Genomic DNA, 111,250 nt, shown 5'->3' with positions numbered 1-111,250 from the left:
AACGGATCATGACGAACGCGACGCCGAAGATCAGCAGGAACACCAGCGTCGACAGGGCCGACGCGGAGTTGAAGTTGCCCTGCCGCATGTCATCGACGACGAGCTGCGAGATCGTGGCGGTCGGGGAGTTGGACGACGAGGAGATCATGATCACCGGGAGGTCGTACATGCGCAGCGCATCCAGCGTGCGGAACAGCACCGCCACCATCAGCGCGGGCTTCACCAGCGGAAGCGTGATGTGCAGGAACCGCTGCCACGGGGTGGCGCCGTCGACGCGGGCCGCCTCGTGGACGTCGCGGGGGATCATCTGCAGGCCGGCGAGGATGAGCAGCGCCATGAACGGCGCCGTCTTCCACACGTCGGCGACGATGACCGCCGAGCGCGCCGCCCACGGGTCGGTGGTCCAGCGGATGGTTTCGCCGGTCAGCGGCGACAGCAGCTTGTTGGCGATCCCGTAGTCCGCGAAGATGAACTGCCACAGCTTCGCCGTCACGGCCGTCGGGATGGCCCAGGGGACCAGCACCGCCGCGCGCAGCATGCCGCGCCCCGCGAAATCGCGGGCCATGACCAGCGCCATGCCCAGGCCCAGCAGGGTTTCCAGGGTGACCGTCACGACGGCGAAGAACAGCGTGATGCCCACCGCGGGCCAGAAGTCCGTGGACAACGTGCCCGGGGCGCAGGTGCCCACGGTGCCGTCGGAAAGCATGCAGCGCTGCGTGATCCAGTACAGGTAGTGCTGGAAACCGGCGAACCCGCCCTCGACGAACATCCCCGTGTCTGGGTCGATGTGGCGGTCGGCCTGGAAGGACAGCCAGATGGCGCGGATGACCGGGTAGCCGATCACCACCGCCAGCACCGCGAGCGCGGGGCCGACCAGCAGCGGGACCTTCAGCCGCGATCTCCACCGGGAACGCGTCCCGCCCATGGTCATGCCATCGCCGAAATCCGACTCTTCGGCGTGGTCCGGCGGCACCCGATCACTGTGCTCGCCGACGGTCGACGTGGACACGCTCGACTCTCCTTCGATGTTCGGTCATGACCCGCGTGACGGGCGCTGGATCCCGGTTTTCGCGGCTTTTGGGGAGGGGCCCCGTCGCCGGGGCACCGCGCCCCGCTACTTCGAGGCCTGCTCCAGAGCGGCCTTCATGTCGGCGATGGCCTTGTCCACGTCCTTGCTGCCGTTGATGGCGGCGTACGCGTTGTCCTGGATGGCCTTGGACATGGCGTTGTAGTACGGCGACACCGGGCGCGGCTTGGCGTTCTCCAGCGACTCCTTCAGCGCCGGCAGGTACGGGAACTTCTCGATCAGCTTCTGATCGTCGTAGATCGAGGCCAGCACCGGCGGGAAGGACTCCTCGGCGAAGCCCATCTGGCTCTGCTCGGAGATGACGTACTCGATGAAGTCGCGGGCCGTGGCCTTGTGCTTCGAGTGGGCGTTGATGCCGTTGTTGTAGCCGCCCAGGGTGGACGCGCCGACGCCGTTCGGGCCGACCAGCGGGGTGACCTCGAACTTGCCGGCCACCGGGGTCTCGCCGGCGGCGTCGAACATGTACGGCCAGTTCACGGCGTACGCGGACTTCTCGTTGGTGAAGGCCTGCATGGTCTCCTCCTCCGTCGCGCCCGTGGACTCCTTGGTGATGGTGCCGTCGCCGTAGGCGTCGACCAGCGCCTGCAGGCCCGCCTTCGCCTCGGGGGAGTCGACCGTGACCTTGCCCTGGTCATCGATGAGGGAACCGCCCCAGGCGTGGATGGCGTCGAGGGTGTTGACGCTCAGGCCCTCGTACTGCGACAGCTGCAGCGTCAGGCAGCCCTTGTCCTCCGGCAGCGGCTCGCAGGACTTGCGCAGGCCCTCCCAATCCTTCGGGGCCTCGGGGATCAGCTCGGTGTTGCGGAACAGCAGCTGGCCGTTGGTGTTCTGCGGCACCGCGTAAAGGGTGCCGTTGTAGGTGGCGGACTCGACGGCCGGCTTCAGCAGCCCGTCGGTGTCGACCTTCATGGCGTCCTGCAAGGGCACGAGGTACCCGTTGGCGGCGAACTCCGCGGTCCACGTGACGTCCAGGGCCATCACGTCGAACTCGCCCGACGAGGCCTCCAGCGACTGGACGAGGGCCTCGCGCTGCGCGTCGGCCTCGCCGGCCAGCTCGTGGATCTTGACCTTCTCGTCGGGATGCTCCGCGTTCCAGCGCTCGGCGATCTTCTGCACCTTCTCGATGTCGTTCTTGCCCATCGCGAAGGTGATCGGGCCGCGGGCGTCCTGGCCCTCGTTGGCCGCGGCGTTGCCGGCGCCGCCGCCGTCGCCATCGGAGGAACAGCCGGCGAGCACCAGGCCGGTGGCGGTGATGCCGGCGAGGAGCGACTTGCGGAATGAGACCATGATGGTCGTCCTTTCGTGTCCGTGATCGTCCCCGGCAATCCGGGAACGTGTTTGAGTCTAAAGGTTATGTGGGGCGAATCACAGGGTCGTTTAAGGTGCGGGGGCGGGCGTGACGCGCGGAGGCAACGGGTAGGCGTGGCAGGCGGGCGTGCAGCCGGCGGGCGCACGGCCGAGGTTCAGTTCAGTCGGTTGCCCGTGGCCGCGTCGAAGAGATGCAGTTTCGCCGGGTCCGGCGCGAGGACGACGCGCGAACCGAGCGGCGGCGCGGCGCCGTCGCCGACCCGGGCGATGAGCGGCTCGGCCGCGGCGGTGCCGGAGTCCCCGCGGCCGCCGGTGATCGCGTCATCCGGGTGGGCGTAGACGTAGGAATCCGCGCCGAGCTCCTCCACCAGCGCCACGGTCGCGCCGATGCCGCCGGCTGTTCCGTCGGCTGCGCCGGGCGCCCCCGCCTCCGCGGCCACCGCCGTGTCCTCCGGGCGCACGCCGACGATGACGTCCCCGGAGTGCCCGCCGAGCCCGCCGACCACGGCCGGGTCCGCGGGGATGCGGCGGCCTCCGATCACGACCGCGCCGTCGTCAAGCCGGCCCCGCATCAGATTCATCGACGGCGAACCGATGAACCCGGCGACGAACACGTTGGCCGGCCGGGCGTACAGCTCCTTCGGCGGGGCGACCTGCTGCAGCACCCCGTGGTCGAGCACGGCCACCCGGTCGCCCATGGTCATGGCCTCCACCTGGTCATGGGTGACGTAGACCGTCGTCACGCCCAGCTCGCGCTGGAGAGCGGCGACCTGCGTGCGGGTCTGCACGCGGAGCTTCGCGTCGAGGTTCGACAGCGGCTCATCCATGAGGAACACCTGCGGTTCGCGGACGATCGCCCGCCCCATGGCCACGCGCTGGCGCTGGCCGCCGGACAGATCCTTCGGCTTGCGGTCCAGGTAGGGGGTGAGGTCGAGCATCGCGGCGGCCTTCTCCACGCGCCCGTTGCGCTCCGCCTTTCCCACCTTCGCCAGCTTCAGCGCGAATCCCATGTTCTCGCGCACCGACATGTGCGGGTACAGGGCGTAGTTCTGGAACACCATCGCGATGTCCCGGTCCTTCGGGTCGTCGCGGGTGACGTCGCGGCCGTCGATGAGGATCCGGCCCCCGGTCACCTCCTCCAGCCCCGCGAGCATCCGCAGCGACGTGGACTTCCCGCAGCCGGAGGGGCCGACGAGGACCAGGAATTCGCCGTCCGCGATGTCCAGATCCAGGTCCTTGACGGTGGGCTCGTCCGCGCCCGGGTAGGTGAGCTGTGCTCGCTCGAATGTGACGGTCGCCATGCGCTCAAGTTAGCAGAACATAAGAAAAAGCTGGGTGGCCGCGGGCTCATACTCCGGCATGATCCGGCGGCGCCCGCCGGCGCATTAGCGTGGGAGCATGTCCGAAGGTCCATCCGAACAGCGAAAAACGCCCCGGTGGGCGGATCGCCGCCTGGAGTTGCCCGCGTGGTTGCGGGCGGTGGTCGACGGGGCCGGGGCGTTCGTCGCCCTGGCCATGACCCGCAGCCTGGATCAGCAGTACATATTCGGCCCGAACGCGTGGTGGCCGCAGTCTTTCCTCGACTACCCGGAGTGGATGTCGCCCGCCCATCTGGCGTGGGTGATCGCCGCCGGGGCGGTGCTGACCGTCCGACGGCTGCTGCCCATGTTCACCTCCGTGGCGCTGCCCGTGCTGCTGTTCATCCACTTGCTGGCGTTGCCGACGACGTATTCCGCGTTCATCGTCACCGCCTTCGCCATGTTCCACCTGGGCCGCCATTGCCCCGTGCGGTGGCGCCGGCCCGCCTGGGCCGCGGTGGCGGTGTTCGTGCCCGCGGCGATGCTGCTGCGCGGCGAGGCGCTGGTCGTGTCGTGGCAGGTCGCGCTGGTGCAGACCCTGCCCGCCCTGTGCGTGCTGGGCTTCTTCTGGATGTGGGGTTCCAACCGCCGCCGCCGCGACCAGGAGTTGACGTCCCTTCGCGACCGCGCCGAGCTCGCCGCCATCGCGGAGCGCACGCGCATCGCACGCGAGATGCACGACATCGTCGCCCATTCACTCACGGCCGTGATCGCGCAGGCCGACGGCGGCAGGTTCATCGCCGCCAAGCACCCCGACAAGGCCGTGGAGGCGCTGGAGAACATCGCTTCCACCGCCCGCGATTCCCTGGGGCAGATGCGGCAGTTGCTGTCGGTGCTCCGGGATCCGGCCGAGGACGGGGCGGTTGCCCCGCTTGACGACGGCCCGGCGTCGGCCCGGTCCGGCCCTGCGGCGGATTCGGCCGCGGGTGAGTCGGGCGGGGATGAGTCGGCCCGCGGTGAGTCGGGACGGGGCGCGTCGGGTGGGGGCGCTGCGGAGGTGCAGTTCGCCCCCATGCCCGGCCTGGATGCGCTGCCGCAGCTCGTCGCGGAATCGACGAGGGCGGGACTCCGCGTGACCTTCGAGGAAGAGGGGCCGCGCCCGGTGGTTGGCGCGACGACGCAGCTGACCATCTACCGCATCATCCAGGAGTCCCTGACCAACGCGCTGAAACATGCGGGCCACGTTGCGGTCGACGTGCGGTTGGAGTGGGGTAGGCGCGGCTGCACGGTCACGGTGCACAACGACGCGGGGCCGGGCAACGTCGAGGTGGAGGCGTCGCGAAGCAGAAGCGGCGCGCCGCGCATCGGCCGGGGCATCACGGGAATGCGGGAGCGCGTGGCGCTGCACGGCGGCACGCTGGACATCGATGACGCGCCGGGCGGATACACCGTCACCGCGCGGCTGCCGGAGGAAGGGACGCGATGAATGGGGCAGAGACGATGAACGGCAGCGGCGGGGCGGACGTGATGAATGGGGCAGAGACGATGAACGGCGGCGGCGGAGGCGACGGCGTGATCCGGGTGGCGCTGGCCGATGATCAGTCGCTGGTGCGCGCCGGTTTCGCGATGGTCGTCGATTCGCAGGATGACATGGAGGTTTCGTGGCAGGCCGATGATGGCGCGGGCGCCGTGGCGCTGGCCGCCCACGACGCGCCAGACGTGATCCTCATGGACATCCGGATGCCCGGCGTCGACGGCATCGAGGCCACCAGGCGGATTCTCGGCGCGGCCGGCCCCCGGGGTGCGGTCGATGCGCAAGGAGGGGATGAGGCGCAGGGTGCGGATGGGCCGGGTGGCGGCCCGAGGATCCTCGTGCTGACCACCTTCGACATCGACGAATACGTCACCGACGCCATCGCCGCCGGCGCCTCCGGATTCCTACTCAAGGATGCGGCGCCGGAAGAGTTGCTGGCCGCGATCCGCGACGTGGCAGCGGGTGATTCGGCGCTGTCGGCGAGGTCGGCCGCGCGCCTGATCGCGCAGGTCCGGCCGATGCTCGGGAAGGGCGCGGAAACGAGGGGCGATGGGCCGTCGTCAAGCGGGACCGCCGGGGAGGCGGGGATCCGCGACGACCTGCCGGACCCGCTGACGCTGCGCGAAGAGGAGATCCTGCGGCTGATCGCGCTCGGGCGGACGAACGCCGAGATCGCGGAGGAGCTGTACATCGCGATGCCGACCGTGAAGACGCACGTCGGGCGCATCCTGATGAAAACCGGCGCCCGCGACCGCGTCCACGCCGTGTTGTTCGCGCTGAGCACCGGGCGCGTCGGCGTCGGCGAGCTGGAGTAGGGGAGGGGCGCTGCGGGCCGGTGGACGTTGTGGGAGTTGGCTGGGAATCTCGGAAGGCGCACCGGGGAATTTGGGCAGGCGGACAGCCGAGCAAAGAGCGTGCATGAGGCGCACTTAATCGAACGGGGAAGCGGTATCCATGTCGGCGCTCGAAAATACAACGATGGGTGCAGTGTGCGGGGGTAATGGCCTTTCTGGCATGCAACGTTGGTAAAACGTGTGCGGGAAGCGCGATGTGGGCGGCCGCTTTGTCGGGTTCATATGAGATCGAAAAATAGTTCGGGTTTCGGCTGGCCATCGTCGTGAAGCTCCGTGATGATGGGGGCATGACCGGACCAGCGGGATGTGCCACGGACCTCCTCGCCGCCATCGCCACCATCGGCGAGGCGGTCGAGGTGGCGACCGGTGGGTGGGACCGGCTGGATCGGCAGCAGGTCGACGACGCGTACGCGGCCCTGGAGCGGGCGCGCAAGAGGATGGCCATCATCGACGCGGAGTTCATGAAGGTGCTTCGGACGCATCACCATGTGCCGGATCGGGCGGTGGCGAAGAGGTTCGCGGAGTGCGCGAACACGTCGCGCGCCGAGGGTCGCCGGCGTGCCGCGGCGCACCATCGGCTGCATCAGTGGGAGCCCCAGTATGATTCCTCCACCAATCCCGAGTACATGCCTGCGGTGCGGGAGAAGGTGGAACAGGGCGTCATCGGCGCCGATGCGGTGGAGAAGATCGACCGGGCGATTCGCTCCATGCCATTCAAGATCCAGGCGGAACTCACCGAAAAGGCCGATCCCCACATCGCCGAATTGGTGGAGAAGATCCGCGTCGATGACCTCGATCAGCTCGGGACGATGCTGCGCGCGCTGTTCGGGATCGATGACCCGTACACCGACGAGGATCGCAAGCGGAACCGTTCGATCCGCGTGGGCAAGCAGGGCCATGACGGCATGAGCAAGATCTACGGCCATCTCACGCCGCATCTGGCCGCGCTGTTCAAGAGGCTCGCCGCCGATCATGGGCGCCCCGGTGGTTTGCTTGACGACGCCGCGGATGACCTGCGCACACCTTCCCAGCGCCTTCACGACGCCGTGGAAGCCGCGCTGGCCGCGGGGTTCGGTCGCGGCGCCGACCCGACCGGCGGTGAAGGGTGGGGTTCGGATCCGGACGGTGGAGCACCCGAGGGTGGTGTGGACTCCGCGGGAGGTTCTCGGCCGCAAAATGACGAGGGCCCCGACGTGGACCCTTGCCCGGGAGATGGCATGGCGCCCGAGGGCGGTGGCAGGGCCGAGGATGATTCCCCGTCGGGTCGCGGTGGCGCGGTCGTCGATCCGAGCTTCGGTGCGGATTCCGATACGTGCTACGGGATCTCCGACCGTGACGGCGGGCGGACGCACAAGCGGAAGCGTGGTCGTCTGACGCCGGCGCGGGGGACGACCTCGATCGTCGCGGTGACCACGTTGGCGGAGCTGCTGGCGCTCAACGGAACCGCGTCAACGGACACGAACGTGCAGATGACGGTGGCCGATGCCGTCGAGCGTTGCGATGCCCGCAACCTGTTCCTCCAGGTCCTCGATTTCCGGGGCCGGACCCTGTACTTCGGGCGGTCGCGGAGGCTCGGATCGATGGACCAGTACCTCGCTCTCTTCGGAGAGGAGGGGATGAGTTCGGCACCGATGTCCTCGGCGCCGGCGGCGTCGTGCCACATGCACCACATCCAAGGCTGGAAGTTCGGCGGCAAGACCGATCTGCCGAACTTCACGTTCGTCGACCCCGGCACCCACGCGAACACCGACGACTCGAGGACCGACCCCGACAAGTGGTGGTCCCGCCCGGGTAATGGCCCGGAGGAACCCCGGGTCGTGTGGGATCCACCGAGATCCATCGACCCCGAGCGCAATTCGGCCGAAAACGAGCATCCGGCGGGGTGGTGCAACCCCGGCCGGGTGATTCGCAGGGAGAATCGCAGGCGAGAACGGCGCCCCGACCCCGAAGGCGATGCGCTCGACGTGTCCTGATGCCGCCGTCTAGTACCCCGGTATGACCCGGCAACGCCAAATCGACCTGCGGAAACCATCCCGTGGGGCGATTTGGCGCACCCGCATTTCGATGACCATGGGGTCATGTTCGAAATCAGGAATCTCACCAAGTCCTACGGCCGCAACCGGATCGTGGAGGACCTCACCTTCAACGTCCCGGACGGTGCCGTCACCGGCTTCCTCGGCCCCAACGGCTCCGGCAAGTCGACGACCATGCGCTGCATGCTCGGCCTCGACCGCATCGACCGCGGCGAAGCACTCGTCGACGGCCGCGCCCTGTCCGGCTACCGGGCCCCCGCCCGCGTCGTCGGCGCCATGCTCGACGCCGGGTGGATGAACCCCAAGCTCACCGCACGCGGGCACCTCCGCTCCGTCGCCCGATCCGCCGCGATCGACGACACCCGCGTCGGCGAATGCCTCGCCCTCGTCGGCCTGGAATCCGTTGCGGGCAAGCGCATCGGCGGATTCTCGCTCGGCATGAAGCAGCGGCTCGGGCTCGCCACGGCGATGCTCGGCGACCCGTCGCACCTCGTGCTCGACGAACCCGTCAACGGCCTCGACCCCGACGGCATCCGCTGGATTCGCCGCTCCATCCGCGCCTTCGCCGACGAAGGTCGCTCCGTCCTCGTCTCCTCCCACCTCCTGTCCGAGATGGAAGTCACCGCCGATCGGCTGGTGATCATCGGCAAGGGCCGGTTGATCGGGGAGTGGGACAAGGAAGAGCTTCTCGACGGCCACGACAACCTCGAAGAGGCCTACTGGGAGGTCGCCTCCCGGCACGCGGAGTACGGCAGCGACGGCGGCTATCCCGGAGGGGCCGCAGCCTAAGTCAGCGTCGAAAAGACCGTCCGCCCTTCCCGGACCCAGCTCGGCGCCGCCCTCCGACAACCGCGACCCGCGCGACAACCACCACAACTTCAGGAGAAACACAATGAGCACCCCGACCACGAACACAACGACCACCGGCAACACGGCTACGAACACAGCGACCACCGGCAACACGGCCACCAACACCCGGGCCACCGGCAGCACGACTGCGAACACAGCCACCGCCGGCGACACGACCACGAACAACTCGAGCACCGCGCCCCCGACGTTCGCCATGCAGCCCGCACCCGTCCCCGGTGCGCTCAACCTGCTCGGCTCCGAACTCGGCCGGATGTTGAACCTGCGGTCGACGTGGGGATACATCATCTCGATTCTCGCGTTCACCGTCGGCCTGCCCGTGATGGCATGGCTGACCACGCGCGGCGGCGCGACGGCTTTCCGCTATGAACCGACGTTCGACCAGGTGCTGGTCAGCGCGGACATCGTGGTGATCCTCGCCATGATCTTCGCCGCCGCCGGTTCCGCCTCCGAGATCTCCGGGCGCAGGGTCGCATTCGGGTACCTCACGGCGAACAGCCGCCCCGGCGTGCACGTCGCCCGGATGGCCGCGCAGCTGATCATCGTCGCCGCCACGGTCATCGCCGGATTCGCCATCGCCGCCGGTTTCCTCGCGGCGGTCGGGGTCCTCGTCCCCGAGAAGTTCGCCCTCGCCGCCGGCATGGTCGGCATGATGCTCCTGTGGGCCGCCATCGGCTCGGCCGTCGGCATGCTCGTCCCCGTCACCGCCGTTGCGGTGGGCCTGCCGATCGCATGGATCATGGTCATCGAGATGGCCGTCAGCCAGGTGCCCGTCGAGTTCTTCCAGACCCTCAGCAAGTACCTGCCGTGGATCGCATCGCGACAGCTCACCGGCATGATGGACACCGGCATCTCCGGCACCCACGCCGGGCTGGTCCTCGCGGCCTGGGCCATCGCGGTCATCGGCGGCGGCCTCGTCGCCGCCTCCCGCCGCGACGTGAAGTAGATCCCCGTGGATTTGGTCCCCGTGAAGTAGGACCCGTGTAGTGGGCCCCACGGCGCAGCAAGTCCCGCATCACGTCCCACCACGCAGCAGTTCCAGCAGCGCAGCAGATCCAGCAGCGCAACAGTTCCAGCAGCGCAGCAGTTCGAGAAACCGGCTGCTTTCCGACGGCGCGGCCGCTACCCCAGCGGCCGCGCCTTTTCGATGTCGGCGATCCGCGCCATCCGCTCGTCGTCGCCGCCGCGCACGATCACCGCCGCACCCCCGACGGACCACGCCGCGAGCACCGAACGGATCCACTCATCCGCGGTCGGGCCCCCGGCCCAGCCGGCCGAAATGACGCGCGCGCCTTCGCCCAGGCCCGCCTCCGCGGCGACCTCTTTCGCGCGGGCGGCGAGCTCGGCGGGCGTGAGGCCGTCGAGAAGCACCTGGCCCTCATCCGGGCCCATGCCGATGTAGCCGTCCGGATGCAGCCGGACCTCCGGGCCGAAATCGATGACGCCCGGGGGAATCTCCCCGCCCGTTTCGACGACGCCGCGGCCGAAGACGTCATCGGTGACGGCGGCGAGGTAGGCGTCGGGGAACTTCTCCTCCCACTCGGAAAGCTTCCCGACGGTGGTGAACACCACCAGGGGATCCTCGCTCGAAAGCTCGATGCCCGCGCGTTCGGCGCCCGCGACGATGCACGCCGCCTGCCAGATCGGGGGCAGGTCGATCCACGCGGAATCGCCGGGATCGAGGTCGAACTCGTCGTGGAGCATGTTGCCGATCTTCGACGCCCAGTTGTCCAGCGTGATGGCGCTCAAATCGGTGCGGCCACCCGTGGTTTCGTCGTAGCAGGTGAGACGGGGGACGGAAGGGTCGTCGGACAGGAGTTCCTTGAGCAGTTCCACGCCCACAAGGGTAGCGGCGAAAGCGGAACGGGTGGCGCGGTTACCCCAGCAGCAGCGCGATGACCAGGACCACCGGCACGCACGCCAACGTGGTGACGACCGCGGAGTCCCTGGCCTGCACCGTGCCCCGCCCGAAACGCGACGAGAACGTGTAGACGTTCTGCGCCGTCGGCAGCGCCGCGATGACCACCGCCGCCAACAGCGCGTGGCCCTCCATCCCCAGCAGCACCGACGCGATGAACCACGCGGCCAGGGGCTGGCCGAGGTTCTTCAGCACCGACGACACGACGATCGCCCGCCGCGGCGCGGTGCCCTTCCGCAGCACCGCCGTCCCATGCAGCCCGATGCCGAACGCCAGCAGAGCCATGGGCACGGCGGCCTGGCCGAGCAGGCCGATGGGGGAGGCCAGCACCGTCGGCAAGCCATCCGGCAGCGCCCCGGCCGCCAGGCCCAGCGCGGCGCCGACGAAGATGGGGTTCTTCAGGGGCGTCATCAGGGTGCGCCGGATGTCCAGGCGCCCGTGCCGCGACGTCAGGATGTCCAGCACCGTGAGGCAGACCGGCGCGTAGAACGCGATCTGGAAGATCAGCGCCGGCACCACCGCGGTGGCGTCGTGGAGGACGGCGGTGGCGATGGGGATGCCCAGGTTGGCGACGTTGTTGTAGCTCGACGACATCGCGCCGACGACGCGCTCCGGCCCCCGCTGGCCGACGAGCGGTTTGGCCAGCAGCAGGTACACGGCGGCGACCGTCAGCGCCGAACCCGCCGCCACCGCGAACGCCTGCCCCAGCGCCGCCCCCGCATCGGAACGGGCCAGGGTGTGCAGCAGCATGCAGGGCATGGCCACCCAATAGACGACCATGTTCAGCGCGAAGCCGCCGTTCTTGCCCAGCACGCCGCCGCGGCCGACGAGCCAGCCGATGAAGATGATCAGCGCCACCGAGCCGAAGCCGGTGAGGATCTGCATCAGGTCGGGCATGGGAGCCTTTCGGGAGCGGGGACGGGGTGGCGGGGGATGGGTTGTGTGGGGCGCCCGGGCATCAGAAAACGGACCCGGCCACTTCCCGTCGGGGGAAGCGGAACCGGGTCCGTTTACGCTGTCATCGCATGTTCATCGTCATGCGGCCAGCGCTTGAATCAGCCTTGCGGCGGGTGTTCGATTGATCGGCTCCCGCCGACCAGCCGACTTAGCGGCTGGTGAACGGCAGGAGGGCCATCTCGCGGGCGTTCTTGACCGCGGTGGCGACCTGGCGCTGCTGCTGGGGGGTCAGGCCGGTCACGCGACGGGAGCGGATCTTGCCCCGGTCGGAGATGAACTGACGCAGCAGGTTGATGTCCTTGTAATCGACCTTCTCAACGCCGGCGGCCTTGAGCGGGTTCTTCTTCGGGCGGCGGGACTGCTCCATCCGCGCCTTCTTGTTGCCGTGGTTGCGCTTCATGTGAGTGTCTCCCTCTTACCAGCTGGACTTACGGACGCCCGGGAGCTCGCCACGGTGGGCCATCTCACGGACGCGGACGCGGGACAGGCCGAACTTGCGCAGGTAACCACGCGGGCGGCCGTCGGCGGCGTCACGGTTGCGGACGCGGACCGGGGAGGCGTCGCGCGGCTGACGGTTCAGCTCGTACTGCGCCTCGGCACGATCCTCGTCGGAGGTGTTCGGGGACTTGATGATGGCCTTGAGCTCAGCGCGACGCTCGGCGTAGCGGGCGACGATCTCCTTGCGCTGCTCGTTCTTGGCGATCTTGGACTTCTTGGCCATGAGTTAGCGCTCCTCGCGGAATTCGACGTGCTTGCGGGCGATCGGATCGTACTTCTTCAGCGTGATGCGATCCGGGTTGTTCCGCTTGTTCTTCCGCGTGACGTACGTGTAACCCGTACCCGCGGTCGACTTCAGCTTGATGATGGGACGAATGTCATTACGTGCCATTTAGATCTTCTCCCCACGGGCGCGGATCTGGGCCACGACGGCCTCGATCCCGAGCTTGTCGATGGTCTTGAGACCCTTCGGGGACACCGTCAGGGTGATGGTGCGCCCCTCGGAGGCGAGGTAGAACTTCTTGCGCTGCACGTTGGGGTTCCAACGGCGTGAGGTGCGCCGGTGCGAGTGGGAGACGGTCTTGCCGAAGCTCGGCTTCCGTCCCGTGACCTGGCAAATCGCCGACATGGGCTTTCCTTTGCTTCCTGGCCGCCCATCAGCCGGCTCCGAGGCGCCGCACCGGTCCAGAATCGCCGCTTCCCCTCCTGCTCGTGGTGCCGGCGGATCTGCCGGGCGGTACGTGCGTGAACACTGCTCAGGTGCTCGGAGGGGGAGTGCTCTTCTGTTCCGGGGCGCCGTCGTGCCAGGGCACTGGGCGTCAAACGAATAAACAGACAACAGCGAGAGTTTACCCTACAGGCCGCCCCCGCCGGATTCCTAATCGCCTGGGAGCGCGCACATTTGCCGCGGGTGCGGCGCCGGCCCCGGCCCACGCGTTTTTCCTTATGGGCGGCCGCGGGTGTAGGGTGCTAGAGGTTCATCGCCGATTCAGCGGCGATGTTGCACGCATACGAACCCAACTCGGGCACGATCCGGGCTCCGGCGCGATCCACGTTCCACGGCGAATCATACGTCGTGAAGCGAAAATCCGCCCACGCCGCCCGGAAGCGACCCGTAGTTCAATCCTGAGGGAATCGAAAGCATGAAGAAGGACATCCACCCCGACTACCACCCGGTGGTCTTCCAGGATGCGGGCACGGGCACTCAGTTCCTGACCCGTTCCACCGCCACTTCCGGCCGCACCGTCCAGTGGGAGGACGGCAATGAGTACCCGCTCATCGTCGTCGACGTGACCTCCGAGTCGCACCCGTTCTGGACCGGCGCCCAGCGTGTCATGGACACCGCCGGCCGCGTCGAGAAGTTCCAGCGCCGTTACGGCAACCGCGTTCCGCGCCGTTCCAAGAAGAACTAAGAAGGAGGGTAAACCCAAATGGCAGTTCCCAAGCGCCGCATGTCGCGGGCCAATACCCGCGCCCGCCGTTCCCAGTGGAAGGCCGACAATGTCGCCCTCCAGGAGGTCAAGATCGACGGCCAGGTGCACATGGTGCCCCGCCGCCTGGTCAAGGCCGCCCAGCTCGGCCTGATCGACGTCAAGCAGTTCTAGGCGTCCGCAGGCTTCATCGCCGCAAGACCCGCTCCCCGCACCGGGGGAGCGGGTCTTCGGTCTTTCGGGGGCTTGTTCAGGCTTGTCGGCGCCTTCCCGAGCATGTCCGTCGCATGTCCCCGGTGATTTCCGGCGTTGCTCTCAGCGCCGGCTCAGACGTTCACGGCACAATGGGCGCATGAAGATTTTGGTGGTTGACGACGACCAGGCCGTGCGCGAATCGCTGCGGAGGTCGCTGACGTTCAACGGGTACACGGTGGATCTGGCCGAGGATGGCGAGCAGGCGCTGGCGAAGATCTCGTCGGACCGGCCCGACCTGGCGATCCTCGACGTGATGATGCCCAAGCTCGACGGCCTCGACGTGTGCCGCCGCCTGCGCAGCGAGGGCGATGACCTGCCGGTGCTGATGCTCACCGCCCGCGACTCCGTGTCCGAGCGCGTGTCCGGCCTCGACGCGGGCGCCGACGATTACCTGCCCAAGCCCTTCGCGCTGGAGGAGCTGCTGGCCCGCGTGCGTTCCCTGCTGCGCCGCGCCGCGCTGGAGCCCACCACGACGCAGGATCCGGTCGCCCTGAAGTTCGAGGATCTCAGCCTCGACCCCGACACCCGCGAGGTGTTCCGAGGTGACCGCGCCATCAGCCTGACCCGCACGGAGTTCGCGCTGCTCGAGCTGCTGATGAACAACCCGCGGCGCGTGCTGTCGCGCACCTCCATTCTCGAGGACGTGTGGGGCTACGACTTCCCGACCTCCGGCAATGCTCTGGAGGTGTACATCGGGTACCTGCGCCGTAAGACGGAGGCGGAGGGCGAGTCGCGTTTGATCCACACCGTCCGCGGCGTCGGCTACGTCCTGCGGGAGACCGCGCCGTGATTCTGCGCCGTTCCCGCGGCGCCCGGGATGCCGCGCCCGCGGATCCGCTTCACGACGCCGACCGCGCCCCCGAGGGCGCCCACGCGTCGCCCACGCCGGGCGCCGGGGAGACGGCGGGGGCCGGGGCGGAATCGTCGTGGCCGAGCTTTTCGTGGCCGGGCGGCAGGAACGGCAGGAACGGCAAGCCGGCCAAGGGCGGGAAGAAGGGCGACGCGTCGGCCGCCATCGACGGCGAGGAATTCGACCGCGCCTTCAACTCGGGTTTCGGCCACCGGATGTCGCTGCGCTGGCGGCTGACGTTGCTCACCGCGCTGATCGTGGCCGCGTCGGTCGGCCTGATGACGCTCGCCGCGTTCGTCACCGTGCAGGCGACCCTGTACCGCGAGGTCGACGAGAACCTGAAGACGCAGGCGACGCAGCTGCTCAATTCGCCCTACGCGTCGGAGTTCGCCATCGAGCCCATCGTGACCGCGGACTCGCTGAAGATCCTCAACCCGGACCTCGACGCGATGTTCTTCGCCCGCGGCAGCGTCACCGGCCGCGGCGGCACCATCAACATCGGCGGCCCGGAGTGGGCGGTGATCAGCGGCAACCGCACCGAGTCGCTGCGCACCGACGAGTTCAGCAACAAGCGGATCTACGCGATCCACGATCCGTCGGGTGCGACGCTGGTGCTGGCGAACAGCCTCGAGTCCACCAACACCGTGCTGCGGTCGCTGGGCGGCGTGCTGTTCGTGATCTCCGCGATCGGCGTGTTCTTCGCCGCGGCGGCGGGCATCACCGTGGCCACGGCCGGCCTGCGCCAGGTGGCGCGGCTGCGGCGGGCGGCCGATCGGATTGCCGAGACCGATGAACTGCGGCCCATCCCCGTGCACGGGCAGGATGAGCTGGCGCGGTTCACGCGGTCGTTCAACGAGATGCTCGCGGCGCTGCAGGCGTCGCGGATCAAACAGGCGGAGCTCGTCGCCGACGCCGGCCACGAGTTGAAGACGCCGTTGACGTCGCTGCGCACGAACGTGGAGTTGCTGATGATGGCGTCGCGTTCCGGCGCGGCGATTTCGGCGAAGGACCGCGAGGAACTGGAGTCGGACGTCATCGCCCAGATCGAGGAGCTGTCGACCCTCGTCGGCGACCTCGTCGACCTCGCCCGCGAGGATGGCCCGCAGCAGGTGATCGAGGAGGTCGACGTCGTGGACGTCATCGAGACTTCCCTCGAGCGCGTCGAGAGGCGCCGCCCGGACGTGACGTTCATTCTGAAACTCAACCCGTGGTTCCTGTTCGGCGATCCCGCGGCGCTGGGGCGCGCGGTGCTCAACCTCATGGACAATGCCGCGAAGTGGTCCCCGGAGGACGGCACGGTGCGCATCGAACTGCGCCCGGTCGGTGACGATCTGGTCGAGCTCACCGTCGCGGATTCCGGCCCCGGCATCCCCGAGGACGAGCGCGCCAAGGTGTTCGACCGCTTCTACCGGGCCATCCAGTCCCGGTCGATGCCGGGTTCCGGTCTGGGCCTGGCCATCGTCAAGCAGGTCATCGCCCGCCACGGCGGCACCATCGCGGTGGAGGATTCCGATGACGGCGGCGCCCTGATGCGCGTCCGGCTGCCCGGATCGGCCACCCGAAATGGGGAGCCGGCCGTCGAGTGAGGGCCATAGGCTCCCATTGGAAAAAGTTGTCCACCGATGTGGTCAACTTCATCGACGCCACGCAGTAGGCTCTCAGTGTCCTGTCAGATCGAAAAGGCATGGTTGTCCGCATGACTAACGACCAATCCCGATGGAGCAATGGGGCCGGCGACAACGGCCGCCCCGGGGGTTTTGAACGGCACGCGTCCGCATCGGAGTCCCACGGCGGCGACCCGGGGTGGGGCGCCCAGCCCACCGCGGGATTCGGGGCGCAGGGAGCGGGCGGCACCGGCGCCGGCCCGTACGGCGCCGGCGGAACCGGGGGCCACGGAGCGGGCCAGCGCTACGGAGCCGGCCATGACTCTTCCCCGCACGACTCCTCCCCGTACGGCTCTCCGGCGGGCGGACCCGGGTCCGGCGCCGACTCCTTCGGGCAGGCCCCGGCCACCGGTGACGGCGGGCCGGGCGACGACGGCGGGAACGGCCGCGCGAAGAAGGCCAAGAGCATCGGGGCCCTCGGCATCGCGGCCCTCATGCTCGGTTCAGCAGCGGTCGGCGGCGCCACAGCGGCGATCATCACCAGCGGGGCCGTGGGCTCCCCGGGTGGATCGAACGTGACCAACGCGCTGGATCGGCCCGGGAACGCCCGCTCCGAGCCGGCGCCGAAGGGCTCGATCGAGGCCGCGGCGCAGGCCGCACTCGACAGCGTCGTGTCCATCCAGGTGGCCACGGAACGCGGCACGGCGTCCGGGTCGGGCTCGGTGCTGTCCTCCGATGGTCTCGTGCTGACCAACCAGCACGTCGTCGCCGGCGCCGAGGAGCCGGGCGCCCGCATGACCGTGGTGCTCAACAACGGCACCACGCACGCCGCCGAGTACGTGGCCGGCCACCGCCCCAGCGACATCGCGGTGATCCGCATCAAGGACGTCAACGATCTGCGCCCGATCACCCTCGGCGACTCGTCGAAGGTGTCCGTCGGCCAGCAAGTCGTCGCCGTCGGTTCGCCCCTTGGCCTGGCGTCGACGGTGACCTCCGGCATCGTCTCCGCGATCAACCGCCCGGTGGGCGTGTCGTCGGCGGGCGGCGAGTCCACGGTCCTCGACGCCATCCAGACCGACGCGGCCATCAACCCCGGCAACTCGGGCGGTGCCCTGGTGGACCTGGACGGCAATCTCATCGGCGTGCCCAGCGTCATCGCCTCGAACACCGGCGGCGAGAAGGCCGGCAACATCGGCCTCGGTTTCGCCATCCCGGTGAACCAGGCCCGCCGCATCGCGGACGCGCTCATCAAGGACGGTTCGGTGAAGATGCCGGCCATCAACGCCTCGATCGACACCCGCTCCCAGCTGCCCGGTGCGTTGGTCGGCGACGTCACGCCCGGGGGTGCGGCGGAGCGAGGGGGCTTGCGGCCCGGGGATTTGATCGTGAAAGTGGATGATCGCAGGGTCGACTCCGGTGTCGCCCTGATTGCCGCGATCCGGTCGCGTGCGGTCGGGGATACTGTCAAACTGACCGTGACGGACGAAGACGGGCGCGGAGAGCGCACGGTCGACGTCACGTTGGAGGCGGCCCCGGAGTGATGCCGGGATGATCCGGCGTCCTCGCGGATGATCCGCGACCGTTTGGCGACTGATATGCGACAAGGAATGCGACATGGGTGATTTGGACGGCGCCGGACGCTTCGACGGTGAGGGCCTGGAATCCGATCTCGAGCCGGATGACGACAATCTCGAGGCCATCGAGCGGGAGATCGCGGCGGCGGCGCAGACGCGCCGTGCGCTGGTGGTGCTGGTCGGCGATCGCGCGTCGGATGACGAGCGCACCGGCGAGTTGATGGTGGAGCTGCTCGAGGAGGACGGTTACCGCGTCGACGCGGTGGTCACGTCCCCGTCGGAGAAGCGCGAGGTGCGCATGGCGCTGGAGACCGCCGTCGTCGGCGGCGCGGATCTGGTGGTCACGGTCGGTGGCGTGGGAGTCGGCCCGCGCGACCTGGTCCCGGAGGCGACGCGCAAGGTCCTGGATCGCCGTCTCAGCGGCATCGAGCAGGCGCTGCGCGCGTCGGGTCTCGCCGCCGGTTCGACGGAGGCGGGCCTGTCCCGTGGGTTGGCCGGCGTGTCCGGTTCGACCGTGGTGGTCAACCTCGCCGACAGCCGCGCCGCGGTGCGCGACGGCATGGCCACGTTGGGCCCGCTGGTGTCGCACGTCATCGAAGATCTGGGCCGGTGGCGGGTGTGACCGCCGCCGGGGGGAATGCTTCCGGGCCGGGGGAGCCCGGAGGTTCGGGGGAGCCGGCGGATTCGGGGGAGCCGGATTCGGGGGAGGCCGCGAACCGCAAGGATGGCGGTGCTTCACGACGCCGCCGTCCCCGGCGCAGGGCCGGCGCCCCTCCTGCGGCGTTCACCCGCAAGAAGTCGAAGCCGGAAAGCGGGAACCCCCCACCGGAGTCCCCGGATGATGTCCGGGGTTTCGATGAGGGGTTCTGGCGCGGCGAGATGCCGCCGCATTGGGGCTGAGCCCGTTTCACGGGTCCGCGGGGAGTCGGAGGGAGCGGAGGGAGTCTGCGCGCCCTATGCCCGGTGCGCGCCGCCGTCGCTCACGTCTCCGTCGATGTTCTTGTTCAGTTGGGCGTCCGGGGTGCCGGTCTGGCGGGCCAGCAGGTCGCGGATCTCGGTGAGCAGGTCGGCCTCGGTGACCTCTTCCTCGGCCGTGGTCTCCAGCTTGGCCTCGCGCATCTTGTTGAACTTGTTCATCGGGGCGACGATGACGAAGTACACGACGGCGGCGACGAGCAGGAAGTTGATTGCCGCCGAAATGACGGAGCCGAAGTCCAGGAAGGTGTTTTCCTTGGCGGACAGGATGCGGAAGCCGAGGCCGTCCGCGGCGTCCGTGCCGCCGACGGCGTTGATCAGGGGTTGAAGAAGATTCTCGGTGAAGGCGGTGACGATGGACGTGAACGCGGAACCGATGACGACGCCGACCGCGAGGTCGATGACGTTGCCGCGCATGATGAATTCCTTGAATCCCGCAAGCATGATTGTTTCCCTTCGTAGCGGAAGCCTGACGATTCCAAAGTAATCGGTCATCACCGGACGTGCACCGAGGAGGGGTGAGCGTCGCATACCCCCCGGTTGAATCGGTTGGCGCCACCAGTGTTTTCGGAGATTCCTCCTGGGCGTTTGCGGCCCTCGGCGGCCCGCATTTCCGTCGCTTCCCCGCATTTCCGAAATGCCTGATTGAATTGGATAATGCCCGTTTACTGTCGAGTATCTGCGCATGTCATAAGGCTTGGCGCTTCATTCATACATGTAACGGCGTGTGGGAAATCGTCCGTACGCGGTCATCCGGGCACCGGTGTGCGGTTCGTGTATTGGCCGTCGTCGTTCGCGCGAGTCACCTGGACAGCACGAGCGTCAGCGGGAGGTCGAGGCCCGCGGATGCGACGGTCGCCGCCGCTCCCGGCGGCAGGGCGAGCAGCACCACGCCGTCGTCGTCGGCGAGCACCACCCGCGCCCCGTTGGCCACGGGCCGGGCCGACCCGGCCTCCGGCCCCGGCGCGAGCACGTCCACGACGTCGCCCGTGCGCAGCATCTGCGTCAGCCCGGAATCCCGCGGGGATACGGCGACGATGCGCGCGTCGTCCATGCCGGTCAGCGCCTCCGCCAGAGCCATGCCGGCGAAGCGGGGTTCGGTGAGGATCTCCCCGCGGGCCAAGGGCCCGGCCGGAGCCGAACCGATGACGTCGCCGACGTCGGCTATCGCCCGATCGGGGAGCAGCTCGGCGGGTATCGCCGCCACTTCCACGTCGGTCTCCGTCAGCGGTGCTCCGGCCTCGACGTCCTTCGCCGCGACTACGGCCGGCACGGTTCCGGCGTCGGGCGCGGCCAGGTCCCGCACGGCGATCGCCGCCGCGAGCAGTGCCAGCGCCAGTGCGATCGCCCGCCGGCGCCTGCGTGGCGGGAACTTCCGCGCCCACGCCGAGCCCCCGAACGCCGCCCTCGAGGCGCCGGAGCTTTCCCGGGTTTTCGTCCCCTCCCGCGTTCCAATCCGGTCACTCGAAACCCTCATGTCGTCCCCCTCATCCCGCGCCGCGTGGCGTGTCCGAAACTTCCGCCGTCACAGCATTGGACGCGCGCGGCGGGCGATCGGTTCCATCGGATTCCGGCGGGGGCACCCCACGGTGAACAGGGGAAGCCCTGCAGGCTCCCGGGTAGGGGCTCGTAATCGGGCAAGCGACTGAGGGCCGGGGAACGGTTCAGGCGCCGGGGAGGATCAGCTCTTCGGCGGTGATTATGGCGTCGACGGGGAGGTCGTGGGCGTCGTGCGGCACCGCTTCGACCACCTCGTTCGGGTGCAGGATCACCGCGAGGCGGCCCGTGGCGTGGGCGAGGCTGCGGTCGTAGTAGCCGGCGCCGCGGCCCATCCGCATCCCCGACCGGTCGGCGGCGACGCCGGGGACGAGGACGATCCCCGCATCGGCGATGGCGGTGGGCCCCAGCCTCGGCCCGGCCGGCTCCAACAGCCCGTACTTGCCGGGCTCCAGCGATCCCCGCCACGGCCCCCGCGCGTACTCCGCCCACTGCAGCGCGGCGGGCGGTCCCGGCGGGCACACCGGCAGGAGCAGGCGCACCGGAGGCATGCCATCGACCTCCGCCAGGGCATCGAGCAGCTGATCCGGCGCCAGCGACGTCGCCCCCGGTTCGGCGTCGACAGGGACGTGGGCGGCGATGGTCAGCGGCGAATCCCCGGCATCGCGGTTCGACGCGATCCATTCCACGACGCGCTCGGCGAGGCGGGCGTCGTCGGCGGCCATGCGCTCCGGGGCGGATGCCGATCGGGCGCCGAGCAATGAGCGTCGCAAAGCACCCTTCGCCGACGCTCCCGCCGACCCTCCCGCCGCCGGCCCCGCCGCGGCGCCGCCCGCGCCCCCGTGCCCGCCATCCAGCCCGTTTCCCATGTGCGCGACACTACCGCCGGGCTTCCCCGGACGCGGCCCGGACAGTCGGTAGGGTGGCCCGCATGACCATTCCGCACGACGCCCCCGACAACGCCGGACGCGGCGCCACCGGACGCAACGCCGCACGCACGGTGATCGTCCCCGCCGCCGGCATGGGCACCAGGTTCCTGCCGGCCACGAAGACCGTGCCGAAGGAGCTGCTGCCGGTGGTGGACACCCCCGGCATCGAGATGATCGCCGAAGAGGCCGCCGCCGCCGGCGCCGACCGCCTCGCCGTGGTCACCGCGCCCAGCAAGGACGGCGTGCTCGGGCACTTCAAGCCCCGCCCGGACCTGGAGGAGACGCTGCGCGAGCGCGGCAAGGACGGCATCGCCGACAAGGTCAACCGCGCCCCCGAGGTCATTGAGGTGCGCGGCGTCGTCCAGGAAAAGCCCCTGGGGCTGGGCCATGCGGTGCTCGTCGCCGAGGAGCTGCTCGACGACGACGAGGACGCCGTCGCCGTCATGCTCCCCGATGACCTGGTCCTGCCGGTCGGCGTGATGGAGCGCATGGCCGCCGTCCGCGCGGAGTACGGCGGCTCGGTGCTGTGCGCCCTGGAGCTGCCGCGCGAGGACGTGTTCAACTACGGCGTCTTCGACATCGAGGAGCCGGCCGAGGGCGCCGATGGCGAGGCCGCGGCCTCCGACGTCAAGCGCGTGCGCGGGATGGTGGAGAAGCCGTCGCCGGAGGAGGCGCCGTCGACGTTCGTCGCCGTGGGCCGCTACCTGCTCGACCGCGCGATCTTCGATGCTCTGCGACGCATCGACCGCGGCAAGGGCGGCGAATACCAGCTGACCGACGCCATCGAGCTGCTGATCCGCGAAGGCCACCCGGTGCACATCGTCATCCACGACGGTTTCCGCCATGACCTGGGCAACCCGGGCGGCTTCATCAAGGCGTGCGTCGACTTCGGCCTGCGCCACCCCTCCTACGGAAAGTCGCTGCGCAGCTACCTCGAGCGCCGCCTGCCGCAGGGCGACTCGCCGGACTTCTGCGACGAGGCAGCCGGGGAGGCCTGATGCGGTCGGTCGAGGAGCAGCTCGCGGCGATCACCGCGAACGCGGCGATGCCCGCCCCCGTGCGGATCGCCATCTCGGAGTCGCTGGGACTGCTCTGCGCCGAAGACGTCGTGGCGGAGACGCCGCTGCCCGGGTTCGTGCAATCCGCCATCGACGGCTACGCCGTCCGGGCCGTCGACGTCCGCGGCGAGTCGGGCGAGACCCTCGCGGAATTCGACGAGGTGACCCTGCCCGTCGTCGGCGAGGTCTCCGCCGGGTCGCACCACCCGATGCGCCTGCAGCCCAAGCAGGCCGTCCGCGTGCACACCGGCGCCCCGCTGCCGACCCTGGCCGACGCCGTGCTGCCCCTCGACTGGTCCGACCGCGGCGAGCGCCGCGTCACCGCCCTGCGCGCCGTGAAGTCCGGCGACTTCATCCGCCGCGTCGGCGACGACATCCAGCCCGGCGACGTCGCGGTGTCCGCCGGTTCCGTGATCTCCCCGGCGCAGGTGGGCCTGCTCGCCGCCGTCGGCCGGTCGAAGGTGCTGGTGCACCCGCGGCCGCGCATGTCCGTGGTGTCCATCGGCGCCGAACTCGTCGACGTCGACCGCGATCCCGGCCTGGGGCAGGTCTTCGACGTCAACTCCTACGCGCTGGCCGCCGCCGGCCGCGACGCCGGTGCCGAGGTGCATCGCGTGGGCATCGCCGCCGGCGAGCCGCGCCGCATCCGCGAGATCATCGAGGGCCAGCTGATCAAGTCCGAGCTGCTGGTCATCACCGGCGCCGTCGGCGGTGCGGCGGGCGACGAAGTCTGGCGCGTGCTCGCCGAGATGGGCGAGATCGACGTCGAGCGCGTGGCCATGCACCCCGGCTCGGTGCAGGGCTTCGGGCTGCTCGGCGACGAGCGCATCCCCACGTTCCTGCTGCCGTCCAACCCGGTGTCGGCGCTGGTGGTGTTCGAGGTGATGGTGCGGCCGCTGATCCGCATCGCCCTGGGCAAGGGCAACCCCCGCCGCCGCACCGTCGCGGCCCGCGCCATCGCGCCCGTCGATTCGGTGGCCGGCCGCCGCGGCCTGATCCGCGGCCAGCTGATGCGCGACCGGGAAACCTCCGAGTACCTGGTCCAGCCCTTCGGCGGCGCCACCGGCGCGCAGGCCCACCTGCTGGCGGGCCTGGCCGAGGCCAACTGCCTGGTGGTCGTGCCCGATGACGTCACGCACGTGCGCCCGGGCGACATCGTCGACGTCCTCTTCCTGGCGCGGCAGGCGTAGCGGTCCACGCGGGCCGTCGTGAAGCGGGGTTCGGGGGAAAACATGGAGATGCGTTCGCAGCGCCTGATCACGCGCGCCGGGGTCGTGCGGCTGCGGCCGTTGCGGCGGTCGGACCTGGATGAATGGCGGGCGGCGCGGCTCGCCGACGAGGCGGTGCTGCGGGCCGTCGAGCCCACCGGCGACGACGACTGGGTGAAGGCGAGTTCGTCGAAGGCGTACCGGAAGATGGTGCGCGGCGCGCGGGCGGCGGCGTCGGACGGGCATGCCGCCACCGCCGCGATCGAACTCGACGGGCGGTTCGCCGGGCAGATGACGCTCGGCGCGATCCGGCCCTTCCCCGTGGCCACGTGTTGGGCGGGGTACTGGGTCGCGTCGGAGCATTGGGGCGGGGGAGTCGCCACCGCGGCGCTGGCCCTGGCCTGCGATCACGCCACGGCGCTGGGCATGCACCGCATCGAGGCGACGGTGCTGGCCGACAACGCGGCTTCGCGAAAGGTGCTGGGGCGCTGCGGTTTCCGCGAGGTCGGCGTCGTGCGCGAGGCGTTCCACATCGACGGCGCGTGGCGCGACCATCTGCTGCTGGAGCGGCTGGAGTCGCAGGGCTGCGCCGTCGACGCGCTCGTCGCGGAGGGGGCGGTGCGGAGGCTGCGAGGGGAAGAAGGCGGGGAAGAAGACGAGGCCGAGGCCGGAGCCGAAGCCGGAGCCGGTGCCGGGGTTGCGGGCGACGGTGCTGGGGGTCACGGTGAAAGCGGGGCAAGCGGGGCCGAGGGCAAAAGCAGGGGCGACGCGGCTGGCTGAGCCCGGCGTGAGATCCCCGGAAGAGGCCCCTGAAACGCACCCGAATGCCCGCAACCTGCCAGGTGACCCCCGCAATTCGGGGCGCCGCCGGTTCGGCGTGGCGGGGCCGAAACGGTGCTCACGGGCGTTAACGTTGGGCGAAACCCATGCCGGGTCGGGGAAGGGCCTGCGGCACCGGGGACGTTTCCGACGACAGGAGGGACCCCTATCATGTCCAGCTCTCTGCTCCTCGTGCTCATCGTCGTGGTGTGGCTGTTCGTGCTCGCGCCGTTGGTGGTGAACACCAGGCAGCCCATCCGCCGCACGTCCGAGGCCCTTGGCCGTACCCGCCTTCTCCACCAGGGCGGCGAGACGGTGGCCACCAAGCGAAGGCGGCCGACGCTGACCGAGCGCGACGTGCGCAAGCCCGGCGAGGAGGTCGATGAGTCGCTGGAGACCGTCGACGCCGAACTCGATGATCTCCCGACGGCCGGCGCCACCGCGGTGCGGGGCCGTGCGGGGCGTGGGCGGGATGATCTGGACGACGACATCCTCATCGATGACCCCGAAGATGCCGCCGCCGATACTGCCGCCGCCGATGGCGATGCCGCGGCTGAGCGGGCCGGCCGTGGCGCCGATGGGTCCGGCGATGGTGCGCGGATCGAGGACGACGCCGAGGCCGTGCCCGCGGTCGTCGAGGGCGACGTCGTCTACGAGCTGGAGGCCGGTGCCTCCGAGCGGGATTCCGAGCGGGATGGGGCCGGGGAGCCGGAGACCACGAAGGACGCGGAGGCCGGCGTTTCCGTCACGGGCGCGGAGCAGGGCGCGGACACGAAGCTTGACGACGCCGACGCGGTCGCGGAGGAGCCCGCCGGCCGCGGTGCCGTCGCCTACGCGGCCGCCGGGGAGACCCGCGCGTACCTGACGCCGGAGGATTTCCTGGTGGTCGACGACGAGACCGCCGCGGAGGAAGCCGCGGCCGCCCCGTACGCCGATGCGGAGGGCTCCGGCGACGGCGCCGAGGGTGCGGACGCCGGCTCCGATGCCGCTGCCCGCTACGCCGATGCGGATCCGGCCTCCGACTACGACTACGACGACGATGCGTTCGGCGCCCCGCGCGGCCACCGCGGCGCGGGCGACCGGTACGACGAGCTCGACGACTTCGACGACACCCTCACCGACGACGACCTCGCCTTCGCAGAGCGCCGCCGCGGCCGGGGCGGATTCGATCCCGTGTCCGATGCCCGCTACGCCGAAACCCGGTTCGCGCGCCGGCGCCGCAGCGTGGGCGTCCTGGCCGCGTTCATCGTCGTCGGTGCCGCCCTGGGCTTCTTCATCGGCGGGTGGACGTGGTGGCTGCCGCTGGCCGGCGCGGGCCTGCTGGTGCTGTACCTGGTGTACCTGCGCCGCACGGTCATCGCGGAGAACGAGCTGCGGGCGCGCCGCATCCGCCGCATGAAGATGGCGCGGCTGGGCGTCCGCAATTCCGAGGACGAGGAGCTGGGCATCCCCGAGCGCCTGCGCCGCCCTGGCGCGGTCGTGGTCGAACTCGACGACGAGGACCCGGATTTCGCCGATCTCCCGTACTCGACCTACGAGTCCCCGGAGCAGGACATCCGACGGGCCGCAGGCCAGTGACCTGCTGATTTTGGCCCCCGGGGCGGGGCTGTTAAAGTTGCTTTCGTCGCAGACGGGGTGCCGGTACCTTCGCCGGAATCCGGTGCTCCGTAGGCGCGAGGGGCTATAGCGCAGTTGGTAGCGCGTCTCGTTCGCATCGAGAAGGTCAGGGGTTCGATTCCCCTTAGCTCCACGCTCGACACCCGGGTGTCAGCGACAAGGGTTCTTCCGAAGGGGTTCGGGAGGGCCCTTTTTCGCGTTCCGGGTGTCCCGGCTATCCTTCTTGCCATGGACCGACCCGCCGTATTCGATGGAGCGTTGCTCGTGCTCCGCCTCATCTTGGGCGTCATTTTCATTGCGCACGGGTGGGACAAGATCTTCATCACCGGCGTCGATGCGACGACCGGGTATTTCGTCTCCGCGGGCATCCCGCAGGCGGAGATGACCGTGTGGCTGGTGGCCATCACCGAACTGGTCGGCGGGGCGCTGCTGATCCTGGGTCTGCTGGCCCCGGTCGTGGCGGTGGTGCTCGTGGTGACCATGCTGGGCGCCCTGTGGGCGGTGCACCTGGGCAACGGCCTGTTCGTGCGCGATGATGGCGCGGAGCTGGTGCTCTCGCTCATCGGCGGCCTGATCATCGTGTGGGCGTTCGGCGCGGGGCGGGCCAGCCTCGACCGGATGTTCACCAGGTAGGCGGGGAGCGGGCATGGATTGCGAGGACGTTCGCGCCGCATTGTCGGCGCGGTTGGACGGGGAGCCCTCCGGCGTCGACGACGACGTCGTCGACGCGCACCTCGACGCCTGCGACGAGTGCCGCGCGTGGTTCGAGAAGGCCGTCGCCCTCAACCGTTCGCTGCACATGGGGCCGGCGGGGGAGCGCGCCGCCGCCGGTGCGGGCCCCGCGGGCCCGGGTGCGGGGCCGTCGCTTCCCGACGCCGCCGACATGGCCGCTTTGTCGGAGCGCATCCTGTCGACGGTGGAACCGGAGCGGCGCCGCCGGGAACGGACGTGGTTGTTCGTCGCGGGTTCCGCGCGCGTGCTGCTGGTCCTGCTCGGCGTCCTGCATCTCGCGTGGGGCGTGCAGCTGCTCCTGGGGGCGGGCGGGGCCATGAACCAGGTGGCGCTGGATTCCGGCGGGCAACTCGGCGGCGCCCTCGGTGGCACGCTCGGGGACGAAGCCGCTGCCGCGGCGGCCGCCCTGGACGACATCATCGCCCCGACCATCGATGCCGCGGCGATCCGCCTGGCCTTCGCCGTGGGCATGTTCAGGGCGGCGTGGCGGCCGCGCGCGGCGATGGGCATGACGCCCGTCTACGGGGCGGCGGCGATGTTCTCCATCGGCTTCGCCACCCGCGATCTGGTGCTGGGCACCCTCGGCGTCGCCGACGTCGCGGGGCTGGCGCTCATGGCGCTGTCCGCCGTCGCCCTCGGCCTGGTGTGGCTGGGCGGGTACACCCCGTCGGCGATGGCGCAGGCGTGGCGCGCGGCGGCCGGTCGCCCGGTGCGGGGCCTGCCCGGCGAGTTCGACTGAGAGACCGGGCACGGCGCAGGGCGGGGCGTTCCGCTACCGCCAGCTCGGCAGCCAGAGGCGCATCTCGAAGGTCTCCGTCGGCAGGGGGATGCCCGTCATGATGGGCAGCCAGAAGACGAACGCGGCCACGACGACGGCGAGGTACGCGGCGACGACCGCGATGCCCGCGTGCCCTCCCCGGGGCCGCCAGCGGGCCACGTCGCCGGCGATGATCGCGATGGCCATGAGCACGAACGGGATCAGCGGAGTGGCGTAGAAGAAGTACATCTGACGGTCGTAGGCGATCAGCCACGGCACCCACGACGCCAGGAATCCGACGGCGGGCAGGGCGAACCGGCCGTCGCGGCGGAGGATCCACCGGTACAGCGCCCACAGCATGACGGGCACCAGCAGCCACCAGATCGGCGGGGTGCCGAAGAGCATCAGCCAGCCCTTGCATTCCCGGCCGCCCAGGCACGTGGTGTCGTTGGAGTAGTACAGCATCGGCCGACCGGACCAGATCCACTGCCACGGCTTGGATTCCCACGGGTGCTCGTGGCCGCCGGAGGTGGTCAGCGACCCGTGGAATTCGAGGACGCCGCGCTGGTAGTGCAGCCAGTTCTGCACGGCTTCGGGCAGCCGGTCGGTGCCGGGGATGCCGGTGTCGCGCTGGGCGGCGGGCAGGTGCCGGTACACCGACGTCTCCTCCGCGAACCACGATCGCCACGACAGCAGGTACACCGTCAGCGGGACGGCCACCAGGTGTCCGAGCGCGGGCAGGGTGTCGCGGACCAGCGCCCCGAGCGTCGGCTTTCCGACGCCCGCGCGGCGCCTGTCCACCAGATCGCAGAACACGCTCAACAGCCCGAACGCCGCGATGTAATACAGGCCCGACCATTTCACGCCGAGCGCCAGGCCGAGCATGACGCCGGCCGTGAACCGCCACCAGCGCCAGGGCAGGGGCGGGCCGAGGGCGTCGTCAAGCGGCCGCGGAACCTCCGCGAGCCGGCGCGCCACCCGGTCCCGGTCCACCGTCAGCGCCCAGGCGGCGCCGAGGACGAAGGCGGTCTGGATGATGTCGAGCATCCCCATCCGGGAGGATACGAACAGCACGCCGTCGGCGATGGCCAGCACGCCGGCGACCGCCGCGGCCAGCGTCGAAGCGGACAGGCGGCGGGTGATGTCCATGATCGCCAACACCACCAGCACGCCGCAGACCGCCGACATGAACCGCCAGCCCAGGGGCGTGTAGCCGAAGAGCCACTCGCCGAAGGCGATGACCTGCTTCGCCACCGGCGGGTGCACCACCAGCCCGAAGCCCGGGTTGTCCTCGATGCCGCCGAGCAGCGGGTCGCCCGTGGAGCGGAGGATCTGCCACGCCTGCGGGACGTAGTGCTTCTCGTCGAAGACCGGGGTGCCCTTGTCGGTGGGGAAGCCCAGCCCGACGAACCGCGTGATCGCCGCGAACAGCGCGAGGACCCCGAAGACCTGGGTATCCCACGGCGTCCACCGCACGGGGACGCGCGGCTGCGGCGCGGGCCGCGGGGACTTGACGGCGCGGGCCCGGACCAGGCGGCGAAGCTTGCCGCCGGACGCGGGCACCGGCACCGAATCCACCGACGCGGGCGGCGTGTGCGTCGTCGCCGCCGGAACTTCCCACGAAGCCGAATCGGGTTCGGCGCCGTCGGTTCTCGGCTCGTGGGGAGGCTGGGTCACGACCACGATGATAGGCAAGGGCCGTTAGGATCGCGTCCATGGCTTCCAACGGCGACAGTGACCGCACTCCGATGGACGACTCCCGGGAGGGCGCCGGCTGGGACGCCGCCCGCACCGGGGGGAGGGTCCTCCGGCCGGGCATCACCCTGGCCGCCACGCCGCTGGGCAACATCGGCGACGCCACCGATCGCCTGCGCGCCGCACTCGGCGAAGCCGACGTCATCGCCGCCGAGGACACCCGCCGCGCCCGCCAGCTGGCGTCGGCGCTGGGCGTGGAGATCCGCGGGCGGGTCGTCTCCAATTTCGACCACAACGAGGAGCAGCGGATCGCGCAGCTTCTCGACGCCGCCCGCTCCGGGCACCGCGTGCTCGTGGTCACCGACGCCGGCATGCCGGTGGTGTCGGACCCCGGCCTGGCCGTCGTCGCCGCCGCCCACGACGCGGACCTGCCCGTGACGTGCCTGCCCGGGCCGTCGGCGGTGACCACAGCGCTGGCGCTGTCGGGGCTGAAGGTCGGGCGCTTCATCTTCGACGGGTTCGCCCCGCGCAAGCAGGGCGCCCGCCGCGAATGGCTGCAGTCGCTGGCCGCCGAGCAACGCGCCTGCTGCTTCTTCGAATCGCCCCACCGCCTGGCGGCGACGTTGGCCGAGGCCGCGGACATCCTCGGCGGGGACCGGCGCGTGGCCGTGTGCCGCGAGCTGACCAAGATGTACGAGGAAACCCGCCGCGGCACCCTCGAGGAGATCGCCGAATGGGCGGGCGAGGGCGTGCGCGGCGAGATCACGGTCGTGCTCGAGGGCGCCGGCGTAACCAGCGCACCGGTCAACCCGGAGGATCTGGTCGAGGAGGTGGAGTTCCGCGTCGCCGGCGGAGACCGCCTGAAGGACGCCTGCCGGTCGGTCGCGGGCACCGCCGGGTTGGTGAAGCACCGCGAGCTGTACCAGGCTGTGCTCGACGCCCGGGCCGAGCGGGATGCGGACGAGGACGTCGGAAAGTGACCGGGTCGCCCGCGAAACCCGCGTGCGCGGGGATTTCGGCCAATATTGTTAACCAATCGTGATTTGCATTTACCGGGCCCCCGCGTGACCAGTGGCAATGGTGACGCCGCGGCGGCGTTCATGGGCGCCAAATCTGGGAAATTCCTGAGATGAATGTCAGTTACGTTTGAAATCGCAGGTCACGGCCCGCCATGGTGGTTACATGACCACCTCTGACCGTGAACATGGACAACCGCACGAAAGAGATCCGCACGAAAGAGAAGGACTCGAAGGGCCGGACGGCGGATCCTCCGGGTCCGCCACCGGAGGCACCTACCACGGCGACGGCTTCGGCGACGCCGCGGGCGTGGCCACGGGCGAGGTCATCCCGCCGCCGGCCATCGCCGACCACGACCTCCCGGGGGAGAAGTCGTCGGGACGCGCCGGCTCCGGCATCGACCTGGCGGTGACCCTCCCGGCGGTGGGGCTGATCCTCGCCGTCGTCGCGTGGGGCCTGCTCAAGCCGGAACACTTCGCCAACTTCGCCGAGACGTCGCTGACGTGGGTCGTGGCCAACACCGGTTGGCTGTTCGTGCTCGCCGGAACGGTTTTCGTGTTCTTCATCGTCGGCATCGCGCTGTCGAAGTTCGGGCACATCCGCCTCGGCGGCGACGCCGAGAAGCCGGAGTTTTCCACGGTCAGCTGGATCGCGATGATGTTCGCCGCCGGCATGGGCATCGGCCTGATGTTCTACGGCGTCACCGAGCCGCTGACGTTCTACCGCAACGGCGTGCCCGGGCATGAGCGGCACGAGGTCGGCACCGCCATGGCCACGACGATGTTCCACTGGACGCTCCACCCGTGGGCCGTCTACGCCATCGTCGGCTTGTCCATCGCCTACGGCACCTACCGCCTCGGCCGCCGCCAGTTGATCTCGGCGGCGTTCATCCCGCTGATCGGCGTCCGCAACGCCGAGGGCGTCGTCGGCAAGCTCATCGACGTGCTGGCCATCTTCGCCACGGTCTTCGGCACCGCCGCCTCGCTGGGCCTCGGCGTCCTGCAGATCACCGCCGGCATGGAATACACGGGGCTGGTGTCCAACCCGGGCACGTGGCTGATGCTGGGCGTCGTCATCGTCCTGGGGCTGGCGTTCCTCGTCTCCGCGCTGTCCGGCGTGAACAAGGGCATCCAGTACATCTCCAACTTCAACATGATGGCCGCGCTCGTCTTGGCGGTGTTCGTGCTCGTCGCCGGCCCGACCGTCGTCATCCTCAACTCCATCCCCACGGCCGCGGGCTCGTACCTGGCGCAGTTCTTCGAGATGGCGGCGCGCACCGGCGCTTCCGCAGACGGCACCGCCGGGGAGTGGCTGTCCACCTGGACGATCTTCTACTGGGCCTGGTGGATTTCGTGGTCGCCGTTCGTCGGCATGTTCCTGGCCCGCATTTCGCGCGGCCGCACGATCCGCGAGTTCGTGTTCTCCGTCGTGCTCGTGCCGTCGATCGTGTCCCTGGTGTGGTTCTCCATCTTCGGCGGCTCCGCCATCGAGTTCGAGCGGATCGGCCAGTCCATCTGGGGCGACGGCAGCGCCGAGGGCCAGCTGTTCGCGCTGCTGGGCGATCTGCCGGGCGGCTCGATCGCCGCGTACGTGGCGATGATCCTGCTGGCCACGTTCTTCATCACCTCCGCCGACTCCGCGTCGACGGTGATGGGCACCATGAGCCAGAACGGCCGCCTCACGGCCGCGCGCCCCGTCACCGCCATGTGGGGCATTTCCACGGCGCTCATCGCCGTCGTGCTGCTGCTCACCGGCGGCGAGGACGCGCTGTCGAACCTCCAGTCGGTGACCATCCTGGCGGCGAGCCCGTTCCTGCTCGTGGTCATCGCCCTGATGTTCGCGCTGGTGAAGGGCCTGTCGGATGACCCGCTGTACCTCGATGAGCGGGAGCAGCGCCGCTTCGCGCTGAAGCTCGCCCGCGAACGCCGCATCGCCGCGGCCGCCGAGGGGCGCCGGGTCCCGCGCCCGGGCCGGAACCCCAAGCAGGGCAAAACCGGCAAGGGCGGCAAGCTCGGGAAGTCCGGCAAGTCCGGCAAGGCCCGCGCCGGGGCGCCCGAAAAGTGACCGCGAAGTGACGCGACAGGCGACGCAGGGAGAAATCATGGGCGAGCATGAGGATCCGGCCACCGTCCGGGACGGGATCCCCGACTATGCGGGTGGTGCCGAGGGGACCGGCGAAAACGGCGGCGGGCGCGGTTTCGCGCGCGCCATCGATTGGGGCGTGGCGGCGCCCGCGCTGATCCTCGTGCTCGCCATCGCCGTCTGGGCGATCCTGATCCCGGAGGGATTCGGGGAAGCGTCGAAGGCGGCTTTCCAGTGGCTCGTCGGCACGCTCGGTTGGGCGTTCATCATCGCCGCCGTGGTCTTCTTCGTGGCCATGATCGCGCTGGCGTTTTCCTCCTTCGGCCACATCCGGCTGGGCCGCGACGGCGAGAAGCCGGAGTTTTCCACGGTCAGCTGGATCGCGATGATGTTCGCCGCCGGCATGGGCATCGGCCTGCTGTTCTATGGCGGGTACGAGCCGCTGTACCACTACCGCAACGGCGTGCCCGGCCACGCGCCCGGCAGCTCCGAGGACGCCTTCGCGCACACCCTGCTGCACTGGGGACCAGTCGCCTGGGCAACGTACGCCGTCGTCGGCGGCGCCATCGCGTACTCGACCTTCCGCATGGGGCGGCCCCAGCTGATCTCCGCCGCGTGCGCCCCGCTGATCGGCGAACGACGCTCCCGCGGATGGCTGGGCAAGATCATCGACATCATGGCCATCTTCGCCACCGTCTTCGGCACGGCGATGTCCCTGGGCCTGGGCGCCTCCCAGATTTCCGAGGGCTTCCGCGCCACCGGCCTCATCGCCGACCCGGGGCTCGGCGTGATGCTGGTGGTCATCGGCGTGCTGTCCGTCGGATACCTGGCGTCGGCGATGTCGGGCGTGGCCCGCGGCGTGCAGATCATGTCGAACATCAACATGGGCATGGCCGCCGCCATCGCCGTGTTCGTCCTGGTCACCGGGCCGACCGTCGCCGAGCTCGATTCCATCCCGATGGCGCTGGGATCCTTCCTCGACGAGCTCTTCGAGATGACGTCGCGGTCCGCGGTGTCCGCCGACGGCACCGCCGGCGAGTGGCTGGGCTCGTGGACGATCTTCTACTGGGTGTGGTGGGTGTCGTGGACGCCGTTCGTCGGCATGTTCCTGGCGCGCATCTCGCGGGGCCGGACCATCCGCGAATTCGTCGTGGGCATCGTCGTCGTGCCGTCGACGCTGACCCTGCTGTGGTTCGCCATCTTCGGCGGCACGGCCATCGAGTTCGAGCGCACCGGCCGTTCCATCTGGGGCGACGGCAGCGCGGAGGCGATGCTCTTCGCCATGCTCCGCGAGCTGCCGTGGAACGGCATCGTCCCGCTGCTGACGATGGTGCTGCTGGCGACGTTCTTCATCACCACCGCCGACTCCGCGTCGACGGTGATGGGCACCATGAGCCAGCGCGGCCGCGTCAACCCGACGCCGTGGGTGTCCGGGGTGTGGGGCCTGATGACCACGCTCATCGCCGTCGCGATGCTGCTGTCCGGCGGCACGGACATCCTGTCGTCGCTGCAGACGATCATCATCGTCGCCGGCTCGCCGTTCCTGCTGGTGGTCATCGCGCTGCTCGCGTCGCTGATCCGCGGCGTGGCCAACGACCCCAGCCGGCTCGACGAGAAGGAGGCCCGCAAGGTGCATCTGCGCATGTTGCGGGAGCAGCGGGCGCGGGAGAAGGAGGCCCGAACCGGCCGAACCGGCCGAACGGCCCGGAAGGTGCGGCGCCGCTCCTGACGAGTGTGCGCGGGAGGCCCCGTACCGCACGCTCGTGGGGGTCTGGGGGGCCTGGGGGTCTGGGGGCCCGGGGGTCTTGGGGATCCGGGGGCGGCGGCTCTTGATCACGGAATGTGGCCGGCCCGGCACCGGGTTATCGTGTGCGCATCCGCCGTGAACAGGGGGGGGCGCATGAATCGATCGAAGGGCTACGTCGGCATCGCCGGCATGGCCGCCGCGGCGCTGGCGTTCGTCACGCTGATCATGCTGCTCCCCGTCTTCATCGGGTACACCCTCTACCCCGAGTCGCTGAATTGGTTCTCCGGGTGGATCTGCGCGGCCGGCGATTCAACGGTGGTGTCCATTCGCCACCACTGGGGCACCGACGATGGCGGGATGGCGATGTCCTTCCGCACGTATTGCCGCGACGCCGCCGGCGGGGAGACCGAGGTGGCCTGGTACCGGATTCTCGGGGCCCTCGTCGCGATGGCCGCGGCGTGTGCTGCCGTGATCGTCGGGGCGTTCGTCGCGTGGCTGGCGGCGAAGGCGCGGGCGGAGCACCGCTCGGCGTCGCGGGCCGATGACCGAGCGCCGGAACCCCGGTGGGAGCTCCGCTAGGCGCCGTCCAGCAGGGGCGCGGCCTTGGCCATGATCTCGTCCCATTCCTTGGCGGGGTCGGAGTCGATGGTGATTCCGCCGCCCACCCCGGCCTCGACGGTGATGGCGGTGCCCGCGGTGATCGAGGCGTCCGCCGTGCCCGCGGGGTTTTCGGGATCGGCACGCCCCTGGTCGGGGCCGCCGTCGTCGCAAAGCATGCCGCCCGGGCCCCGGAACTCGGCCGTGCGGATGGCGACGTTCAGTTCCAGCCGATCGCCGACCGCCGCGCCGACGCCGCCGCAGTGCACGCCGCGCGGCTCGGGCTCCCACCGCGAAATGAGCTCCGCCGCGCGGATTTTCGGCGTGCCGGTCACGGACGCGGGCGGGAAGCAGGCGTCGATGAGGTCGGCGTGGGGAGTGCCGTCGGGAAGCGTCGCGGTGACCTCGGAAACCAGGTGCCACACGCCGGGCGCGGGCCGCACCGCCAGCAGATCGGTGACGCGCACGCCGCCGGTCACCGCGACGCGGCCGAGATCGTGGCGCACGAGGTCGACGATCATGATGTTCTCCGCGACGTCCTTGCGCGACGCCGCCAGCTCCGCCGGATCGGCGGTCGCGGGCACCGTCCCCTTGATCGGCGATTCGCGCACCGTCGCACCGTCGCGCACCAGGAACTCCTCGGGGCTCAGGCTCGCGACGACGACATCGCGCCCGTCGGCGTCGATGCCCGCGAGGAACGCCGCCCGCACCGGCTCATGCTTGACGACGCGACGGGCCCACCACGCGGCAGCGGCCGCCACCGTCGGGTTCGGGGTGGTGCCTTCGTCCGCCGCCGCGGCGACCTTCCCGTGGAACCGCGTGGACAGGCACGCCTGGTAGACGTCCCCGGCGCGGATGGAATCGAGGCAATCGAGCACGCCGCGCTCGTGGGCGGCGCGGGCGGCGGGGGTGCCGTGATCCCAGTCGATCCGGGGATCATCGGGCAGGCCGATGCGGGCGGCGGCGGTGAGCAGGTCCGGCAACGTCCCGGCCAACTCCGCCGACGCGCCGGGCGCCGCGGACCAGGTGCCCGGTTCGTCGTAAAAGAGGACGTCCCGCGTCTGCGCCGAAAACGCCGGCCCGGAGTACGGCGACCACCCGAAACACCACGGCTCGTGGTCGGTCGAAGTGAGGGGCGATGGGGCGTCGTCAAGCGAAAAAGCCGACGCCGCGCCGCCCGCGACGGGACGCGGCGCGCAATCCACCGCGACCACCGCCGCATGCCCGAACCAGTCGCCGACCAGCGCCGCCGGCCGGTGGCCGAGGGCGACGAGATGGGCGACCAACTGCGCGGGCGTGGGATTCACGCCGATGATCGTAGCCGGGGGCCGGCGGGCGTCGGCGCGCGCCCGAGCCCGGTCCACGGGAGGTGCCGCGGTGGTGGCGGCGATCAGCCGAGCAGATCCTGCGGCGCCACGCCATGGTCGTTGGCGACGGACGGATCGGCGCCCCGGGCCAGCAGAAACGCGGTGACGGCCGCGTCGGGCTCGAACGTCATCGCGGCGCGCCACAGCGGGGTGTTGCCCCACCCGTCGCGTGGATCGATGGCGGCGCCCGCGTCGAGGAGGAGCCCGGCGCAGGTGACGTCGTCCTCCAGCGCCGCGAAGTGCAGCGCCCGGAAGTCCCGGCCATCCGAAGCGTCGACGTCGGCGCCCCGTTCGATCAGGCCCGCGACGAGGTCGGGGCGGCCGCGGGTGACGGCGTTCATCAGGAGGGTGCGCCCGTCCCGGTCGACGCAATCGACCCCGTGGGCGGCGGCGAACTCGTCGAGCATGGCGCCCAGTTCGGGGGAAGCGGTGGCCTCCGTGTCTTCCCGGGCCCCCGGGCCGGGGTCGGACATGAGCAGGGAGAGGAAAACCTCGTAATCGACGGGCTTCTGGTCGGACATGCGCGGTAGCTCCCGGTGTCGTCGGCGGCCTCGTGCGGTGCGCGGGGCGAACCGGGACATCGTCGCACGGGAACCGCCCCCTCCGCCACGGGTCCCGCCGCCGACGGTGCCCCCGCGAAAGGGGCGCGCGCACGGCGCCGCCGACCGTGGCTCCGCCCCGCCCACACTGCGCGAAGCCATCCGGGCCATGGTTTAACCTGAAAGGCATGTCTCGCATCCTCACCGCCGTCGCCTGGCCGTACGCCAACGGCCCCCGCCACATCGGGCACGTCGCCGGGTTCGGCGTCCCGTCCGACGTCTTCGCCCGCTACCAGCGCATGGCGGGCAACGAGGTGCTGATGGTCTCCGGCACCGACGAGCACGGCACCCCGCTGCTGGTGCAGGCGGAGAAGGAGGGCGTCACCGTCCAGGAGCTCGCCGACCGGTACAACCGGCAGATCGTCGAGGACCTCGCCGGCCTGGGGCTGTCCTACGACCTGTTCACCCGCACCACCACCCGCAACCATTACGCGGTGGTGCAGGAGCTGTTCCGCGGGCTGCACGACAACGGCTACATGGTCAAGCAGACGACCATGGGCGCCATTTCGCCGTCGACGGGCCGCACCCTGCCGGACCGCTACATCGAGGGCACGTGCCCCATCTGCGGCGCGTCCGGCGCCCGCGGCGACCAGTGCGACAACTGCGGCAACCAGCTCGACCCGGCCGACCTCATCGACCCGGTGTCGAAGATCAACGGCGAGACCCCGAAGTTCGTCGAGACCGAGCATTTCCTCCTCGACCTCCCCGCCATCGCGGAGTCGCTGGCGGAGTGGCTGCGCGCCCGCGAGGACTGGCGCCCGAACGTGCTGAAGTTCTCGCTCAACCTCCTCGAGGACATCCGCCCGCGCGCCATGACCCGCGACATCGACTGGGGCGTGCCCATCCCGCTCGACGGCTGGTCGGATGACAAGGCGAAGAAGCTGTACGTGTGGTTCGACGCCGTCGTCGGCTACCTGTCGGCGTCCATCGAGTGGGCGCACCGCATCGGCCGCCCGGACGCGTGGCGCGAGTTCTGGAACGTCGGCGGCGGCGAGGACGGCGCGGGTGCCGAGTCCTTCTACTTCATGGGCAAGGACAACATCACCTTCCACTCGCAGATCTGGCCGGCGGAGCTGCTGGGCTACGCGGGCAAGGGCTCGCGCGGCGGCGAGGCGGGGCAGCTGGGCGATCTGGCGCTGCCGACGGAGGTCGTGTCGTCGGAGTACCTGACCATGTCGGGCTCGAAGTTCTCGTCGTCGAAGGGCGTGGTCATCTACGTCAAGGACTTCCTGGCCGAGTTCGGCCCCGACCCGCTGCGCTACTTCATCGCGGTGGCCGGCCCGGAGAACCAGGACACCGACTTCACGTGGGACGAGTTCGTCCGCCGCGTGAACAACGAGCTGGCCAACGGTTGGGGCAACCTGGTCAACCGCACCGTGTCCATGGCACACAAGAATTTCGGCGAGGTCCCGCAGCCGGGCACTTTGCTTGACGACGACGCCGCGCTCCTCGATTTGGCGGCCCGCACTTTCGATGAAGCCGGGCGGGCGCTCGCCGCGTCCCGTTTCCGAGCCGCGGTGACGGCCGCGATGCACGTCGTGGGCGAGGCGAACGCGTACATCGCGGCGCAGGAGCCGTGGAAGCTGGCGAAGGACGAGTCGCAGCGCGAGCGTCTGGCCACCGTGCTGTGGACGGCGCTGCAGGTGGTGTCGGACTGCAACACCATGCTGACCCCGTTCCTGCCGGCGTCGGCGCAGAAGGTCCACGAAACCCTGGGCCGCGAGGGGACGTGGTCGGCGATGCCGGAGATCCGCGAGGTCGCCGACGACATGCCGGTCGAGCCGGTGGGCGTGGGCCTGCCGGAGGCGGGTCGGACGTACCCGGTGATCATGGGCGACTATGCGTCGCAGCAGGCGACGTGGGGCCGCGTGGAGATGGTGCCGGGGACGGCGCTGTCGAAGCCGAAGCCGCTGTTCGCGAAGCTCGATCCGGAGTTGGCCGAGACCGGCCCGGAGTGGGCGCCGGTGAACCCGGAGCAGTAGGGGCCGAGGCGCCTCGGCCACGGCCGGCGTCGGTCAATCCGTTGATCCCGCGGCTCCAGCCAGATCGGCACGGCCGGCGGCGCCCCACCGAGCCAGATGCGCCAGGTCCGTGCAGATGCACCCGTTGCAACGGGCGCATCTGCACGGACCTGGCGCATCTGCGTGTGGGGGAGGGGGGAGGGGTCGTCGGCGACTACTGACCGCGGCCGTAGGGGTTTCCGCCGGAAGGTCCCGGCGTGGGGCCGCCCGCGTCGTTCCCGTTGCCGGCGCCGCCCGCATCTCCAGTACGACCTGCACCACCGGCGCCGCCCGCATCTCCGGCACCACCTGCGCCACCGGCACCACGGCCACCGGAGCCCCGGCCGAAGAATCCGGCGGTGCCCTTCAGCCCGCTCTTGCCCATCTCGCCCAAGTTGCTCATGGTCTCCGGGTCGAAGGCCTTGTTGACGATGCCGAGTGCGCGGCTGGTCAGCTCCTCCGCCTGCGCCTTGCGTTCCAGCCGCAGTGCGGCGAGGCGCTCATCTTCCAGCAGCTTCTGCTTCGCGGCGCGCTCCTGCTCGGCGGCCTTCCGTTCGGCGGCGCGGAGCTTCTCGGACGACCGCAGCTCGCGCAGCCGCTGCCGCTCGACCGACTGGGGGCTGGGGACGTGCCACGAATCGGGGCCGACCTTCATCACGTAGAGCATCAGCCACACCGTCGGGATCAGCAGCAACAGCACCGCCGGCAGCGACGACCCGGCAATCGAACCCCAGACGATGGCGCCCGCGGCGGACCCGACCGTCGTCAAGCCCAGGAGCCCCAACCGGGTCTTCTTGCCGTGCCGGTAGGCGGCGTCGATCTCCTCGCCGGCGTAGAGCTTCGCCGGCGCCTGCCCGGGGAGGCCGCTCACGCGGGAGGCGGGGAGGTCGTCGAAAAGCGGCACCAGCTCGGTGCCTGTCCGGGCGCAGGCAACCTGGCGGACGCGCTCGTCGTACTCGTCGATGGTCAGGCGGCCCTCGGAGAAAGCGCGGCCGAGACTGGCCATCGCCGCTTCGCGCTCGGCGTCGCTGATGCGGTAGCCGGCGCCGTCTCCCGTGGGGTTTCCGTGGTAGGCCGTCATGATGGCGAGCTTAGTGCACCCGGCGACGGCCATCCCGGGCATGGCCAGGAGCGTTGGGAAGAAAAGCGCCAGACAGGAAAGCCAAGCCTTACCTTGGGTATTATGGTGATCCATTGGTGCCCGCGCCCGCGGTGCACCCGACGATGACCCTGGCTCGCATCCGGGAAGAACCCCGGTGGGGAACCGGGAAGAAAGGCGCATCATGAACCCGACAGAACCCCGCGCATCCACGGTGGTGCTCGATCCCGAGGAGCGCACGGCGCTCGAGGCGATCCTGAACGACCCGGCGCATCGGGCCGGCCTGGAGCAGCGCACATGGACGCTCACCGGCATCTCCGATCGCGCCGAAGGGCTGGTCCGGATCTCCGGGACGTTGTCCGGCGACGACGTTCTCGTGGGCTGGGACGGACCGAACGTCGCCGTGCGCCTCGCCGTGCCCGTGGCCTCCCCGGAACTCGCGGGGGCTGCCGCGATCACTGGCGCGGGCACCGATAACCCGGGAGCGGGCACCGACGACCCGGGCGCCGGTGAGCCGGGCGCGGGTCCGGCGACCTCTTCGAGGGTGTACACGGTCGCCGGCTTCGATGCGGCGCAACGGCGCATGGACATCGATGTCGTCCGGCACGCGGACCCGTCGCCGATGATGACCTGGCTGGCGGGGGCGCGCCCCGGCGACGCCATCGTGGTCACCGGCCCGCGGGGACATCAGCTGCCGGTGCCGGGCGAGCCGCGCCATTTCCTCGCCGATTCCAGTGGGCTCCCCGCGTTGGCGGGGATTCTCGCGGGCACCGCGCGCGGTGGTTCCCGCGACCACGTGGTCGTTGCCGCACCGGAGGACCACGTCGACCTGTTCATCGCCGAGCTCACCGCCCATGGGGTCGAGATCGGCGCGGACGTGTCTCTGGTGGTCGTGGATCCGTCCGCCGCCGGTGCCGGCCCCCTGAGCGAGGTGTTTCGTTCGCTCGACGTGCCTGCGGGGGCAAGCGTGTGGGCGGCGGGCGAAAGAGATGACATCCGGGCGATCCGGGCCCGCTGCCGCGACGAACTCGGGTTGCCGCGCGAACGGATGCGCCTGTCCGGTTACTGGCGTCGGGGGTCGTCGGCGACCATGGCGGACCTGAACCGTCTGCGGCGCATGCGGGAACTGCTCGCCGCCGGCAAGGGTTTCGACGCCGCGGACGACCTCGACCTCGACGTGGAGGGCTAGGTTCATGAGGGAAACGATCGCCCCGGCGTCCCGCTCGCGGGCCGCCCATTCTCGCTTGACGACGCGCTCGCTGCTGGCATGTGCGGTCCTGGGCGCCTTCACCGCGGTGCTCATCCATCTCTCGCGGTTCCTCGGGTTGGCGTTGGCCGCGGGCGCCCCGTGGTTGAGCTTCCCCGCTCCGTTGCCGTGGTTCCTGGTCATCATCGCGGCGGCGTTGCTCGTGCAGCGCAGCGGGGCGGCGTTGCTGACGTCGTTCATCGGCGCGGTGATCGGCGTCGGCGCGTTGTCCCTCTGCGGCGGCATCGTCGTCGAGATCGTGTTCTTGGTCGCGCGGAAGCTGGGCGCGGCGCCCGCCCGCGTCACCGCCGCCGAGCGTGCCCGGCTGCCGCGCAGCTCACTGGTCATCGCGCTGATCTCCGGCGTCCTCGTCGCGGCGATGATGTTCGGGTTCATGTTCCTGTACAAGGAGTTCCTCCTCATCCCCGCCGAACTGAAGGTCGCCGCTGCGGTCGTGCGGGTGGCCTTGGGGCTCGTTTACGGGTGGCTGGCGTACGTGCTGGTCAACGCGCTGCTTCGCGTGGGTGTGGATCCGCAGGGCGTCGTCGGGCATGACTGGGACGGCGATCCGGCGGAGGCGGACGATGCCCCGGTCGGCCGATAGCCGCGCGGACGCGCCGCGGACGGCGAATGCCGGCTCCGCCGCGGTCTCGATCCGCGGTCTGCGGGTCGGGTACCCGGGCGGCCGCACCGTCTTCGGCGGCCTCGACGTCGACTTCGCGGCGGGGACGTACACGCTGGTGTCGGGGCCCACGGGCAGTGGGAAGAGCACTCTCGCCCTGGCCTGCGCGGGACACCTCGAGGGGGCGCGGGTGCATGGTTCGGTTTCGGTCGGGGGCCGTCGGCTGGCGGACGTGTCCCCCGCGGACAGGGGAGGCATCGTCGCCGCGGTGTGGCAGCATCCGGAACGGCAATTGTGCGCGTCCGGGGTGCTCGACGAGGTCCGCGCGCCCTTCGATTACCGCCTGATCCCGGCGCCCGAGGGCGACCGCGGAGCCCTGGACCTGCTCGCGGCGACGCGCCTGGGCCACCTCCCGCACCGGGCGAGCCCGTTCGCGATTTCCGGCGGTGAACAGCAGCGGCTCGCCCTGGCCGCGTCGCTGGCGCCCGGCGCGCCGGTCATCGTCCTCGACGAGGTCACCTCCCAGCTCGACGACGCCGCCGCCTCGGCGTTCTCGCGGACCATCCGGGGGTTGGGCGACGTCACGGTCATCGCCATCGACCACCGGGCGGATGCGCATCTTCCCCACGCGGACCGGGTCATCGTCCTCGACCATGACGGGAGCATCGCGCTGGATGGCGCCCCGGCGGACGTGTACGCCGGTGCGGCGGACGAGTGCGCGCGCCTCGGGGTGCGGATTCCGGCGGCGTTCGCGGCCGGGGTCCCGGGCGACGTCCATGGCGGCGCCGGGCCGGATGCCTCCGGTTCGAACGCCGCCGTTCCCGCCTTGTTCGGGTTCGCCGCGTCCGCTCCCGCTTCGCCCGTGACTCCCGAGCCGGCGATGCCCGGCCTGGAGGTGCGGGGCCTCACCGTCCGCAGGCACGGGCGCACGGTGCTCGACGACGTCGCTTTCACGCTTCCGAAAGGCGCCGTCGCCGTGATCACCGGTGGCAACGGTTCGGGCAAGACCACGTTGCTCGACGCCATCGCGGGCAAGCGGCGCGGGGCATCGGGGACGATTCTCCCCGGTCGGCGGGCCCGCATCCGCGCCGGGATCGGGTATTCGCCGCAGCGGGGAGGGGACCTCATGTTCGCGGGCACGGTGCACGACGAGCTCGCGGGCGCGTTGGCGGCTGGAGGTCGCCGGCCTTCGCGCGTCGCGGCCGTGCGGGGCGGTCCCCGGAGCGAACCCGGCGGCGCCGGCGCCGCCAGTGACATCGACCGGATCCTGCGCCGCTCGGGGCTTTCCGGGACCGGGCGGCGCCACCCCCTGACTCTTTCCGGGGGCCAGCGGCAGCGCCTGTCGGTGGCGGCGGCCGTGGCGGGCCGGCCCCGCGTGCTGCTCCTCGACGAGCCCACCAGCGCCCAGGACGCCGACGGTCTGCGGCGGGTCCGCGACCTCATCGCCGATGGGGCCGACGATCGGGTGACGCTCATTTCGACTCATGATGCGCAACTTGCGGAGGCCGTCGCCACGCACCGCATTCGGCTTGACGACGATCGGGCGGTCTGCGCCGAGGTGCCGCGGAATCGGGGCGCCGCATGATCCGTGCCCCGCATTCTCTCCTGTTGGCGCTGTTTCCCGTTCCGGCGATCCTGCTGTCCCTGGCCGCGGACGGGCATTCCTATCCCGTCGTGTGCGCCCTCGCCGCCGTCGCGGCCGTCACCGTATTCCGCCCGCGCGACGGGCTGATGCTGGGTGCGATCACCGTGGGCATCGCCGCGTTGGTGTTCTTCGCATTCCTGCCGTGGATCCCGGGTGATCCCGGTGGGGTGCCGTCACCGCCGGGCGTAGCGGCAGCACCGGGGCCCACGGTCCTCGGAGTCACCGCGGACCGTGCACTCGCGGCGTCGATGCTGGCGTCGCGGCTGGCGGCGATGGCCGTTCTGTCGGCCGCCCCGTTGCCGTTCCTGCGGTGGCGCGAGATGCGCGACACGATGATCACCCGGTTCCGGGTGCCCTACCGGGTCGTCGACGTCGTCGGCGTCGGCGGGGTTTTCGCCCGCATCCTCTCCGACGACCTTGCGACGGCGGCGATGCGGGCCCGGTTGAACTCGCGGGGCAGGCGGTGGATCACGCCGCGCATCGTCGTGCCGGTACTCGTCGCGTCGTTTCGGCATGCGGACGACCTGGCCCTGGCACTCGAGTCACGGGGATTCGGGGCCGGGCCGACCCGCACGGTGCGGTACGACCGGCCCTTCCGGCCCGCCGATTGGGGACTGTTGCTCGGGGTGTGGGCTGCGTCGGTCGGGGCGTACGCCCTGGTCTGAGGGGCCCGGGCACGGCCGGGACCATCGGGGGAGAATCCCGCCGGTCGCGGTTCGACGCCCCGGGGGCGCCGCCGCGCTCAGTCCGTCTGCCGTCCCCCGGCCAGCGCCCACCCGGTCGCGGCCTCCCGCAGATCCCAGAACCGGCGGTAGGCGCCGCCGGCGGCGTACAGGTCATCGTGGGTGCCCCGCTCGGCGACGCGGCCGTCCTCGCCGAGGACGATGATCTGGTCCGCGGTGCGCACGGTGTCGAGCTTGTGCGCGACGACGATGAACGTCGACGTCGCACGCAGCTTTTCGACGCTGGCCAGGATATTCGCCTCGTTTTCCGCGTCGAGCGCGCTGGTCGCCTCGTCGAAAAGCACGATGGGCGAATTCTTCAGCAGCGCCCGGGCGATGGACACGCGCTGGCGCTCGCCGCCGGAGAGCGAGCGCCCTCCCTCGCCGACCCGGGTCGACCAGCCGGCGGGGAGCCTGTCGGCGATGGAGGTGACGCCGGCGAGGTCGGCGGCTTCGCGGACTTCGGCGTCGGTGGCGTCGCGGCGGCCGACGCGGATGTTCTCCTCCAACGTGTCGTCGAAGAGGTACACGTCCTGGAAGACCATCGACAGCTGCGCCATCAACTGCTCGGTGGTCTGGTCGCGGACGTCGGCGCCGCCGACCCGGACCGTCCCGGAATCGACGTCCCACCACCGGGAGATCAGGCGTTCGATGGTGGTCTTGCCCGACCCCGAGGGGCCGACGAGGGCGGTCATCGTCCCCGGCGCGGCGGTGAAATCGATGTTGCGCAGCACCATGTGGTCGGGGGAGTAGCCGAAGGACACGTCCTCGAACTCGACCGTGCCCGGCGTGGTCAGCTCCGCCGGGGCCGCGGGTTCGGGCAGCACGGGTTCGCGGATGATGCGGTTCGCCTCGTCGATCGGGGCGCGGCCCATCTCGATGCCGACGAACGCCTGGCCCAGTTCCTCCAGGATGCGCGTGAACCGCAGCGCGAGGCCGATGAAGGCCATCGTCTCGATCGGTCCCATCGTGCCGTCGACGGCGAGCGATGCCGCGACGGTGATGATGGTGACCGCCACCGCCTGCACGATCATGCCGTTCAGGAGGATCGCGACGAGGCTCAGCCACAGCTCGCGGCGGCGCGCCCGGCCGTCCTCCGCGGCGGCGGCGACGAGCGGGCGGAAGTCGCCCGCGCGGCCGGCCGCCCGCAGCGCCGGCTGGCACCCGGCGTATTCGACGATCCTGGACGCGAGTTCCCGTTCAGCGGGGCGGGCCCGTTCACCGGCGATGCGCTTGACGGACTGGGCCAGGACCAGGATGGCCATGGTCAGGGGCGCGGCGATGGTGAGGATCAGCCCCAGGCGCGGGCTCCAGAACCACGTGCCCGCGACGATCGTGAGCAGTGCCACGGCATTGCCGAGCGCCGTGGTCATGATGTGCGCGAATGCGGCGCCGGCCTTCATGAAGCCGTCCGACACCAGATGGGACAGGCCTCCGGTGCGTTCGGTCCGGAACCAGCCCAGCGGCAGGCCCGACAACGCGCGACCGATGGCCTTGTGGGCGGTGCGCATGAAGGCGAGCGTCGACACGTACCCGATGCGCTGGCCCAGGTAGCGGAACACGGCCCCCAGGGCGGCGAACGCGAGGAGGACGCAGAGCCACCCTCCGACGCCGAGGCCCCACGCGGGGGCTCCGGTGCTCAACGACAGGGCCGCCGGCAGCAGCGCCAGCAGCGAGGCGCCGTCCACCAGCCCCGAAAGGACGGTGAACAGGATCGACTTGCGCAGCAGCGCCCGCCCCTCGGGGCCGAACAGATCCGCGCTCGTCTTCAGCAGCAGCGGATCCTTCAGCACCGCCAGCGGCGATGTCGTGGACGGTGCCTGGTCACGTTCGATGGCGTTAGACATGGGTCGAGTCCTTTCCGTCGTGGCCGCCGTCGGTGCGGCGGCGGTGCGGCGCCGAGCCCATCAGCGCGGCGATGGATTGCTCCGAGACTTCATCGCCCGCGAGGATCGCGGACACTTCGCCGTCGACGAGGTGCACGACCTGGTCGGCGCCCCGCACGGATTCGGGCTTGTGGCCGATGACCAGGACCGTGCGGCCCGCGGCCAGGCGATTGAGCGCGGCCTGGATGTCGGCCTCGCAGTCGGGGTCGGTCGATGCCGTCGCCTCGTCGAGGACGAGGATCGGGGTGTCGGCGACGAGGGCGCGCGCGATGGCGATGCGCTGGCACTGGCCGCCGGACAGGTTCGCGTCGTCGCCGATGACCGTGTCCAGGCCGTCGGGGAGGGCGAGGATCTCGTCGGCGATGCGGGCGTCGCGGGCGGCGCGGAGGATGGTCGCGTCGTCGGCGTCCGGGCGGGCCAGCGCGATGTTGTCGCGGATGCTGATCCGCGGCAGCTGCGGATCCTGCAGGACGAACGACACCCTGGCGTACAGCTGCTCGGGCGACATTTCGCGGATGTCGGTGCCGCCGATGCGCACGCTGCCGGAGTCGGGGTCCTGGAATCGCGCGACCATGGTGGCCAGCGTCGATTTGCCGGAGCCGGAGGGGCCGACCAGCGCGGTGACGGTGCCGGGGGCCAGGCGCAGCGTCACGCCGGACAGCGCGCGGACGTCGCCGTAGAAGAACGTCACGTCGTCGAATTCGACGGTGAGCCCGGCGGCGGAGTCGGGTTCGGCAGGCGCCTCGGCGGATTCGGCCCCGGCACCGACCGCTGCATCGGCTTCGGCCGCCGCGGCCGTGCCCTTCCGCTCCGCCAGCTCCGGCCCCTCGAGCATGTCCGTGATGCGCAGCGCCGCGTGGCCGGCGAGCTGGTGCGACCACGTCGTGTTGGCGATGATCTGGATGGATCCGGGCACCACCAGCGCGATGAGCGTCGTCGTAAGCGCCTCCGCGGGGGTCACGGCGCCCGCGCCGACCAGCGCCGCGCCGCCGGCGACGTTGATGGCGAGTATGACGGGGATGGCGATGGCGGATTCGCCGAACGCCGAGATGCGCAGCATGGGGCTGACCCACGCCCAGTAGAAGTCGCCGAAGGTCGACGATGCGTCGAGGAACCTCCGGTGGGCTTCGCCGGTGCGGCCGAATGCCTTCACCACGGTGATGCCGTCGGCGAATTCCACCGCCGTCGACGACACCACGCCCAGGCGGGTGTCCATTTCGGCCGTTTTCTCGCCCATGCCGCGCATGGTCAGCGCCATGATCCCGGCGTAGATGGGCAGCGTCGACAGCGCCAGCAGCGCCAGCCGCCAGTCGACGGTGACGGCGTAGCCGATGAGCATCAGCGGGGTGATCGCCGCCACCGTGGTTTCCACGGGCGCATGGGCCACGAGCTGGTGCAGGGTGCGCGTGTCATCCTGGACGGCCTTGCGGATCTGCCCCGAGGTGGAGTCGGTGAACCAGGACAGCGGCGCCCGCGAGATGCGCTCGAGGATTCGGTCGCGCAGCATCGCGGTGAGCTTCAGGTCCGCGAAGTGGGTCAGGGCCAGGGCGAGGGCCAGCAGGCCGAGCTGCCCCAGGAACGTTGCCAGCAAGAACATGACGATCGGCTTCACCTCCTCCTGCGCCGGCGACGTCCCCGCGCCGTGCGCCGCCAGGAGCACGTCGCCGAGCCGCACGAGGGCGACGTACGGCGCGATGGAGAGCATCGCCGATGCCGCGCCGAGGATCCTGCCCGCCAGGAGCGTGCCCTTGATCGGCGCGAGCAGCGCGCCGAGCGCCTTGCCGCCGGCGATGTTCTTCTCCTTCGCGTCGGCGCCGATGCTCCCGGTGGGGTCGTCGGGGCCGGGTGGCGGTGCGGGCTTTTCGACGTCGGGCGCGGACGTGCGCGCCCGGGTCATTTTGGTCATGCTTCGTTCCTTTCTCGTGCCGCGGCGGCGTCGCCGGGGTCCTCCGGAAAGGTCCGGGCCGCCGCGCGGCTGATTCGGGGTGGTTCAGGTCGATGGGGTGGTCGGCTCGATGGGGCGGTCGGCGCAGTCGCTGATGAGTTCGTCGTCGCCGTAGCCATTGCCATTGCTGTTGCCGTTGCCGATGACGGCCGCACCGTGGCCGTCTGTCGGGGTGCGGGATTTATGCGGATAAGGTGAGGTAACCATAACTTAAAGGCATTAGGCCGGGCATTGTCGTGGCGGTGCCGGCCGCTTCGTCCACCCCCGTCCGCCGCCCCTAGACTTGGGCCCCATGGGAAAGAGAAAACGCCCCGTCGCCGAGCCCGCCCCGTACGTTGCGCCGTTGTTCGACGCGCACACGCACCTCGCGTCGTGCGGCGCCCGCGATGCGGAGTCGGTCGCCGAGCTGATGGACCGCGCGATGGCCGCCGGCGTCGCCGGCGTCTGCACCATCGGCGACGGCCTGGCGGAAACGGAGCTGGCCGTCGCGGCGTCGCGGTCGCATCCGCGCGTCTGGGCGGCTGCGGCGATCCATCCGACGCGCGCGTCCGAGCTTGACGACGCCGCCCGGGCGAGGCTCACCGAGATGGCCTCGGAGGAGCGGGTCGTGGCCATCGGGGAAACCGGCCTGGACGAGTATTGGATCGGGAAGATGGACGACTGTGCGCCGCTGGACATGCAGATCGAGGCCCTGCACTGGCACATGGAGCTGGCGCGGTCCACGGGCAAGCCGCTGATGATCCACAACCGCGAGGCGGACGACAACCTGATGCGCGAGCTCGACGGGTTCGATGGCACGGTGATCCTCCATTGCTTCAGCTCGCCGATCGCCGTGGCCCGCGAAGCCCTGGAACGGGGTTACGTGCTGTCGTTCACCGGGAACGTGACCTTCAAGCGCAACTCCGACCTGCGCCTGGCGGTGGAGGAGGCGCCCGCCGAGCAGCTGCTGGTGGAGACCGATGCGCCGTACATGACGGCCGAGCCGTACCGCGGCGCGCGCAACGAGCCGACGTTCGTCGGCTGGCAGGCGCGGTGCATGGCCGAGGTCCGGGGCATCCCCGCCGAGGAGATGGCCGCCCGGCTCACCGCCAATGCTGAGCGGATCTACGGCATCGAGGTCCCGGCCCTGTAGTCGGCCCAGCGGATCACATCCGCCACAGCCGTCCCCGTGGCACCAACTTTCGGGTCGTGTAACGGCCATATCACGGCAAATGTGGTGCGAATTACGCACGAACCGGTGTTCAACCTGGGCATTTGTTGGACTTTGACGGGTCCTTTACCGTATCGTGACCGCAATACTTCCATCGGGGCGCACTTTTCGCCGCACCAGCCCACCGACCCCACCGCCCCGGGGAACGTCGAGAGGAACCACCGACCCGTGAGCAACCACTCCAAGAGCCACGTCAACCAGCTGAACAACAAGTCCACCACCACCCGGCGCGTCGCCGCCGGCGGCCTGCTGGTCGCGATGGTCGCCGGCGGCGGCACGGCCGCGGCGGCCCAGAAGAGCGTCACCGTCGACGTCGACGGCGAGATCCAGCAGGTCTCCACCATCTTCGGCGACGACGCCCGCATCCTGGAAAAGGCCGGCGTCCGGGTGGGCGACGGCGACCGGGTCATCCGCCAGGGCGAAATCTCCGATGGCGGCAAGCTGGTCTACCGCGCCGCCAAGCCGGTGTCGCTGAACATCGACGGCCGCACCGTGGAGACCACCACCAACGCGGCCACCGTCAACGAACTCGTCGAGTCCCTGCCGGAACTCAAGGCCGCCGACTCCGTCAAGGCCCCGTCGAAGCGCATCCCGGCCGACGGGATCAAGCTGGACATCGTCACCGCAAAGAACATCGTCCTCAACGACTCCGGTCGTGAGGGCCGCATGCAGATGGCCGTCGCCACCGTCGCCGACGTGCTCGAGCAGCGCGGGATCACCCTGGGCGAGGGCGAGTCCGTCAGCCCGTCGCCGGAGACCCCCGTCACCGAGGGCATGCGCATCGACGTCTCCCGCCTGGTCGAGGAGGTGCTCAACGAACGCGTCGAGATCCCCTCGCCGGAGAACGTCATCGAGGATCCCGAGATGTACGACGACGAGCGCGTCGTCGAGACCCCGGGCACCGCGGGCATGAAGCTCGTGCAGGTCAAGGTCCTGTCCCGCGACGGCGAAGAGCTGTCCCGCGAGACGTTGTCCGAGCAGGAGAAGACCGCCCCGACCGTCACGACCGTCCGTCAGGGCACCAGGCCCCGCGCCCCGGAGGTGACCAACGGAGCCATCTGGGATTCGCTGGCGCAGTGCGAATCCGGCGGCAACTGGAACACCGACACCGGCAACGGTTTCTCCGGCGGGCTGCAGTTCCACCCGCAGACCTGGCTCGCCCACGGCGGCGGCGAGTACGCCCCGACCGCGGCCCAGGCGACCCGCGAGCAGCAGATCGCCGTCGCCGAAAAGGTGCGCGCGTCCCAGGGCTGGGGCGCATGGCCGGCCTGCTCCGCGCAGCTGGGGCTGCTGTAAGTGGATGATGTCCGCCTGCTCGGGCCGGTCGAGGTGCGGCAGCTGGCCGCCGAACTGGACCTGACGCCGACGAAGAAGCTCGGCCAGAATTTCGTCCACGACCCGAACACGGTGCGGCGCATCATCGCCGCCGCCGACCTGTCGCCCGACGACTACCCGGTCGAGGTCGGCCCCGGCCTGGGATCTCTGACCCTCGGCCTGCTCGAGCACTGCGGGCGCGCGGCGGCCGTCGAAATCGACCCGCGCCTGGCGGCCCGCCTGCCCGAGACGGTGGCGGAGTTCGCGCCGGGGCGGCCGCTGAACCTGGTGCTCAAGGACGCGCTGACGGTGACGCGGGACGACATCGTCGGCACGCAGGCCCTTGCCGCGGGCGAGGGCGACGGCGCCGGTGGCAACGGTGAAGGCGCCGGCAGTCACGGCGAAGGCGACGGCGCCGGCGTCGCGGAGTTTCCCGAGCCGACGGCGCTGGTGGCGAACCTGCCGTACAACGTTTCGGTGCCCGTGCTGCTGCACATGCTGAAGGAGTTCCCGTCGATCCGGCGCGCGCTGGTGATGGTGCAGCTCGAGGTCGCCGAACGCCTGGCCGCCGAGCCGGGCTCGAAGATCTACGGCGTGCCCAGCGTGAAGGCCGCGTTCCACGGCAAGGTTCGTCGCGCCGGGACGATCGGCCCGAACGTGTTCTGGCCCGTGCCGAAGGTCGACTCCGGGCTGGTGCGCATCGACGTCTTCGGCGTTCCCGGACCCGGGGGCGAGCCGTCGCCGGCGGGGGAGGCGCCGTGGCCCGTCACCGACGAGTCGCGTGCGAAGGTGTGGCCGCTCATCGACGCCGCGTTCGCCCAGCGCCGGAAGACCCTGCGCGCGGCACTGTCCGGCGTGTACGGGTCGGGTGCGGCGGCGGAGGAGGCGCTCGTGGCGGCGGGAATCGACCCGAAGCAGCGCGGCGAGAAGCTGGGCGTGGCCGATTTCGTCAGGCTCGCCGGGCTCTGATCCCGTCTCCCACGCGGGTTGCGGCGAGGCCGGATGACGTCGTTAAGCAAGGGCAATTGTGCATTCAGGATGCATCTATAAGGCTTGCGTAAACCCGGAATGAAAGGCTGGCCTGCCTTGAAGGTGCTGGTCACGGCGCGTAGCGTCGCGAGTGTCAGATACGCGGAGAACCTTGCACTCGCTTCCCGGCCCTGAAGGAGCCCCTCATCATGTCCAGCGTCACCAAGATTTCCTCCTGTACGACCACTTCCTGTGCCTACAACAACGACGGCTGCACCGCCTTCGCGGTCAACGTCGGCGGCGACGGCGCCGCCGCCTGCACCACTTTCGCGACGATCGACCTGCGCGCCGGCCTGTCCGGTGCGGAGGCCCAGGTGGGGGCGTGCAAGCGCCTCGACTGCACCCACAACGAGAACCTCATGTGCGGGCTGGCCGACATCTCGGTCAGCGGTGAAACCGCGCAGTGCGACAACTACCAGGCCCGCTGACGGCGGACCGGCGGCTGGCTGCGGCAGCGGTCCTTAAGCCGCCCGAACGAAAAGAGGCGCGCGGAACCCCACCGGGGTTCCGCGCGCTCCTCGGCTTTCGGCGTCAGATACGCGGTGACGCGTGCCGTGCCGAGGTCCGGGCGGCGAGAGCGGCGACGGCCCCCGCCAAGTCATCGAGAGTGTGAACCGGCTCCGGGAAATTGACGAACACGCTGGTCAGGCGGTTGTGGTGCATCGTCGCCAGCGTGATTCCCGCGGGGTCGACGTCGGCGATCCACGGTGCAAAGCCGGGCGTCGCCTGGACGGCGGCGGCCGCCACCCGCTCGCGGATCTCGAACTCGGAGCACGGGAAGCCGGGGACGCGCTCGACCAGGACATCGGAGAGCAGCGCCGACAGATGGTCGGGCGTCAGGCGGCCGACGATGTCGCGGGCGTCGAACTCGTGGTCCGCGAACGGGCGATGCGCGGTGGTCGCCGCGGCGGTGATCGCGCGCGGGTCGAGGGTGGCCACCCCGCAGGGGCCGTGGAGGAGCACCTTGTCCAGCTCGACGACGCCGATCACGCATGATTCGGGCACGTGTCCGAACGGGGCCGTGGCGTCGGCGGTGGCGGCGTCGGCGGAGGCGGCAGAGGTGCCGTCCGCGGCATCGAGCCAGGTCACGCGCCCGAGGCCGTGGAGGCTCGCGACGGTGATGTCGATGAACAGCTCGGGCGCCTTCTTCGTGCCGTCGAGCCGGACCTCGGCGTCGCCGACGAATTCGGCGTCGGCGGCGGGGCACATGACCAGCAGGCGGCCGCGCTCGTCCACGCGGTGGGCGAGCGCCGGGATGATGGCGGTCGGATCCACGCGGAAGGGGGCCAGGGTCAGTGCGCCGGCTCCGCCGAGGATGCGGCTGCCGAGGCTCGTGCTGTACTCCGTGCGTTCGTCCATTCAAATCTCCCAAACTGTAGGCGAGGGTAGCCTAAGCAAGTAGCGCCAGGGTGTCAACAAAAGTGGGGGTGGGGGAGTGCCGGCGTCCGCCCCGCGCGCGCCCGCCGGTTCGGGCCGGGTGGGCAGGTGGTTGCGCGCGGGCATGGGCTTTACGACGCCCACCGCCCCCATCGAACGGTGCCTTTCGGAAAAAGGCGCTCGTGATCAGGCATGTTCGAATGGGCGGCCGGAGTTTCAGCCGGCCGATCCGGAGTGCGTCATAGCTTGTGGCCATGACTTTCACGAACGAAAATTTCACGGGCCACCACGTCAGCTTCGAGGGGGACCATGCCGCCATCGAAGACCATGCCGCCTTCGAAGATCGCGCCGCCTTCGACGACCCCGCGGCGGGCAGAGGATTGATCGGCGCCGACGTCGACCTCGAATTCCATGCGGACGAACGGCCCCTGTGCGACGTCCACGACATCGTCGACGAAATGCGCCCTGACCTGACCAACCTCGCCGAGATTTCGCGATCCGCCGATGGCACGCGGGTCACCCTCCGGGCGGATGCGGGTGAGACGCTGGTGTTCGCCGTCGAGGTCATCGAACGCGGTCACCGCCATGGCCGCCGCGCCGTCGGTCTCGGGTGGCGGGTGGAGGCGTCGGATGCGGCCGGCGGACCGGTGCCCATCCCGTTCAGGGGGAATCCCACAATCGCGAAAACGGCCGACGACGTGCGCCGGATCGTGAGCCGGATGTTCTCGCGCTGGGTGGGCGACGACATGCGACGGGCCCGTGCACGCCGTAGGTCCCTGTTGAAGCGGATGACGCGGGAGAACCGGAGTCGGGCGATTCAGCGGCTCGAGGAACTGCACCTTTCCCTGCGAAGCGGCGACCGCGAGACCCACCGCGGTTCCGTGGAGAGGGGATACTGGTACATCGGATTCGATGACCCGGGCGAGGCGTTCGGCGTGCTGTCCTGCCGCGAGGGCGGCCGGAACGTGCTCCGCGCCGTCTGGCTGGATCTGACCGGCTGCGGAGATTCGGCGAACGATCTCCGGTCGTGCCCGATCGAGAGCATCGACGCCGCCGAAATCATCGGCGAAGACGCGGCCGACGCGATCATCGAATGGGATGACGAAACCTATCTCCGGTGGGCGGTGTAACCGGGAGGGGCATCTGACCGGCGGTTTTTCGGCCGGTGGGAGGCGAGGAGCGATCCCGCGGATCCCACGGGGGATCGGCGAACGCCGTGGGAACTACAGTCCCAGCACGCGGCCGACGTGCCAGGCCAGCGGCAGCTCCGCGAGCTGCTCGCGGGTGGCCCACAGGTGATCGGAGTGTTCGCGGGTCAGGGCGACGTCGGCGGCGTCGTCAAGCTCGACGGCCTCGAAGGTGACGATGTGGTACCGGAAATCGCCGCCCTTGGTATCGGGGTTCGACCAGTGCGCGACCTCGGCGCCGAGCGTGGCCTTCAGACCCGTCTCCTCGGTGAGCTCCCGCAACGCGGCATCGGCCGGCTCCTCGCCCCGTTCGCTCTTGCCGCCCGGCAGATCCCACTGGTCCCCCAAATAGCCCCCGGTGGCCCGGCGCAGCACCAGCAGGCGGTCGCCCCGGCGCACCAGGACGTTGCAGACCCAGCCATCGGCGACCGGCCATTCCGACAGCGCGGCCGTGCCCGCCGGTTCGCGGCGGCTGGTGGCCGGTTCGTCGTGATGGCTGTCGTCGATCATGAGGAAATCTTAGATCCGCCCCCACCCGGCTACGCAATTCGCCGGGCCCGCCCGGCTGCGCAATCCGCGCACCCGCCGCGCCGGTCGCACCGGCCGCACCCGCCGCGCCGGTCGCACCGGCCGCACCCGCCGCGCCGGTCGTTCGCGGTGCGCCGCTCATAACCTTCCCGTAACGTTCTCGTTGCAAAAACAGTGATCGTCGTATACTGAGAAGCGGCTTATCAAATCCCCTACATGAGGAGCTGATGGAACCATGACGGCTTCGCAAGGAAGATCCCCGACGGGGGATCGTGAAGGGCGGGGCCGCGGGCTCCGTCCGCGAACTGCGTGGAAGAAAAAGACCGTCGCCCTGCTCGCCGCCCTGACCATCGGTGCACCGGTGCTCGCGGCATGCGGGAACGAGGAAGCCGGCCCCACGGTGCTGCGGTTCATGGGGCCCGCCGACGGCGTCGACCAATACACCGCAGCAGCGAAGAAGTGCTCCGAGCAGGCGGGCGGGCGCTACACCATCCAATACGACGTATCCGCCAAGCAGACCGATGACCAGCGGCTCCAGCTCGCGCGCCGCATCGTCGGCGGCGACGACTCGTTCGACATCATGGGCCTCGACGTCACCTGGACCGCCGAGTTCGCCGAAGCGGGCTGGGCGGTCGAGTTCCCCGGGGACGTCGCCAAGCGGGTCCAGGACGGCACGCTGTCCGGCCCGATGGAAACGGCCACGTGGAACGACAAGGTGTACGGCGCTCCGCTGAACACGAACACGCAGCTCATGTGGTACCGCAAGTCGCTGATGCCCAAGGGCCCTGACGGGCAGCCGCAGCCGCCGAAGACGTGGGAGGAAATCGCCGCGCTCGGCGCCAAGCACGCCGAAGAGGGCAAGCCGTCCTACATCGGCGTGCAGGCCGCGCAGTACGAGGGCGTCGTCGTGTGGTTCAACTCGATGCTCGAAGCCGCCGGCGGATCCATCGTCGACGAAACCGGCCGCGTGGCCACCATCAACCAGGGCGACGCCGCCAAGCGCGCCCTCGCCGCCATGAAGGCCGTGGCCACCGCCAAGGGCGCCGACCCGTCGACCTCGCAGCTCGACGAGAACATGGCGCGCCTGGCATTCGACCGCGGCGCCGCGTTCATGCAGGTCAACTACCCGTTCGTGTACGCGGGCCTGAAGGAGAAGGCCGACGGCGGCGACGCCCGCGCCAAGGAGGCCTTCGACGACCTCGGCTGGACCGTCTACCCCGGCATGGAGGCCGACAAGCCGTCCAAGGCGACCATCGGCGGCCTGAACATCGCCGTGCCGTCGACGTCGAAGAACAAGGACCTGGCGTTCGAGGCCATCGAGTGCCTGCGCAACGAGGAAAACCAGCTGCACAACGCACTCACCGGTGGCCTGCCCCCGACGCTGACCAAGCTCTACACCGAGGCGACCGACGAGTTCATCGCGGAGTACCCCTTCTACAAGGAGATCTTCGAGTCGCTGAACACCCTCGACCCGGCGGACCTGGGGCCCGAGGAGCAGAGCCTGCTCCCGGACAAGCGCCGCGTGTCCGTCGCCGTCCGCCCGGCCTCGCCGGCGTATCAGTCCGTGTCGATTCTGCTGGCGTCGCGCCTGAGCCCGCCCGCGTCGATCGACCCCGAGTCGCTCGTCCCCGAGTTGGCGGATGAGATCGACCGGGCCATCAAGTCCGAAGGGTTGGTGCCGTGATGAGTGGCCCCGTCAATGACCCCGTGCGCGACCGCGACCCCGGCCGGGATTCCGGCATGGGCGGCGGCCGCGCGACGTCGGCCGACGCCGGCGGTTCCCCGGCGGTGACCGTCGACGGCGCCGGCCAGTCGACGGCGATCGCGCCGCACAAGTCGGCCGACGCGTCGAACCGCAAGGCCAAGCAGAAGCACTCCGACGGCCGCAAGGCCGAGCGCCGCCTGGGCATGATGCTCGTCGCCCCGGCGGTCATCCTGATGCTGGCGGTGACGGCGTACCCGATCATCTACGCCGTGTGGCTGTCGATGCAGCGCTACGACCTGCGTTTCCCGGCCGACCGTGAGTTCGTCGGCCTGGACAACTACGCCGCGGTGCTGACGTCGAGCTACTGGTGGGAGTCGCTGTGGGTGACCGTGGTGATCACGGTGATCTCGGTGATCTTCGAGTTCGTGCTCGGCCTGGCCATCGCGATGATCATGCACCGGGCGATCTTCGGCCGCGGCGTGATCCGCACGGTGGTGCTGGTGCCGTACGGCATCGTGACCGTCGCCGCGGCGTACTCGTGGAACTACGCCTGGACGCCGGGCACCGGCTACCTGGCCAATTTGCTTCCCGACGGGTCGGCGCCGCTGACCGAGCAGTGGCCGTCGATCTTCATCATCATCCTCGCCGAGGTGTGGAAGACGACGCCGTTCATGGCGCTGCTGCTCCTGGCGGGCCTGGCGCTGGTGCCGGACGACGTGCTGAAGGCCGCGGCGCTGGACGGCGCGGGTTTCTGGCAGCGGCTGTTCAAGATCACGCTGCCGCTGATGAAGCCCTCGATCGTCGTGGCGCTGCTGTTCCGCACGCTGGACGCGTTCCGCGTGTTCGACAACATCTACATTCTGACCAAGGGCAACAACGGCACCGGCTCGGTGTCGATCCTCGGCTACAACAACCTGTTCATGGCGTTCAACCTGGGCATCGGCTCCGCGATTTCGGTGCTGATCTTCCTGTGCGTCGCCATCATCGCATTCATCTTCGTCAAGGGGCTCGGCGCGTCCACCCCCGGCAGCGGGAAGGAGTGATCAGCCATGCAGCAAGGAACCGGCAAGGAAAAGGCGCTGTGGACCATCGCGCTCGTTCTCGTCGTCTTGTACGCGCTCGTGCCCGTGGCCTGGATCGCGTCATTGTCGTTCAAGACCACGCCCACCCTCCACGACGGGCATTTCATCCCGCGTGAGTGGACGCTGGACAACTACAAGGGGATCTTCCAGACCTCGGAGTTCACGCGGGCGCTGATCAACTCGATCGGCATCGGGTTGATCACCACGCTGATCGCCGTCGTCGTCGGCACGATGGCGGCCTACGCCATCGCCCGCCTGACGTTCCCCGGCAAGTCCCTGATTCTCGGCGTTTCGCTGCTCATCGCGATGTTCCCGCAGGTGTCGCTGGTCAGCCCGCTGTTCGACATCGAGCGCAAGCTCGGCCTGTTCGACACGTGGCCCGGCCTGATCCTGCCGTACATCACGTTCGCGCTGCCGATGGCCATCTTCATCCTGTCGTCCTTCTTCAAGGAGATCCCGTGGGAGCTGGAGAAGGCCGCGCAGATGGACGGCGCCACGCCGTTCCAGGCGTTCCGCAAGGTGGTGGCCCCGCTGGCCATCCCGGGCATCGTCACCGCGGCGATCCTGGTGTTCATCTTCGCGTGGAACGACTTCCTGTTGGCGGTGTCGCTGACCTCCACGGAGGCTTCGCGCACCGCTCCGGCCGCGATGGCCAACTTCACGGGTTCGTCCCAGTTCGAGGAGCCGACGGGGTCGATCGCGGCGGCGGCGATCGTCATCACCATCCCGATCATCATCTTCGTAGTCATTTTCCAGCGTCGCATCGTGGCCGGCCTGACCTCCGGCGCAGTGAAGGGATAGCAAGTCATGGCCGAAATCGAACTCAAGCACGTTTCGAAGAAGTTCCCCGACGGCGCGGTGGGCGTCGACGACGCGAACCTGCACATCAAGGACGGCGAATTCATCATCCTCGTCGGCCCGTCGGGTTGCGGTAAGTCGACGACGCTGAACATGATCGCCGGGTTGGAGGACATCACCGACGGCGACCTGCTCATCGGCGGCGAGCGCGTCAACGACGTGGCGCCGAAGGACCGCGACATCGCCATGGTGTTCCAGTCCTACGCCCTTTACCCGCACATGACGGTCCGCGAGAACATCGAGTTCCCGTTGAAGCTGGCGAAGACGCCGAAGGCGGAGATCGACGAGAAGGTGGCCTTTGCGTCGAAGGTCCTGGACCTCGACCCGTACCTGGACCGCAAGCCGTCGAACCTGTCGGGCGGCCAGCGCCAGCGCGTGGCCATGGGCCGTGCGATCGTGCGCCGCCCGAAGGTGTTCCTCATGGACGAGCCGCTGTCGAACCTGGACGCGAAGCTGCGCGTGCAAATGCGCGCGGAGATCTCCCGCCTGCAGGACCGCCTGGGCGTCACCACGGTGTACGTCACGCACGACCAGACCGAGGCGATGACCCTCGGCGATCGCGTGGTGGTCATGAAGGGCGGCGTCATCCAGCAGGTCGGCGAGCCGCAGGAGCTCTACGATCGTCCGCGGAACCTGTTCATCGCCGGCTTCATCGGCTCGCCGTCGATGAACTTCACCCCCGGCCGGATCAACGGCGGGGTGGTGTCGACGGGTCTCGGCGACATCCCGCTTTCCGACGACCTCCGCGCCAAGCTCGGCGATGCCTCGGATCGCTCCGTGATCGTGGGCCTGCGCCCGGAGGCGTTCGAGGACGCCAATCTCGTCGAGGAGGGGCAGCGCGGCAAGGGCGTGGTCACCGAAGTCGACGTCGACGTCCTCGAGTCGATGGGCTCGGACAAGTTCGCGCACTTCGCCGCCCCGCAGACCGGGGAGCGCGGCGCCGGCGGCGTCGCCTCGTCGGCGGCGGCCGCCGATGCCGGGCTCGACGACAAGGCCACGGGCACCATGGTCGCCCGCCTGTCCGCCGAGTCGCCCGTGCGGCGCGGCGAGAAGGCGGCGCTGTGGTTCGACCCCGCGAAGATCGTGGTCTTCGACTCGGAGAGCGGAGAGAACCTGGGTCTGTAGGGATTGATCCCGGGGGTTCTGGACCCGGGGCCCGGTGACCGGTGGCCCCGGAACCCGAACCCCGCGCCGGCCGCCGGCCCGATTCAATCGGGCTGGCGGCCGGTTTCGCGTACCTGCTCGAAGACCTCGTCGGTCCATTCGTGGCGGCGGATCAGGCGGTAGCGTTCGGCGGCGATCCAGACGTAGAGCTCGGCGTCGGTGTGGTTGGGGGCCAGCCCGATGGAGCGCGCGGCGGCGACCACGGGCTCGTATTCGGTGGTGAACCAGCGGTCGGCGATGTCGTCGCGACCGAAGAAGGTGCGTTCGGCCTGCATCGCGCGGAAGCCCCAGGCCTCGACGTTCTCGGCGAGTTCGGCGTATTTCCACGGGTTGGGCAGGACGATTTTCGCGGCCCGTTCGTCCGTCAGGGGCACGCGGGACAGGAAGATGCGGCGGTGGTCCTTCAGCACCAGGTCGCGGTTGGATTCGATGCCGTCGGCGTCGACCTTGGTCAGGATTTCCGTGACGTAGGCGTCGATGGTGGGGTTGCCGCGGTTGCGGGCGATGGAGACGCGGTGGTGGCCGTCGACGACGAAGTACATGCCGCCGACCTTGCGCAGCCGCACGGGCGGCACGGTTTCGCCGCGGCGCTGGGCGGCGTTGAGGCGGGCCCATCGCTCACGGGAGATGGACGTGGTGGGGCGGAAGTCGCGGTCGAATTGGCCGGTGCGGTCGACCGACCCGACGATGGACTCCACGGGCACGTCGACGAGCCCGAGTTCGCGGCGGCCGGTTTCGCCGAGTGCGGCGACCACTTCGTCGTAAGGCAGGACCTGCGTGATGTCGTCGGGCTGCCGACGCAGGCGGGAGACGGCCCTGCTCAGTCGGGCGCGGCGGCGGGCGCGGGAGAAGTCGGCCTGCGCGTCGGCGTCGGGGAATCCGGTGTCGGCCATGGTCAGCGTCCTTTCAGGATCAATTCCGCGCGCGGGGCGGTGCGCGGCGGGTGGATGCGGGTGAGCGTCCACCCGACGGTGTTGACGACGAGTGTGCCGGTGCCGGGATCATCGCGCCCATCGTCGGCGGGCAGCGCGGTCACGCACCGCTCCGCCCCGTGCGGGTGCACGTGGCCGTGGAGGTGCAGCGCGGGCCGCAGCTTGTCCACCAGCATGTCGACGGCCGGCAGCGCGCGGTGGACATCGTCGTCGGCGGGGGCGCCCGGGGTGCCGGGGGCGTGGGTGAGCAGGACGTCGGCGCCTTTGCGGCGGGCTTTGCGCAGCACGCGCCGGGCGCGGCGCATGGCCTGCGCGTCGGTCCATTGGTTGGGGCCGGAGGAGTAGCGCCCGCAGCCGCCCAGCCCCGCGATGCGCAGGCCCGCGACCTCCACGACGTCGCGGTCGGCGGCCCACGCCCCCTCGGGGCCGGGCCAGGTGTCGTGGCGGCCGGCGCGCACCCAGCCGGCGGGGGACAGCGTGAAGCCCTCCAGCGAGGGGTCGTGGTTTCCGGGCACCATCACGCAGGGCACGTCGAAGGCGTCGGCGACGGCGGTGACGTAGGCGAAGTCGAGGTCGCCGGCGGACAGCAGCACGTCCGGCCGGTCGTCGGGTCCGAAGTCGACGCCTCCGGGAATGGTCAGCGCGGGGCGTTCCTCGTCGGCGATGGCGAGGATGGTCACGGGCCCCGGTGCTTTGCGACGCTGCTGTTCCATCGGTTTCGACCGTATGCCAAGCGGCGGCGGGAGTCACGGGCGTGGCCGGGTGTTCGAAGGCCGCCGCCGACGTTCGGCCGGACAATCCGGGCGGTTTCCTAGGGTGACGGCATCAGCCGCCGGACGGTGGATCCGGCGGATGTCGCCGAGTCGCGAAATGAAGCCGAGCCGTGAAATGAAGCCGAGTCTCGAAATCAAGCCGAGTCTCGAAATGAAGCTGAGTCGCAAGGAGATGCCGCCATGAACCCGATCGCCACGCCAACCGTCGCAAAGCTCCCGGTCGCGCCGGGCACGGTGCCCGCCGCCCCGGCCGCCGCGCCGCCCGCCGAGATCCCCGACGTGTGGGAGATGCCGAACCGGGGATCGGGGTGGTGCGACTGCGGCGAGGACCACGACGTCGACCGCGACCTGGTGCGGTACATGATCGGCCGGGCGCTCGGCCGCGGCGCGAACGGGCGCGAGACCATCACCCACCCCGAGGTCTGCCGGGTGATCATGGACATGTGGTGCTACGTGGAGGTGTGCCGCTTCTTCCACGATGCCGTCGACCGCTCGGCCACCGCCATGCACGGGCGCGTGGAGCCCGAGTACCCGATGGCGGTGGGGGAGCGGATCATCGCGTACTTCGCCAAGACGTGGAACGGCTGCCCGGAGGAGCTGTGCGGCGGCGGTTTCGGCTGGGAAGGCGAGGTCGGGGAGGCATAGGCGCCGGGTAGACTCGGACGGCGTGAACCCGTCCAGCCCCCAGAATCCGCCGTCCCCGCCCACCGCCCCGACCGGGGCGGTTCCGGGCGAGCGCGCCCCGCTGACCGTCGCGGCGACCGCGCACGCGAAGGTCAACCTGCACCTCGGATGCGGCGACGTGCGCGACGACGGCTTCCACGAGCTGGTCACGGTCTTCCAATCCCTGTCGCTGCCGACCACCGTCACGCTGACGGAGGTGCGCGACGGCGATGCGGCGGGGCACGTCGCGGGGCTAACGGTGTCCGGCGACTCGGCGGCGCACGTGCCCACCGACGAATCCAACCTCGCGTGGCGCGCGGTGATCGCCGCCGTGGAGGCGGCGGAGTCGAAGGTGCCGCGGGTGGCGTCGATCCACATCGACAAGGCCATCCCCGTCGCAGGCGGCATGGCAGGCGGTTCGGCGGATGCGGCGGCGGCCCTGGTGGCGGCGCGCGAGTTCTTCGAGCTGCCCCTCAACGACGGCGACCTGGCGTCGCTGGCCGCCGACCTCGGCTCCGACGTGCCGTTCTGCCTCCTCGGCGGCACGGCGCTGGGCACCGGGCGCGGCGAGAACCTGGCGCCGATCCTCGTGCGCGGCGAGTACCACTGGACGCTGGCGCTGGCCAAGGGCGGCCTGTCCACCCCGGAGGTGTTCCGCACCATCGACCGGTTGCGCGAGGAGCGCGACGTGCCCCGCGCGGCCGCGCCCGATGAGCTGATGAAGGCGCTGGCCTCGGGCTCTTCCGATGAGCTGGCCAAGCACTTGGCCAACGATCTGCAGCCGGCCGCGATCTCGCTCAAGCCGGAGTTGCGCACCACCCTGCGCGCCGGGCTCGACGGCGGCGCGCTGGCCGGGATCGTCTCCGGCTCGGGCCCGACGACGGCGTTCCTGTGCCGCGACCGCGAGCACGCCCTCGACGTCGCGGCGCATCTGGCCACGTCCGGCACCTGCGCCGCGACGCTCACCGCCTCCGGCCCGGCGCCGGGCGCCCGACTCGTCTGATCGGCAACCCCGCCGGCCGGGACGGCATCCGCGGTCACCGACTGATCACCTACCGTTCAACCGCACCCGTCACCGCACACCGATCGACCCGCACCGATCAACCCACACCAACCACAACCCCACCGAGGAGTTCGAGAAGCCGCAATGGCGAACCTGATCAATCTGGAGAACGTCAGCAAGACCTTCGGCCTGAAGACCCTGCTCGACGGCGTCAGCCTGGGCATCCAGACCGGGGACCGCATCGGCGTCGTCGGCCTGAACGGCGGCGGCAAGTCGACGCTGCTGAAGATCCTCGCGGGCGTCGAACCCGCCGACTCGGGGCGCGTCTCGCGGAACAACGACCTGGCGATGGCGCACGTCACGCAGGGCGCGGAGCTGGATCCGGGGGCGACGATCTTCGAGACGGTCATCGCCCCGCTGGGCGTGGCGGAGCACGAGTGGGCGGGCGACGCGAAGATCCGCAACGTCCTCGACGGGCTGGGCCTCAACGACCTGGGGCTGGACACGAAGGTGGGGGAGCTCTCCGGCGGCGAGCGGCGCCGCGTGAACCTCGGCGCGGCGCTGGTGCAGGACCTGGACCTGCTGATCCTCGACGAGCCGACCAACCACCTCGACATCGAGGGCGTGCAGTGGCTGGCTGATCACGTCATGGCCCGCCGTTCGGCGCTGGTGGTGGTCACGCACGATCGCTGGTTCCTGGACACCGTGGCCACGAAGACGTGGGAGGTCCACGATGGGCAGGTCGATTTCTACGACGGCGGCTACAACGACTGGACCTTCGCCCGCGCCGAGCGCGCCCGCCAGGCCGACGCCGCGGAGGCGCGCCGCCGGAACCTCGCGCGCAAGGAGCTGGCGTGGCTGCGCCGCGGCGCCCCCGCGCGCACGTCGAAGCCGCGCTACCGCATCGAGGCCGCCGAGGCGCTCATCTCCGACGTCCCCGCGCCGCGCGACAGCGTGGAGCTGCTGGCGTTTTCCAAGCGCCGGCAGGGCAAGGTCGTCGTGGAGCTCGAGGACGCCACGCTGTCGGCGCCCGATGGCCGTGAGCTGGTGCGCGATCTGACGTGGCGCCTGGCGCCGGGCGAGCGCATCGGCCTGGTCGGCGTCAACGGTTCCGGCAAGACCACGCTGCTGCGTGCGCTGGCCGGCGCGCATCCGCTCGACGAGGGCCGCCGCATCGAGGGCAAGACGGTGCGCCTGGGCTGGCTGCGCCAGGAACTCGACGATCTGCCCCTGGACATGCGGGTGCTCGACGCCATCGAGGACGTGGCCACCTACATCGAGTTCGGCGACAAGCAGCTGTCGGCGTCGCAGTTGGCGGAGCGCCTGGGCTTCTCGCCGAAGCGCCAGCGCACCCCGATCGGCGATCTCTCCGGTGGCGAGCGTCGCCGGCTGCAGCTGACGCGCGTGCTCATGGCCGAGCCGAATCTGCTGCTTCTCGACGAGCCGACGAACGACCTGGACATCGACACCCTCCAGGAGCTGGAGGACCTGCTGGACAAGTGGCCGGGTACGCTGGTGGTCATTTCGCACGACCGCTATCTGGTCGAGCGCGTCTGCGATTCCACGTGGGCGCTGTTCGGCGATGGCGGCCTGACCAACCTGCCGGGCGGCATCGACGAGTACCTGCGCCGCCGCCGGGCGCTGGCCGCGGCGGGAGTGGGCGGGGCGGCGCCGTCGCGCGATGCGTCGGGGCCCGCTTCTTCGCTTGACGACGGTCCGCCGTCTCCGTCCGCGGCCGAGGTGGCCGGCGGTGGGGGAGCCGGTGCGGCGGGCGCGGCGGCGCCGGCGAAGACGCTGTCGTCGCAGGAGGAGCGCGAGCTGCGCAAGGAGATGAACAAGCTCGAGCGCCAGATGGCGAAGCTGGACCAGAAGGAGTCGGCGCTCCACGACGAGATGGCGAAGATCTCCGAGGACGTCGCCAATCTCGACACCGCCCGCCTGGCCGAGATCGACCGGGATCTCACGGCGCTGCGCGAGGAGCGCGAGGAGATCGAGATGCGGTGGATGGAAGTGGGCGAGGAGCTGGAGTAGCTCCCCTCTCGCAACCCCAACCCCAACCCCAGCCCCGACTCCGGCCCCAACCCCGGCTCGAACGCAGGACTGGGCGCCGGGGCCGGGGTGGGGGTGAGGGCCGCGCGGCTACCCGACCGTGCGCACCTTCAGGAAATCGGCGCATTCCAGCACCGACTTGGCCACGCCGCCGGTCTTCGCGAACTGCGTCCACACCGCCTGCATGGCCCTGCGATCGCGCCGGACATCGGTCCACATCTGCCCCTCGATGAGGACGGAATCGCGCCACGCGTTCTCGTCGCCAAGCAGAAGCGGCAAGTCGCAGGTGTGCGCGGAACGGTACGGGGCGCTCTTGGCGCCCCACGTCAGCATGTAGTGCAGGGCGGAACCGCCGGCGGCGACCCACTTCTTCGCCAGCTCCGCGGACTCCGAGTAGGTGGTCTTCGTGTAGTGCCGCACGGCCGCCTCGAACAGGGCCCCGCCGACGACGGGGAGCTTGCGCAGGCGCTCGACCTCCGGGTCGCCGTTGAAGAACAGGGACGCCTCGCGCGGGGTGTGGCCCGCCATGATGTCGATGTCGGGGGCGACGGCGGCGACGGCGGCGTCGAAAAGCGATTCCTCCGGCAGCGGCGCAGCACCGTAGCGCACGCCGAAGGGCATGGCCTTGCCGTTCTTGAACGGCTCCCCGGCCTTGGCGGCGCGCGCCTCCGCCGCGGCGAAGTCCTCCTCGGAGGTGCCCGGGTCGATGGGGCCGAGCGCCTCGAGCATCGCGTCGTACATCGGGGCGCGGCCGCCCAGGAACCCGAACGGCAGCGACTGCAGGATCGCGCGGCGGAACGGGGGACGATACGGCTCGCCGTCGGCGCCCCGCCCGCCGCCGCGCAGCTTCTCCGCTCCCGCGGCGACGATGAGCGGCAGGACGAGCTCGGCGCCCGCGGACTGGCCGAACATGGTGATCTGCTCGGGATCGCCGCCGAACGCGGCGATGTTGGCGCGGATCCACTCCACGCCCGCCTGAATGTCCATCAGGCCGAGGTTGGCGGGCGGGACGCCCTCGGCGCGATCGTCGCCGCCGCCGAGGAAGCCGTGGGCGCCCAGGCGGAAGGTGATGGACGCGACGATGACGTTGTTCTCCGCCGCCATCTGCGACGGATTGAAGCGCTCCAGGTCGCCGCCGCCGGAAACGTTCGCGCCGCCGTGGATCCACACCATCACGGGCAGTTTCGCGTTCGCCGGGGTGCCGTCGGGGACGGTGACGGCGATGTGCTGGCAGTGCTCGTCGTGGTGGCGGGGCCGCGCATGCGGGGCGATCTTCTTGCCGGCCTCGGACGGGCGCTGCGGGCACGTCGGCCCCGGCTCATCCGCGACGATGACGCCGCCGCCGGGCAGCTCCCCGAGGAGCTGCGGCGGCCGGTGCCGGTTCGCGTGGGCGTAGGGGATGCCGATGGCCCGGAGCACGTGCTGATCGCGCGTCTCGGCGGCGGGTTCCCGGAACCCCTGGATTACCCCGGCCGGGGCGTACCAGCGCGGGGCCCCGGCGGAAGGCGCCGGGTGCCCTTGCCGGTCATCCCCGGATTCCGGGGTGGGGCGGGTGATCGTAACGTCGTCGGGTCGCTGCTCCGGGTCAATTGCGGTCATGCCGCAATGTTGCCACGTCCACGGTTTTCCCGCGGGGTGGCTCGCCGGAATCAGCGCAGGAAGCGCTGCGTCACGTAGTAGGTGCCCTCGCCGTCGGTGGCGATGCCGATGCCCTCGGTGGCGTAGTCGCCGATCATGTTCCGGTAGTGGCCGGGGGAGTTGCGCCAGGCCTTCACGGCGTCGCCGGCCGAGCCTCCTTGGGTCATGAAGACGTTCTCGCCGTGGTAGCGGCCGGTGGTCTGGCCGGTGTCGTGGTGCATCTTGCCGTCGCGGACCTGCTGCTCCGACCACTTGGCGGCCTCATCGGCGAGCTTCTGGTCCCACTTCAGCGGCGCCTTGCCGGCGGCCTTGCGGATCTCGTTCGTTTCATCGTGGAGCTTGCGCAGTTCGTCGGTGGACGGCTGGTCGGAGGACGGCTCGCCCGGCTTGTCCGGGGAGGGGGCGGCGGTCGACGTCGCGGTCGTGGTCGGGCGGTCGGTCGACGGGGCGCCGGGGCGGTCGAGAGAGGAGGAACCGAAGTCGAGGGCGCCCGCGGTGGCGGCGCCGAAGAGCATCGGGACGGTGATGGCCGCGGTGGCGGCGATGACCTTCAAGCGGGAACGATTCATACGTGTACCTTTCGGGACGTGCAGGGTTTTGGAATGAACTGCGCGGCACAGTATAAGTGCGCGATCATCGCGGGCGTCGTGAAAACCATGAATTTTTCGGGGTTTTCACGCCTGATTCGGAAACTCCCCGGTCAGCGGGCAGGGGGCGTCGCCGAAGGCCCTGCGGGCGCCTTCTCGGGCGCTGGCAGACTCGTTCCGCGCCTTCGGCGGGCTCGGTCCACGTCTCCGGAAGACTCCCTTTCATGCCTCCGGCGGGCTCGTCCTCACGCCTCCGGCAGGTAGGGCTCGACCCATGTCCGGATCAGATCCGCGGCGCGCTGCGGGGCACCCGGCCGGACCAGGAGGTGGTCCGCCTTGTCCAGGCTCAGCAGGGACTTGGGGTACCGGGCGACGAGGAAGATCTTCTGCGCGCTGTCGATGCCGACGGTCTGGTCGGTCGGGGAGTGGAGCAGCAGCAGTGGCTTGCGCAGCTTGTGGATGTACGTCTCCGGGTTGATGTCGGCGAGGATCTCCAGGAACTCGCGCGAGATCGGGATGTCGCGGCCGGCGATGGACAGCATCTGGGTGCCGTGGGCGTCGATCTCGCCGATGGCGTCGGCGAAATGGAAGATCGAGTGCGCGGGATCGAAGGGGGCGCCGATGGTGGCGACCGCCTTGACCTTGGGCATCCGCTGGCCAGCCAGGATCGCCGCCGCGCCGCCGAGCGAGTGGCCCATCAGCAGCGACGGCGCGGTGTACTCGGCGTCCATGAACTCGTAGGCGGCGACGAGGTCGTCGACGTTGGTCAGGAAGGTCGTGTCGGCGAAGTTCCCGCCGGATTCGCCCAGTCCCGTGAAGTCGAAGCGCAGGCACGCGATGCCCTGTTTCGCGAGCGCCCGGCACGTCCGCGCCGCTCCGGGCACCTTCCTGCTGCAGGTGAAGCAGTGCGCGAACAACGCCCATGCGCGGGGTTCGCCGTCGGGCAGATCGATGGTTGCGGCGATGGTTTCGCCGGTGGATCCGGTGAAGGTGACGTTCTTGCTGGCCATGTAACCGGAGGGTACGCGCGCGGCGGCATTCGGGCCGTATCGCGTCCGCGGCGCCAAATCGGCGGGGTATAGTGACGTTTTGGGTTGGGACGTCGTCAAGCGATGGAAAACCGCAGGCCGACGGCATGCCGCGCCCGCCGCGGAACCCGCCGCGCCCACCCGCGCACGAGCCCGCCCCCGCGCACGCGCACGCGCCCGCGGGACGCCGCCGAGAGGAGACGCCATGCCGAAGATCACCGGCCCCACCGTCGTGGAGCACCGGGCGGCGCAGCACCGCGCGCTCCTCGACGCCGCCGAGCGGCTGATCGGGGAATCCGGCGGCGACGTGCCCACGCTCACCGAGGTCGCCGAGGCCATGGGCCTGGCGCGGTCGAGCGTGTACCTGTACGTGAAGTCGCGGAAGGACCTGGTGGTCCAGCTGCTGCTGGACATCATCCCGAACTGGACCGGCGGCATCGCCGACGCGATGGACGCCGCGGGCGACGACCCGCTGGCCCGCCTGGAGGTCTACGTCGACGAGACGTTCCGACTGTTCGCGAAAGGCGACCACGGCCAGCTGATGGTCGCCGCCAAGCAGGTCCCGGAGGCGTTCATGGATCCGCGGGTGCAGGAGGCCCACAACGCGCTGGTGCCGACGCTGCACGGGCTGCTGCGCGAGACCGGCGGTCCCGTCGCCGTCGCCGCGCTGCCCATCCTCGATGTCGCCGCCCAGCGCGGCGCGGAACTGGTCGCCTCCGGCCGGGCCGACGAGGGCGAGATTCGCGAGGGCCTGCGCCGCATGCTCCGCGGCGTGGTCTCCGATGGCAGCTGAACCCGTCCCGCGGCCGGTGAAGTCGCGGGCGATGCGCTGGGGGCTCATCGGCGCGGGCCTGGCCAGCCTGGTCCTCGGCGCGGTCGGTGCGGTGCTGCCGCTGCTGCCGACGACGCCGTTTCTGCTGTTGTCCGCGCTGTGCTTCGCCAGGGCCTCGGACCGGCTGCTGGCGTATCTGCTGGGCCACCGGGTCTTCGGCGCCTACCTGCACCAGTACTACTCCGGCCGGATGAGCCTGCCGTACAAGGTGCAGACGCTCGCGCTGTTGTGGACGGGCCTCGGCGTGTCGGCGTGGCTGATCGGAAAGACCTGGCCGTGGGTGGTGTTCGCGGTGATCGGCACGGGAGTGAGCATCCACATTCTGACGCTCGGGCGGAGGAACCCGCCGGGCAGCGGCGACGGGGTGCGGTAACGTTCCCGGCATGCCAGAGTCCGCGTCCGAGCAGGAGAATCGGCCCGCGCCGGGTGCCCCGGCCGAGGGCTTTGCGACGCGCGCCGCCGCAGGTTCGCCCGCATTGTCCGAGCTTTCGCCGAATTTCCAGAACTACCTCAAGGCCATGTGGACGCTCCAGGAGTGGAGCGACGAACCGGTCTCGCCGACCGCGCTGGCCGCGCGCGTCGGGGTGAAGCTGCCCACGGCCTCCGACGCCGTGCGCAAACTCGGGCGGCTGGGGCTCGTCGACTACGAACGCTACGGCTCGGTGTCGCTGACCGAGGACGGCCGGCGCCTGGCGCTGGAGATGGTGCGGCGGCACCGGCTGATCGAGACGTTCCTCGTGGAGATGCTCGGCTACCGCTGGGACCAGGTCCACGACGAGGCGGAATCGCTCGAGCACGCGGTGTCGGGGTTCATGATCGACCGCATCGACGACAGGCTCGGCCACCCCGACCGAGACCCCCACGGCGACCCGATCCCGCGCGCGGGCGATGAGCCGTCGCTGCCCGGGGTCGTGGTGCTCACCGGGATCGAGCCGGGGTGCCGCGTGCGGGTCGAGCGCATCTCCGACGAGGACCCCGAGCTGCTGCAGTTCTTCGCCGGCCACGGCATCGGCGTCGGCGTGGACCTGGAGCTGCGGCCCGGGGCGCCGTTCTCGGATTCCGTTGAGGTCGCCGTGATCGACGGCGGAGACGGCGAAGGCTACGGGGCCGGAGAGGGTTACGGGGCAGGGGACGTCGAAGGCGCCGGTGGCGGCGCGGCCCCCGCCGGCTCTCTGCCGTTGGGCCGCACCGCCACCGACGCCATCTGGGTCACGCCGTGCGGCTGAGCGCCCGCGCCCGTCGCGAGCGCGCCCGCGTGTACAGGTGCGCGGCGATGAAAATCGAGCCGTAGCAGACCGACATCGCGGCGCTGGTCGCGGCGTGGAGCACGTACGCGCCCCAGAATCCCGCGATGCCGCCGCCCACCGCGACCGCGGCGGTGACCGCGAACATGGTGCTCAGGCGGCTGGTCAGCAGGTGCGCCGTCGCCGCCGGCACCACCACGAGCGCGATCACCAGGATCGCCCCCGCCGCGTTGAACGCCGCGGTGACGGTCACCGACACCAGGAACATGAACACGGTGTTGACGGCCTTGACCGGGATGCCGATGCTCGCGGCGAAGGGGCCGTCGAACGTCGTGGCCGTCAGCTGCGGACGGAACGCCGCGAGGAACGCGACGTTGACCGCCAGCACCGCGAGCATGACGTAGAGGTACGCCGGCCCGATCGAGGATCCGCCGATGGTCAGGTGGCGGAACGCGGCGAGGTTGAGGTCGCCGACGAGGACGGCGTGGGTGTCCAGGTGGACGTTGGCGAAGTTGAGCGTCACCAGGATGACGCCGCCGCTGAACAGGGCCGGGAACACCAGGCCCTGCGGTGCGTCGCCGGCGATGAGGCCGGAGTCGGTGAGCCATTGGCTGCCCAGCACGACGATCAGCCCGGCGGTGGCGGCGCCGAGGATCAGCCACGGCGAATCGAGGTTCCGGGTGAAGAAGTACCCGACCACGATGCCCGGCAGCACGGAATGCGCGATCGCGTCGACGAGCATCGAGTCGCGCCGCAGCACCACGAAGACGCCGGGCAGCGCGCAGGCGAGCGCCGTGACCACGGCGAGCAGGAGGGTTCCCGCGAGGAAGCTCATCGCGCCACCTCCCGCCGCGATCCGTTGACGGTGCCATTGACTGCCCCATTGCCGGCGCCGTTGCCGGTGCCATTGACCACGCCGTTGGCGGCCCCATTTACGGCGCCATTGCCGGTGCCGGTGAGGGCATCGAGCCCGGCTCCGGCGCGGGCCGGGGCCTGCGCGCGCAGTTCCCGGGCCAGGTCGGCCCGGCCGCGCACGCGCGCGATGGCCTGCGTGACGACGCTCCGGCGCGGCGCGAAGAGCATCGACACCAGGAAGATGACGAACAGCGTGATCACGATCAGCGGCCCCGTGGGGATCTTCCCGAGGGCGATGGACAGGTAGGCGCCCACGCCGCTGCCCACGGCGCCGATGGCGGCGGAGAGGCCGACCATCGTCGGCAAGCTCCGCGTCCACTGGCGCGCGGCGGCCGGGGGAGTGACCACGAAAGCCACCATCAGCACCAGGCCCACCGCCTTCACGCCGATGACCGTGGCCACGACGATGCAGGTGAACATGATGCCGTCGATGAGCCCCGGCCGGAAGCCCAGCGAGGTCGCGTGGGCGGGGTCGAAGGTGCGGATCTGGAATTCCTTCCACAGCAGCAGCATCGGGGCGAGCGCGACGACGCCGACGGCCAGCGACGTGACCAGGTCGGCGCGCGTGATCACCGAGGCGTTGCCGAAGAGGTAATCCTGGATGCCGCCCTTGTCGGGGAAGGGGCGGTTGGTGATCACGCGCATGAGCACCATGCCCGCGCCGAAGAAGACCGTGAGCGTCACCGCCATCGCGGTGTCGATGCGGATCTTCGACGTCGCCGCCACGGCGTTGGAGTACCAGGCGGCCAGCGCGCCGGCGACGATCGCCCCGATGATCAGGGCGGCCATGTTGCGCCCGCCCAGACCGGGGATCGCCCCGGCGATCAGGAACGCGACCAGGGTGCCCGGCAGTGCCGAGTGCGAGACGACGTCGCTGACCAGGGACTGCTTGCGCAGGTACGCGAAGGATCCCAGTGCGCCGGCGACGAGCCCGATCAGCCCGGTGCCGAAGAAGACCATCCGGTAGGTGTGGTCGGCGAAGAAGTCCGCGAGGGTCATCGGGGAACCCCCGCGGCGAGGTCGTACGTTTCCGCGATCTTCTCGCGGGTGAAGGTTTCGCCGACCGGCCCGGACGCGACGACGCGGCGGTTGAGCAGCGTGACGTAATCGCAGAACTCGGACACGGTGGCCAGGTCGTGGTGGACCATGACCACGGTCTTGCCTTCCTCGCGCAGGCGATGGAGGACCTCGACGATGGCCCGCGCGCTTTTCGCGTCGACGCCCTGGAAGGGCTCGTCCATGAAGAACAGGTCGGCGTCCTGCGCCAGCGCCCGCGCGAGGAACACGCGCTGGCGCTGGCCGCCGGACAGCTCCCCGATCTGGCGGTCGGCCAGTTCGGTGACTCCGGTGTTCTCCATGGCCGCGGCGGCGCGGGCGCGTTCGGCCGCGCCGGGGCGGCGGAACCACCCGAGACCGCCGTAGGTGCCCATGAGCACGACGTCCTTCACCCGTGCGGGGAAGTCCCAGTCGACGCTGGTGGACTGCGGCACGTAGGCGACCCGGCCGCGCACGCGATTCAGGGGCTCGCCGAAGAACCGGGCGCTGCCGGTCAACGGCGGGATGAGCCCGAGCATGGCCTTCAACAGCGTGGACTTGCCGGCCCCGTTGGGGCCGACGACGCCCATCACCACCCCGGCGGGCACGGCGACGTCGGCGTTGCGCAGCACCGGCGCGGAGTCGTAGGCGACGCTGAGGCCGACGGCCTCGCATGCCGGGGTCGCCATCAGGCCTCCTTTCCGAGCGCCTTCGCCACGGCCTCGGCGTTGTGCTTGAACACGCCCAGGTAGGTGTCGACGCCGGGTTCGGAGCCGAGGGAGTCGGCGTAGAGCTCCTCGGTGGAGATCTCCACGTTCCAGCCGCGGGAGCGCACGGCTTCCTTCAGGCTGGTGATGGCCTGCGGGTTGGCCTGGTTGTCCTGGAAGATCACCGGGACCTTCTTCTCGGCGATGAGGTCCGCGAGCTCGGACAGCTCGGCGGCGCTGAGCTTGGCGTCGGTGGAGACGAAGTCGGTGGCGCGGACCTCCAGGCCGAAGGTCTTGCCGAAGTAGTTGAACGCGTCGTGGCCGGTGATGAGCATGCGCGGCTCGGGGATGCCGGAGAGCTTCTCGCGGGCCTCCTTGGCGGCCTCGTCGATCTTGCCGGCGTATTCCTTCGCGTTGGCGCGGTACTCGTCGGCCTTGTCGGGCTTGGCCTCGGCGAGCTTGTCGGCCACCAGGCCGACGACCTTCGACCATGCCTCGGGGCTGTTCCAGACGTGCGGGTCCTTCAGCGGCTTGCCCTCGTCGTCCTTCTCGGGCCAGTCGAGCAGCATCTGGTCGGGCAGCTGGTCACCGACCGCCAGCTGGCGGTCGCCGAGCGAGGACAGCTGATCGGTCATGAGGGCCTCGAGGTGGAGGCCGTTCCACAGCACGACGTCGGACGAGTTGATGTTCTCGATGTCCTTCGTCGACGGCTGGTAGGTGTGCGGGTCGCCGCCGGGGCCGACCATCGTGGTGACCTTGGCGTCCGGGGCGATGTTGGCGACCGCGTCGGCGAGGTAGCCGGTGGTCGCGTAGACCTTGAGCGGCTCGCCGCCGCCCTTGGCGGAATCGCCGGATTCGGCGGGGGAGCAGCCCGTGAGCAGCAGTGCGGCCGCGGCGAGGACGCCGACTGCCTTCTTGGCGGTGGATCGGATGGTCACGATCGACCCCTCTCATCGTTGTGGGTGTGAGTCATGTCGATAAATCTAACTTAGGCGTGACGAACACTTTAAGATAGGGGTGTCTCCGGGGTATGGGGAAAATCTCGCGGAGCTGCGGCGGAGCGGGTGTGGGAGCTGTGCCGGAGCAGGTTCGGGAGCAAGTGTGCAGCGGCGTCGCACCACCCTTGCGCACCGCCCCGGCGCACCGTCTCCCGCGCCCCCCGACCCCGGCGGATCCGCGCACGAAAAAACCGGCCCGCACCATGAACTGGAGCGGGCCGGCCCGTCGTCAAGCGAAAAGCCCCGGCGGCGGGGCCGGCGCGGCTAACGCACCGGCACGCCCGGGCCCAGCGGAATGCCCACCAGGTACCAGACCACGAAGAACAGGAACCAGCCCACCAGCATCGCCATCGCGTACGGCAGCGTCAGCGACATCAGCGTGCCGACGCCCGCGCGCTTGTAGTACTTCTGCAGGAACGTCAGCGCCAGCGCGAAGTACGGCGACATCGGGGTGATGATGTTCGTCGGCGAATCGCCGATTCGGAACAGCATCTGCGACACCTCCGGGGCGATGTCCACGTACATGAGCATGGGCACGACCACCGGCGCCATCAACGCCCACTGCGCCGAGCCCGACGTGATGAACATGTTCAGCGCCGCCACCATCAGCACAAGCGCCGCGAAGAGCACCAGCGGCGGGAGATCCGCGCGGGTCAGCAGCTCGGCGCCGCGGATGGCCGTCCACTGGCCGAGGTTCGACCACGAGAAGTACGACGTGAACTGCGCGACCGCGAAGAACAGGACCATCATCGCGGTGAGGGTGCCCAGGCCCTTCTCCATGAACTTCGGGATGTCCTCCGACTTGCGGATCGATCCGATGACCAGGCCGTACGCGATGCCCACCACCGCGAACAGCAGCGCAATCGGCACCACGATGTCGGTCAGCAGCGGCGAATTGAGGATGCCGTCGCCCTCACCGCGCAGCGGCGACCCCGGGATGAACAGCAGCGCCGCCCACGCGCCGATCGTCGCCAGCGCCGCGAGGCCGGCGACCTTCAGGGCCTTGACCTCCTTCGGATCGAGCTCGAGGTGCTCGCGCAGCTCCTCCTCGGAGCGGGTTTCGCCCGTGCTTTCCGACGACCCGTCCCCGGCGTCGCCGTTCGCGGAACCGTTGGCGCCGCCGCCGTTCCCGCCGCCGTTCGCGCCGCCGTTCGCGGCCGAGGCGGAGTCGTCGCCGCTCATTTCGTCGTCGGCGTCGCCCGGCTTGGTGAACGCGGCGGCCTCGTAGTTGATCTCGCCCTCGTCGAACGTCCGGCGGGCATGTTTGACCATGAACAGCTCGGTCACCGCCGTGATGATGGCGGCCAGCACGATCGCGGAGGACATGGAGAAGAAGTAGTTGGCCAGCGGCGACACCACGTACTCGCCGTCGACGATCTGCGCCGCCGACGTGGAGATGCCGGCCAGCAGCACGTCGGTGATGTTGAGCACCAGCGACGAGTTGAAGCCCGCCGACGACGCCGCGAACGCGACCATCGCGCCGACGATCGGATTGCGCCCGACCGCGCGGAACGCCGCCGCGCCCAGCGGGATGAGGATGACGTACACGGCGTCGGAGGCGACCGAGCCGGTGACGCCGGCGAGGGCGACGACGAACGTCAGCCACATCGGCGACGACACCTTCGCCACCGCGGCGCGGATCGCCGCGCCGATGAAACCGGAGTATTCGGCGACCGCGACGCCGAGCATGCACACGATGATGAGGCCCACCGGCGCGAAGGTGACGAAGTTGTCGACCGCGTCGGTGACCATCTTCTGCAGGTACTCGGCGGTCATGAGGTTCTGGACCTCGATGGTCTCGCCGGTGCCGGGGTCCTTTGCGGACATGCCGGCCATCGAGCCCAGCCAGGACGACACGATGACCACGCCCGCCAGGATCACGAACAGCCAGAACGGGTTCGGCAGCGCATTGCCGACCCTCTCCAGCGTGGCCAGGAAGCCCTTCGGCTTGTCCCCGTTGCGGCCGTTCCCGCCGTTTCCGTTGCCGTTCTTCCCGCCGTCGGCGTCCGCCGGGCGGGCGCTCCCTTCGGCTGTGGCGGTTCCTCCCCGCCTTCGGCCCCGGGCCTTGTCGCCGGTGTCGGTGGTCATGGTCGCTCCTTGGCTCGGGGGCGCCGCCCGTCGTCCCGGGTGCCGCCCGATGTCGGTGTGCGTTCACGGTCCCGGGAAGTTCCCGGGCAAGATCGTCCGCTGCTCCCGGCGGACCCACTCCAAACTATCGAATGAGGCGTGAATCACAATCACGGGGCGCCGTTCCGGCCTCGCCGGCCCACCCCGAATGGTGCCCGGCCTTCGTGTTCTTCCGGGTTGACCCACCCCGAATGGTGCCCGGCCATCGTGTTCTTCCGGCTTGACCCACCCCGAATGGTGCCCGGCCATCGTGTTCTTCCGGGTTGACCCACCCCGAATTGGCAGACCCACCCGTTGCAGCGGGTGGGTCTGCGCATTCGGGGTGGGTTAAGCGAGCGGCGGCGCTGTGCCCGTCAGATGGGCGGCGGGTGCGGCGTGCGGGGCGTGGTGATGCCCCGGCAAGCGGCGTCGCCACCTGCCGGGGCATGGCGGCTAATTCACCTGGCGCTCGCGGTCGTCCCAGAACTCGCGGCGCAGCTCGCGGCGCAGGATCTTCCCGGAGGGGTTGCGGGGGATGCTCTCGACGATCTCCCAGCGCGTGGGCAGCTTGAAGTTGGCCAGGTGCTGCCGCAGGAACAGCAGCAGGCGGCGGGTGGTCGGTGCCTCGGCGCCCGGCTTCGGCTCGATGAAGGCCATCACGGCCTCGCCCGTGGTGTCGTCGGGGATGCCGATGACGGCGGCGTCGCCGACCTCCGGGTGCCGCGCGAGCACGTTCTCGATCTCGGCGGGGAACACGTTCTCGCCGGCGACGAGGATCATGTCCTTGAACCGGTCGTGGATGAACAGGAAGCCCTCTTCGTCGACGTAGCCCGCGTCGCCGGTGTGGATCCACCCGTCGACCAGCGTCTTCGCGGTCGCCTCGGGGAGGTTCCAGTACTCGACCATGCGGTTGGGGGTGCGCAGGTGGACTTCGCCGACCTCGCCCTGCGGCACCTCTTCGCCGTCCGCGCCGACGATGCGCAGCCCGAATCCGGGGTAGGGCCGCCCGGCGGCCTTGAGCCGCGGCGAGCCGGGGTAGTGCTGGTCCGGCGGCAGGCAGATGGCGGTGTTTCCGGTTTCGGTGAGGCCGTAGATCTGCGAGAACTTCGCGTCGAGGATGCGCGTGCAGTTCTCCAGCACGGAGTCGCCGATCGGCGCGCCGCCGTAGATCACGCGCCGCAAGGTGGTGAAGTCCGCGGGCGAGACCCCGGGCAGCGCCACGATCGACGCCATCATGGCGGGCACGAAGATGGCGTGGGTGATGCCGTGGCGGCGGATGTTGTCGCGCGCCGCCCCCGCTTCGAGGTCCGGCATGGAGAACACGGTCTGGCCGGCGTTGAACGTCTGCGTCGCGTACCACATGCCGCCGACGTGGAAGCCGGGGATGGCCACCAGGCAGATGTCGCCCTCGTCCCACGCGATCCAGTCCTCGCCGGCCTCGCCCAGGGCGTTGCGCATGCCGAACCAGCTGCGGTGGGCGAGCACCACGCCCTTGGGCAGGCCCGTGGTGCCGGAGGTGTAGATCTGCGCCATCGGGGTGTCCGGGGTCGGCGTGAATGCGGTCTCGCCGCCGTCTGCGAGGACGTCGCAAAGCAGCGGGTTCGCGTCGCGCCAGGAGTCCCAGTGCCCGGGTGAGCTGGCGATTTCGGTGGCCCCGGTGGTCCTGCGCAGCGGGTGGGTTTCGTCGAGCAGCACCACCTCGGCGCCGGAGTCGGCGAGGATGTGGTCGACCTCCTCGGCGGTGAGCTTCCAGTTCACGGGCACGAGCACGGCACCGAGGCGCACGCACGCGAACAGCGTCTCCCAGTAGGACGGGTGCTCCTTCCCGATGAACGCCACCCGAGACCCCTCGCCCACGCCCAGCGCCGCCAGCCCCGCCGCGGCGCGCCCGGAGTTCTCGTCGAGCTGCCGGTAGGTGACGGCGGTGCCGTCGGGCATCAGCACGGCGCGGTGGTCGGGGCGCGTGGCGGCGTGGTGGTCGAGGGATTCGGCCAGGGTGGTCAGTTCGGGGAGGTAGATCATGCGCGTTCCTGGGTTCTCGTGAGCCGGCCTCGGCCGTCGGCGGCGGGTGCGCGCCGGGGTGCTTTCCGACGGTCCGTCGCCGCCCGCGGAATGCCGCTGCTTCGCTCGATGCGTGTCCGTTGCGGGCGGTGCCCGCCCATACGAATAGCAGTCGGTTCCACCGGGAAACCGGTTCCCGGCGATGCCCGGATCGCGCCGGGCGGTACCCCGTCCCGGGGTTGGCGGGCGGTTCCCGGGGTGTGGCCGGACGTGCCCCCTAGGCCCCCGTGATCTCGTCGGCGATGGTGCGCAGCGCGGCGGGGTCGTTGAGCGGCGAGAGGTGGTCGCCGGGGATGCGGACGATCCGCGGGGCGGGGTCGAGCGCGGCCCACCGGTCGGCCATGATCTCGTTTTCGTCCGTGACCAGCACGACCGTGTTCGGCGGCGTGCCCGTGAGCTTGATGCGGTTCTGGATGCGGATGGCGTGTTCCCAGAACACCGCCTGCTGCGTGACCGGCTCGTGGCGCGCCAGGCCCGCGGTGAGGATGCGCCAGTGCGTGCGCAGGCGCTCGGTCAGCGGAGGTGGAGCGGGCGCAGCGGGCGCGGCGGCGATTTCGGCGGGTGCGTCACCGGCGGGCGTGGTGTTTGCCGACGGCCCGCTGCTTGCCGACGACTCGGCCGCCCCGCATTCGCCGGCGTCGTGGGATGCGGTGACCCACTCGCCGGTCGTGTTGCCGGCGGCGAGCCGGATGTCGGCGACCGATTGGCCGTCGCCCGCGAGCATGGTGTCCAGGAGGATGACCTTCTCCACCTCGCGGCCTTCCTTGGCCAGGCGCCGGGCGCATTCCATGGCGATGTGCCCGCCGAAGGAGTGGCCCAGCAGCGTCACGGGGCCGGTCGGCTGGATGCGCCGGATGTCGCGCAGGTGCCGGCGGGCGTGGGCGCCGAGCGTCGGGTCGGCCAGTCCCCGGGAGTGGAAGCCGTGGGCGTGGAACGCCCAGCTTTCGCGCCGGCCGGACAGTGCGGCGCCGAGCGGCAGGAAGCCGACGGCGGAGGCCCCGCGCCGGCGAACATGAACACCGGCGGCGGGGCGGCGTCGGCGATTCCGGTGGCGGAATCGTCGTCGCCGGCACCACCCGCGCCACCCGTCAGAGGCCCGTCGGACAGCTTCGTGCACGTCGGCGCATTGCCCCGGAACTCTTCGGCGCAGCGCGCGTCGATGGCCTCGGCGAGTTCGGCGACGGTCGGGTCGTCGGCGAACAGGTCGGCCCCCAGGTCGCGGCCCAGCGCGCGCCGCAGTTCGATGAGGGTCTTCTCCGCGCCCAGCGAGGTGCCGCCCAAGTCCGAGAAGCGGTCGCCGCGCCCGATGGGTTCGATGCCGATCACCTCCGACCAGGCCTTCGCGATGGCGTGCTCCACCGGGGTGATGGGGGCTTCGACGTCCGACATGGTTCCTTCCGGGGCGGGCGCGCGCGGCGGGCTGGGGTTCGAAGATGGGATGCGGGCAGTGGAATCGGCCCGGGATTCGCCCCGGGATGCGGCCACGGCGCGCGGGTGCGGGCCGATCCGGGCTACCCGGGAATCGTAGGCGCGCGCTCCCGGAGGTGGCATCCGGGGGTGCCCGCGACCTGGTGCGAGAGGCCGTCGCTATGGTCTGAATGTGCCTTCGACCATCAGTGGACGCCGCACGGGCGGCTTAGTCGACCGCATCCGCCGGCCCTCGGCGATGGCGGTCGACTCGGTCGCCCTCATGATCTCCAGCGGCCTCAACGCCGTGTTGGGGCTGGTCTACTGGATGGTCGCCACCCGGCTGTACCCGGTCGAGGAGGTCGGCCGCGCCTCCACGCTGATCAACGCCGGCATCGTCCTGTCCAGCGCGTCGATTCTCGCGTTCGGCCAGATGCTCGAGCGTTTCCTGCCCGTCTGCGGGCGGCTGCGGCGTCGCGCCATCGTCGGTTCCACCGTGGTGGTCGCGGCGCTGGCCACGGCGTCGGCCGGCTCGTTCGTCGCGTTCTGGCCCACCGGGGCGTTGCTGTCGGAGCCCTGGCAGGCCCCGGCGTACGTCGCGTCGGTGGTTGCGCTGACGATGTTCGCCCTCTACGACTCGGTCCTCGTGGGCCTGCACCTCGGCCGGTGGGCGGCGGCGAAGAACATCGTCCACGCCGTGGTGAAACTCGGCCTCGTCGCCGTGCTCGGCGCCGCCGCATTCGGCGGCGCCGCGAGCCCGGGAACGGGCACCGGGGATGGGGCGGGGGACGGCGCGGGACCGTCCGCGGTGGCGATCCTCGGTTCCTGGGTCGTGCCCGCGGCGGTTCTGGTCATCGCCGCGCAGGTGGCGCTGGCGATGCGCCGCAGCCGTGCGCTGCGGGCCGCCGGAAGCATCCCGGTGCCCGCACCCGCCCCGGCGCCGGAGCGTGGCGAGGCCGACCCGGACGGCGAGCCGGATCTGCCGCCGCGCCGCGAGCTGGCGGCGTACTTCGCCACGTCGGTCGGCTGGATCATCGGCCAGGTGCTGCCGGGCCTGTTCATCCCGCTGATGGTCGAGCGCAGGCTCGGTCTCGCGGAGGCCGCGTACTTCAACATCGCGTGGATCGTCGTCGCCGCGTCGATCATGCTGATGAGCATCATCGGCGGCCCCTTCGTCGCCGAGGCCGCCCGCCCGGGGTCGGATCTCGCGGCGGCGGCTCGGTCGCTGCTGCGCATCGCCACGGCGGCGAGCCTGTTCCGCCTCATCGCGGTCGGCGCGCTGGGCCCGGTGGCGCTGCTGCTCTACGGCGCCGAATACGCGGAAGCCGGCACGATGCTGCTGGTGCTCATGGGCGTCGCGCACTTCATCTCGGGCCCGGCGTTCGTCTACGGCGCCCTGGCCAAGGTCTACCGGCGCATCGCGTACCCGATGATGGTGCAGCTCATCGGCGCGGTCGTGCTCGTCTGGCTGGCGTGGTCGTGGCTGCCGGAGCACGGCATCGTCGGCGTCGGCTGGGCGTACCTGGTCCACGACGTCGGCGTGCTCCTCGCCGCGGCCGTGCCCCTGCGCGTCATGCTCGGCGAAGCCCTGCGGGGACGCCGGTGACGGGGGAGGGCGGCGTCGCCAAGCCCGCGGTCGCCGTGTTCCGCGCCCAGCTGCTGCCCGGTTCGGAGACGTTCATCCGCGACCAGGCGGATGCCCTCACCAATTGGCGGCCGGTGGCAGTCGGCGCGCTGCGCGTCGCCTCGCCGTTGGCGCGGCCCGCGGACCTGGTGCTTTACGACGCCGCCCCGCCCGACGCGCCGGAGCACCGCACCATCCGCGATCGCGCCGCGCTGCTCGCCGCGGACATGACCGGCGTGGCGCCGCGCATCACCCGGGAGCTGCGGAGGCTGCGCGACGACGAAGGCGTGCGGCTGGTCCACGCCCATTTCGCCAAGGACGCGTGGCTGGTCGCCCGCGCGGCGCGGCGGGCGGGGCTGCCGCTGGTGGTCACCTGCCACGGTTACGACGTCACGTCGCTGCCCGCCCGCCGCGGCCTTGCCGGGGCGGTGTACCGGTGGCGCACCCGGCGCGTGCTCGCGCGGGCGGCGGCCGTCGTCGCGGTGTCGGGGTTCATCGCGGATCGCGCCCGCGAACTGGGCGCGGCCGAACCCGTGGTCGTGCACACGGGCGTGCGGCTGCGCGGCGCCGGGGCGGAAGCGGGCGAGCGGGGTGATGGTGGGCAATCCGATGCCGAGCGGACCACCGACATCCTCTTCGTGGGCAGGCTGGTGCCCAAAAAGGGCGTCGATGATCTGCTGCGCGCCATCCCCGAAGTGGAGGCGGCGCTGGGGCGCCCGGTGCGCGCACGCATCGTCGGCGACGGGCCCCTGCGCGCCGAACTCGGGGAACTGGCGCGGGAGCTCGGGATCGGGGAATCGGTGACCTTCACCGGAGCGCTGCCGACGGCGCGCGTCGACGCCGAGATGGCCGCCGCGAAGGTGTTCTGCGGCCCGTCGCGCACCGCCCCCGATGGCGATTCGGAAGGGTTCGGCCAGGTCTTCCTGGAGGCCGCGCTCGCCGGGACGCCGGTGGTGTCGCGGCGGCACGGCGGCATCGCCGAGGCCGTCGCCCACGGCGAAACCGGGCTGCTCGGCGAGCCGGGGGACGATGCGGCGCCGGCCCGCGACCTCGCCCGGCTGCTCGCCGACGACGATCTGCGCCGGGACATGGGCCGCCGTGCCCGCGAACGGGCGATGGCGGCCTTCGACATGGACCGGTGCGTGGTCAGGCTGGAGGAGCTGTACTCGGCGGTGGCGGCACCGCCCCGGCCGGTTCGCTGATCCGGATCCAGTCGACTTCCAGCACCGGCACCGTGTACTGCGGCAGCGGCGCGCCGGTGTGGCGGGTCACCCCGTTGTCCGCCGGCGCCCCGGTGCCCTCGACGGTGGCGCGGGCCTCGATCTGCATGCCGAACCACATCGGGCGATCGGGGACCGGATCGCCGTCGGCGCGGGCGAACTCCACGCCGTCGACGAGCAGGCGCACCGACCCCGGCAACCATTCGATGGCCCACGTCGCGGGTTTCGTCGCGTCGACGCGCACCTGGTAGCCGCGCTTGCGGCGTTCCCCGCCGGCGTCGCGCCAGTGGAGGAACGCATCCGTGCGGGAGCGGTCGGCGCGGTAGCCCTCGGCGAGGTCGATCTCCGGGGGCCAGTTGTCGTCGGCGGGCCACAGCAGCACGTGGTAGCTGAGCACCCGGTGGGGGATGGCGCGCATGCGGATCTCGTACAGGCCGTGGGTGCGCGGCATCCGCCACCCCGACACCGCGCCCGTCGCCCAACCCCCGTACGCCGGGGCGCCGGACAGGACCAGGGACCCGTTTTCGACCTTCGCCATCGACGACACCCAGCGGACGTGGGGATCCGAGCTGGGCTTGCCGTTGAACGCTTCCCAATGCGAGCCGAGGGACTCGCCGCCGAACTCGTCGCGGAACACCTCCCGCCACCCCGGCGGGGGCGGTCCGATGGCGGCCCCCGCCGCGGCGGCGCCGGAGCCCGGGGCCCCGTCGCCGCCGCTGCCCGGCGATGGCGTGCACCCGGCGGGTTGTGCCGAGATCACCCCGGCGACGCCGAACAATGCCAGCGCGCCCAGGAACCCGCGGCGCGGGAGAGCCCGGCGCCGGTCCATATCCGTCATCGGCCCATCACCGGCAGTTTCGCCAATCCATCGATGCCCGCGCGCAGCACCCGGTACGCCGCCGGGTATGCGCCGGCGGGGCCGAGCACCTTCAACGCGAGTCCGTGCACGGCGACGCGGCGGTGGCCCATCCGCCAGGCGTCGGCGAGCCCCCGCAGGGTCAGTTCGGGCAGCAGTTCCCCGTGGACCCTCGCCACTTCCCCGCCCGGCCATTTTTGGTGCACGGGCGTGGCCAGGCAGGGCACGAGGTGGAACCAGGTGCGGAACCCCGCTGCGGTCACGGGCGCGCCGGACCGCCGGGCGGGCAGTCGCGGCGGCAGCTCCTCGAGCGCCGCCTCCGCGCAGGCCGCGGTGTTCGCCAGGCGCAGCGTCGACCCCGTCGAGATCGATCCCGGCCGTTCCAGGTAGCGGTAGCCGATGAAGGGGATCAGCACCGCGGAACGGGCGTGGCGCGCGATGTCGAGCAACAGCAGGAAGTCGTCCTGGCTGCTCAACCGGTCGCGCGCGGCGGCGTCGGCGATGGCCGCCGCGAGCACCTCCCTGCGGATGAGCTTGTTCCACAGGTACCCGCGGACCAGCCCGGACAGCAGCGCTTCGGCCAGCTCCCCGGAATCGAGGCGGGCATCGCGGACGACGCCCTCCATCACCTGGACGCGGCCGCCCGCCTCGTGGCGCACCGCGCGGCAGCACACCAGGTCGGCGGGCGCGGCCTCCGCCAGGCGCGCGACGATCTGGGGGTCCCATTCGTCGTCGGCGTCGCAGAACCACACGTATTCGCCGTCGGCGGCGGCCACCCCGGCGTCGCGGGCCGCGGCGACGCCGCCCCGTTCGGGCATGGTCACCACGGACGCATCGTCGCGGGCGGCGGCCCACTCGGCGGCCAACTCCGCCGACCCGTCGGCCGAACCATCGTCGACCAGGATGAACCGCAGATCGGGGTACCTCAGCGCGGCCAGCCCGGCCAGCGCGCCGGGCAGGTACGCGGCGGCGTCGGCGAAGGGCATGACCACGCTGACCCGCGGCGGCGCGCCCGAGTCGGAGGACGCCGGGCCATTGGCCTGCTCCCGGAGCTCCGAGGGCTCCGGCTCATCGGAGCGCACGGGGAAATCGGTCACGGTTGCCTCGCATTCTCGTCGGACATCAGCGCCTGGGCGGCGTCGAGGATGGCGTTCCACGAATCGGACAGCATCACCACGGTGCGCCCGGCTTCCGGGTCGACCAGCACGACGGCCTGGAAACCGGCGACGGTGCCGACCTTCGTCAGCACCCGGCGGCCGTCGAGCCCGGTGACGCGGAAGCCGCGGTGGACCGCACGGGAACCCGGCGCCCCGACATCCGGATCCGGCGACGACGCGACGTATCGGGCGAACAGCCCCAGGTCCATCAGCGTCGACACCGCACCGCCGGCGGGGGCGTAGGCGCCGAGATCCCACACGGGCGCATGGGCGCCGTCCGCCTCCAACCCGCGCGGCGGGTTCAGGTTGTCGGGGCCCGGGAACCCGGTGTACCGCATGTTCAGCGGCTCCAGCAGCCGTTCCTTCAGCAGCTCCGGGTACGTCGTTTCCGCCGCCTCGGCCAGGGCGTGGCCGAGCAGGGCGATGCCGATGTTCGAGTAATGGTAGTTGCCGCGCCCGGTCAGGGGGTCGCGGCGGGCGCGGTCGTACAGTTCGTCGATGGTCGTGTGCTCGCGGGGCTCGGTGTGCAGCAACCGCGCGCTGAGCCGGTCGCGGACGCCGGGCCGGAAGTCGTCGTCGGCTCCCCATTCGCCGAAGCCGCCCTCGTGGTGGGCGAGTTCGTCGAGCGTGACCATCGCGGCGGGGGAATCCTCCATCGGCAGCAGCGACCCGAGCGTGGTGTCCGGGGCGACTTCGCCGCGGCGCACCGACTCGTTGTACAGCTCGATGGTGAACAGCTTGGTCACCGATCCGATGTAGTACGGCGTCGTCGCCGTGGTGCCGAACAGGGCCTCGCGGGCCCCGTCGCGGTCGACGACCAGAGCGGCGACTTCGCGGCGCACCCCGTCGAGGTGGGGGCGCACCGTTTCGGCGATGGCCTGGTCGCCGTGGGCGTCGTCGGGAAGCTGGGGCCGGGGCGGGACGGCCACCGACGCGGCCAGCGACAGTACGGCGACGCCCAGCGCGGCGATCGGCGCGGCCATGTTGCCGCGCAGGGAGGAGATGAACTTCGGTGCGGTCACGACAGTTCCGCCAATCGCAGGATGAGGGCCGCCGCGCACGCGATGGCGGTGACGGCGACGGCCGCGGTCAGCCACCGGCCGCGCGGCGTCGCCCGGTCACGGCGGCCCGGGCCGCGCACCTCGCGGTTCACGGCCAGTGCGGCGTACCCGGCGAATGCGGCGGCGGTGAGCAGCGCGGCTCCCCAGGTGATGAGGAATTCGGTCATCATCGGTTTCCTTCCGTCTCGGGCGCGGCTGCGACGGCGCCCGCCGCCGGGTCCGCGTCGCCGGGTGCTTCGGGTGCGGCGGGCTCCTCGACCCGGTCCCGCGGCTCGGTGGCCCCGACGCCGGGGTTCTCCGACAGCGCGCGGCCGTCGCTGGCGTTGCGCTCGAGCACGATGACGTGGTCGGTGCGCAGCACGATGCGGTAGCGGCCCGACGCCTCCAGGCGTCGCGCGATGTCGGCGTAGTAGCCCTCCGGGGCCTCGTTGACGATGCGCTCGTACGCCTCGCGGGTGGAGGTCAGGAAGACGTAGCCCGGGGCCTGGCGCATGAGGTTCGTGAACTCCGACGCATCCGGGTCGGTCCTCGACGGCGGATGGTGGATCTCGCCCACGCGCCCGACGCGCAGCGAGCCCTCCAACGCCAGCGGCCGCACCGTCGCGCGGTACGGCGCGATGTCGAGGAGTTCGCGGGCGGCGGCGAGCACGTCGGAGGGCGTGCGCTCGAAGGCGACGTTGACGCCGCGGGCGGTGATGCCCATGGCGCCGGCGACCGCGAGCACGACGGCCATCGCGGCGACGGCCACCGCCTCGCGGGCCTTCGCACGCGCCGTCCCCGGGGCCTTCGCTGCGACCTTCGTGCCCGGACGGTCCGGGGAGGCGCCGGTCGTCCCGTCGGCGCGGCGGGCGTCGTCAAGCCCCCGGCCCGCGACCCGTCCCAGGCCGCGGACCAGCGCATGCGCGGTGAGCACCGCGAAGAACGGGCTGGCGTACAGGAACACGCGCAGCACCATTTCGCCGCCGTAGCTCTGGCCCAGCACCAGCGACGCGGGCGCGATGACCGGCACCGCCGCCGCGGCCAGCGGGAACCGCCCGCGCAGCAGCAGCCAGCCGATGAACGCGCCGGCGGCGAGGATCGCCGACCAGCCGATGCGGAACCTCTGCATGGCCACGTAGGTGGCGTCGCCGCGGACGCGGTCGGCGAGGCCGCTGGCCAGCGCCTGGTCGGGTTTGCCCAGGCCCTCGAGCAGAATGCCGAGGTGGCCGGTCCACCAGTCGTAGGCGCCGAATGCGAACCACGCGGCGAACACCACCCCGACGCCGAACCACAGTCCGCGGTGCCGGGTGCGGCCCAGCAGCGACCACGCGCCGAGCGCGATGATCAGCGCCACCGGGGTCAGCTGGTGCTGCGTGACCAGCGCCGCCGCCAGCAGGAGCAGCAGCGCCTCGACCGCGAGGACGGTGCGGCCGGTCCAGCCCGGCGGGGCCGCGGGGGTGCGGCGGACCATTGCGGCGAAGGCGGCGGCGCCACGGCGGATGCGGCCCCGCTTGACGACGTCTCCTTCACCGCCCGTCGTCCCGGCGGCCGGGGCGACCGCCGGATCCCGCCAGGTCAGGGACATCTCGTGGAGGACGACGGCGGTGACCGCCAGGTAGAGCAGCAGCGCGGTCGACTGCGGCGAGAAGTAGTCCTGCTGGCCCCAGTTCGCGAACACGAACAGCAGCGCGCCGAGCCAGCCGACGCGGGCCGAACCGGTCAGCGCGCGGCCGATCACCGCGATGGCGGGCAGGTAGCAGGCCATGAGCACGGCCGGGTGGTACACGACCATCGCCGAGGTGTCGGGCAGGCCCGCCCACGCGCCGATGGCGGCGACTGCCGTGAAGAACGACGGCCAGCTGAAGCGGGCGTCGAAGCCGCGAAGCAGGGCACCGCGGTGGTCGATGGCGTCGGCGAAACCGACGTGGACGTAGCCGGTGCCGAACACGCCGCCGCCGTCGGCGACGTTGACGGTCAGCGTCACGATGATCGCGGCCGACGCGGCGGCGGCGAACAGCAGGCCGTGGCGCACCCGGCCCGAACGCCCGAGCCCCGGCACGAGCAGCACGGCGAAGATGCCGGCGATGAGCGCGAGCGCGGCGAACCACTGCCACGGCAGCACGCCGATGAGGCCCGTGGCCCCCGCGTCGTCGAGCTCGATGCGGCCGGTCGCCCACACCCACATCCCCAGCGCTACGGCGAGCACCGCGAGGGTGACGACCGTGAGGGCGTCGGGGCGGAGGGATCGGACGGCGCCTGCGGGATCCGCGGAGCCCGTCCGCGGGTGGCGGCGCAGCCATTCGACCGAGGCGAAGGCGCCGATCATGCCGATGACCGTCGCGGTCACCGGCGGCGACCAAGCGTCGAGGAGGATTTGCGCCAGGCTGGCCAGCATCACGGTGGCCAGCGACGTCGCCGGCGCCGTGGCCGCCCACAGTGAGCGGGAGCGCCCGACGGCGAGCGCCGCGAGGCCCGGGCCGGCGGCCGTGAACGCGAAGAACGTCGCCGCCAGCGCGGCGAGACCGCCGCCGGGCGCCCACCACGCGAGCAGCGGCAGAACGACCGAGGACACGAGCCCGGTGACGACGCCCGCCCGCACCAGCGGATCGGCCGGGGAGTCGCGCGCGGTGGCGAGAGCCGCCGCCCGTCCCGGGTCGCGTGCGGGATCGCGCGCATCGACGTCGGTCGGGTGGCCGGCCTGGCCGGCGATGGAACTGTCGGCGCCGGTCATCGGCGAACCTCCTCTGTGGGCATGGGGGATGTCGGTTTGAGGGATGTGGGTTTGGGGGATGAGGGCAGGGGGATGCGGTCATGGGGGATACGGAAGCGCCGACCCCGAACACTCCGGCGGCGTCGGCGGCGCGCACCGCGATGAGCAGCGGCACGCCGAGCAGGTACCCCATCAGCTCAGTGCGCAGCAGCGACGTGGGGTACGTCGACTCCCGCGCGGTCGGCTCCGTTTCGCGGTCCGGGGCCGCGCCGCGGGTCCGCATGCCGACGAGCTGGCGCAGACCCGACGGAACGCGCCGGATGATTTCGGCCGCGTGCCGGGGATCGTCGAGCGCGCAGCGGGCCAGTGACGCGGCCATGCCGGACCCGTAGCCGAACATCTGGCCGCGCAGCGACGGCAGGGAATCGCGGTGGTGGTGGCGGGCCGCCGCCGACGGCCGGTAGGCGATGTCGCCGCCGGAGAGGATGATCAGCCGGAACATGTCCAGGTCCTCGCCCCCGCGGGTCGCGCGACCGGCGCCGAGTTCCTCGGCGAAGCCGCCGACCCTGCGGAACGCCGACGCACGGAACGCCATGTTGTTCCCCGATCCGAAGCAGCCCGCGGGCCACGGGTAGAGCGGAGGGCGGGAGACGGCGGGGTCGTCGCAAAGCCCGCCGGTCGGGCGGCCCCCGAGCAGGGTCCATCTGCGCGGGACCGGGCCCTTGTCGAAGCTGATGGCCTCCTCGAACCAGCGGTGGACGTCGGTGTCGACGTCGTACGCGGTGGTGCGGCCCGTGACGCACCAGATGGCGGGGTCGTCGGCGCCGTCGGGCCCGCGGAAGCCGGCGGCGAGTTCGGCGACCCAATTGCCGTCGACGATGGTGTCGTCGTCGGTGAAGGCGATGATGGCGCCGCGCGCCGCCGCGATGCCGACGTTGCGCGCCCGCGACAGGCCGCGCACCGGGGCGCGCACGATGCGCACCCGCGGGTCGTCGCCGATGGCATCGGCGACGTCGCGCCGGGCGTGGAGGTCCGCCGAAGTGGAATTGTCGACGATGACCAGTTCCAGCGGCGGTGTCCGGTCGTTGCCCGCGAGCAGGGCGCCGATGGCCCGCGCCAGATGCGGGCCACGACCATCGGTGCACAGCACGACGGAGACGTCGGGCGAGCCGGTGACCGGCCTTCCGGTGCGGTTTTCGGCCGGGTTCGCCCCCGGCATCGCCGCGCCCGTGCGACCGGTGAGGAAGCCGAGCCCGGCGGCGGCGACGACGGCCGCCGACAGCCCCGCGCGCAGCGGGCCCGCCGCATCGCGGCGCACCGGACCCAGCAGCCCGGCGGCGATGGACCTCGGGATCGCCCCGGCCAAATGGCCGCTTTCGGAGGACACGTCGCCGTGCGGCGCCGACGCCAGCCGCGCCTTCGACCGGCCCTCGCCGAACGCCCGGCCCAGGTGGTACCGGACCGTCCGGCGGGCCGGGGGCACGGCATGATCGACGGCGAAGCCCGTCGTGCGCAGCACCCGCGCACCGGGGACGAGCGAGCGGATGCGCAGCAGCATCTCGGTCTCCTCGGCTCCGGCGGCGTTCGCGCCGACGCGGCCGAGGGTTTCGTCGAAACCGCCGGCGGCCTCCAGTGCGTCGCGGCGGATGGCCATCGCCGCGCCGATGGGATTGCGGATGTCCGCCCCGTCGCCGGGCAACCCCGAGTAGTCGCATCCGATGATCCACCCGTGCTCGGAGGGCAACCACGCCGGAGCCGCCATCGCCTCGCCGCGTTCGTCGAGGTGGCGGGGGTGGACGGCACCGCCGACGGCGACGATCTCGCCGCCGCCGGCATTCACGTTCGAGCCGTGCCCGGACGCATCCCGGCCAAAAGCACCGCGCACCGCCGCCGCCCAGCCGGGCCGCGGCACCGCGTCGTCGTCGATGAAGCACACCACCGGATTCGACCCGGCCGCGGCACCCGTGTTCCGGGCCGCCGCGAGACCGGGCGCGCCCTCGTTCACCAGGATGGACACCTGCCCGCCGGCGCGGCGGACCACCGGGTCCGCCGCGATCGCCGACGCCACGACCGGCGCGTGATCGCACACCACGAACAGGCGGTCGGCCGGGCCCAGCCCGTCGACGACCGCCGCCACGCACTCGCGCAGCAGCGGCAACCGCCCCTCGTCGTGCGCGCAGACGACGACGTCGAGGGCGGGGGACGGGACGGCGGGGACGTCGTGAAGCAGTGCGCCGGGCAGCCCCGCCCGGCTCACCTCGCGTCCCCGGTCGGGACCGCGGCGACCGAACCACCCGCCGCGACCGAACCACCCGGGGCAACCGAACCGTCGGTGGCGGCGGCCGGCCGGCCCGGGGGCGGCGGCGGGGTCTTGGGCATCTCCGGCTCCGGCGGATGATTCTCTGCGATGCGGCGCAGGCGGCGGCCATGATGCGTCAGCCACTCGTGCACGATCGTGCGCAGCACGCGCTTGCCGTCGCGCCACGCGTTGAGGTTCGACGTGCCGTGGACGCGGTCGTACTCGTAGCTGGGCACCTCGACGATCGTCGCGCCGGACAGTGCGGCTCGGCAGGCGAAGAGCGTCTCGATCTCGAAGCCGTCGCCCCACTTCGCGCCGCCGCGGTCGCCGGTCACCGGCAGCTCGAACCGGGGCACCATGTCGCGGGTGAAGGCGTTGTAGCCGTAGCAGAGGTCGGTGAAACGGGTGCGGAACAGCAGGTTCGTCAGCACCGTGAACCCGAGGTTGCCGCCCGAGCGCAGCACGGTGAGGTCGTCCGAACCGCCGTCGCGCAGGTAGCGCGACCCCTTCGCGATGTCCGCGCCCCCGCGCAGCGCATCGACGAACGCCGGGATCTCCGCCGGATCGGCCGAACCGTCGGCGTCGAGCATGATCAGGTACTCGCCGGACGAGGCCTCGCACCCGCACAGCAGCGCGTTGCCCTTGCCGCGGCGGGTCTGCGAAATGACCGTCGCGTCGGGGCGGAGGGCGCGGACGAACTCGCGGGTGTAGTCGAGGTCGCAACCCTCCACGACGACGACCTCGTACTCGGCGGGGATGCGCGGCAGCAGGTGGCCGAGGTTGTCGGTCTCGTTCATCGACGGGACGATGACGCTGACCGCGCCGGGCAGCGGGGCGTTCATCGGGCACCGCCGATAGCCGCCGGGCGGTTGGGCGTGCCGCCGTTGAGGGGCGTCGGCACCGGGTGGTCCGGCAGGGAAGCGATGGCGCGGATGGACTCGATGCCGGCGGCCGGGGCGTTGGTCAGGGCCAGGAGGACCTTGCCGCGGGCGCGGCCGCCGTCGTCGTCGGTGAACTCGACTTCGGTGCGCAGCTTCAGGATCCCCCGGTCCAGCCGCGAGCCGTCGATTCCCGTCACGCGGAACTCGGCGCGGTAGTCGCGCGCGTTGACCGGGCGCGAGTAACGGGTGTCCAGCTGCTGGATGAGGACGTCGGGCAGCTGGCGCTCCCAGTAATCGTCGATGGTCCAGCCCGCGAAGATCGGGTTCTCGCCGGAGGCCACGGCCTCGCACAGCGACATGTACATCAGCTGGTTGTACGAGATGACGAACTCCGCGGCGTTGAAGTGCCCGGTGTCGTCGATGTAGCAGGACTCGCCGATGCGGAACGTGCCGCGGCCGACGATGCCCGCCGGGCCGGCCTCCTCCGACACCCCCTCGACCGGACGATCGGCGCGCACCTCCACCTCGCTGGACGTCAGGTAGATGCAGCCTTTGGCCCGGTACGGGTCCATGCAGCGGTGGAACAGGGCGTCGTCGTCGGTGCGGACGGTCGCGCCGGCCGGGGCGGCCGCGCGATCGGGATCGTGCGCAGTGGTGGCGGTCATCGGGAATCTCCGTGGGCGGTCGGGGGAGTGGGGGAACTTGGGCGTCGTCAGTCGGTGACGGACAGCGGGTGCTCGTCGAGGACGGTGAGGCGGTGCGAGGCGGCCGGGCCGTCGTGGGTGACGTGCAGCGCGCGGTGGCACAGGGCGCGGTTGTCCCAGATGACGATCTCGCCGGGCACGTACGGGTGCTTGAGGATGTTCGGGTGCGTGAACGTCTCGTCGAGCATTCCGACGGCCTCGAGCAGGTCGTGGAGCAGGTTCTCGTCGTCGGCGTCGGCGATGGAGTCGGTGAAGCCCTCGGAGATGTAGAGGATTTCCTCGCCGGTCACCGGGTGGGTGATCACGGTCGGGTGGGTGGTCGGCGGGCTGGTTTCCTCGGCCTCGCGGACGACCTCGCCGAGCGGGCGGAACACGTCGGTGGGGCGGATCTTGAAGAACCGGCGCACGGAGTGGGTGGCGTGCGTGCCGCGGGCGGCGTCGGCCAGCTCGGCGGGCAGCTTTTCCAGGGCGCGGGCCATGTCGATGAAGAAGGTGCCGCGGTTGCCCTCGGGCAGGATCTTCGGGGCGAAGATGGTGAAGGCGAAGGGCTCGGGCTTGAACTGGTAGTCGGCGTGCCAGAACTTGCCGGTCTTCGGCACGCCGACGCGCTTGCCGTCGACGGGCACGTTGGAGGAGACGAAGATGTCCGGCTCCTCGGGGTGGTGGTACATCGGCTCGTAGTAGGGCACGACGGTGCCGAGCTTGCGGCCCAGCTCGACGAAGCCGGACGGGGAGATGTCCTGCTGGTCCTTGATGACGATCAGCCGGTGGTCGTACACCGCCTTCTTCATCGCCGCGAACTCCTCGTCGGTCGCCGCGGAGACGTCGAAGCCGGTGACGATTGCGCCGAGCTGGTCCTCGGTCGGCGCCGTGATGGTGATGGGCATTCGTCGCTGTTCCTTTTTGCCGTGTTCGGGCCCGCGGCGGGGACGATCCCCGAGGCGGGCATGTTGGACGGCGAAAATCCTAAGCTGCCATTCACAGTCATCGCCATTCACGAAAAACCCAGCGCATGGGCCCGATTGGCCGGGAACTTTCGCGGAATTCCCGGTTCGGTGGTGCGGCCGGGCGCGCGGTTGCGGCGGGTGCCCCCGTGCGGGACGGCGGGTGGCTTCACTTCTGCTTGACGACGGGGGAGGAGCGGCCGGAACGTGAAATCCCAGCGTCGGCGCCGTTGCGGGGGTGACGCGGGATGCCGCCGGAAATCGCCGGGAACCGGAGTGGCCGATTCATCCCCGTTTCTCGGGGAACTTTCGCATTTCCCCGGCTGGGGGTGGCCGTCGCAAAGCCCGGGAACTCATCGCTTTCCCCGTCAGGGGGCGATCTTTCGGGGGGATGGAACATGAGGCGCCGGTGAGCGGCCGGTGAAATTCCGGTGAGCGGCGGGAAGCGTCCGGGTGGCCGCCGGCGGTGTTCGCGCAGCGACTAGGATGGCGCGGGATATGGGAAAAAAGAAGTCCAACAAGAAGGGCGCATCGGCGAACCCGGTGATCGCGACGAATCGTCGCGCCCGGCACGACTACACCATCCTGGAAACCCATGAGTGCGGTGTGGTGCTCGTCGGCACCGAGGTGAAGGCGCTGCGCGAGGGCCGCGCCTCGCTCAACGACGCCTTCGCCACCATCGACGACGGCGAGGTGTGGCTCCGCGGGCTGCACATCCCCGAGTACTCCCACGGCAACTGGACTAACCACCCGCCGCGCCGCAACCGAAAGCTGCTGCTGCACAGGGCGGAAATCGACTCGCTGATCGGCAAGACGCGCGACGGCAACAACACCCTGGTCCCGCTGTCCCTGTACTTCAAGGACGGCCGGTTGAAGGTCGAGCTCGGCCTGGCCCGCGGCAAGCAGGACTACGACAAGCGCCAGGACATCAAGCGCCGCACCGAAGAGCGCGAGATCACCCGCGAGCTGGGCCGGCGCGTCAAGGGCATCAAGGGCTGAGCGCCGGCCGCGGGGTCGGCGCCGGCCGCGCCGACGAAACCGTCAGAGGCGGTCGGGGCCCAAGGGGCGTTCGCACCGTCAGAGACGGCCGGCGATGATCTTCGCGACTTCGCGGACGCCCAGATGCGTCAGGTGGGACGCCGTGTAGTACTCCTGCTGGTCGTCGATGTAGCCCGACACGTACCGCTGCTCGTCCGGCGCGCACAGGCCGTGGCCGGCGGTCGCGGCGCGGAGATCGACGAACTCGGCGCCGTGCTCCGCCGCGGTCTCCCGCTGGGCCTTGTGCAGGGCGTTCTCCGCCGTCACCAGCGGCGGCATCGGCGTCCGCAGTTCACCGGCCTCGCCGAAGGGCGCCAGCGCGTTGGCGTGGATGAAGCAGGCGTCGCCGTTTTCGTCCGAGAGCGTCGGGTACGACATGACCATGATCCGCGCGTTGGGGGCGTGCGCGCGGATGTCCTCGACCCGCTGGCCCACGTCGCGGCCGAACGCGCCCGACGACAGCGGCGGCACGTGCTTGTAGGAATCGTTGAACCCGAACAGCAGCGTGACGTGCGTGGTGTCGGCATTGAGGTCGCCGGCCGCGATCGCCCGGTCGACCTGCTCGCCGAAGTGCTTCCGGAAATCGGAGTCGCTCGCCGTGGCGCCGGGGCACGAGTAATCGTCGATGTCGCGGCCGGTGATCGAGGCGAGTTCCGTCGCCAAGCGATGCTCGCCGCGGTTGCAGGTGTGCCTGTTGGCGCTCAGGAGGCGGACGCCGCCGAGGTTGGAGAGTTCCGGCGGATTCGCGACGACCGAATCGCCGAAGGTGACGACGTTGCCCCCGGCCGGGGCCGCCGGCTCCGCGTGCGCCGGTGCGGCGAGCGCGGTCATGGCGAGAGCCGTTGCGAAACCTGCGAGAGCGGTGGAGACGGTTCTCCTGCGCATGAAATCCTCCGGGGTGTCGAGGCGCCGAGCGATGGCCGGCGGGGCGCTGCTCCGGGGTGCGGGCCGGGCTCGGGTGGAGCGCGGGCGGCGTTCGCGGCGGTGCAGCGGATGTTGACGGAACCCCGTAATTTACGGGACGGCCCGCGGGCACGCGAAAACGCGGCGCTTCCCCCGGGGGCGGCGGTGGCGGAGGGGCCGGACCCCGCGAACGACCTTGACCTGCGGATAAATCGCGCCTAGTATGAAGCGTCTCGCCGGAGATACGCAGCATCCCTTCCGGCGGGGACTCGAGGGGCCGACTTGGTTTCGACTCCGTACAGTGAGCCAGGGGAAGCGTGCCGGTGCAGGCTGGAGACCACCGTGAGCGTCGCAGCAAACCAATAAGCGCCGAGAACACTCAGCGCGACTACGCCCTCGCTGCCTAACCAGCGACCGCGTGTCTGTCAGACCGGGTAGGCCTCTGATCCGGACCCTGGCATCGTTTAGTGGGGCTTGCTCGCCGACTTGGTCGCAAGGGTCGGCGGGGACGCACACTTGCGGCTGGGCCCGTCATCCGGTCATGTTCGCCTGAACCGGAGGGCCGAGCAGAGACCATGCGCGAACTGCGCACGGAGAAGCCCTGGCGAGGTGGCGGAGGACCCGGGTTCAATTCCCGGCGGCTCCACGCGGAACCCGCTCATCGGAAACGGTGGGCGGGTTCTTTTGTGCCTGTTCAACGGGGCTTTCGCAGTTCTGCTTGACGACGAGCCCGCCGCGCTCCCATTCGCCCCGCGCTACCCGAAGTCGGCGGCTTCCGTGCCGGGTCGCCCGCCCTCGTCGGCGAGGTCGAGGATGTCGGCGCGGCCGAGCATGTCGAAGATGAAGTCGATCGCCGTCGGCCGGTAGGGGATGAACTCGCCCGCGGCGTGCAGCGCGTGGATCTCCTCGCGGGTGGCCCAGCGGGCGTCGGCGACTTCGTCGTTGGGGATGGCGAGCTCCGCCAGGTCGACCGTTGGCACGTCAGTCGGCACGGCATCGGACTCGTCGGTGGGCGCGCCTTCATTTGCGGCCTCATCGGCGCGGCCCGCATCGGCGCCGTCCGCGTCTCCGGCGCGCAGCAGGTAGAAGTCGTCGAACCCGTGCCGGAAGTTGAAGGTGAAGTTCGGGCGCCGTCCGGTCAGGTCGAGGCGCAGGCCCAGCTCCTCGAACACTTCGCGCTCGGCACCGCGGGCGCTGGTTTCGCCGGCGCAGACGCTGCCGCCGACGGTGACGTCCCACAGCCCGGGCCAGCCGACCTTGTCGTCGGCGCGCCGCTGGATCAGCATCCGCCCGGCCGCATCGAAGATGCACATGTGCACCACCAGATGCAATTCGCCGGGCCGGAAGTCATCGCCGCGCCGCATGGTCGCGCCGGTCGGGATCCGATCGGCGTCGTACATCGTCCACATCTCCACCGCCGGGGTGCCGGCGGTGGCCGGGTCTGCGTGCGCGTCGGTCATGCTTCACGACTATACGTCCCCCACCTTCGGCCACACCGCCAATTGGGCCGGGGACGGTGTTCGGCGGGCGTCGCAAAGCGAAAACCCGGCCCGCCCCGGGAAAGGGGGCGAACCGGGCAACTGCGGCGCTTGCGGAAACGGCCGATCGGAACGGCGAGAACCGAACGGAGCGGGCCGGCCGCGCCGAGCCGAACTAGCCGCGGTAGGCGTTGGCCACCTCGCCGGCGACGACGCGGGAACCCTCGTGGGTGAGGTGGTTGGGCATGTTGTAGTTCGCGGTGTCCGAATCCAGGAACGCGGAAACGTGGCGCTGGCCGTCGGGGGCGCACATGGCGGCGTCGACGTTGGAGACGTCCTTCATGTTCACGAACGTCGACCCGGTGGCCTCGGCGACGGCGATCTGGCGGGCCTGCAGGTTGTCCTCGAAGGTGCGCACCGGGGCCGCCGGGACGCGCGGGGCGTTGCCGAACACGTTGGCGGGGCACATGTAGTGCTCGCCGTCGCGCGACGAGATCTCCGGCATGCCGATGACGATGACCTGCGCGTTCGGCGCGTGCTCCTTCAGGCGGTTGATCGCCCCGGTCACGGCCTTGTGGTACATGTCGTTCTGCGCTTCGTTGGGGGCCCAGAACGCCTGCATGGCGTCGTTGGCGCCGACGGCGACGGTGATCAGCTTGGTGCCGTGGTTGACGTCGCCGTTCTGGATGGCCTGCTCGACGTAGCCGGACAGCTGCTTCGGGGTGGTGGGGACGTACGCGACGGTGCCGTTGCAGGAGTAGTCGCGCAGCTCCAGGTTGAGGCGCTGGGCGACGTTGTGGCCGACGTTGGTGGTGGACACGGGGCAGCCGTTGGCGCCGATGCTGCCGGTGCCGTTGGCCTGGTCGGTCGCGCCGGGGTTGGCCACGAAGGAGTCGCCGAAGGCCACGTAACCGCCGCCGGGGTTGGCCGTCGCGGCGTGTCCGGCGAGGAGGGCGCCTCCTGCGGTGATCACTGCTGCGGCGGTGGCCAGGATGCGGCGGGTCGTGGTCGACGTCATGCGGTTACCTCTTCGATCGGTGCGTGCGCGCGGCGGGGCACGGGTTTTGTCGTGTTCGTTTTGTCGTCTTCGAAACGCTTGACGACGCCGCTGCGCGCCCCATGCTCGGGGAGCGCGTTACGGCGCCGTTATCACCCTGTTATCGAACACCGATCTGGAGGGGAAGTCAACTCCCCTGGAAGGTGGATCGCAGAGCTGCTACCACGCCGTCGGCGAGCCCTTCTCCGGAGCGCAGTTCGACGTCGTCTTCGGCGAACGGGCCCCTCTCCGCGAGCTCGGCGTCGGTGGGTCGGGGCTGGATCAGGGTGAGGGACGGGCCGTCGTCGAGCACGCCCGTGAACAGCCGGGCCTGCCGCGCGGCGCCGGATCCCGCCGACGCGCGGATCTCCTCGAGGCTGAGCCCCTCGACGGAGTCGGCGTCCTCCGGCGCGACGATGAGGATCTCCTGCGCCAGCACCGCCCCGACGACGCCCTCCGGCCACGACGTGCGCGCGATGAAGTCGGACAGTTCGGGCGAACCGCCGTCGATGCCCTCCGGCAGGTCCTCCTGCACGACGACCGTCAGCGGCGACTCGTCGAGCAGGTCCGGGTCGAGCGCGTCGGCGACGAGTTCGGTGGGCACCAGCGCGAACAGCGTCGGCGGCGCGTCCCACCCTTCGGCGTGGACGAAATCGACGGCCTCGCGCACGGCGCGGTTGAGGGCCTGCGGGGACAGGGTGCGATCGTCGGGCATGGCGGCGCTTTCTGGTCGGCGGAAACCAATGGGGTTTGCCCCAGGGGGTTTTTCAATAGAGTAGGGGAGACTGAACAAACCGTAACGACAACAACCCGTAACGACTAGGAGACCCCTTGTCCACCAGCCCGACCAGACTGGGCCGCACGGGCATGCCGAGACCGGGGTGGCTCGCCACCACGGTGATGATCCTCGCGATCCTTGCTTTGCTCGTTCCCGTCATCGTCAACGTCTACGTCGATTTCCAGTGGTTCGGGGAGGTGGGCTTCCGCGGCGTCTTCGCCAAAACGTGGGTGACCAGGGTCATTCTGTTCTTCGTCATCGGCGCGCTCGTCGGCGGCGTCGTCTTCCTGTCGATGTGGCTGGCGTGGCGCCACCGCCCCGACGATCCCGGCCCGATGGACCCGCAGAGCCCCCAGGCCGTCTACCGCCGCATGGTCGAATCGGCCCACCGCCCGGTCCTGCTCGGCGTGCCGCTGGTGTTCGGCCTGTTCGCCGGCCTGGTCGGGCAGGCCGGCTGGCGCACCGTGCAGCTGTTCCTCAACGGCGGGGAGTTCGGCAAGGCCGACCCGCAGTTCCAGAAGGACCTCGGGTTCTACGCCTTCGATCTGCCGTTCTGGCGGTTCCTGGTGGACACCGCCATCCTCGCGGTGATCGTGGCGTTCCTGCTGTCGCTGGTCACGCACTACATGCTCGGCGGCATCCGCGCCGGCAACCCGACCACCGGCGAGAAGACCCGCGTCTCCGGTGCGGCCCGCGCCCAGCTGGCGTCGTGGGCCGGCGTGTTCATGCTGCTCAAGGCCGTCGCCTACTGGCTCGACCGCTACGACATGCTGGGCAACCGCCAGCAGACGTTCACCGGCGGCTCCTACACCGACATCAATGCGCTCCTGCCGGCGAAGATCGTGCTGCTGGTCATCTCGATCGTCGTCGCCGCTGCGTTCTTCGCGTCGATCTTCCTGCGCAACCTGGCCATCCCCGCGATGGCGACGGTGCTCATGCTCGTCTCGGCGGGCATCATCGGCGTGGCGTGGCCGCTGGTCGTCGAGCAGTTCTCGGTGTCGCCGAACCGCGCCGCCAAGGAGCGGGAGTACATCGCCCGCAACATCGAGTCGACGCGCTACCACTACGGCCTGACCGACGACAAGGTCAGCGTCGAGCGCAACTGGGGCGTGCCGGGCGAGAAGGAGGAGGACGCCGCCTCGCAGGAGGAGGGCGCCGAGTCCATCGCCCAGGACACCAACACCCTGGCGAACATCCGCATCCTCGACCCCGAGGTGCTGTCGCCGACATTCACCCAGCAGCGCCAGCTGAAGAACTTCTACGGCTTCCCCGAGTCGCTGTCCATCGACCGCTATCAGGTCGACGGCGAGATGCGGGACTTCGTCGTCGCCGCCCGCGAGCTGAACCCGCGGACCCTGCAGGGCAACCAGCAGGACTGGATCAACCGCCACACCGTGTACACGCACGGCAACGGTTTCGTCGCGGCCCCGGCCAACCGGGTCGACGAGGTCGCCACCGAGGCGGGCTCCGCCCGCGGCGGCTACCCGCTGTACACCGTGGCCGACCTGTTCGAGTCCGAGGACCCCAACGGGATGAACCTCAACCTCGAGCAGCCCCGCATCTACTACGGCCCGGTGATCGCCAACTCCGACGCCGACTACGCCATCGTCGGCGGTACCGGCGACGGCACGGACATCGAGTACGACGCCGACGGCCGGAACTTCACGTACGACGGCAAGGGCGGCGTCGACATCGGCAACCTCTTCGAGCGCCTGGTGTTCGCGACGCGCTACCAGGAAGTCAACATCCTGCTGTCGGACCGCGTCGGCCCCGAGTCGAAGATCCTCTACGAGCGCGACCCGCGCGAGCGCGTGCAGAAGGTCGCCCCGTGGCTGACCACCGACACCCGCACGTACCCTGCGGTCATCGACGGCCGGATCAAGTGGATCGTCGACGGCTACACCACGCTGGCGTCGATGCCGTACTCGCAGCGCACCAGCCTGCAGGAGGCGACGCAGGATTCGCTGAACCCGGACGGCACGTCGCGGCCGCTGCCCAACAGCGAGGTCAGCTACATCCGCAACTCGGTGAAGGCCACCGTCGACGCGTACGACGGCACTGTGGAGCTCTTCGAATTCGACGAGAACGATCCCGTGCTCAAGGCGTGGCGCGGCGTGTTCCCGGGCGTCGTCAAGCCGAAGTCGGAGATCTCGGACTCGCTGCAGCAGCACCTGCGCTACCCCGAGGACCTGTTCAAGGTCCAGCGTGAGCTGATGGCGCGCTACCACGTGTCCGACCCGGGCATCTTCTTCACCAACGACGCCTTCTGGTCGGTGCCCAGCGACCCGACCGCGCCGGAGGACAAGGGCCTGTCGCAGCCGCCGTACTACGTGGTGGCGGCCGACCCGAAGACGGGCCGCTCAAGCTTCCAGTTGATTTCCGCCTTCCGCGGCCTGGAGCGCGAGTTCCTGTCGGCGCACATGGCGGTGTCGTCGGATCCGGAGACCTATGGGCGCATCACCATCCGAGCCCTGCCGACGAACACCCAGACGATGGGCCCGAAGCAGGCGCAGGACACGATGATGTCGGCCAACGAGGTCGCCCAGGACCGCACGCTGCTGGAGGGCACCAACGTGGTGACCAACGGCAACCTGCTGACGCTGCCCGTGGGCGACGGCGAGATCCTGTACGTCGAGCCGGTGTACACGCAGCGCCAGGGGCAGGAGACGGCGTTCCCGAAGCTGCTGCGCATCCTCGTGTCCTACCGCGGCGAGGTCGGCTACGCGCCCACGTTGTCGGAGGCGCTGCGCCAGGTGGGCATCGATTCCAGCGCCGTCGCCCGCAAGCGCGGCGAGGAAAACGCCATGCCCGGCGAGACCGGCGGCGATGCCGCCAAGCCCGGGGCCGGTGCCGGTGCGCCGAAGCCGGAGGAGGAGAAGAAGGTCGACGTCGCCGCGCGCGACGAAGCCGCCGGCCGCATCTCCGAGATTCTCAAGCGCCTGAAGGCGGCCCAGGAGAAGGGCGACTTCGCCGCCCAGGGCCAGGCGCTGGCGGATCTGGACAAGGCCGTCGCCGACTACCAGAAGGCGAACGGGCAGTAGCCGATCCGGTTGCTTTGCGACGGGGCCGGGCCGCACCGGGGGCGATTCCTCCGGTGCGGCCCGGTTTCCGTTGGGGCGGGTGGCCGTCGCAAAGCCCGTGCAGTGCGCTGACCAGGGGATTGGCCAACGCTCGGCCCGCGGTGCTACTGTTACGTCTCGTTGGTCGGCGAGAGAAAATCTCGGATGGCCGGCACCCACTGCAAGCGGGGTGATTATGGAATCAGATGGTTCCGTCTTATCCTGGACAAGCAGTCGACGCGGGGTGGAGCAGCTCGGTAGCTCGCTGGGCTCATAACCCAGAGGTCGTAGGTTCGAATCCTGCCCCCGCTACCACGTGAACGAAGGCCCCCGGCATCAGCCGGGGGCCTTCGTCGTATCCGGGGGAGGGGCCGCGCGAGGGAACGGGCGCCCGGCGATTGCGCTGATTTCCTCGTGTGAACGATCGGAGGAAACGTCGAAAAAGCTCCCTCTGAACAGTAGATCCGATGGAGTGAGGGGCACTAGAATACCGCGCATGAGCACGGTGTTCGTGGCGGCAGCGGCCGTCATCCTGCTGGTCCTGCGGACCGGCGCATTCATCCACCTCCATGTCGTGCGGCGGGACCTCAGCCCGCTGCGCAACACCGTCAGCGACCTGGGCACCGGGGGTTCCCGCAAAGAGTTCACGGTGATGGGCATTCTGGGCGCCATCGCCTATGCGCTGATGTTCGTGGCGTTCCTCATTCAGGGCGTGGGGCCCCGCGTCCCGCTTGTCGCCCTGGGCATCGGCATCGCCGCGCTGCTGGCCATGTTGGCGTTCCCCACCGACGTCACCGGCGAGCAGAGGACCAAAACGGGTCGCATGCACTGGATTCTGGCCGTCGTGCAGTTCGCCGGGTTCTTCGTGGCGATGGTCAACTTCGACCTGACCGGCATCGTGTCCGCGGACATGGAATCGGCGATGCGGTGGGTGATCCGCGTGAGCTTCTACGCCTTCCTGGCCACGCTGGTGCTGCCTCCGCTTCGGGAGCGCGTGATCGGCGCGACCGAACGCGTATTCCTCACCGCGACGCCCCTGTGGTTCATCGTCGTCGGCGCGGCCCTCGCGCTCGGCTGAGGCCGGCGCCCCTCGACCGTCGGGCGCCGGCTCCGCCTACTTCTTAGCCATCTATTCCTTGGCGGCGTCGGCCAGGTACTTGTGCATGCACCGCTCCGCCACCGCGGTGATGGTCAGCGAGGGGTTGACCATGCCGGTGCTGCCCGGCAGCAGGGAGCCGTCGACGACGAGGAGCCCCGGATAACCGTGGACGCGGCCCTGGGCATCCGCCGCGCCGGCGGCACCGCCGTGGGCGCGGGCGCCGTCCATGACCAGGCCGCCCAACAGGTGCCACGTGCAGGCGGTGCCGAAATCGGCGGCCTGCGACCATACCGGCACACCGGCCTGCGGGAAACCATGGCGATCGTGGGCGAGGTACTTGAAGTGCAGCGCAGCGGCGCGGGCCTTCTTGTCGACCTCCGTGTTGGCGCGCGGGTGCGGGTACACCAGCGTCGCGGTGCCGGTGTTGGGGTCGGCGGTGATGCTGCCGCGCTCGTCCGTCATCACCTGCATCAGGTGCGTGGTGGTGAAGCCGCCGGCGAAGTCCGGGATCGGCGCGCCCTCCCACGACAGCGAGTACGGGCCCTGGGGGCCTTCGTCGAACACGACGCCGACGCCCGGCCCGCCCTGCTTCGACCCGAAGTCCTTGCGCTGCAGGGTCTGTCCGACGAGGAAATCGCCGTTGGTGCCCACGTTCTCGCCGACCATCGGCGACAACTTCGGCAGGCGGCCCGCCGCCCGCATCTGCGCCAGCAGCGCGGTCGAGTGGAACGCGCCCGCCGCCATGACCACGACATCGGCGACGTCGGTGCGCCGCGTCAGCTCCTTGCCGGAGTCATCGATGAGCTTCGACGTCACCTGCATGCGGCCGTCGGGAAGCTCGTCGATGCCGATGGCCTCCGTCATCGGCACCACCTCGACGTTGCCCGTCGCTTCGGCACGCGCGAGGTAGGAGCGGTCGAGCGAGAGCTTCGCGCCCGAGTTGGTGCCGTAGACGTACTCGCCGACGGACACCGACGGCGGGCGGCGCCCGTCGAGCTCCTCGCGGACGCGGTCCCAATCGATGGCGAAATGGTGCCGGGTCGTTTCCAGCCCCGCGTCGGCGACGGTCTCCAGCCACGCCTTCGCGCCGCGCCACTGCGGCAGCTCGAGCAGATCCTCCGGGAGCGGGGACACCCCCGTTTCCTTCCTGGCCAGCGGGAACCAGGTGGAGTCCATCTCGTCGTACTCGATCGCCTCCGGGTAGATCATGTCCCACTCGCGGCGGCGCGGCTGGATGGAGAAGGTGCCGAAGGTCAGCGAACCGCCGCCGACGCCGGCGCCGAAGACCGCGTCGGCGCCCTGGCCGTGGATGCGGTCGATGAGACCGGGGTAACGCTCGATCGGCGTGACGCGCGTGAGCTGGTTGATGTTCGGGTGATCGGAGAACCACGCGGTCCTGCGGTCGGGCTTCATCAGCAGCGGAAACGCGTCCTCGCCGCCCTCGGTGTTCCAGCGGCGCCCCCGCTCGAAGACGGTGGTCCGGTAACCGGCCTGGCCCAGCCGCAGCGCCGCGACGCAGCCGCCGAAACCGGAGCCGATGATGATCGCGGTGCGCGGGCGGGAGGGATCGGCCAGCGCCCGGGCGTCTCCCGGTGAGTGCGCGGGGGCGGCATGTGCGCGCCCGATTGCGGGCGCGGCTGCGGCGCCGGCCGCGAGAGCCGTTGCGCCACGAAGGAAGTCACGACGGGTGATCGCCGACGGATGCGGCTGTGATTTCGGGGCCATTTCCGAAAAATACCACCGCGCAATCCGGATTTGCGAGATGATGAGCCCATTCGATCGCGTTCATGCGGTGATCCGATCGCGCCTCCGGGGCGACGTTCGGCGAAGACCCGTGCGGCGCCCGCCGTGAACCGCGCCGCCACCTCCGATCGACACAGTCACACCCGCAACTTCCGCAACATTCTTTGCGAATCCGGGTGGCGCGGTATGGTTGCCCCGGCATCCCGAAATGACTGGCCAGAACGTATTTCGGGGACACTTCTCACACGAACGGGGCACGGCTCAAACATGATCGGCATTCACACTGCGGCGGCACTACGATGGGGTGGCCGCGTGGCCGCCGTAACCTGCGCCGTGCTTGCCGCGACGGGCCTCGGCGGTGCCGCGGCGATGGCCGTTCCCTCGCTTCCCGACGTCTCGGATCCGGCCCCGGCGGCTCCACCGGCCGTCGCACCGGCCCCGAATGGCCCCGTCGCCGATCTGGCGGAGGCCGCTGAATCGGCGGCGTCGGCCGTCGTCAAGCCGGATGCCGCGGACGGCGCAAACGGCACCGGCCCCGCACTCGATGGAGCCGCGCGCGAGCTGGCCATGGAGCCGCATCCGGTGGCCGAAGCCCCCGTGTCCAAGATCCTCGGCGCGACGCCCGGGCCCGTGCACAATCGCGTCGACGGCGTGTGGTTCCCCTCGCCCACCGCGCCCGCCGAAGCCGAGCGCCTCGCGGGTGAGGGGCGCGCGCTCGTCGGGCCGGGCACGCCGATCCTGGTGGGCGACGGCGACGCGCGCAACGTCTGCACGCTGGCCGCCGCCGGGCGCGACGCGGGCGGGCGGCTCATCGGCCTGACCGCCGGGCACTGCGGCGCCACCGGTGCGCCCGTGCGCTCGATGGATGCCGTCGAGGCGGGCGTGATCGGCACCGTCCAGCGCGTCGATGCGACCTACGACTACGCGGTTCTGGTGTTGGGCGGCAACGCCGTGCCGACGTCCACCTACGGCGACACCCGCGTCACCTCCGTCGGCGACCTGCCGAAGACGGGGGAGACCGCCTGCAAGCAGGGCGTCGCCACCGGCCGCACCTGTGGCCCGACGTGGGTCCAGGGGGCGCCGGGCTCGGCCTCCGACCCGCACGTGTCCACGCAGATCTGCGCGGCGCCGGGTGATTCGGGCGCGCCGGTGTTCGTCGGCGAGCGCCTGGTCGGGATGATCAAGGGCGCCGATTCCGCCCCCGCCTGCGTCACGCCGCTGCAGGGGCCGGCGTTCGCGCCGACGATCGTGACGTCCGTGCGGGCGCAGATCGACGACATGAACCTCCACGGCGGGCCCGGCGGCGGATTCCAGCTGGCGTAGGCGGGCGCGCGGCCGGGCGGCGGATTCCAGCTGGCGTAGGCGGGCGCGCGGCCTGGCGCGGGGTCAGCGCACCCGCGCTTTTGCGGCGACGAGCAGCAGCGCGTCGCGGTCGACTTCGCCGTTGCGGATTTCGCGGTTGAGCTTGTGCAGCACGACGGGGCACCGCAGGCAGCGCGTGCCGGACTTGCAGCACTTCTTCTTCGGAGACATCGCGGCCAGGCGGAACGGGTCCTTGCCGGCGAGCTTCTTCGCGGCCTTGGCCTCGGCCTTCGAGCACTCCGGCAGGCGCAGCGTGGTCCCGGCGGCGGCCTTCTTCGACTTCGCCTTGCCCGACTTCTTCTTGCTCTTGGCCGGGCCCTTGGCCTTGTCTTCGTCCTTGACCTTGGCCTTGCCGCCGTCCTTGCCTTTACCTTTGCCTTTGGCGTTCTTGCCGCCCTTGGCCATTCCCCGCGTTCCCTTCTCCGTGAACTTTTGCGGATCAGGTTAGCGTCACCTCAGGCAAGGCCGTTAGCCGTGGGCGCGCGGCGGGTGTGCGGGGGAGGGGCGTGCAGACGCGCTCGGCATGTTCGTGCGGTGGGCGCGACCGCCTTTCCACCGGCGCAGCCGCGGTGGTTCCCCGCTTTACGACGTCCCCGCGCCGAACCTACTTCAGGTAGTCCAGGACGGCGTCGTGAAGCAGTCCATTCGTGGCCACGGCATCGCCGCCATGCGGCCCATCCTCGCCGGCCAGCGACGTGAACCGGCCGCCGGCCTCGGAAACCAGCAGCGCCAGCGGCGCCAGATCCCACAGAGACACCTCCGGCTCCGCGGCGACGTCCACCGCCCCCTCCGCGACCAGGCAGTAGGAGAAGAAGTCGCCGTAACCGCGAAGGCGCCAGGCGTCGTCGGTGAGCGAAATCAGCTGGTCCCGCAGCCCCCGGTCCCGCCAGCCGGTCAGTGACGAAATGGCGACCGAGCAGTCGGCGACGTCGCCGACGCGCGACACCGTGATGCGCTTCGGCGCCGACGCACCCGGCGTCTCCGCCGGGGCCTCCGACGTCGCCGGCGAACCCAGCGCAACCGACCGCCACGCCCCGCCGTCCTTCGCCGCCCACCAGCGGCGGCCCAGCGCCGGCGCCGACACCACGCCGACCACCGGCTCACCGTCGACCAGCAGCGCGATCAGCGTCGCCCACACCGGCACGCCGCGCACGAAGTTCTTCGTCCCGTCGATCGGGTCGATGACCCACTGGCGGCCCTCGAACGTCGCGTCGCCGCCGAACTCCTCGCCGACGACGTCATCGTCGGGGCGCTCGTCGGACAGCAACTCCCGCAGATCCCGCTCGCAGGCGAGGTCCGCGTCGGACACGGGCGTGAGGTCCGGCTTCGACTCGACGTCGAGGTCCGCGGCACCGAAGCGCGGCAGCGTCACCGCGTCGGCGAGATCGGCGAGCCGGTGGGCGAGGGCGAGGTCATCGGCGTAAGCGCTCATGAAGGGTAGTCTAGACCGGCCCGACCGGAAGGCCCCCGCATGCTCCACGCCCTGACTTACGCGTTCATCGATTCGATCAACGTTCTGCTGATCGCCGTCGTCGTCGCGCTGGGGCTCATGCTCCCGGCCGGCCGCTACCGCCGCATCACGCCGCTGCTCATCTTCGGCGATTGGCTGGGGGTCGCGGTGCTGGCGCTGGCGGTGCTGCTGGTCTTCGATGGGCTGGGCGAGCAGATCAAGGCGCTGGTCGAATCGCCGCTGTTCGGGGTGCTGCTGATCCTGACGGGCATCGCGTCGGCCGTGATGACCTGGCGCGGCGGCGATTCCTCGGCCCTGGTGGCGAAGATCCTCGCGCCGCTGCGCACGCCGTCGCCGATGACCGTGGCCACGGGGTTCGTGCTCGGCGCCATCCAGTCGGTGACGTCGGGGCCGTTTTTCCTGGGGCTGGCGGTGCTGTCGGCGGGCGGGCTGCCCACCGCGGACCGGTACCTGGGGCTGATCCTCTATGCGTCGGTGGCGCTGAGCTTGCCGACGCTCGTCGCCGTCGGCGTCGGCCTGGTCCGCCTCAATCCGACGTCGTGGCTGGGCGTGCTCTTCCAGCGCGCCCGCGACAACCGTGAGGCGTTTTCCCGCGGCGCGGGATACCTGGTGGCGGTGCTGCTCATCGTCATCGGCCTGCTGCACTTCTAGTGCTCGCGTGCCGTTGCGTGCGGCGTCGCGCGCGTGCGGCTTTTCCGCTTGACGACGCCCCCGCCCCACCGGTTCGGCCCCGCCGCAACTGACGGCGCCGCGTCCGCCGCTACTTCTTCAGCGTCTCCGCCAGCTCCGCGACGACGGAGGCGGGTCCGGCGATCCGCCATCCGTCGACCAGCGCCGAAGCGCCGCCGACGCCCGCGACCAGGGCGTGGCCGGGCAGCCAATCCCACGACGCCACCGAATGCTGGAACCACGCTCCGATGCGCCCCTCCGCCACCCCGGCGAGATCCACCGACGCGGACCCGAGCATGCGCCACGTGGCGAACTTCCCGGCGGCTTCGAGCCACGGCGCCACCAGGGCGTCGTCGTCAAGCCGAGCCGAATGCAGGTACGTGCCCACGCTCAGCGCACCCGCGTCCGCATCCGCCAACGGCGGCAATTCGACGATGCCGCGCTCATCGGTGCGCGTGGTCGGCAGATCCGGGCCACCGACCCACGTGGCCGAGCCCGCCGTGCGGTGCACCGCGCCGAGGATGACCCGGTCGGGGGAATCGGGCGAGCCCTCGACCAGCGCCACGGCCGAGCACCAGTAATCCGAGCCGGAGGTGAAGTTGTAGGTGCCGTCGACGGGGTCGATCACCCACGTACGGCCCGAGATTCCCTCCTTGGCGGAGCCCTCCTCGCCGAGGATCCCGTCCTCCGGGCGCAGGCGCGCGAGTTCGGACACCACGAGCTCCTCCGCCGCGCGATCGGCGGCGGTGACCACGTCGGAGATGGAGGTCTTGAATTCGGTTTCCAGCCCCTCCGCCCGCATCTGCGCGGCCAGCTCCGCGGCGCGCTCGACCACGTGGGCGGCCAGGGAAGCGTCGTCGATGGACGGATCGACGGTCCGGTCGGGGCTCGTGCGGGAGGTCTCGCCGCCGTCCGCGGTGGCGGGGGTGTGGGGAGGGGCGGGAGTTGGCGCGGGGGTTGGCGCGGGAGTTGCGGCGTCGGTTGCCGCGTCGAGGGAATCGGTCCGGGTGGTCATCACGTCATCCGTCATGGCCCCCATTGTGCACGCGGGCGCCCGTACCCGGGCATCGGCCGAAATCGCCGCGGAGCCGATACCCGGGCATCGGCCGAAATCGCCGCGGGGCCGTTCGCTACAGTGGGTCGCGTGAATCCCGACGTGACCGCTGACCTCAATGACCTCGACGCGACGTTGACCACCATTGAAAAGGTGGTCGACCCGGCGGAGCTGTCCGATCGGGTCCGCGAACTGGAGGCGCAGGCCGCCGACCCGTCGCTGTGGGACGACCAGGACCACGCCCAGCAGGTCACCTCCCAGCTGTCGCAGGTCCAGGCGAAGCTGAAGAAGGTCACCTCGCTGCGCGAGCGCCTCGACGACCTGCCCGTCATGTACGAGCTGGCCGACGAAGAGGAGGGCGACGCCGCCGCCGAGGCCGCCGAGCTCGCCGACGCCGAACGCGCCGACCTGCGCGCCGACATCGAATCGCTCGAGGTCACCACCATGCTCTCCGGCGAGTACGACGCCCGCGAGGCCGTCATCAACATCCGCGCCGGCGCCGGCGGCATCGACGCCGCCGACTTCGCCGAAATGCTCATGCGCATGTACACACGCTGGGCGGAGAAGCAGGGCCACAAGGTCGACGTCTACGACATCTCCTACGCCGAGGAAGCCGGCATCAAGTCGTCGACGTTCGTCGTCCACGGCGAGTACATGTACGGAACGCTGTCCGTCGAGCAGGGCACGCACCGGCTGGTGCGCATCTCGCCGTTCGACAACCAGGGGCGCCGCCAGACGTCGTTCGCCGAGGTCGAGGTCCTGCCCGTCGTGGAGACCACCGACCACATCGAGATCGCCGACAACGAGGTCCGCGTCGACGTCTACCGTTCCTCCGGCCCGGGCGGCCAGTCGGTCAACACCACCGACTCCGCCGTGCGCCTGACGCACATCCCCACCGGCATCGTCGTGACCTGCCAGAACGAGAAGTCGCAGATCCAGAACAAGGCGTCCGCCATGCGCGTTCTGCAGGCGAAGCTGCTGGAGCGCAAGCGCCAGGAGGAGCAGGCCGAGATGGATGCGCTCGGCGCCGGAGGCAATGCGTCGTGGGGCAACCAGATGCGCTCCTACGTCCTGCACCCGTACCAGATGGTCAAGGACCTGCGGACCAACCACGAGGTCAACAACCCGTCGGCCGTCCTCGACGGCGACATCGACGGTTTCCTCGAGGCCGGCATCCGCTGGCGCATGGACTCCGAGAACGAGGAGTAGCCCGCGGGGCGCCCGGGTGCCGTGTCCTTCGCGGCTAACCCACCCCGAATGCGCTGGCCCGCACAATCTTCGTGGCTAACCCACCCCGAATCGCACTGGCCCGCACAATCTTCGTGGCTAACCCACCCCGAATGTGCAACCCCACCCGTTATAGCGGGTGGGTCTGCGCATTCGGGGTGGGTCTGCGTCAGGGGGCGGCGACGACGCCCGCGTGGGCGGCGATGGCGCCGGAATGCAACGCAACTCATGTGACACATGGTGCGCATGGCCACTAGGGTGATTTCCGTGATCACCTTCGACCGGGTTACCAAAACCTACGCAACCTCCACCCGGCCGGCCCTGGACAAGGTGTCGGCGGAGATCGGCAAGGGCGAGTTCGTCTTCCTCATCGGGCCCTCGGGCTCGGGAAAGTCGACCTTCCTGCGCCTGATGGTGCGGGAGGAGAAGCCGGACTCGGGCACGCTGACCGTCAACGGCAGCGACGTCGCAAAGCTGTCCAACCGCCAGGTGCCCAAGCACCGGCAAAAGATCGGCTACGTCTTCCAGGATTTCCGACTGCTGCCGAAGAAGTCAGTGTTCGACAACGTCGCCTTCGCGCTGCAGGTCATCGGCAAGGGCCGCGACAAGATCGAGAAGGCCGTCCCGGAAACGCTGGAGATGGTCGGCCTCGAGGGCAAGGCCAACCGCATGCCGCACGAGCTCTCCGGCGGCGAGCAGCAGCGCGTGGCCATCGCGCGGGCTTTCGTCAATCGTCCGCTGATCCTGCTTGCCGACGAGCCGACCGGAAACCTCGACCCCGACACCTCGGGAGAGATCATGCTCCTGCTCGACCGCATCAACCGCCTGGGCACCACGGTGGTGATGTCCACGCATGACAACGACACCGTCGACGCCATGCGGCGCCGCGTGCTGGAACTGGACAACGGCAAGCTCGTCCGCGACGACGCCACCGGCGTCTACGGGTTGGGCCGCTAGGGCGACCGGGAACGAAAAGGAATCAGGTAGCAGAAGATGAAGACCCGTTTCGTGCTCGGGGAAGCTCTCTCCGGACTGACCAGGAACGTGACCATGACGGTGGCGATGATCATCACCACCGCCATCTCGCTGGCGCTGCTCGCGTCCGGCATGCTGGTCACGGGCATGACCAACGACACCAAGAACCTGTACCTGGATCGGGTGGAGGTGCTCATCGAACTCGACGAGGAGATCTCCGCGGGCGATGAAACCTGCTCGTCCGAGGCCTGCGCCGAGGTGCGCGAGAAGCTCGAGTCGCAGGACGGCGTCGAACAGGTGACGTACCGCAACCGCCAGCAGAATTACGAGCACTTCGTGGCGCTGTTCGAGAAGACCGACCCGGCGCTGGTGGCCAATGCGACGCCGGAGTCGCTGCCCGCCGTGCTGCTGGTGCGGCTTAAGGATCCGACCGACGTGTCGCCGCTGGACCCGGTTCGTGACATGAAGCAGGTCGTCCACGTCACCGATCAGCGCGACGACATCGGCAATGCGGCTTCCAACCTCGACTCGATCCGAAACGCGACGTTCCTCATCGCGGGCAT

At 70.6% G+C, this 111,250-nt stretch carries 99 protein-coding genes, 2 tRNA genes, 1 other RNA gene and 4 pseudogenes (2 of these 106 cut by a window edge); 55 read left to right on the top strand and 51 right to left on the bottom strand.

Features of this window, described 5'->3' with window-relative positions; translation table 11 throughout:
* The 3 genes from CHAN_RS11155 to CHAN_RS11145 all read right to left on the bottom strand — a co-directional run.
* A protein-coding gene (locus CHAN_RS11155; RefSeq protein ID WP_377748486.1) for a carbohydrate ABC transporter permease crosses the window boundary here: on the bottom strand, window positions 1-931 show its 5' portion. The gene continues 77 nt to the left of window position 1, outside the view; 931 of the gene's 1,008 nt are visible here — the first part of the coding sequence; it begins with the start codon at window positions 929-931; its stop codon lies beyond the left edge, outside the window.
* A 183-nt stretch (window positions 932-1,114) separates the two neighbouring features.
* Window positions 1,115-2,374: an ABC transporter substrate-binding protein gene (locus tag CHAN_RS11150; protein ID WP_290289792.1), complete on the bottom strand. Its 1,260-nt coding sequence runs from the start codon at window positions 2,372-2,374 to the stop codon at window positions 1,115-1,117.
* 176 nt (window positions 2,375-2,550) lie between these two features.
* Entirely contained in the window at window positions 2,551-3,696 is a 1,146-nt protein-coding gene (locus CHAN_RS11145; RefSeq protein ID WP_290289790.1) for an ABC transporter ATP-binding protein, read from the bottom strand.
* Between the two features lie 97 nt (window positions 3,697-3,793).
* Between CHAN_RS11145 and CHAN_RS11140 the strand changes: the two genes are divergently transcribed.
* From CHAN_RS11140 to CHAN_RS11120, 5 genes are all read left to right on the top strand, one after another.
* Window positions 3,794-5,179, top strand: coding sequence for a sensor histidine kinase (locus CHAN_RS11140; protein ID WP_290289788.1), 1,386 nt, complete (start codon window positions 3,794-3,796; stop codon window positions 5,177-5,179).
* An 86-nt stretch (window positions 5,180-5,265) separates the two neighbouring features.
* Window positions 5,266-6,042: a response regulator gene (locus tag CHAN_RS11135; protein WP_290293489.1), complete on the top strand. Its 777-nt coding sequence runs from the start codon at window positions 5,266-5,268 to the stop codon at window positions 6,040-6,042.
* 326 nt (window positions 6,043-6,368) lie between these two features.
* On the top strand, window positions 6,369-8,054 hold the full coding sequence (locus CHAN_RS11130) for a DUF222 domain-containing protein (RefSeq protein WP_290289786.1): 1,686 nt from the start codon (window positions 6,369-6,371) through the stop codon (window positions 8,052-8,054).
* 105 nt (window positions 8,055-8,159) lie between these two features.
* On the top strand, window positions 8,160-8,903 hold the full coding sequence (locus CHAN_RS11125; RefSeq protein WP_377748473.1) for an ATP-binding cassette domain-containing protein: 744 nt from the start codon (window positions 8,160-8,162) through the stop codon (window positions 8,901-8,903).
* Between the two features lie 103 nt (window positions 8,904-9,006).
* The gene (locus CHAN_RS11120) at window positions 9,007-9,927 is read left to right on the top strand and encodes a hypothetical protein (protein WP_290289784.1); all 921 of its coding nucleotides are present in this window, start codon (window positions 9,007-9,009) and stop codon (window positions 9,925-9,927) included.
* A gap of 176 nt (window positions 9,928-10,103) precedes the next feature.
* Here CHAN_RS11120 and CHAN_RS11115 read toward each other — a convergent pair whose 3' ends face one another.
* From CHAN_RS11115 to rpmB, 6 genes are all read right to left on the bottom strand, one after another.
* Window positions 10,104-10,817: a TIGR03089 family protein gene (locus CHAN_RS11115; protein ID WP_290289782.1), complete on the bottom strand. Its 714-nt coding sequence runs from the start codon at window positions 10,815-10,817 to the stop codon at window positions 10,104-10,106.
* A gap of 40 nt (window positions 10,818-10,857) precedes the next feature.
* Window positions 10,858-11,796 carry an AEC family transporter gene (locus tag CHAN_RS11110; RefSeq protein WP_048741076.1) on the bottom strand — a complete coding sequence of 313 codons (939 nt, stop codon included), beginning with the start codon at window positions 11,794-11,796 and terminating at the stop codon, window positions 10,858-10,860.
* 208 nt (window positions 11,797-12,004) lie between these two features.
* Window positions 12,005-12,256: a 30S ribosomal protein S18 gene (gene rpsR / locus CHAN_RS11105; protein WP_035119551.1), complete on the bottom strand. Its 252-nt coding sequence runs from the start codon at window positions 12,254-12,256 to the stop codon at window positions 12,005-12,007.
* Between the two features lie 15 nt (window positions 12,257-12,271).
* Complete coding sequence (rpsN, locus tag CHAN_RS11100; protein WP_046649899.1) at window positions 12,272-12,577, bottom strand: 30S ribosomal protein S14; 306 nt, start codon at window positions 12,575-12,577, stop codon at window positions 12,272-12,274.
* A 3-nt stretch (window positions 12,578-12,580) separates the two neighbouring features.
* Window positions 12,581-12,745 (bottom strand): 50S ribosomal protein L33, encoded by a 165-nt coding sequence (rpmG, locus tag CHAN_RS11095; RefSeq protein ID WP_018019289.1) that lies wholly within the window; start codon window positions 12,743-12,745, stop codon window positions 12,581-12,583.
* The gene (gene rpmB, locus CHAN_RS11090) at window positions 12,746-12,982 is read right to left on the bottom strand and encodes a 50S ribosomal protein L28 (RefSeq protein ID WP_048741088.1); all 237 of its coding nucleotides are present in this window, start codon (window positions 12,980-12,982) and stop codon (window positions 12,746-12,748) included.
* Between the two features lie 514 nt (window positions 12,983-13,496).
* Here rpmB and CHAN_RS11085 point away from each other — a divergent pair.
* From CHAN_RS11085 to CHAN_RS11060, 6 genes are all read left to right on the top strand, one after another.
* Entirely contained in the window at window positions 13,497-13,766 is a 270-nt protein-coding gene (locus CHAN_RS11085) for a type B 50S ribosomal protein L31 (RefSeq protein ID WP_035119546.1), read from the top strand.
* An 18-nt stretch (window positions 13,767-13,784) separates the two neighbouring features.
* Window positions 13,785-13,958, top strand: a complete 174-nt coding sequence (gene rpmF / locus CHAN_RS11080; protein WP_048741091.1) for a 50S ribosomal protein L32 — start codon at window positions 13,785-13,787, stop codon at window positions 13,956-13,958.
* A 178-nt stretch (window positions 13,959-14,136) separates the two neighbouring features.
* Window positions 14,137-14,829 carry a response regulator transcription factor gene (locus tag CHAN_RS11075; RefSeq protein ID WP_048741093.1) on the top strand — a complete coding sequence of 231 codons (693 nt, stop codon included), beginning with the start codon at window positions 14,137-14,139 and terminating at the stop codon, window positions 14,827-14,829.
* 275 nt (window positions 14,830-15,104) lie between these two features.
* Entirely contained in the window at window positions 15,105-16,475 is a 1,371-nt protein-coding gene (locus tag CHAN_RS11070; RefSeq protein ID WP_290293487.1) for a HAMP domain-containing sensor histidine kinase, read from the top strand.
* Window positions 16,476-16,585: 110 nt separating this feature from the next.
* Window positions 16,586-18,034, top strand: coding sequence for a S1C family serine protease (locus CHAN_RS11065; RefSeq protein WP_290289765.1), 1,449 nt, complete (start codon window positions 16,586-16,588; stop codon window positions 18,032-18,034).
* A 73-nt stretch (window positions 18,035-18,107) separates the two neighbouring features.
* Window positions 18,108-18,689: a MogA/MoaB family molybdenum cofactor biosynthesis protein gene (locus CHAN_RS11060; protein WP_290289763.1), complete on the top strand. Its 582-nt coding sequence runs from the start codon at window positions 18,108-18,110 to the stop codon at window positions 18,687-18,689.
* A gap of 332 nt (window positions 18,690-19,021) precedes the next feature.
* Here CHAN_RS11060 and mscL read toward each other — a convergent pair whose 3' ends face one another.
* The 3 genes from mscL to CHAN_RS11045 form a co-directional block, all read right to left on the bottom strand.
* Window positions 19,022-19,486 carry a large-conductance mechanosensitive channel protein MscL gene (gene mscL, locus CHAN_RS11055; RefSeq protein WP_290289761.1) on the bottom strand — a complete coding sequence of 155 codons (465 nt, stop codon included), beginning with the start codon at window positions 19,484-19,486 and terminating at the stop codon, window positions 19,022-19,024.
* Between the two features lie 358 nt (window positions 19,487-19,844).
* A complete protein-coding gene (locus tag CHAN_RS11050) occupies window positions 19,845-20,519 on the bottom strand; it encodes an SAF domain-containing protein (RefSeq protein WP_290289759.1) in 675 nt (224 codons plus the stop codon).
* Window positions 20,520-20,706: 187 nt separating this feature from the next.
* Window positions 20,707-21,408 (bottom strand): 5-formyltetrahydrofolate cyclo-ligase, encoded by a 702-nt coding sequence (locus CHAN_RS11045; RefSeq protein ID WP_290289757.1) that lies wholly within the window; start codon window positions 21,406-21,408, stop codon window positions 20,707-20,709.
* 62 nt (window positions 21,409-21,470) lie between these two features.
* On the opposite strand from CHAN_RS11045, the gene CHAN_RS11040 reads away from it, so the two are divergent.
* From CHAN_RS11040 to CHAN_RS11010, 7 genes are all read left to right on the top strand, one after another.
* A complete protein-coding gene (locus tag CHAN_RS11040; protein WP_290289755.1) occupies window positions 21,471-22,466 on the top strand; it encodes a UTP--glucose-1-phosphate uridylyltransferase in 996 nt (331 codons plus the stop codon).
* Complete coding sequence (gene glp / locus CHAN_RS11035) at window positions 22,466-23,716, top strand: molybdotransferase-like divisome protein Glp (protein WP_290289753.1); 1,251 nt, start codon at window positions 22,466-22,468, stop codon at window positions 23,714-23,716. Before CHAN_RS11040 ends, glp begins: the two co-directional genes overlap by 1 nt.
* A 42-nt stretch (window positions 23,717-23,758) precedes the next feature.
* Window positions 23,759-24,514: a GNAT family N-acetyltransferase gene (locus tag CHAN_RS11030; protein ID WP_290289751.1), complete on the top strand. Its 756-nt coding sequence runs from the start codon at window positions 23,759-23,761 to the stop codon at window positions 24,512-24,514.
* 210 nt (window positions 24,515-24,724) lie between these two features.
* Window positions 24,725-26,131: a divisome protein SepX/GlpR gene (gene sepX / locus CHAN_RS11025; RefSeq protein WP_290289749.1), complete on the top strand. Its 1,407-nt coding sequence runs from the start codon at window positions 24,725-24,727 to the stop codon at window positions 26,129-26,131.
* Between the two features lie 99 nt (window positions 26,132-26,230).
* Window positions 26,231-26,303 (top strand) — tRNA-Ala (locus tag CHAN_RS11020).
* A gap of 95 nt (window positions 26,304-26,398) precedes the next feature.
* Window positions 26,399-26,803, top strand: a complete 405-nt coding sequence (locus CHAN_RS11015; RefSeq protein WP_290289747.1) for a DoxX family protein — start codon at window positions 26,399-26,401, stop codon at window positions 26,801-26,803.
* Window positions 26,804-26,816: 13 nt separating this feature from the next.
* Complete coding sequence (locus CHAN_RS11010) at window positions 26,817-27,641, top strand: zf-HC2 domain-containing protein (RefSeq protein WP_290289745.1); 825 nt, start codon at window positions 26,817-26,819, stop codon at window positions 27,639-27,641.
* A gap of 33 nt (window positions 27,642-27,674) precedes the next feature.
* Here CHAN_RS11010 and CHAN_RS11005 read toward each other — a convergent pair whose 3' ends face one another.
* A complete protein-coding gene (locus tag CHAN_RS11005; protein WP_377748485.1) occupies window positions 27,675-29,222 on the bottom strand; it encodes a dolichyl-phosphate-mannose--protein mannosyltransferase in 1,548 nt (515 codons plus the stop codon).
* A gap of 185 nt (window positions 29,223-29,407) precedes the next feature.
* Between CHAN_RS11005 and rsmI the strand changes: the two genes are divergently transcribed.
* From rsmI to CHAN_RS10985, 4 genes are all read left to right on the top strand, one after another.
* Window positions 29,408-30,334 (top strand): 16S rRNA (cytidine(1402)-2'-O)-methyltransferase, encoded by a 927-nt coding sequence (rsmI, locus tag CHAN_RS11000; RefSeq protein ID WP_290293485.1) that lies wholly within the window; start codon window positions 29,408-29,410, stop codon window positions 30,332-30,334.
* Between the two features lie 202 nt (window positions 30,335-30,536).
* A complete protein-coding gene (locus CHAN_RS10995) occupies window positions 30,537-32,435 on the top strand; it encodes a BCCT family transporter (protein WP_290289741.1) in 1,899 nt (632 codons plus the stop codon).
* A 37-nt stretch (window positions 32,436-32,472) separates the two neighbouring features.
* The gene (locus tag CHAN_RS10990; RefSeq protein WP_290289739.1) at window positions 32,473-34,182 is read left to right on the top strand and encodes a BCCT family transporter; all 1,710 of its coding nucleotides are present in this window, start codon (window positions 32,473-32,475) and stop codon (window positions 34,180-34,182) included.
* A gap of 171 nt (window positions 34,183-34,353) precedes the next feature.
* Window positions 34,354-34,779, top strand: a complete 426-nt coding sequence (locus CHAN_RS10985; protein WP_290289736.1) for a hypothetical protein — start codon at window positions 34,354-34,356, stop codon at window positions 34,777-34,779.
* Here the strand turns inward: CHAN_RS10985 and CHAN_RS10980 are convergent.
* Window positions 34,776-36,110 carry a chorismate-binding protein gene (locus tag CHAN_RS10980; RefSeq protein ID WP_435384059.1) on the bottom strand — a complete coding sequence of 445 codons (1,335 nt, stop codon included), beginning with the start codon at window positions 36,108-36,110 and terminating at the stop codon, window positions 34,776-34,778. The two genes, CHAN_RS10985 and CHAN_RS10980, sit on opposite strands and share 4 nt — an antisense overlap.
* A 77-nt stretch (window positions 36,111-36,187) precedes the next feature.
* Window positions 36,188-36,685: an ankyrin repeat domain-containing protein gene (locus CHAN_RS10975; protein ID WP_290289732.1), complete on the bottom strand. Its 498-nt coding sequence runs from the start codon at window positions 36,683-36,685 to the stop codon at window positions 36,188-36,190.
* A 206-nt stretch (window positions 36,686-36,891) separates the two neighbouring features.
* On the opposite strand from CHAN_RS10975, the gene metG reads away from it, so the two are divergent.
* Window positions 36,892-38,745, top strand: coding sequence for a methionine--tRNA ligase (gene metG, locus CHAN_RS10970; RefSeq protein WP_290289730.1), 1,854 nt, complete (start codon window positions 36,892-36,894; stop codon window positions 38,743-38,745).
* Between the two features lie 193 nt (window positions 38,746-38,938).
* On the opposite strand, the gene CHAN_RS10965 is transcribed toward metG, so the two are convergent.
* Window positions 38,939-39,844, bottom strand: coding sequence for a DUF1707 SHOCT-like domain-containing protein (locus tag CHAN_RS10965; RefSeq protein WP_290289728.1), 906 nt, complete (start codon window positions 39,842-39,844; stop codon window positions 38,939-38,941).
* A 202-nt stretch (window positions 39,845-40,046) separates the two neighbouring features.
* Between CHAN_RS10965 and CHAN_RS10960 the strand changes: the two genes are divergently transcribed.
* From CHAN_RS10960 to CHAN_RS10945, 4 genes are read left to right on the top strand one after another with little or no spacing between them, the layout of a single operon-like run.
* Window positions 40,047-41,051, top strand: coding sequence for a siderophore-interacting protein (locus CHAN_RS10960; protein WP_290289726.1), 1,005 nt, complete (start codon window positions 40,047-40,049; stop codon window positions 41,049-41,051).
* A gap of 4 nt (window positions 41,052-41,055) precedes the next feature.
* The gene (locus CHAN_RS10955; protein ID WP_290289724.1) at window positions 41,056-41,712 is read left to right on the top strand and encodes an ABC transporter permease; all 657 of its coding nucleotides are present in this window, start codon (window positions 41,056-41,058) and stop codon (window positions 41,710-41,712) included.
* Complete coding sequence (locus CHAN_RS10950) at window positions 41,693-43,315, top strand: ABC transporter ATP-binding protein (protein WP_290289723.1); 1,623 nt, start codon at window positions 41,693-41,695, stop codon at window positions 43,313-43,315. The genes CHAN_RS10955 and CHAN_RS10950 overlap by 20 nt, the downstream gene beginning before the upstream one ends.
* A gap of 23 nt (window positions 43,316-43,338) precedes the next feature.
* Window positions 43,339-44,040 carry an energy-coupling factor transporter transmembrane component T family protein gene (locus CHAN_RS10945; protein ID WP_290289721.1) on the top strand — a complete coding sequence of 234 codons (702 nt, stop codon included), beginning with the start codon at window positions 43,339-43,341 and terminating at the stop codon, window positions 44,038-44,040.
* Between the two features lie 77 nt (window positions 44,041-44,117).
* On the opposite strand, the gene CHAN_RS10940 is transcribed toward CHAN_RS10945, so the two are convergent.
* Window positions 44,118-45,944, bottom strand: a complete 1,827-nt coding sequence (locus CHAN_RS10940) for an ABC transporter ATP-binding protein (RefSeq protein ID WP_290289719.1) — start codon at window positions 45,942-45,944, stop codon at window positions 44,118-44,120.
* Window positions 45,937-47,880 carry an ABC transporter ATP-binding protein gene (locus CHAN_RS10935; protein ID WP_377748484.1) on the bottom strand — a complete coding sequence of 648 codons (1,944 nt, stop codon included), beginning with the start codon at window positions 47,878-47,880 and terminating at the stop codon, window positions 45,937-45,939. Before CHAN_RS10935 ends, CHAN_RS10940 begins: the two co-directional genes overlap by 8 nt.
* 340 nt (window positions 47,881-48,220) lie before the next feature.
* Here CHAN_RS10935 and CHAN_RS10930 point away from each other — a divergent pair, with 340 nt between their 5' ends.
* From CHAN_RS10930 to CHAN_RS10915, 4 genes and pseudogenes are all read left to right on the top strand, one after another.
* Window positions 48,221-49,060 (top strand): TatD family hydrolase, encoded by an 840-nt coding sequence (locus tag CHAN_RS10930; RefSeq protein ID WP_290289715.1) that lies wholly within the window; start codon window positions 48,221-48,223, stop codon window positions 49,058-49,060.
* A 246-nt stretch (window positions 49,061-49,306) separates the two neighbouring features.
* Window positions 49,307-50,434 (top strand): resuscitation-promoting factor, encoded by a 1,128-nt coding sequence (locus CHAN_RS10925; RefSeq protein WP_290289714.1) that lies wholly within the window; start codon window positions 49,307-49,309, stop codon window positions 50,432-50,434.
* A pseudogene (locus CHAN_RS10920) lies at window positions 50,435-51,161 on the top strand (ribosomal RNA small subunit methyltransferase A); the annotation flags it as partial. It abuts the gene before it with no gap.
* 469 nt (window positions 51,162-51,630) lie between these two features.
* On the top strand, window positions 51,631-51,909 hold the full coding sequence (locus CHAN_RS10915) for a DUF1540 domain-containing protein (protein WP_048741161.1): 279 nt from the start codon (window positions 51,631-51,633) through the stop codon (window positions 51,907-51,909).
* Between the two features lie 103 nt (window positions 51,910-52,012).
* On the opposite strand, the gene CHAN_RS10910 is transcribed toward CHAN_RS10915, so the two are convergent.
* Window positions 52,013-52,840: a hypothetical protein gene (locus tag CHAN_RS10910; RefSeq protein ID WP_290289709.1), complete on the bottom strand. Its 828-nt coding sequence runs from the start codon at window positions 52,838-52,840 to the stop codon at window positions 52,013-52,015.
* Window positions 52,841-53,112: 272 nt separating this feature from the next.
* On the opposite strand from CHAN_RS10910, the gene CHAN_RS10905 reads away from it, so the two are divergent.
* Window positions 53,113-53,988, top strand: coding sequence for a hypothetical protein (locus tag CHAN_RS10905; protein WP_290289708.1), 876 nt, complete (start codon window positions 53,113-53,115; stop codon window positions 53,986-53,988).
* A gap of 93 nt (window positions 53,989-54,081) precedes the next feature.
* Here CHAN_RS10905 and CHAN_RS10900 read toward each other — a convergent pair whose 3' ends face one another.
* Entirely contained in the window at window positions 54,082-54,555 is a 474-nt protein-coding gene (locus CHAN_RS10900) for an NUDIX hydrolase (RefSeq protein ID WP_290289706.1), read from the bottom strand.
* A gap of 253 nt (window positions 54,556-54,808) precedes the next feature.
* Between CHAN_RS10900 and CHAN_RS10895 the strand changes: the two genes are divergently transcribed.
* Genes CHAN_RS10895 through CHAN_RS10880 form a run of 4 tightly spaced genes read left to right on the top strand, consistent with a single transcriptional unit; the run spans window position 54,809 to window position 59,343 of the window.
* Window positions 54,809-56,257 (top strand): extracellular solute-binding protein, encoded by a 1,449-nt coding sequence (locus tag CHAN_RS10895; RefSeq protein WP_082144341.1) that lies wholly within the window; start codon window positions 54,809-54,811, stop codon window positions 56,255-56,257.
* Window positions 56,257-57,321 carry a carbohydrate ABC transporter permease gene (locus tag CHAN_RS10890; RefSeq protein WP_290289702.1) on the top strand — a complete coding sequence of 355 codons (1,065 nt, stop codon included), beginning with the start codon at window positions 56,257-56,259 and terminating at the stop codon, window positions 57,319-57,321. The genes CHAN_RS10895 and CHAN_RS10890 overlap by 1 nt, the downstream gene beginning before the upstream one ends.
* A gap of 6 nt (window positions 57,322-57,327) precedes the next feature.
* The gene (locus CHAN_RS10885; RefSeq protein ID WP_048741177.1) at window positions 57,328-58,161 is read left to right on the top strand and encodes a carbohydrate ABC transporter permease; all 834 of its coding nucleotides are present in this window, start codon (window positions 57,328-57,330) and stop codon (window positions 58,159-58,161) included.
* 6 nt (window positions 58,162-58,167) lie between these two features.
* Window positions 58,168-59,343: an ABC transporter ATP-binding protein gene (locus tag CHAN_RS10880; RefSeq protein WP_290289699.1), complete on the top strand. Its 1,176-nt coding sequence runs from the start codon at window positions 58,168-58,170 to the stop codon at window positions 59,341-59,343.
* 83 nt (window positions 59,344-59,426) lie between these two features.
* Here CHAN_RS10880 and CHAN_RS10875 read toward each other — a convergent pair whose 3' ends face one another.
* Both CHAN_RS10875 and CHAN_RS10870 read right to left on the bottom strand, forming a co-directional pair.
* Window positions 59,427-60,275, bottom strand: a complete 849-nt coding sequence (locus CHAN_RS10875; protein ID WP_048741184.1) for a ParB N-terminal domain-containing protein — start codon at window positions 60,273-60,275, stop codon at window positions 59,427-59,429.
* 2 nt (window positions 60,276-60,277) lie between these two features.
* A complete protein-coding gene (locus CHAN_RS10870; protein ID WP_290289696.1) occupies window positions 60,278-61,027 on the bottom strand; it encodes a metallophosphoesterase family protein in 750 nt (249 codons plus the stop codon).
* A gap of 240 nt (window positions 61,028-61,267) precedes the next feature.
* Here CHAN_RS10870 and CHAN_RS10865 point away from each other — a divergent pair, with 240 nt between their 5' ends.
* The 3 genes from CHAN_RS10865 (at window position 61,268) to CHAN_RS10855 (ending at window position 64,784) form a co-directional block, all read left to right on the top strand.
* Complete coding sequence (locus CHAN_RS10865) at window positions 61,268-61,732, top strand: hypothetical protein (protein WP_290289694.1); 465 nt, start codon at window positions 61,268-61,270, stop codon at window positions 61,730-61,732.
* A 100-nt stretch (window positions 61,733-61,832) separates the two neighbouring features.
* Window positions 61,833-62,753 (top strand): 4-(cytidine 5'-diphospho)-2-C-methyl-D-erythritol kinase, encoded by a 921-nt coding sequence (locus CHAN_RS10860; protein WP_290293483.1) that lies wholly within the window; start codon window positions 61,833-61,835, stop codon window positions 62,751-62,753.
* 144 nt (window positions 62,754-62,897) lie between these two features.
* Window positions 62,898-64,784 (top strand): ABC-F family ATP-binding cassette domain-containing protein, encoded by a 1,887-nt coding sequence (locus tag CHAN_RS10855; protein WP_290289692.1) that lies wholly within the window; start codon window positions 62,898-62,900, stop codon window positions 64,782-64,784.
* Between the two features lie 108 nt (window positions 64,785-64,892).
* On the opposite strand, the gene CHAN_RS10850 is transcribed toward CHAN_RS10855, so the two are convergent.
* From CHAN_RS10850 to CHAN_RS10840, 3 genes are all read right to left on the bottom strand, one after another.
* Window positions 64,893-66,401, bottom strand: coding sequence for a carboxylesterase family protein (locus CHAN_RS10850; protein WP_290289690.1), 1,509 nt, complete (start codon window positions 66,399-66,401; stop codon window positions 64,893-64,895).
* A gap of 50 nt (window positions 66,402-66,451) precedes the next feature.
* A complete protein-coding gene (locus CHAN_RS10845; RefSeq protein WP_048741195.1) occupies window positions 66,452-67,009 on the bottom strand; it encodes a CAP domain-containing protein in 558 nt (185 codons plus the stop codon).
* Between the two features lie 263 nt (window positions 67,010-67,272).
* Window positions 67,273-68,037, bottom strand: coding sequence for an alpha/beta hydrolase family protein (locus CHAN_RS10840; protein WP_048741198.1), 765 nt, complete (start codon window positions 68,035-68,037; stop codon window positions 67,273-67,275).
* A gap of 223 nt (window positions 68,038-68,260) precedes the next feature.
* Here CHAN_RS10840 and CHAN_RS10835 point away from each other — a divergent pair, with 223 nt between their 5' ends.
* From CHAN_RS10835 to CHAN_RS10825, 3 genes are read left to right on the top strand one after another with little or no spacing between them, the layout of a single operon-like run.
* Window positions 68,261-68,848, top strand: coding sequence for a TetR/AcrR family transcriptional regulator (locus CHAN_RS10835; protein WP_065421462.1), 588 nt, complete (start codon window positions 68,261-68,263; stop codon window positions 68,846-68,848).
* Complete coding sequence (locus CHAN_RS10830) at window positions 68,838-69,260, top strand: YbaN family protein (protein WP_290289687.1); 423 nt, start codon at window positions 68,838-68,840, stop codon at window positions 69,258-69,260. Before CHAN_RS10835 ends, CHAN_RS10830 begins: the two co-directional genes overlap by 11 nt.
* A gap of 10 nt (window positions 69,261-69,270) precedes the next feature.
* Complete coding sequence (locus CHAN_RS10825) at window positions 69,271-70,113, top strand: metal-dependent transcriptional regulator (RefSeq protein ID WP_290289685.1); 843 nt, start codon at window positions 69,271-69,273, stop codon at window positions 70,111-70,113.
* Here CHAN_RS10825 and CHAN_RS10820 read toward each other — a convergent pair.
* From CHAN_RS10820 to CHAN_RS10785, 8 genes and pseudogenes are all read right to left on the bottom strand, one after another.
* Window positions 70,097-70,966, bottom strand: coding sequence for a metal ABC transporter permease (locus tag CHAN_RS10820; protein ID WP_290289682.1), 870 nt, complete (start codon window positions 70,964-70,966; stop codon window positions 70,097-70,099). The two genes, CHAN_RS10825 and CHAN_RS10820, sit on opposite strands and share 17 nt — an antisense overlap.
* Window positions 70,963-72,045: a metal ABC transporter permease gene (locus tag CHAN_RS10815; protein WP_290289680.1), complete on the bottom strand. Its 1,083-nt coding sequence runs from the start codon at window positions 72,043-72,045 to the stop codon at window positions 70,963-70,965. The genes CHAN_RS10820 and CHAN_RS10815 overlap by 4 nt, the downstream gene beginning before the upstream one ends.
* Window positions 72,042-72,770, bottom strand: a complete 729-nt coding sequence (locus tag CHAN_RS10810) for a metal ABC transporter ATP-binding protein (RefSeq protein WP_290289679.1) — start codon at window positions 72,768-72,770, stop codon at window positions 72,042-72,044. Before CHAN_RS10810 ends, CHAN_RS10815 begins: the two co-directional genes overlap by 4 nt.
* Window positions 72,770-73,726 (bottom strand): metal ABC transporter substrate-binding protein, encoded by a 957-nt coding sequence (locus CHAN_RS10805; protein WP_377748472.1) that lies wholly within the window; start codon window positions 73,724-73,726, stop codon window positions 72,770-72,772. The genes CHAN_RS10810 and CHAN_RS10805 overlap by 1 nt, the downstream gene beginning before the upstream one ends.
* A 324-nt stretch (window positions 73,727-74,050) precedes the next feature.
* Window positions 74,051-75,874, bottom strand: coding sequence for an AbgT family transporter (locus tag CHAN_RS10800; protein ID WP_290289677.1), 1,824 nt, complete (start codon window positions 75,872-75,874; stop codon window positions 74,051-74,053).
* A gap of 471 nt (window positions 75,875-76,345) precedes the next feature.
* Complete coding sequence (locus CHAN_RS10795) at window positions 76,346-77,914, bottom strand: long-chain-fatty-acid--CoA ligase (protein ID WP_290289676.1); 1,569 nt, start codon at window positions 77,912-77,914, stop codon at window positions 76,346-76,348.
* Window positions 77,915-78,170: 256 nt separating this feature from the next.
* Window positions 78,171-79,070, bottom strand: a complete 900-nt coding sequence (locus CHAN_RS10790; protein ID WP_290289674.1) for a thioesterase domain-containing protein — start codon at window positions 79,068-79,070, stop codon at window positions 78,171-78,173.
* Window positions 79,071-79,123: 53 nt separating this feature from the next.
* Window positions 79,124-79,342, bottom strand: a pseudogene (locus CHAN_RS10785) (phosphopantetheine-binding protein); the annotation flags it as partial.
* 211 nt (window positions 79,343-79,553) lie between these two features.
* On the opposite strand from CHAN_RS10785, the gene CHAN_RS10780 reads away from it, so the two are divergent.
* Both CHAN_RS10780 and CHAN_RS10775 read left to right on the top strand, forming a co-directional pair.
* Window positions 79,554-80,966, top strand: coding sequence for a lipopolysaccharide biosynthesis protein (locus CHAN_RS10780; RefSeq protein WP_290289672.1), 1,413 nt, complete (start codon window positions 79,554-79,556; stop codon window positions 80,964-80,966).
* A complete protein-coding gene (locus CHAN_RS10775) occupies window positions 80,963-82,186 on the top strand; it encodes a glycosyltransferase (protein ID WP_290289670.1) in 1,224 nt (407 codons plus the stop codon). The genes CHAN_RS10780 and CHAN_RS10775 overlap by 4 nt, the downstream gene beginning before the upstream one ends.
* Here the strand turns inward: CHAN_RS10775 and CHAN_RS10770 are convergent.
* From CHAN_RS10770 to CHAN_RS13710, 6 genes and pseudogenes are all read right to left on the bottom strand, one after another.
* A complete protein-coding gene (locus CHAN_RS10770) occupies window positions 82,131-83,042 on the bottom strand; it encodes a glycoside hydrolase family 16 protein (protein ID WP_290289668.1) in 912 nt (303 codons plus the stop codon). The two genes, CHAN_RS10775 and CHAN_RS10770, sit on opposite strands and share 56 nt — an antisense overlap.
* Window positions 83,039-84,157 carry a glycosyltransferase family 2 protein gene (locus tag CHAN_RS10765; RefSeq protein WP_290289666.1) on the bottom strand — a complete coding sequence of 373 codons (1,119 nt, stop codon included), beginning with the start codon at window positions 84,155-84,157 and terminating at the stop codon, window positions 83,039-83,041. Before CHAN_RS10765 ends, CHAN_RS10770 begins: the two co-directional genes overlap by 4 nt.
* Window positions 84,154-85,239, bottom strand: coding sequence for a serine hydrolase domain-containing protein (locus tag CHAN_RS10760; RefSeq protein WP_290289664.1), 1,086 nt, complete (start codon window positions 85,237-85,239; stop codon window positions 84,154-84,156). The genes CHAN_RS10765 and CHAN_RS10760 overlap by 4 nt, the downstream gene beginning before the upstream one ends.
* Entirely contained in the window at window positions 85,236-85,448 is a 213-nt protein-coding gene (locus CHAN_RS10755) for a hypothetical protein (RefSeq protein WP_290289662.1), read from the bottom strand. Before CHAN_RS10755 ends, CHAN_RS10760 begins: the two co-directional genes overlap by 4 nt.
* Window positions 85,445-87,988 (bottom strand): hypothetical protein, encoded by a 2,544-nt coding sequence (locus CHAN_RS10750; protein WP_290289661.1) that lies wholly within the window; start codon window positions 87,986-87,988, stop codon window positions 85,445-85,447. Before CHAN_RS10750 ends, CHAN_RS10755 begins: the two co-directional genes overlap by 4 nt.
* An 856-nt stretch (window positions 87,989-88,844) precedes the next feature.
* Window positions 88,845-89,063, bottom strand: a pseudogene (locus CHAN_RS13710) (glycosyltransferase); the annotation flags it as partial.
* Window positions 89,064-89,511: 448 nt separating this feature from the next.
* Between CHAN_RS13710 and CHAN_RS10740 the strand changes: the two are divergent.
* Window positions 89,512-89,676: a hypothetical protein gene (locus CHAN_RS10740; RefSeq protein ID WP_290289657.1), complete on the top strand. Its 165-nt coding sequence runs from the start codon at window positions 89,512-89,514 to the stop codon at window positions 89,674-89,676.
* A 215-nt stretch (window positions 89,677-89,891) separates the two neighbouring features.
* Here the strand turns inward: CHAN_RS10740 and CHAN_RS13705 are convergent.
* The 4 genes and pseudogenes from CHAN_RS13705 to scoE all read right to left on the bottom strand — a co-directional run.
* A pseudogene (locus tag CHAN_RS13705) lies at window positions 89,892-90,104 on the bottom strand (hypothetical protein); the annotation flags it as partial.
* Between the two features lie 116 nt (window positions 90,105-90,220).
* Entirely contained in the window at window positions 90,221-91,108 is an 888-nt protein-coding gene (locus CHAN_RS10730; protein WP_290289653.1) for a glycosyltransferase family 2 protein, read from the bottom strand.
* Window positions 91,105-91,812: an FcoT family thioesterase gene (locus CHAN_RS10725; protein ID WP_290289651.1), complete on the bottom strand. Its 708-nt coding sequence runs from the start codon at window positions 91,810-91,812 to the stop codon at window positions 91,105-91,107. Before CHAN_RS10725 ends, CHAN_RS10730 begins: the two co-directional genes overlap by 4 nt.
* Window positions 91,813-91,859: 47 nt before the next feature.
* Window positions 91,860-92,738, bottom strand: a complete 879-nt coding sequence (scoE, locus tag CHAN_RS10720) for a (3R)-3-[(carboxymethyl)amino]fatty acid oxygenase/decarboxylase (RefSeq protein WP_290289650.1) — start codon at window positions 92,736-92,738, stop codon at window positions 91,860-91,862.
* 555 nt (window positions 92,739-93,293) lie between these two features.
* Between scoE and smpB the strand changes: the two genes are divergently transcribed.
* Window positions 93,294-93,794, top strand: coding sequence for an SsrA-binding protein SmpB (gene smpB, locus CHAN_RS10715; RefSeq protein ID WP_048741255.1), 501 nt, complete (start codon window positions 93,294-93,296; stop codon window positions 93,792-93,794).
* A gap of 78 nt (window positions 93,795-93,872) precedes the next feature.
* Here smpB and CHAN_RS10710 read toward each other — a convergent pair whose 3' ends face one another.
* The gene (locus CHAN_RS10710; RefSeq protein WP_290289646.1) at window positions 93,873-94,718 is read right to left on the bottom strand and encodes a GDSL-type esterase/lipase family protein; all 846 of its coding nucleotides are present in this window, start codon (window positions 94,716-94,718) and stop codon (window positions 93,873-93,875) included.
* Window positions 94,719-95,009: 291 nt separating this feature from the next.
* Between CHAN_RS10710 and ssrA the strand changes: the two genes are divergently transcribed.
* Window positions 95,010-95,385, top strand: a transfer-messenger RNA (tmRNA) gene (ssrA, locus tag CHAN_RS10705).
* A gap of 106 nt (window positions 95,386-95,491) precedes the next feature.
* On the opposite strand, the gene CHAN_RS10700 is transcribed toward ssrA, so the two are convergent.
* From CHAN_RS10700 to CHAN_RS10690, 3 genes are all read right to left on the bottom strand, one after another.
* On the bottom strand, window positions 95,492-96,196 hold the full coding sequence (locus CHAN_RS10700; RefSeq protein ID WP_290289645.1) for an NUDIX hydrolase: 705 nt from the start codon (window positions 96,194-96,196) through the stop codon (window positions 95,492-95,494).
* Between the two features lie 193 nt (window positions 96,197-96,389).
* Window positions 96,390-97,232, bottom strand: coding sequence for a GDSL-type esterase/lipase family protein (locus CHAN_RS10695; RefSeq protein ID WP_048741264.1), 843 nt, complete (start codon window positions 97,230-97,232; stop codon window positions 96,390-96,392).
* A gap of 166 nt (window positions 97,233-97,398) precedes the next feature.
* Window positions 97,399-97,965 (bottom strand): PPA1309 family protein, encoded by a 567-nt coding sequence (locus CHAN_RS10690; RefSeq protein WP_048741267.1) that lies wholly within the window; start codon window positions 97,963-97,965, stop codon window positions 97,399-97,401.
* A 152-nt stretch (window positions 97,966-98,117) separates the two neighbouring features.
* Here CHAN_RS10690 and CHAN_RS10685 point away from each other — a divergent pair, with 152 nt between their 5' ends.
* From CHAN_RS10685 to CHAN_RS10675, 3 genes are all read left to right on the top strand, one after another.
* Complete coding sequence (locus CHAN_RS10685; protein WP_290293477.1) at window positions 98,118-101,069, top strand: UPF0182 family protein; 2,952 nt, start codon at window positions 98,118-98,120, stop codon at window positions 101,067-101,069.
* Window positions 101,070-101,325: 256 nt separating this feature from the next.
* Window positions 101,326-101,402: transfer RNA gene (locus CHAN_RS10680), tRNA-Met, on the top strand.
* 181 nt (window positions 101,403-101,583) lie between these two features.
* Window positions 101,584-102,165: a DUF998 domain-containing protein gene (locus CHAN_RS10675; protein ID WP_290289641.1), complete on the top strand. Its 582-nt coding sequence runs from the start codon at window positions 101,584-101,586 to the stop codon at window positions 102,163-102,165.
* A 51-nt stretch (window positions 102,166-102,216) separates the two neighbouring features.
* Here CHAN_RS10675 and CHAN_RS10670 read toward each other — a convergent pair whose 3' ends face one another.
* The gene (locus tag CHAN_RS10670) at window positions 102,217-103,911 is read right to left on the bottom strand and encodes a GMC oxidoreductase (protein ID WP_290289639.1); all 1,695 of its coding nucleotides are present in this window, start codon (window positions 103,909-103,911) and stop codon (window positions 102,217-102,219) included.
* 330 nt (window positions 103,912-104,241) lie between these two features.
* Here CHAN_RS10670 and CHAN_RS10665 point away from each other — a divergent pair, with 330 nt between their 5' ends.
* The gene (locus tag CHAN_RS10665) at window positions 104,242-105,252 is read left to right on the top strand and encodes a chymotrypsin family serine protease (protein ID WP_290289637.1); all 1,011 of its coding nucleotides are present in this window, start codon (window positions 104,242-104,244) and stop codon (window positions 105,250-105,252) included.
* A gap of 63 nt (window positions 105,253-105,315) precedes the next feature.
* On the opposite strand, the gene CHAN_RS10660 is transcribed toward CHAN_RS10665, so the two are convergent.
* On the bottom strand, window positions 105,316-105,696 hold the full coding sequence (locus CHAN_RS10660; RefSeq protein WP_290289635.1) for a hypothetical protein: 381 nt from the start codon (window positions 105,694-105,696) through the stop codon (window positions 105,316-105,318).
* A 199-nt stretch (window positions 105,697-105,895) separates the two neighbouring features.
* Entirely contained in the window at window positions 105,896-106,723 is an 828-nt protein-coding gene (hisN, locus tag CHAN_RS10655; protein WP_290289634.1) for a histidinol-phosphatase, read from the bottom strand.
* A gap of 39 nt (window positions 106,724-106,762) precedes the next feature.
* Between hisN and CHAN_RS10650 the strand changes: the two genes are divergently transcribed.
* Entirely contained in the window at window positions 106,763-107,413 is a 651-nt protein-coding gene (locus tag CHAN_RS10650) for a hypothetical protein (RefSeq protein ID WP_290289632.1), read from the top strand.
* A gap of 109 nt (window positions 107,414-107,522) precedes the next feature.
* Here the strand turns inward: CHAN_RS10650 and CHAN_RS10645 are convergent, their stop codons facing one another.
* Window positions 107,523-108,461, bottom strand: coding sequence for an inositol monophosphatase family protein (locus CHAN_RS10645; protein WP_290289630.1), 939 nt, complete (start codon window positions 108,459-108,461; stop codon window positions 107,523-107,525).
* Between the two features lie 114 nt (window positions 108,462-108,575).
* On the opposite strand from CHAN_RS10645, the gene prfB reads away from it, so the two are divergent.
* From prfB to ftsX, 3 genes are all read left to right on the top strand, one after another.
* Window positions 108,576-109,694, top strand: coding sequence for a peptide chain release factor 2 (prfB, locus tag CHAN_RS10640; RefSeq protein WP_048741285.1), 1,119 nt, complete (start codon window positions 108,576-108,578; stop codon window positions 109,692-109,694).
* Between the two features lie 285 nt (window positions 109,695-109,979).
* Window positions 109,980-110,669, top strand: a complete 690-nt coding sequence (gene ftsE / locus CHAN_RS10635) for a cell division ATP-binding protein FtsE (protein ID WP_048742001.1) — start codon at window positions 109,980-109,982, stop codon at window positions 110,667-110,669.
* A gap of 36 nt (window positions 110,670-110,705) precedes the next feature.
* Window positions 110,706-111,250, top strand: the 5' portion of a protein-coding gene (gene ftsX / locus CHAN_RS10630) for a permease-like cell division protein FtsX (RefSeq protein ID WP_290289626.1). 358 nt of this gene lie beyond the right edge of the window; only the first 545 of its 903 coding nucleotides appear in the window; its start codon is at window positions 110,706-110,708; its stop codon lies off the right edge, out of view.

This window comes from Corynebacterium hansenii (assembly GCF_030408795.1).
GTDB classification, from domain to species: domain Bacteria; phylum Actinomycetota; class Actinomycetes; order Mycobacteriales; family Mycobacteriaceae; genus Corynebacterium; species Corynebacterium hansenii.
Note: the sequence above shows the minus strand (reverse complement) of the source record. Positions and strands in the feature narration are given on the sequence as shown.

What these genes read in the sequence shown, in the direction of transcription:
- CHAN_RS11150 (WP_290289792.1), bottom strand. Translation starts at nt 2,374, where the DNA reads ATGGTCTCATTCCGCAAGTCGCTCCTCGCCGGCATCACCGCCACCGGC.
- CHAN_RS11145 (WP_290289790.1), bottom strand. Translation starts at nt 3,696, where the DNA reads ATGGCGACCGTCACATTCGAGCGAGCACAGCTCACCTACCCGGGCGCG.
- CHAN_RS11140 (WP_290289788.1), top strand. Translation starts at nt 3,794, where the DNA reads ATGTCCGAAGGTCCATCCGAACAGCGAAAAACGCCCCGGTGGGCGGAT.
- CHAN_RS11130 (WP_290289786.1), top strand. Translation starts at nt 6,369, where the DNA reads ATGACCGGACCAGCGGGATGTGCCACGGACCTCCTCGCCGCCATCGCC.
- CHAN_RS11125 (WP_377748473.1), top strand. Translation starts at nt 8,160, where the DNA reads ATGTTCGAAATCAGGAATCTCACCAAGTCCTACGGCCGCAACCGGATC.
- CHAN_RS11120 (WP_290289784.1), top strand. Translation starts at nt 9,007, where the DNA reads ATGAGCACCCCGACCACGAACACAACGACCACCGGCAACACGGCTACG.
- CHAN_RS11110 (WP_048741076.1), bottom strand. Translation starts at nt 11,796, where the DNA reads ATGCCCGACCTGATGCAGATCCTCACCGGCTTCGGCTCGGTGGCGCTG.
- rpsR (WP_035119551.1), bottom strand. Translation starts at nt 12,256, where the DNA reads ATGAAGCGCAACCACGGCAACAAGAAGGCGCGGATGGAGCAGTCCCGC.
- rpsN (WP_046649899.1), bottom strand. Translation starts at nt 12,577, where the DNA reads ATGGCCAAGAAGTCCAAGATCGCCAAGAACGAGCAGCGCAAGGAGATC.
- rpmG (WP_018019289.1), bottom strand. Translation starts at nt 12,745, where the DNA reads ATGGCACGTAATGACATTCGTCCCATCATCAAGCTGAAGTCGACCGCG.
- rpmB (WP_048741088.1), bottom strand. Translation starts at nt 12,982, where the DNA reads ATGTCGGCGATTTGCCAGGTCACGGGACGGAAGCCGAGCTTCGGCAAG.
- CHAN_RS11085 (WP_035119546.1), top strand. Translation starts at nt 13,497, where the DNA reads ATGAAGAAGGACATCCACCCCGACTACCACCCGGTGGTCTTCCAGGAT.
- rpmF (WP_048741091.1), top strand. Translation starts at nt 13,785, where the DNA reads ATGGCAGTTCCCAAGCGCCGCATGTCGCGGGCCAATACCCGCGCCCGC.
- CHAN_RS11075 (WP_048741093.1), top strand. Translation starts at nt 14,137, where the DNA reads ATGAAGATTTTGGTGGTTGACGACGACCAGGCCGTGCGCGAATCGCTG.
- CHAN_RS11070 (WP_290293487.1), top strand. Translation starts at nt 15,105, where the DNA reads ATGTCGCTGCGCTGGCGGCTGACGTTGCTCACCGCGCTGATCGTGGCC.
- CHAN_RS11065 (WP_290289765.1), top strand. Translation starts at nt 16,586, where the DNA reads ATGACTAACGACCAATCCCGATGGAGCAATGGGGCCGGCGACAACGGC.
- CHAN_RS11060 (WP_290289763.1), top strand. Translation starts at nt 18,108, where the DNA reads ATGGGTGATTTGGACGGCGCCGGACGCTTCGACGGTGAGGGCCTGGAA.
- mscL (WP_290289761.1), bottom strand. Translation starts at nt 19,486, where the DNA reads ATGCTTGCGGGATTCAAGGAATTCATCATGCGCGGCAACGTCATCGAC.
- CHAN_RS11050 (WP_290289759.1), bottom strand. Translation starts at nt 20,519, where the DNA reads ATGAGGGTTTCGAGTGACCGGATTGGAACGCGGGAGGGGACGAAAACC.
- CHAN_RS11045 (WP_290289757.1), bottom strand. Translation starts at nt 21,408, where the DNA reads ATGGGAAACGGGCTGGATGGCGGGCACGGGGGCGCGGGCGGCGCCGCG.
- CHAN_RS11040 (WP_290289755.1), top strand. Translation starts at nt 21,471, where the DNA reads ATGACCATTCCGCACGACGCCCCCGACAACGCCGGACGCGGCGCCACC.
- glp (WP_290289753.1), top strand. Translation starts at nt 22,466, where the DNA reads ATGCGGTCGGTCGAGGAGCAGCTCGCGGCGATCACCGCGAACGCGGCG.
- CHAN_RS11030 (WP_290289751.1), top strand. Translation starts at nt 23,759, where the DNA reads ATGGAGATGCGTTCGCAGCGCCTGATCACGCGCGCCGGGGTCGTGCGG.
- sepX (WP_290289749.1), top strand. Translation starts at nt 24,725, where the DNA reads ATGTCCAGCTCTCTGCTCCTCGTGCTCATCGTCGTGGTGTGGCTGTTC.
- CHAN_RS11015 (WP_290289747.1), top strand. Translation starts at nt 26,399, where the DNA reads ATGGACCGACCCGCCGTATTCGATGGAGCGTTGCTCGTGCTCCGCCTC.
- CHAN_RS11010 (WP_290289745.1), top strand. Translation starts at nt 26,817, where the DNA reads ATGGATTGCGAGGACGTTCGCGCCGCATTGTCGGCGCGGTTGGACGGG.
- rsmI (WP_290293485.1), top strand. Translation starts at nt 29,408, where the DNA reads ATGGACGACTCCCGGGAGGGCGCCGGCTGGGACGCCGCCCGCACCGGG.
- CHAN_RS10995 (WP_290289741.1), top strand. Translation starts at nt 30,537, where the DNA reads ATGACCACCTCTGACCGTGAACATGGACAACCGCACGAAAGAGATCCG.
- CHAN_RS10990 (WP_290289739.1), top strand. Translation starts at nt 32,473, where the DNA reads ATGGGCGAGCATGAGGATCCGGCCACCGTCCGGGACGGGATCCCCGAC.
- CHAN_RS10985 (WP_290289736.1), top strand. Translation starts at nt 34,354, where the DNA reads ATGAATCGATCGAAGGGCTACGTCGGCATCGCCGGCATGGCCGCCGCG.
- CHAN_RS10975 (WP_290289732.1), bottom strand. Translation starts at nt 36,685, where the DNA reads ATGTCCGACCAGAAGCCCGTCGATTACGAGGTTTTCCTCTCCCTGCTC.
- metG (WP_290289730.1), top strand. Translation starts at nt 36,892, where the DNA reads ATGTCTCGCATCCTCACCGCCGTCGCCTGGCCGTACGCCAACGGCCCC.
- CHAN_RS10965 (WP_290289728.1), bottom strand. Translation starts at nt 39,844, where the DNA reads ATGACGGCCTACCACGGAAACCCCACGGGAGACGGCGCCGGCTACCGC.
- CHAN_RS10960 (WP_290289726.1), top strand. Translation starts at nt 40,047, where the DNA reads ATGAACCCGACAGAACCCCGCGCATCCACGGTGGTGCTCGATCCCGAG.
- CHAN_RS10955 (WP_290289724.1), top strand. Translation starts at nt 41,056, where the DNA reads ATGAGGGAAACGATCGCCCCGGCGTCCCGCTCGCGGGCCGCCCATTCT.
- CHAN_RS10950 (WP_290289723.1), top strand. Translation starts at nt 41,693, where the DNA reads ATGCCCCGGTCGGCCGATAGCCGCGCGGACGCGCCGCGGACGGCGAAT.
- CHAN_RS10940 (WP_290289719.1), bottom strand. Translation starts at nt 45,944, where the DNA reads ATGTCTAACGCCATCGAACGTGACCAGGCACCGTCCACGACATCGCCG.
- CHAN_RS10935 (WP_377748484.1), bottom strand. Translation starts at nt 47,880, where the DNA reads ATGACCCGGGCGCGCACGTCCGCGCCCGACGTCGAAAAGCCCGCACCG.
- CHAN_RS10930 (WP_290289715.1), top strand. Translation starts at nt 48,221, where the DNA reads ATGGGAAAGAGAAAACGCCCCGTCGCCGAGCCCGCCCCGTACGTTGCG.
- CHAN_RS10915 (WP_048741161.1), top strand. Translation starts at nt 51,631, where the DNA reads ATGTCCAGCGTCACCAAGATTTCCTCCTGTACGACCACTTCCTGTGCC.
- CHAN_RS10910 (WP_290289709.1), bottom strand. Translation starts at nt 52,840, where the DNA reads ATGGACGAACGCACGGAGTACAGCACGAGCCTCGGCAGCCGCATCCTC.
- CHAN_RS10905 (WP_290289708.1), top strand. Translation starts at nt 53,113, where the DNA reads ATGACTTTCACGAACGAAAATTTCACGGGCCACCACGTCAGCTTCGAG.
- CHAN_RS10900 (WP_290289706.1), bottom strand. Translation starts at nt 54,555, where the DNA reads ATGATCGACGACAGCCATCACGACGAACCGGCCACCAGCCGCCGCGAA.
- CHAN_RS10895 (WP_082144341.1), top strand. Translation starts at nt 54,809, where the DNA reads ATGACGGCTTCGCAAGGAAGATCCCCGACGGGGGATCGTGAAGGGCGG.
- CHAN_RS10890 (WP_290289702.1), top strand. Translation starts at nt 56,257, where the DNA reads ATGAGTGGCCCCGTCAATGACCCCGTGCGCGACCGCGACCCCGGCCGG.
- CHAN_RS10885 (WP_048741177.1), top strand. Translation starts at nt 57,328, where the DNA reads ATGCAGCAAGGAACCGGCAAGGAAAAGGCGCTGTGGACCATCGCGCTC.
- CHAN_RS10880 (WP_290289699.1), top strand. Translation starts at nt 58,168, where the DNA reads ATGGCCGAAATCGAACTCAAGCACGTTTCGAAGAAGTTCCCCGACGGC.
- CHAN_RS10875 (WP_048741184.1), bottom strand. Translation starts at nt 60,275, where the DNA reads ATGGCCGACACCGGATTCCCCGACGCCGACGCGCAGGCCGACTTCTCC.
- CHAN_RS10870 (WP_290289696.1), bottom strand. Translation starts at nt 61,027, where the DNA reads ATGGAACAGCAGCGTCGCAAAGCACCGGGGCCCGTGACCATCCTCGCC.
- CHAN_RS10865 (WP_290289694.1), top strand. Translation starts at nt 61,268, where the DNA reads ATGAACCCGATCGCCACGCCAACCGTCGCAAAGCTCCCGGTCGCGCCG.
- CHAN_RS10855 (WP_290289692.1), top strand. Translation starts at nt 62,898, where the DNA reads ATGGCGAACCTGATCAATCTGGAGAACGTCAGCAAGACCTTCGGCCTG.
- CHAN_RS10850 (WP_290289690.1), bottom strand. Translation starts at nt 66,401, where the DNA reads ATGACCGCAATTGACCCGGAGCAGCGACCCGACGACGTTACGATCACC.
- CHAN_RS10845 (WP_048741195.1), bottom strand. Translation starts at nt 67,009, where the DNA reads ATGAATCGTTCCCGCTTGAAGGTCATCGCCGCCACCGCGGCCATCACC.
- CHAN_RS10840 (WP_048741198.1), bottom strand. Translation starts at nt 68,037, where the DNA reads ATGGCCAGCAAGAACGTCACCTTCACCGGATCCACCGGCGAAACCATC.
- CHAN_RS10835 (WP_065421462.1), top strand. Translation starts at nt 68,261, where the DNA reads ATGCCGAAGATCACCGGCCCCACCGTCGTGGAGCACCGGGCGGCGCAG.
- CHAN_RS10830 (WP_290289687.1), top strand. Translation starts at nt 68,838, where the DNA reads ATGGCAGCTGAACCCGTCCCGCGGCCGGTGAAGTCGCGGGCGATGCGC.
- CHAN_RS10825 (WP_290289685.1), top strand. Translation starts at nt 69,271, where the DNA reads ATGCCAGAGTCCGCGTCCGAGCAGGAGAATCGGCCCGCGCCGGGTGCC.
- CHAN_RS10820 (WP_290289682.1), bottom strand. Translation starts at nt 70,966, where the DNA reads ATGAGCTTCCTCGCGGGAACCCTCCTGCTCGCCGTGGTCACGGCGCTC.
- CHAN_RS10815 (WP_290289680.1), bottom strand. Translation starts at nt 72,045, where the DNA reads ATGACCCTCGCGGACTTCTTCGCCGACCACACCTACCGGATGGTCTTC.
- CHAN_RS10810 (WP_290289679.1), bottom strand. Translation starts at nt 72,770, where the DNA reads ATGGCGACCCCGGCATGCGAGGCCGTCGGCCTCAGCGTCGCCTACGAC.
- CHAN_RS10800 (WP_290289677.1), bottom strand. Translation starts at nt 75,874, where the DNA reads ATGACCACCGACACCGGCGACAAGGCCCGGGGCCGAAGGCGGGGAGGA.
- CHAN_RS10795 (WP_290289676.1), bottom strand. Translation starts at nt 77,914, where the DNA reads ATGATCTACCTCCCCGAACTGACCACCCTGGCCGAATCCCTCGACCAC.
- CHAN_RS10770 (WP_290289668.1), bottom strand. Translation starts at nt 83,042, where the DNA reads ATGACGGATATGGACCGGCGCCGGGCTCTCCCGCGCCGCGGGTTCCTG.
- CHAN_RS10755 (WP_290289662.1), bottom strand. Translation starts at nt 85,448, where the DNA reads ATGATGACCGAATTCCTCATCACCTGGGGAGCCGCGCTGCTCACCGCC.
- CHAN_RS10750 (WP_290289661.1), bottom strand. Translation starts at nt 87,988, where the DNA reads ATGACCGGCGCCGACAGTTCCATCGCCGGCCAGGCCGGCCACCCGACC.
- CHAN_RS10740 (WP_290289657.1), top strand. Translation starts at nt 89,512, where the DNA reads ATGCGCAGCAGCATCTCGGTCTCCTCGGCTCCGGCGGCGTTCGCGCCG.
- CHAN_RS10730 (WP_290289653.1), bottom strand. Translation starts at nt 91,108, where the DNA reads ATGAACGCCCCGCTGCCCGGCGCGGTCAGCGTCATCGTCCCGTCGATG.
- CHAN_RS10725 (WP_290289651.1), bottom strand. Translation starts at nt 91,812, where the DNA reads ATGACCGCCACCACTGCGCACGATCCCGATCGCGCGGCCGCCCCGGCC.
- scoE (WP_290289650.1), bottom strand. Translation starts at nt 92,738, where the DNA reads ATGCCCATCACCATCACGGCGCCGACCGAGGACCAGCTCGGCGCAATC.
- smpB (WP_048741255.1), top strand. Translation starts at nt 93,294, where the DNA reads ATGGGAAAAAAGAAGTCCAACAAGAAGGGCGCATCGGCGAACCCGGTG.
- CHAN_RS10710 (WP_290289646.1), bottom strand. Translation starts at nt 94,718, where the DNA reads ATGCGCAGGAGAACCGTCTCCACCGCTCTCGCAGGTTTCGCAACGGCT.
- CHAN_RS10700 (WP_290289645.1), bottom strand. Translation starts at nt 96,196, where the DNA reads ATGACCGACGCGCACGCAGACCCGGCCACCGCCGGCACCCCGGCGGTG.
- CHAN_RS10695 (WP_048741264.1), bottom strand. Translation starts at nt 97,232, where the DNA reads ATGACGTCGACCACGACCCGCCGCATCCTGGCCACCGCCGCAGCAGTG.
- CHAN_RS10690 (WP_048741267.1), bottom strand. Translation starts at nt 97,965, where the DNA reads ATGCCCGACGATCGCACCCTGTCCCCGCAGGCCCTCAACCGCGCCGTG.
- CHAN_RS10685 (WP_290293477.1), top strand. Translation starts at nt 98,118, where the DNA reads ATGCCGAGACCGGGGTGGCTCGCCACCACGGTGATGATCCTCGCGATC.
- CHAN_RS10675 (WP_290289641.1), top strand. Translation starts at nt 101,584, where the DNA reads ATGAGCACGGTGTTCGTGGCGGCAGCGGCCGTCATCCTGCTGGTCCTG.
- CHAN_RS10670 (WP_290289639.1), bottom strand. Translation starts at nt 103,911, where the DNA reads ATGGCCCCGAAATCACAGCCGCATCCGTCGGCGATCACCCGTCGTGAC.
- CHAN_RS10660 (WP_290289635.1), bottom strand. Translation starts at nt 105,696, where the DNA reads ATGGCCAAGGGCGGCAAGAACGCCAAAGGCAAAGGTAAAGGCAAGGAC.
- hisN (WP_290289634.1), bottom strand. Translation starts at nt 106,723, where the DNA reads ATGAGCGCTTACGCCGATGACCTCGCCCTCGCCCACCGGCTCGCCGAT.
- CHAN_RS10650 (WP_290289632.1), top strand. Translation starts at nt 106,763, where the DNA reads ATGCTCCACGCCCTGACTTACGCGTTCATCGATTCGATCAACGTTCTG.
- CHAN_RS10645 (WP_290289630.1), bottom strand. Translation starts at nt 108,461, where the DNA reads ATGACGGATGACGTGATGACCACCCGGACCGATTCCCTCGACGCGGCA.